Source organism: Photobacterium sp. GB-210 (assembly GCF_003026075.1).
Lineage (GTDB): Bacteria > Pseudomonadota > Gammaproteobacteria > Enterobacterales > Vibrionaceae > Photobacterium.
The window spans coordinates 1-115,343 of sequence record NZ_PYNU01000005.1 but is presented as its reverse complement, the minus strand read 5'-3'; the positions used below and the strand labels follow the sequence as shown (position 1 = coordinate 115,343).

Annotated in this window: 109 protein-coding genes, 2 pseudogenes and 1 CRISPR repeat array (1 of these 112 running past the window's edge); of the genes and pseudogenes, 44 read left to right on the top strand and 67 right to left on the bottom strand. The window is 38.9% G+C overall.

Features of this window, described 5'->3' with window-relative positions; translation table 11 throughout:
* Positions 1-355 carry the 3' portion of an SDR family NAD(P)-dependent oxidoreductase gene (locus C9J38_RS09710; RefSeq protein ID WP_107206901.1) on the top strand. It extends 278 nt beyond the left edge of the window, so only the last 355 of its 633 coding nucleotides appear in the window; the start codon falls outside the window, past its left edge; it ends in the stop codon at positions 353-355.
* Positions 356-471: 116 nt separating this feature from the next.
* On the opposite strand, the gene C9J38_RS09705 is transcribed toward C9J38_RS09710, so the two are convergent.
* The 10 genes from C9J38_RS09705 to C9J38_RS09660 form a co-directional block, all read right to left on the bottom strand.
* Positions 472-858, bottom strand: a complete 387-nt coding sequence (locus tag C9J38_RS09705) for a lysozyme inhibitor LprI family protein (RefSeq protein WP_107206900.1) — start codon at positions 856-858, stop codon at positions 472-474.
* Between the two features lie 308 nt (positions 859-1,166).
* Entirely contained in the window at positions 1,167-1,382 is a 216-nt protein-coding gene (locus C9J38_RS09700) for a DUF3955 domain-containing protein (protein WP_107206899.1), read from the bottom strand.
* Positions 1,383-1,711: 329 nt separating this feature from the next.
* Positions 1,712-3,326: a CRISPR direct-repeat array (repeat unit 29 nt; unit sequence CGGTTCATCCCCGTGGATACGGGGAACAC).
* Positions 3,327-3,400: 74 nt separating this feature from the next.
* Positions 3,401-3,700 carry a type I-E CRISPR-associated endoribonuclease Cas2e gene (gene cas2e, locus C9J38_RS09695; protein ID WP_107206898.1) on the bottom strand — a complete coding sequence of 100 codons (300 nt, stop codon included), beginning with the start codon at positions 3,698-3,700 and terminating at the stop codon, positions 3,401-3,403.
* Positions 3,701-3,703: 3 nt separating this feature from the next.
* Positions 3,704-4,624 (bottom strand): type I-E CRISPR-associated endonuclease Cas1e, encoded by a 921-nt coding sequence (gene cas1e, locus C9J38_RS09690; RefSeq protein ID WP_107206897.1) that lies wholly within the window; start codon positions 4,622-4,624, stop codon positions 3,704-3,706.
* Positions 4,624-5,286 (bottom strand): type I-E CRISPR-associated protein Cas6/Cse3/CasE, encoded by a 663-nt coding sequence (gene cas6e, locus C9J38_RS09685; protein ID WP_107206896.1) that lies wholly within the window; start codon positions 5,284-5,286, stop codon positions 4,624-4,626. Before cas6e ends, cas1e begins: the two co-directional genes overlap by 1 nt.
* 4 nt (positions 5,287-5,290) lie before the next feature.
* A complete protein-coding gene (gene cas5e / locus C9J38_RS09680) occupies positions 5,291-6,049 on the bottom strand; it encodes a type I-E CRISPR-associated protein Cas5/CasD (RefSeq protein WP_107206895.1) in 759 nt (252 codons plus the stop codon).
* A 10-nt stretch (positions 6,050-6,059) separates the two neighbouring features.
* Positions 6,060-7,094 carry a type I-E CRISPR-associated protein Cas7/Cse4/CasC gene (gene cas7e / locus C9J38_RS09675; protein ID WP_107206894.1) on the bottom strand — a complete coding sequence of 345 codons (1,035 nt, stop codon included), beginning with the start codon at positions 7,092-7,094 and terminating at the stop codon, positions 6,060-6,062.
* 33 nt (positions 7,095-7,127) lie between these two features.
* Positions 7,128-7,679, bottom strand: coding sequence for a type I-E CRISPR-associated protein Cse2/CasB (gene casB / locus C9J38_RS09670; protein ID WP_107206893.1), 552 nt, complete (start codon positions 7,677-7,679; stop codon positions 7,128-7,130).
* Complete coding sequence (casA, locus tag C9J38_RS09665) at positions 7,669-9,309, bottom strand: type I-E CRISPR-associated protein Cse1/CasA (protein WP_107206892.1); 1,641 nt, start codon at positions 9,307-9,309, stop codon at positions 7,669-7,671. Before casA ends, casB begins: the two co-directional genes overlap by 11 nt.
* A gap of 10 nt (positions 9,310-9,319) precedes the next feature.
* On the bottom strand, positions 9,320-12,022 hold the full coding sequence (locus C9J38_RS09660; protein ID WP_107206891.1) for a CRISPR-associated helicase/endonuclease Cas3: 2,703 nt from the start codon (positions 12,020-12,022) through the stop codon (positions 9,320-9,322).
* Between the two features lie 373 nt (positions 12,023-12,395).
* On the opposite strand from C9J38_RS09660, the gene C9J38_RS09655 reads away from it, so the two are divergent.
* Entirely contained in the window at positions 12,396-13,187 is a 792-nt protein-coding gene (locus C9J38_RS09655) for a nitroreductase family protein (RefSeq protein WP_107206890.1), read from the top strand.
* Positions 13,188-13,547: 360 nt separating this feature from the next.
* On the opposite strand, the gene C9J38_RS09650 is transcribed toward C9J38_RS09655, so the two are convergent.
* Positions 13,548-14,186, bottom strand: a complete 639-nt coding sequence (locus C9J38_RS09650; protein ID WP_107206889.1) for a glutathione S-transferase family protein — start codon at positions 14,184-14,186, stop codon at positions 13,548-13,550.
* A 435-nt stretch (positions 14,187-14,621) separates the two neighbouring features.
* Positions 14,622-15,077, bottom strand: a complete 456-nt coding sequence (locus C9J38_RS09645) for an Ivy family c-type lysozyme inhibitor (protein ID WP_107206888.1) — start codon at positions 15,075-15,077, stop codon at positions 14,622-14,624.
* A 265-nt stretch (positions 15,078-15,342) separates the two neighbouring features.
* Between C9J38_RS09645 and C9J38_RS09640 the strand changes: the two genes are divergently transcribed.
* The 3 genes from C9J38_RS09640 (at position 15,343) to C9J38_RS09630 (ending at position 18,293) form a co-directional block, all read left to right on the top strand.
* A complete protein-coding gene (locus C9J38_RS09640) occupies positions 15,343-15,864 on the top strand; it encodes a hypothetical protein (RefSeq protein WP_107206887.1) in 522 nt (173 codons plus the stop codon).
* Between the two features lie 162 nt (positions 15,865-16,026).
* A complete protein-coding gene (locus C9J38_RS09635) occupies positions 16,027-16,563 on the top strand; it encodes a heme NO-binding domain-containing protein (RefSeq protein WP_107206886.1) in 537 nt (178 codons plus the stop codon).
* Positions 16,563-18,293 carry an ATP-binding protein gene (locus tag C9J38_RS09630; protein WP_107206885.1) on the top strand — a complete coding sequence of 577 codons (1,731 nt, stop codon included), beginning with the start codon at positions 16,563-16,565 and terminating at the stop codon, positions 18,291-18,293. Before C9J38_RS09635 ends, C9J38_RS09630 begins: the two co-directional genes overlap by 1 nt.
* Positions 18,294-18,428: 135 nt before the next feature.
* Here the strand turns inward: C9J38_RS09630 and mrdA are convergent, their stop codons facing one another.
* On the bottom strand, positions 18,429-20,414 hold the full coding sequence (mrdA, locus tag C9J38_RS09625) for a penicillin-binding protein 2 (RefSeq protein ID WP_107206884.1): 1,986 nt from the start codon (positions 20,412-20,414) through the stop codon (positions 18,429-18,431).
* Positions 20,415-20,633: 219 nt separating this feature from the next.
* Between mrdA and C9J38_RS09620 the strand changes: the two genes are divergently transcribed.
* On the top strand, positions 20,634-21,257 hold the full coding sequence (locus tag C9J38_RS09620) for a PolC-type DNA polymerase III (RefSeq protein ID WP_107206883.1): 624 nt from the start codon (positions 20,634-20,636) through the stop codon (positions 21,255-21,257).
* Positions 21,258-21,335: 78 nt separating this feature from the next.
* The gene (locus C9J38_RS09615) at positions 21,336-22,394 is read left to right on the top strand and encodes an endonuclease/exonuclease/phosphatase family protein (RefSeq protein ID WP_107206882.1); all 1,059 of its coding nucleotides are present in this window, start codon (positions 21,336-21,338) and stop codon (positions 22,392-22,394) included.
* 136 nt (positions 22,395-22,530) lie between these two features.
* Here the strand turns inward: C9J38_RS09615 and C9J38_RS09610 are convergent, their stop codons facing one another.
* On the bottom strand, positions 22,531-24,024 hold the full coding sequence (locus C9J38_RS09610; RefSeq protein WP_107206881.1) for a DEAD/DEAH box helicase: 1,494 nt from the start codon (positions 24,022-24,024) through the stop codon (positions 22,531-22,533).
* Between the two features lie 147 nt (positions 24,025-24,171).
* Entirely contained in the window at positions 24,172-24,378 is a 207-nt protein-coding gene (locus tag C9J38_RS09605; RefSeq protein ID WP_039871979.1) for a DUF2986 domain-containing protein, read from the bottom strand.
* Between the two features lie 177 nt (positions 24,379-24,555).
* Between C9J38_RS09605 and C9J38_RS09600 the strand changes: the two genes are divergently transcribed.
* Positions 24,556-25,173, top strand: a complete 618-nt coding sequence (locus tag C9J38_RS09600) for a DJ-1/PfpI family protein (RefSeq protein ID WP_107206880.1) — start codon at positions 24,556-24,558, stop codon at positions 25,171-25,173.
* Between the two features lie 4 nt (positions 25,174-25,177).
* Here the strand turns inward: C9J38_RS09600 and C9J38_RS09595 are convergent, their stop codons facing one another.
* The 5 genes and pseudogenes from C9J38_RS09595 to C9J38_RS09575 form a co-directional block, all read right to left on the bottom strand.
* Positions 25,178-25,525, bottom strand: coding sequence for a DUF1840 domain-containing protein (locus C9J38_RS09595; RefSeq protein WP_107206879.1), 348 nt, complete (start codon positions 25,523-25,525; stop codon positions 25,178-25,180).
* Positions 25,526-25,576: 51 nt separating this feature from the next.
* Positions 25,577-26,170: a rhomboid family intramembrane serine protease gene (locus C9J38_RS09590; RefSeq protein ID WP_107206878.1), complete on the bottom strand. Its 594-nt coding sequence runs from the start codon at positions 26,168-26,170 to the stop codon at positions 25,577-25,579.
* Positions 26,171-26,389: 219 nt separating this feature from the next.
* On the bottom strand, positions 26,390-27,868 hold the full coding sequence (locus C9J38_RS09585) for an aerolysin family beta-barrel pore-forming toxin (protein WP_107206877.1): 1,479 nt from the start codon (positions 27,866-27,868) through the stop codon (positions 26,390-26,392).
* Between the two features lie 475 nt (positions 27,869-28,343).
* Positions 28,344-28,637: pseudogene (locus C9J38_RS22010) on the bottom strand (transcriptional regulator); the annotation flags it as partial.
* A 453-nt stretch (positions 28,638-29,090) separates the two neighbouring features.
* On the bottom strand, positions 29,091-29,564 hold the full coding sequence (locus tag C9J38_RS09575) for a hypothetical protein (RefSeq protein ID WP_107206875.1): 474 nt from the start codon (positions 29,562-29,564) through the stop codon (positions 29,091-29,093).
* Positions 29,565-29,842: 278 nt separating this feature from the next.
* Between C9J38_RS09575 and C9J38_RS09570 the strand changes: the two genes are divergently transcribed.
* Positions 29,843-30,031, top strand: coding sequence for a hypothetical protein (locus C9J38_RS09570; RefSeq protein WP_045082326.1), 189 nt, complete (start codon positions 29,843-29,845; stop codon positions 30,029-30,031).
* A 95-nt stretch (positions 30,032-30,126) separates the two neighbouring features.
* Here C9J38_RS09570 and aroG read toward each other — a convergent pair whose 3' ends face one another.
* On the bottom strand, positions 30,127-31,179 hold the full coding sequence (aroG, locus tag C9J38_RS09565; protein ID WP_107206874.1) for a 3-deoxy-7-phosphoheptulonate synthase AroG: 1,053 nt from the start codon (positions 31,177-31,179) through the stop codon (positions 30,127-30,129).
* A gap of 451 nt (positions 31,180-31,630) precedes the next feature.
* Here aroG and C9J38_RS09560 point away from each other — a divergent pair, with 451 nt between their 5' ends.
* From C9J38_RS09560 to C9J38_RS09540, 5 genes are all read left to right on the top strand, one after another.
* Entirely contained in the window at positions 31,631-32,371 is a 741-nt protein-coding gene (locus C9J38_RS09560; RefSeq protein ID WP_369917496.1) for an amino acid ABC transporter ATP-binding protein, read from the top strand.
* Between the two features lie 7 nt (positions 32,372-32,378).
* Entirely contained in the window at positions 32,379-33,197 is an 819-nt protein-coding gene (locus C9J38_RS09555) for an amino acid ABC transporter permease (protein ID WP_107206872.1), read from the top strand.
* Positions 33,198-33,226: 29 nt separating this feature from the next.
* Entirely contained in the window at positions 33,227-34,039 is an 813-nt protein-coding gene (locus tag C9J38_RS09550) for a transporter substrate-binding domain-containing protein (RefSeq protein WP_107206871.1), read from the top strand.
* 4 nt (positions 34,040-34,043) lie between these two features.
* The gene (locus C9J38_RS09545) at positions 34,044-34,979 is read left to right on the top strand and encodes an amino acid ABC transporter permease (protein WP_107206870.1); all 936 of its coding nucleotides are present in this window, start codon (positions 34,044-34,046) and stop codon (positions 34,977-34,979) included.
* A gap of 419 nt (positions 34,980-35,398) precedes the next feature.
* On the top strand, positions 35,399-35,731 hold the full coding sequence (locus C9J38_RS09540) for an SMR family transporter (protein ID WP_199187113.1): 333 nt from the start codon (positions 35,399-35,401) through the stop codon (positions 35,729-35,731).
* Positions 35,732-35,804: 73 nt separating this feature from the next.
* Here C9J38_RS09540 and C9J38_RS09535 read toward each other — a convergent pair whose 3' ends face one another.
* On the bottom strand, positions 35,805-36,308 hold the full coding sequence (locus C9J38_RS09535; RefSeq protein WP_107206868.1) for a GNAT family N-acetyltransferase: 504 nt from the start codon (positions 36,306-36,308) through the stop codon (positions 35,805-35,807).
* Positions 36,309-36,332: 24 nt separating this feature from the next.
* Entirely contained in the window at positions 36,333-37,022 is a 690-nt protein-coding gene (locus C9J38_RS09530; protein WP_107206867.1) for an SDR family oxidoreductase, read from the bottom strand.
* 194 nt (positions 37,023-37,216) lie between these two features.
* Here C9J38_RS09530 and C9J38_RS09525 point away from each other — a divergent pair, with 194 nt between their 5' ends.
* The 4 genes from C9J38_RS09525 to C9J38_RS09510 are packed head-to-tail and all read left to right on the top strand — an operon-like array spanning position 37,217 to position 40,743.
* A complete protein-coding gene (locus C9J38_RS09525) occupies positions 37,217-38,128 on the top strand; it encodes a metal ABC transporter substrate-binding protein (protein WP_107206866.1) in 912 nt (303 codons plus the stop codon).
* On the top strand, positions 38,128-38,988 hold the full coding sequence (locus C9J38_RS09520; protein WP_107206865.1) for a manganese/iron ABC transporter ATP-binding protein: 861 nt from the start codon (positions 38,128-38,130) through the stop codon (positions 38,986-38,988). The genes C9J38_RS09525 and C9J38_RS09520 overlap by 1 nt, the downstream gene beginning before the upstream one ends.
* A 14-nt stretch (positions 38,989-39,002) precedes the next feature.
* On the top strand, positions 39,003-39,893 hold the full coding sequence (locus tag C9J38_RS09515; RefSeq protein ID WP_107206864.1) for a metal ABC transporter permease: 891 nt from the start codon (positions 39,003-39,005) through the stop codon (positions 39,891-39,893).
* Complete coding sequence (locus C9J38_RS09510; RefSeq protein WP_107206863.1) at positions 39,886-40,743, top strand: metal ABC transporter permease; 858 nt, start codon at positions 39,886-39,888, stop codon at positions 40,741-40,743. The genes C9J38_RS09515 and C9J38_RS09510 overlap by 8 nt, the downstream gene beginning before the upstream one ends.
* Positions 40,744-40,864: 121 nt before the next feature.
* Here the strand turns inward: C9J38_RS09510 and C9J38_RS09505 are convergent, their stop codons facing one another.
* Positions 40,865-41,230, bottom strand: a complete 366-nt coding sequence (locus C9J38_RS09505; protein WP_107206862.1) for a DUF3703 domain-containing protein — start codon at positions 41,228-41,230, stop codon at positions 40,865-40,867.
* 273 nt (positions 41,231-41,503) lie between these two features.
* Here C9J38_RS09505 and C9J38_RS09500 point away from each other — a divergent pair, with 273 nt between their 5' ends.
* Positions 41,504-42,316, top strand: a complete 813-nt coding sequence (locus tag C9J38_RS09500) for a DUF2797 domain-containing protein (RefSeq protein ID WP_107206861.1) — start codon at positions 41,504-41,506, stop codon at positions 42,314-42,316.
* Positions 42,317-42,369: 53 nt separating this feature from the next.
* Here the strand turns inward: C9J38_RS09500 and C9J38_RS09495 are convergent, their stop codons facing one another.
* The 3 genes from C9J38_RS09495 to C9J38_RS09485 form a co-directional block, all read right to left on the bottom strand.
* Positions 42,370-43,005: a RimK/LysX family protein gene (locus C9J38_RS09495; protein WP_233218491.1), complete on the bottom strand. Its 636-nt coding sequence runs from the start codon at positions 43,003-43,005 to the stop codon at positions 42,370-42,372.
* Between the two features lie 87 nt (positions 43,006-43,092).
* Positions 43,093-43,989: a phosphotransferase gene (locus C9J38_RS09490; RefSeq protein ID WP_107206860.1), complete on the bottom strand. Its 897-nt coding sequence runs from the start codon at positions 43,987-43,989 to the stop codon at positions 43,093-43,095.
* Positions 43,990-44,371: 382 nt separating this feature from the next.
* Positions 44,372-44,839: a GNAT family N-acetyltransferase gene (locus C9J38_RS09485; protein ID WP_107206859.1), complete on the bottom strand. Its 468-nt coding sequence runs from the start codon at positions 44,837-44,839 to the stop codon at positions 44,372-44,374.
* 147 nt (positions 44,840-44,986) lie between these two features.
* Between C9J38_RS09485 and C9J38_RS09480 the strand changes: the two genes are divergently transcribed.
* Both C9J38_RS09480 and C9J38_RS09475 read left to right on the top strand, forming a co-directional pair.
* Complete coding sequence (locus C9J38_RS09480) at positions 44,987-46,915, top strand: S9 family peptidase (RefSeq protein WP_107206858.1); 1,929 nt, start codon at positions 44,987-44,989, stop codon at positions 46,913-46,915.
* A gap of 237 nt (positions 46,916-47,152) precedes the next feature.
* Entirely contained in the window at positions 47,153-47,530 is a 378-nt protein-coding gene (locus tag C9J38_RS09475; RefSeq protein ID WP_005364537.1) for a DUF2541 family protein, read from the top strand.
* Between the two features lie 75 nt (positions 47,531-47,605).
* On the opposite strand, the gene C9J38_RS09470 is transcribed toward C9J38_RS09475, so the two are convergent.
* Positions 47,606-47,944: a gamma-glutamylcyclotransferase family protein gene (locus tag C9J38_RS09470; RefSeq protein WP_107206857.1), complete on the bottom strand. Its 339-nt coding sequence runs from the start codon at positions 47,942-47,944 to the stop codon at positions 47,606-47,608.
* A 210-nt stretch (positions 47,945-48,154) separates the two neighbouring features.
* Here C9J38_RS09470 and C9J38_RS09465 point away from each other — a divergent pair, with 210 nt between their 5' ends.
* Together C9J38_RS09465 and C9J38_RS09460 are read left to right on the top strand one after the other, a co-directional pair.
* Positions 48,155-49,801: an ABC-ATPase domain-containing protein gene (locus C9J38_RS09465; protein WP_045127646.1), complete on the top strand. Its 1,647-nt coding sequence runs from the start codon at positions 48,155-48,157 to the stop codon at positions 49,799-49,801.
* A 339-nt stretch (positions 49,802-50,140) separates the two neighbouring features.
* On the top strand, positions 50,141-51,439 hold the full coding sequence (locus C9J38_RS09460) for a DEAD/DEAH box helicase (RefSeq protein WP_107206856.1): 1,299 nt from the start codon (positions 50,141-50,143) through the stop codon (positions 51,437-51,439).
* A 72-nt stretch (positions 51,440-51,511) separates the two neighbouring features.
* Here C9J38_RS09460 and C9J38_RS09455 read toward each other — a convergent pair whose 3' ends face one another.
* Complete coding sequence (locus C9J38_RS09455) at positions 51,512-52,534, bottom strand: HAD family phosphatase (RefSeq protein ID WP_233217792.1); 1,023 nt, start codon at positions 52,532-52,534, stop codon at positions 51,512-51,514.
* Positions 52,535-52,609: 75 nt separating this feature from the next.
* The gene (locus C9J38_RS09450; RefSeq protein WP_107206855.1) at positions 52,610-54,460 is read right to left on the bottom strand and encodes a beta-ketoacyl synthase; all 1,851 of its coding nucleotides are present in this window, start codon (positions 54,458-54,460) and stop codon (positions 52,610-52,612) included.
* Between the two features lie 156 nt (positions 54,461-54,616).
* Between C9J38_RS09450 and C9J38_RS09445 the strand changes: the two genes are divergently transcribed.
* Positions 54,617-55,594, top strand: coding sequence for a GlxA family transcriptional regulator (locus C9J38_RS09445; protein ID WP_107206854.1), 978 nt, complete (start codon positions 54,617-54,619; stop codon positions 55,592-55,594).
* 168 nt (positions 55,595-55,762) lie between these two features.
* On the opposite strand, the gene C9J38_RS09440 is transcribed toward C9J38_RS09445, so the two are convergent.
* Complete coding sequence (locus tag C9J38_RS09440) at positions 55,763-57,667, bottom strand: DEAD/DEAH box helicase (RefSeq protein ID WP_107206853.1); 1,905 nt, start codon at positions 57,665-57,667, stop codon at positions 55,763-55,765.
* Between the two features lie 739 nt (positions 57,668-58,406).
* On the opposite strand from C9J38_RS09440, the gene C9J38_RS09435 reads away from it, so the two are divergent.
* The 4 genes from C9J38_RS09435 to C9J38_RS09420 all read left to right on the top strand — a co-directional run bounded on the left by C9J38_RS09435 (position 58,407) and on the right by C9J38_RS09420 (position 63,127).
* Positions 58,407-60,431: an exoribonuclease II gene (locus C9J38_RS09435; RefSeq protein ID WP_107206852.1), complete on the top strand. Its 2,025-nt coding sequence runs from the start codon at positions 58,407-58,409 to the stop codon at positions 60,429-60,431.
* A 74-nt stretch (positions 60,432-60,505) separates the two neighbouring features.
* The gene (locus C9J38_RS09430) at positions 60,506-61,081 is read left to right on the top strand and encodes a DUF1415 domain-containing protein (RefSeq protein ID WP_107206851.1); all 576 of its coding nucleotides are present in this window, start codon (positions 60,506-60,508) and stop codon (positions 61,079-61,081) included.
* A 145-nt stretch (positions 61,082-61,226) separates the two neighbouring features.
* The gene (locus tag C9J38_RS09425; RefSeq protein ID WP_107206850.1) at positions 61,227-62,468 is read left to right on the top strand and encodes a GGDEF domain-containing protein; all 1,242 of its coding nucleotides are present in this window, start codon (positions 61,227-61,229) and stop codon (positions 62,466-62,468) included.
* Between the two features lie 473 nt (positions 62,469-62,941).
* Entirely contained in the window at positions 62,942-63,127 is a 186-nt protein-coding gene (locus C9J38_RS09420) for a hypothetical protein (protein WP_045147560.1), read from the top strand.
* A gap of 57 nt (positions 63,128-63,184) precedes the next feature.
* Here C9J38_RS09420 and C9J38_RS09415 read toward each other — a convergent pair whose 3' ends face one another.
* Complete coding sequence (locus C9J38_RS09415; protein ID WP_107206849.1) at positions 63,185-63,460, bottom strand: PepSY domain-containing protein; 276 nt, start codon at positions 63,458-63,460, stop codon at positions 63,185-63,187.
* Positions 63,461-63,929: 469 nt separating this feature from the next.
* On the opposite strand from C9J38_RS09415, the gene C9J38_RS09410 reads away from it, so the two are divergent.
* Positions 63,930-64,421 carry a hypothetical protein gene (locus C9J38_RS09410; RefSeq protein ID WP_107206848.1) on the top strand — a complete coding sequence of 164 codons (492 nt, stop codon included), beginning with the start codon at positions 63,930-63,932 and terminating at the stop codon, positions 64,419-64,421.
* A gap of 74 nt (positions 64,422-64,495) precedes the next feature.
* Here C9J38_RS09410 and C9J38_RS09405 read toward each other — a convergent pair whose 3' ends face one another.
* Positions 64,496-66,235 carry an amidohydrolase gene (locus C9J38_RS09405; RefSeq protein WP_107206847.1) on the bottom strand — a complete coding sequence of 580 codons (1,740 nt, stop codon included), beginning with the start codon at positions 66,233-66,235 and terminating at the stop codon, positions 64,496-64,498.
* A gap of 224 nt (positions 66,236-66,459) precedes the next feature.
* Between C9J38_RS09405 and C9J38_RS09400 the strand changes: the two genes are divergently transcribed.
* The 3 genes from C9J38_RS09400 (at position 66,460) to C9J38_RS09390 (ending at position 68,758) form a co-directional block, all read left to right on the top strand.
* Entirely contained in the window at positions 66,460-66,786 is a 327-nt protein-coding gene (locus C9J38_RS09400; protein WP_233218490.1) for a hypothetical protein, read from the top strand.
* A 152-nt stretch (positions 66,787-66,938) separates the two neighbouring features.
* Positions 66,939-67,640 carry an HAD family phosphatase gene (locus C9J38_RS09395; RefSeq protein ID WP_107206846.1) on the top strand — a complete coding sequence of 234 codons (702 nt, stop codon included), beginning with the start codon at positions 66,939-66,941 and terminating at the stop codon, positions 67,638-67,640.
* 344 nt (positions 67,641-67,984) lie between these two features.
* Positions 67,985-68,758 (top strand): DUF2076 family protein, encoded by a 774-nt coding sequence (locus C9J38_RS09390; protein WP_107206845.1) that lies wholly within the window; start codon positions 67,985-67,987, stop codon positions 68,756-68,758.
* Positions 68,759-68,818: 60 nt separating this feature from the next.
* Here C9J38_RS09390 and C9J38_RS09385 read toward each other — a convergent pair whose 3' ends face one another.
* Both C9J38_RS09385 and C9J38_RS09380 read right to left on the bottom strand, forming a co-directional pair.
* Positions 68,819-69,577 (bottom strand): hypothetical protein, encoded by a 759-nt coding sequence (locus C9J38_RS09385; RefSeq protein ID WP_107206844.1) that lies wholly within the window; start codon positions 69,575-69,577, stop codon positions 68,819-68,821.
* A 44-nt stretch (positions 69,578-69,621) separates the two neighbouring features.
* Positions 69,622-70,035: a septal ring lytic transglycosylase RlpA family protein gene (locus C9J38_RS09380; protein WP_107206843.1), complete on the bottom strand. Its 414-nt coding sequence runs from the start codon at positions 70,033-70,035 to the stop codon at positions 69,622-69,624.
* Positions 70,036-70,281: 246 nt separating this feature from the next.
* Between C9J38_RS09380 and C9J38_RS09375 the strand changes: the two genes are divergently transcribed.
* Entirely contained in the window at positions 70,282-70,533 is a 252-nt protein-coding gene (locus C9J38_RS09375; protein WP_005364493.1) for a DUF2999 family protein, read from the top strand.
* 99 nt (positions 70,534-70,632) lie between these two features.
* Here the strand turns inward: C9J38_RS09375 and nirD are convergent, their stop codons facing one another.
* The 9 genes from nirD to C9J38_RS09330 form a co-directional block, all read right to left on the bottom strand.
* Complete coding sequence (gene nirD, locus C9J38_RS09370) at positions 70,633-71,004, bottom strand: nitrite reductase small subunit NirD (RefSeq protein ID WP_107206842.1); 372 nt, start codon at positions 71,002-71,004, stop codon at positions 70,633-70,635.
* A complete protein-coding gene (gene nirB / locus C9J38_RS09365; protein WP_107206841.1) occupies positions 71,001-73,517 on the bottom strand; it encodes a nitrite reductase large subunit NirB in 2,517 nt (838 codons plus the stop codon). Before nirB ends, nirD begins: the two co-directional genes overlap by 4 nt.
* A 9-nt stretch (positions 73,518-73,526) precedes the next feature.
* A complete protein-coding gene (locus C9J38_RS09360; protein ID WP_005364475.1) occupies positions 73,527-74,360 on the bottom strand; it encodes an ABC transporter ATP-binding protein in 834 nt (277 codons plus the stop codon).
* 21 nt (positions 74,361-74,381) lie between these two features.
* Entirely contained in the window at positions 74,382-75,308 is a 927-nt protein-coding gene (locus C9J38_RS09355; protein ID WP_107206973.1) for an ABC transporter permease, read from the bottom strand.
* A gap of 57 nt (positions 75,309-75,365) precedes the next feature.
* Positions 75,366-76,826 (bottom strand): CmpA/NrtA family ABC transporter substrate-binding protein, encoded by a 1,461-nt coding sequence (locus tag C9J38_RS09350; protein WP_107206840.1) that lies wholly within the window; start codon positions 76,824-76,826, stop codon positions 75,366-75,368.
* 255 nt (positions 76,827-77,081) lie between these two features.
* On the bottom strand, positions 77,082-77,657 hold the full coding sequence (locus C9J38_RS09345) for an ANTAR domain-containing response regulator (protein WP_107206839.1): 576 nt from the start codon (positions 77,655-77,657) through the stop codon (positions 77,082-77,084).
* A 123-nt stretch (positions 77,658-77,780) separates the two neighbouring features.
* Complete coding sequence (gene cobA / locus C9J38_RS09340; protein WP_107206838.1) at positions 77,781-78,668, bottom strand: uroporphyrinogen-III C-methyltransferase; 888 nt, start codon at positions 78,666-78,668, stop codon at positions 77,781-77,783.
* Between the two features lie 15 nt (positions 78,669-78,683).
* The gene (locus C9J38_RS09335) at positions 78,684-81,383 is read right to left on the bottom strand and encodes a nitrate reductase (protein WP_107206837.1); all 2,700 of its coding nucleotides are present in this window, start codon (positions 81,381-81,383) and stop codon (positions 78,684-78,686) included.
* A 247-nt stretch (positions 81,384-81,630) separates the two neighbouring features.
* Positions 81,631-82,668 (bottom strand): potassium channel family protein, encoded by a 1,038-nt coding sequence (locus tag C9J38_RS09330; protein WP_107206836.1) that lies wholly within the window; start codon positions 82,666-82,668, stop codon positions 81,631-81,633.
* Positions 82,669-83,085: 417 nt separating this feature from the next.
* Here C9J38_RS09330 and C9J38_RS09325 point away from each other — a divergent pair, with 417 nt between their 5' ends.
* A complete protein-coding gene (locus C9J38_RS09325) occupies positions 83,086-83,664 on the top strand; it encodes a hypothetical protein (protein ID WP_107206835.1) in 579 nt (192 codons plus the stop codon).
* Between the two features lie 776 nt (positions 83,665-84,440).
* Here C9J38_RS09325 and C9J38_RS09320 read toward each other — a convergent pair.
* The 3 genes and pseudogenes from C9J38_RS09320 to C9J38_RS09310 all read right to left on the bottom strand — a co-directional run.
* A pseudogene (locus C9J38_RS09320) lies at positions 84,441-84,563 on the bottom strand (ISAs1 family transposase); the annotation flags it as partial.
* A 546-nt stretch (positions 84,564-85,109) separates the two neighbouring features.
* Positions 85,110-85,898: a JmjC domain-containing protein gene (locus C9J38_RS09315; RefSeq protein WP_107206834.1), complete on the bottom strand. Its 789-nt coding sequence runs from the start codon at positions 85,896-85,898 to the stop codon at positions 85,110-85,112.
* On the bottom strand, positions 85,882-87,108 hold the full coding sequence (locus C9J38_RS09310; RefSeq protein ID WP_107206833.1) for a hypothetical protein: 1,227 nt from the start codon (positions 87,106-87,108) through the stop codon (positions 85,882-85,884). The genes C9J38_RS09315 and C9J38_RS09310 overlap by 17 nt, the downstream gene beginning before the upstream one ends.
* Positions 87,109-87,624: 516 nt before the next feature.
* Here C9J38_RS09310 and C9J38_RS09305 point away from each other — a divergent pair.
* From C9J38_RS09305 to C9J38_RS09290, 5 genes are all read left to right on the top strand, one after another.
* Positions 87,625-87,828, top strand: a complete 204-nt coding sequence (locus C9J38_RS09305; RefSeq protein WP_107206832.1) for a hypothetical protein — start codon at positions 87,625-87,627, stop codon at positions 87,826-87,828.
* A 65-nt stretch (positions 87,829-87,893) separates the two neighbouring features.
* Positions 87,894-88,019: a hypothetical protein gene (locus tag C9J38_RS22120; protein WP_255418314.1), complete on the top strand. Its 126-nt coding sequence runs from the start codon at positions 87,894-87,896 to the stop codon at positions 88,017-88,019.
* A 476-nt stretch (positions 88,020-88,495) separates the two neighbouring features.
* Positions 88,496-89,095 (top strand): LemA family protein, encoded by a 600-nt coding sequence (locus C9J38_RS09300; protein ID WP_107206831.1) that lies wholly within the window; start codon positions 88,496-88,498, stop codon positions 89,093-89,095.
* Positions 89,095-89,853 carry a YgcG family protein gene (locus C9J38_RS09295; protein ID WP_107206830.1) on the top strand — a complete coding sequence of 253 codons (759 nt, stop codon included), beginning with the start codon at positions 89,095-89,097 and terminating at the stop codon, positions 89,851-89,853. Before C9J38_RS09300 ends, C9J38_RS09295 begins: the two co-directional genes overlap by 1 nt.
* A gap of 2 nt (positions 89,854-89,855) precedes the next feature.
* Complete coding sequence (locus C9J38_RS09290; RefSeq protein WP_107206829.1) at positions 89,856-90,479, top strand: TPM domain-containing protein; 624 nt, start codon at positions 89,856-89,858, stop codon at positions 90,477-90,479.
* 303 nt (positions 90,480-90,782) lie between these two features.
* Here the strand turns inward: C9J38_RS09290 and C9J38_RS09285 are convergent, their stop codons facing one another.
* From C9J38_RS09285 to C9J38_RS09270, 4 genes are all read right to left on the bottom strand, one after another.
* The gene (locus tag C9J38_RS09285) at positions 90,783-92,570 is read right to left on the bottom strand and encodes a DUF2326 domain-containing protein (protein WP_107206828.1); all 1,788 of its coding nucleotides are present in this window, start codon (positions 92,568-92,570) and stop codon (positions 90,783-90,785) included.
* Positions 92,567-92,806, bottom strand: a complete 240-nt coding sequence (locus C9J38_RS09280; protein WP_107206827.1) for an ABC-three component system middle component 8 — start codon at positions 92,804-92,806, stop codon at positions 92,567-92,569. Before C9J38_RS09280 ends, C9J38_RS09285 begins: the two co-directional genes overlap by 4 nt.
* On the bottom strand, positions 92,796-93,806 hold the full coding sequence (locus C9J38_RS09275; RefSeq protein WP_199195413.1) for an ABC-three component system protein: 1,011 nt from the start codon (positions 93,804-93,806) through the stop codon (positions 92,796-92,798). Before C9J38_RS09275 ends, C9J38_RS09280 begins: the two co-directional genes overlap by 11 nt.
* Before the next feature lie 229 nt (positions 93,807-94,035).
* A complete protein-coding gene (locus C9J38_RS09270) occupies positions 94,036-94,362 on the bottom strand; it encodes a hypothetical protein (protein WP_233218489.1) in 327 nt (108 codons plus the stop codon).
* 532 nt (positions 94,363-94,894) lie between these two features.
* Between C9J38_RS09270 and C9J38_RS09265 the strand changes: the two genes are divergently transcribed.
* The gene (locus C9J38_RS09265; RefSeq protein ID WP_107206826.1) at positions 94,895-96,994 is read left to right on the top strand and encodes a S9 family peptidase; all 2,100 of its coding nucleotides are present in this window, start codon (positions 94,895-94,897) and stop codon (positions 96,992-96,994) included.
* 165 nt (positions 96,995-97,159) lie between these two features.
* Here C9J38_RS09265 and C9J38_RS09260 read toward each other — a convergent pair whose 3' ends face one another.
* Positions 97,160-97,510: a GlpM family protein gene (locus C9J38_RS09260; protein ID WP_107206825.1), complete on the bottom strand. Its 351-nt coding sequence runs from the start codon at positions 97,508-97,510 to the stop codon at positions 97,160-97,162.
* A 108-nt stretch (positions 97,511-97,618) separates the two neighbouring features.
* A complete protein-coding gene (locus C9J38_RS09255) occupies positions 97,619-98,116 on the bottom strand; it encodes a DUF2867 domain-containing protein (protein ID WP_107206824.1) in 498 nt (165 codons plus the stop codon).
* A gap of 726 nt (positions 98,117-98,842) precedes the next feature.
* Here C9J38_RS09255 and C9J38_RS09250 point away from each other — a divergent pair.
* Positions 98,843-99,772 (top strand): VirK/YbjX family protein, encoded by a 930-nt coding sequence (locus C9J38_RS09250; RefSeq protein ID WP_107206823.1) that lies wholly within the window; start codon positions 98,843-98,845, stop codon positions 99,770-99,772.
* Between the two features lie 466 nt (positions 99,773-100,238).
* Here C9J38_RS09250 and C9J38_RS09245 read toward each other — a convergent pair whose 3' ends face one another.
* Both C9J38_RS09245 and ppsA read right to left on the bottom strand, forming a co-directional pair.
* A complete protein-coding gene (locus tag C9J38_RS09245) occupies positions 100,239-100,643 on the bottom strand; it encodes a DUF2007 domain-containing protein (RefSeq protein ID WP_107206822.1) in 405 nt (134 codons plus the stop codon).
* Positions 100,644-100,754: 111 nt separating this feature from the next.
* Positions 100,755-103,130: a phosphoenolpyruvate synthase gene (gene ppsA, locus C9J38_RS09240; protein ID WP_107206821.1), complete on the bottom strand. Its 2,376-nt coding sequence runs from the start codon at positions 103,128-103,130 to the stop codon at positions 100,755-100,757.
* A gap of 168 nt (positions 103,131-103,298) precedes the next feature.
* Here ppsA and C9J38_RS09235 point away from each other — a divergent pair, with 168 nt between their 5' ends.
* Positions 103,299-104,132, top strand: a complete 834-nt coding sequence (locus tag C9J38_RS09235) for a pyruvate, water dikinase regulatory protein (protein ID WP_107206820.1) — start codon at positions 103,299-103,301, stop codon at positions 104,130-104,132.
* Positions 104,133-104,291: 159 nt separating this feature from the next.
* On the opposite strand, the gene C9J38_RS09230 is transcribed toward C9J38_RS09235, so the two are convergent.
* The 8 genes from C9J38_RS09230 to ugpB all read right to left on the bottom strand — a co-directional run bounded on the left by C9J38_RS09230 (position 104,292) and on the right by ugpB (position 111,090).
* On the bottom strand, positions 104,292-104,717 hold the full coding sequence (locus C9J38_RS09230) for a lysozyme inhibitor LprI family protein (RefSeq protein ID WP_107206819.1): 426 nt from the start codon (positions 104,715-104,717) through the stop codon (positions 104,292-104,294).
* Between the two features lie 91 nt (positions 104,718-104,808).
* Positions 104,809-105,351, bottom strand: coding sequence for a DinB family protein (locus tag C9J38_RS09225; protein ID WP_107206818.1), 543 nt, complete (start codon positions 105,349-105,351; stop codon positions 104,809-104,811).
* 75 nt (positions 105,352-105,426) lie between these two features.
* Positions 105,427-105,852, bottom strand: coding sequence for an N-acetyltransferase (locus C9J38_RS09220; RefSeq protein WP_107206817.1), 426 nt, complete (start codon positions 105,850-105,852; stop codon positions 105,427-105,429).
* Positions 105,853-106,048: 196 nt separating this feature from the next.
* Positions 106,049-106,861 (bottom strand): HAD-IIB family hydrolase, encoded by an 813-nt coding sequence (locus C9J38_RS09215; RefSeq protein WP_107206816.1) that lies wholly within the window; start codon positions 106,859-106,861, stop codon positions 106,049-106,051.
* Positions 106,854-107,969 (bottom strand): sn-glycerol-3-phosphate import ATP-binding protein UgpC, encoded by a 1,116-nt coding sequence (locus tag C9J38_RS09210; RefSeq protein WP_107206815.1) that lies wholly within the window; start codon positions 107,967-107,969, stop codon positions 106,854-106,856. Before C9J38_RS09210 ends, C9J38_RS09215 begins: the two co-directional genes overlap by 8 nt.
* Positions 107,970-108,818, bottom strand: coding sequence for a sn-glycerol-3-phosphate ABC transporter permease UgpE (gene ugpE, locus C9J38_RS09205; RefSeq protein ID WP_107206814.1), 849 nt, complete (start codon positions 108,816-108,818; stop codon positions 107,970-107,972). It abuts the gene before it with no gap.
* Complete coding sequence (gene ugpA / locus C9J38_RS09200) at positions 108,818-109,699, bottom strand: sn-glycerol-3-phosphate ABC transporter permease UgpA (protein ID WP_107206813.1); 882 nt, start codon at positions 109,697-109,699, stop codon at positions 108,818-108,820. The genes ugpE and ugpA overlap by 1 nt, the downstream gene beginning before the upstream one ends.
* Before the next feature lie 80 nt (positions 109,700-109,779).
* Positions 109,780-111,090: a sn-glycerol-3-phosphate ABC transporter substrate-binding protein UgpB gene (ugpB, locus tag C9J38_RS09195; RefSeq protein ID WP_107206812.1), complete on the bottom strand. Its 1,311-nt coding sequence runs from the start codon at positions 111,088-111,090 to the stop codon at positions 109,780-109,782.
* Positions 111,091-111,318: 228 nt separating this feature from the next.
* Here ugpB and C9J38_RS09190 point away from each other — a divergent pair, with 228 nt between their 5' ends.
* Both C9J38_RS09190 and C9J38_RS09185 read left to right on the top strand, forming a co-directional pair.
* Positions 111,319-112,038 (top strand): glycerophosphoryl diester phosphodiesterase, encoded by a 720-nt coding sequence (locus C9J38_RS09190; protein WP_107206811.1) that lies wholly within the window; start codon positions 111,319-111,321, stop codon positions 112,036-112,038.
* A gap of 26 nt (positions 112,039-112,064) precedes the next feature.
* Positions 112,065-112,832, top strand: coding sequence for a DeoR/GlpR family DNA-binding transcription regulator (locus C9J38_RS09185; RefSeq protein ID WP_107206810.1), 768 nt, complete (start codon positions 112,065-112,067; stop codon positions 112,830-112,832).
* Positions 112,833-112,978: 146 nt separating this feature from the next.
* Here C9J38_RS09185 and C9J38_RS09180 read toward each other — a convergent pair whose 3' ends face one another.
* The 4 genes from C9J38_RS09180 to C9J38_RS09165 form a co-directional block, all read right to left on the bottom strand.
* Positions 112,979-113,197 (bottom strand): DUF6500 family protein, encoded by a 219-nt coding sequence (locus C9J38_RS09180; RefSeq protein WP_107206809.1) that lies wholly within the window; start codon positions 113,195-113,197, stop codon positions 112,979-112,981.
* A 140-nt stretch (positions 113,198-113,337) separates the two neighbouring features.
* Positions 113,338-113,730 carry a DUF3592 domain-containing protein gene (locus C9J38_RS09175; RefSeq protein WP_107206808.1) on the bottom strand — a complete coding sequence of 131 codons (393 nt, stop codon included), beginning with the start codon at positions 113,728-113,730 and terminating at the stop codon, positions 113,338-113,340.
* 17 nt (positions 113,731-113,747) lie between these two features.
* The gene (locus tag C9J38_RS09170; protein WP_107206807.1) at positions 113,748-114,761 is read right to left on the bottom strand and encodes a Gfo/Idh/MocA family protein; all 1,014 of its coding nucleotides are present in this window, start codon (positions 114,759-114,761) and stop codon (positions 113,748-113,750) included.
* A 25-nt stretch (positions 114,762-114,786) separates the two neighbouring features.
* Positions 114,787-114,987, bottom strand: a complete 201-nt coding sequence (locus C9J38_RS09165; RefSeq protein ID WP_233218488.1) for a DMT family transporter — start codon at positions 114,985-114,987, stop codon at positions 114,787-114,789.
* Positions 114,988-115,343 lie beyond the last annotated feature (356 nt).

Here is a 115,343-nt window from a genome sequence, read left to right as displayed (position 1 = left end):
AAATGCATTAGAACAAAGCACTTCACAACACTTATTGTTAATTACTTCACTGGGTTGTGGTGATAGTTGGCAATACCTTTCAGACCGTGCAAAAGCAGGTTTTGGCAGCGCAGTGCGTGAGAAAACACTCGCTGAAGCTTGGCTACAAAGCAGCAGTTTGAATTACACGATTCTACGACCTGGCGGACTGAAAGATGGTGAGCCAACCCAGCTAGGTGAGTTATCACAACATAAAGAAGTGCATGGCGCGATCACTCGGGGAGAAGTCGCCCGATTAAGCCATGAATTGCTGTTAAGAAATGATGCTAATGGTCAGATTTTCCAGTGTGTTGATCCCAGCATCGCCCCTTATTAATCACCACGTTATTAGCAAGTAAGAATTAGAAAGAATAGATAAAAAAAGCGCGATTTAAAAAATCGGGCTTTTTTATAACATTATAGAAAGACGTTGCAGCCCCTTTCATGCTTACACTACCAACCCTCATTTAGCTCTTTCGTGCGCTGGATAGTTTCTGTAATTAGGCAGTCGTGTAAATCCTCTAACCCACCAGAGCCACTTTCACTATGATAAAACATGCCACACTTAGCATCTCTGTATTGAATCCATAATCGTTGGGTTTTTCTTAGATCTTCTTTACGAAAATCTTGGATTCTCGCCATGTATTGCTTATAAGCCGTATTGAGCAATTTATCTCTTTTCGATAATTCCTCGTTCATACATTTAACAACGGCTGGGCTATAGGCTCCTAACGTATCAATGCACTGATCAAACTCTTTACTGTAATCGGCAAACGCAGAGTTAAAGAAGATTGGCAAAATGAAAGCCATAATCATTGGGTAATAAAACCGTTTTTTCATCATACATCCTTGTTCATCCCCATCACTAACCACAATCTTAACTAACTGAATATTAGATAGTAAATGGTTTTATCCAAAAACATTACAAGCTACATATCTGGTATCACAATAATGACTATCGTGACAAAACAGCCAGTGACTAGTGAATGACTCGGCATTTGTCGTGATGTAGTGCTTACTTGTAGTATGGAAAATTATCGTTATTACCCGTTCGAGTCACGTTAAGGTTGAAAACCCACTTCATTTGCACACAAAAGATAATAAAAAAGCGATGCCGTATAAATTACAGCGTCGCTTTTATTTGAGCCTTATACCTTACCTCGTTTTCTGTTTTTCAAGGCGGTATAAATCAGACTCACCAATGCCAATAATTGAAATAGCCAAAACAGAGGAATAAAACCAAACGATTCGATTAACACGCCATTGTCATCGACATAAGAGCCTTTATAGGTGTAAACAGCCAGACATCCCCACCCGATAACGCTCAAAAGGATAGTAACTCTGTATCTACTGATTAATTTCATCTGAGGCCACCTTTAATATTCACTCAAGCGAAACCCACTGTGGATTGTGCATACCTTATCTAATCTACTTTAAAAAGTATGATAACTCAGCCTCGAAAGAATCGCTTGGTGATCACACAGTTCATGGAGATTGACTAACTCATTTTTGGACAATTATTACTTTCAAATAGTCATTGAGAAGCCTGTTTTAATGTTAGAAAAAGTATTGTAAAGGCAAGCTTATTTGGTATTTAACAATCACTTTTTTTCATAAGTTATGTTAACAATTTCAAACCTAAAAGCCTTAACAGTCTGAATTTATATAACAACAAAATTTACCATGAATATTGTGGTTCATCCCCGTGGATACGGGGAACACTGTTAGAAACTTATCCCATTCACACGTTTTTGCGGTTCATCCCCGTGGATACGGGGAACACTTAGCCTGGAACTTACCATCCGACCAAATCCACGGTTCATCCCCGTGGATACGGGGAACACAGTTTTGTTGTGGATAACTACTATATCCTCAACGGTTCATCCCCGTGGATACGGGGAACACTAATACAGTTGGCATCTTCATTATTTATAAACCGGTTCATCCCCGTGGATACGGGGAACACCGCCTTCTTCTGGATTTGGGATAGCGGCATCCCGGTTCATCCCCGTGGATACGGGGAACACGTATGTATGGAAGAAACACTTCAACCCCAGTACGGTTCATCCCCGTGGATACGGGGAACACCTCTGTGACTGTAGGCGGTAGGATCACTATTTCGGTTCATCCCCGTGGATACGGGGAACACAAAAAGTGATGCGCCTAGACCTGATTTTGTCACGGTTCATCCCCGTGGATACGGGGAACACTTCGGGGTATTTAACTATCGTCATAATTTAGTCGGTTCATCCCCGTGGATACGGGGAACACAATCATTGAATCTAAGTACTCTCCGTTACTATCGGTTCATCCCCGTGGATACGGGGAACACTCATTCAAAAACGATAGTGCTTCCCTTATCTCCGGTTCATCCCCGTGGATACGGGGAACACGGATTAATTAAATAAAAACAGGGGGTCACATGCGGTTCATCCCCGTGGATACGGGGAACACCTAGTTTTGAATTAACAGTATTTGAATTTGAACGGTTCATCCCCGTGGATACGGGGAACACATCCTTCTATGCTATAACTTCACTTGCCAACTCGGTTCATCCCCGTGGATACGGGGAACACGTCTCACTGAATGATACAGCTCATCTTTAAGTCGGTTCATCCCCGTGGATACGGGGAACACTGCTTAGGATCTCACTAATAAATTTTTGCTGGCGGTTCATCCCCGTGGATACGGGGAACACTTCAGTCATAGCCCAGTTGTGATAAATACGCCCGGTTCATCCCCGTGGATACGGGGAACACAGAAACGGCACAAACTGGTGGTATTCGTGGTTCGGTTCATCCCCGTGGATACGGGGAACACAGAAACGGCACAAACTGGTGGTATTCGTGGTTCGGTTCATCCCCGTGGATACGGGGAACACAAAACGGCATTTGTTAGAAAGATGAATGTCATCGGTTCATCCCCGTGGATACGGGGAACACTGTTTTTTATATACAAGTGAGGCGATAGCAGGCGGTTCATCCCCGTGGATACGGGGAACACATCGATTACCTCATTCCCGAAACAATCCCAACCGGTTCATCCCCGTGGATACGGGGAACACATCGATTACCTCATTCCCGAAACAATCCCAACCGGTTCATCCCCGTGGATACGGGGAACACCTTACACCAACAGAAAGGTAATCTTCATAAAACGGTTCATCCCCGTGGATACGGGGAACACCAGACTGAAAAGAACCGATCTCAAACCCACTACGGTTCATCCCCGTGGATACGGGGAACACATGCCACCACTGAAACAGTTGTCGAATAACTCCGGTTCATCCCCGTGGATACGGGGAACACTCTAAATTTATTTTATTGATTTATAAGATAAATAACCATCACTAAAAATCTACCAGCTTTTTAAAGAACTTTTTTTATTCAGTTATCATATCTGTGGGTGAAAATTTCACTAAACGTAACCCATCTAAATCAACGGGCTCTCGACGATTTTTGCCATAAGTTTGGAAATCAAAACCTGATTCGGTATTGGTTCCCCACGCCATTACAACATTGCCATCTTCAGCAAGACATTCAATTTGTTCCCAGATCATTTCTCTGATTTTTCGAGAAACGTTCCCTATATATACACCAGCCCTAACTTCTAATAACCAAACAGCAAGACGTCCTCGTAATCGAGGCGGTACCACTTCAGTAACCACCACAAGCATACTCATAAACTATTTGCTCCTATGACCACTATCACCAATCGCAATTGGCTCTGGTATAGCAGGCGGTTGCGCATCTATATAAGGTTCAGGAGGTGTAATATCTCCAGCACTGAGTACTTCATCGATAAGTGGTATCAGTTTTTTCAACGTTTGGTGTTTACGGAATTCTTCTCTACAGGCCAGTCTAACTTGTCTATCAGGAGATAATGGTCGATATGAGGCAACTTTAAAAGCAGCAGGAACAACGGTATCAAATTTAATGATATCAGCAATATCATAGACAAATGAAAGCGGCTTACCTGTATGTAAAAAGCCTATCGCTGGAGCATAACCCGCAGCTAAAATAGCAGCTTCTGTTACCCCATATAAGCAAGCTGTCGCCGCACTAATACATTGATTGATTACATCGCCTTTATCCCAGTCTTTTGGATCATAACGACGGCCTTTCCATTTCACATCATATTGCAGAGCCAGTTTTTGGTATGTTTTACGAACTCGTGCCCCTTCAATTCCTCGTAATTGGTCAACACTACGCCGAGCTGGAGCGACATCACCAAAACGTAATTCAAACATTTTACGAACAACTTTTAAGCGCAAATCAGGGTCTAGCGCTAATTTAGCTTGATAAAGTAGCTTATCTGAACGGGCGCCTCCAGGTTGACCAACAGAATAGACTCGAACACCAGCCTCACCCACCCAAATTAATAATGTACCAGTGGCTGCAGCTAATTTTATCGCAGCATGGCTAATACGCGTTCCTGGCTCTAACAATAAACAAGCTATGGATCCCACTGGTATATGCATACGTTCGCCATTAACATCATCAATGACAACAAAAGCGCCATCTCTAACATCAATACGCCCCATTCCGACAAATATCATTGAATTACGATCTTTAATTGGAATCGGTTTCAGTGGGATAAATGCCATTAAATACCTCGAATTAACATCAAACCGCAACCTAGTGCTTTTGCCCGCCCAAAACCTTGTTGATATTGAGTGAGGAATTTCTCAGGACTCTGTATCGTCAAAACCCCTTGATAATCCACACTAGAAAATTGAATACGCTGCTTCGTTTTTTTGTCACTTTGATGCTGGGTATACGCTTCAATATCAGGTACAACATCAAGGCTGATCCCCCATTGCTCTAAACGTTTCGGATCACACAGCCATTGTTGAGCTGCTTGCTGCATATAATGCGGTAACATTTCTGCATCAATGTCTTGTTGTTTAGCTTGATATTTAGCATGCATCATCACATCATGACGCTTTTTAGTCGTATTGTTCCAAACGGTTGGATTTGCACGTAATTTAAACGCTAAACGTTGCCCGGCTTTTAATTGCGGAGTAAACGGTTTAGTTTGTATTTGCCATTGCGCATTCGTTTCATCAGGAGCAACTCGCGATAACACCCAAAAAACTGGCAATCCATTTGGCATTAGCTCTTGCCGATAAATAAATTGGCGTTCTGACTGTTGATGAAATAATTGCCATAATAACTGGTGTGCCGCATAGGCATCATTACGTTGTAGCATTAGCAATGTTTCTGCTAACGTTGCCGACGGTGCAAGTGTTATTTTTGATAAATACATGCTGTTATTCATCCTCTAAAATCGGCAAAGTTACTTGGTGCATAATACGTTGTGTAAACTGCCACCGCTGACGATTGAGAGGCTCATCCCACGGTTGAGTAGTGATCACCACGTTATCACCAATATCATCCATTGCTGCTTTATCACCCGACCAATAGTAAGTCGCAACACGATGCTGACCAACACAACCAAACCAATAGCGATCGCTTTTTTCACTTCCCGTAATGGCAGGAAATGACGTATCTAATGCTTGCTTTAATGAGCATGGTTCTAAAATAGTTGGCATTAACGGTAACGCTGGCGGACACGATTTTCGGCCAAGGCATAGCGGATAAGCTGGTGTTAATAACGCTTGCTGTAGTTGCTCTAATGAAAACATAGCGTCATTCGTCAGTGATACTGCAACTACCCAAATGCCATCACAGCGATAATCACGACTTGATAACACTGTCGCCAACTTGCCCATATCAAGCTCTTGTTTACGAGTGTGGTAGTGCACTTTGTTATTATTTGCAGCTACTTGTGTCGTGTGATAATCGCGTAACAACGAACTTGGCACCCATTGTTTGATCGAAAACTGTACGCTTTTTTGCAGCATCGTCAGTGTTGGTTGATCATCACGTTTAATACCAAGTCCTGCGCCTAACAATCCTAATAATGCAGAACGAGATGGAATAATGCCGGTATGACGATCACCGCCAACAGCCGGTTGCCCCCAACTTGCCATCGCACCATAAAGTCGAAAAACTAAATAAGGTTGCATATTTGCTCCCTTACTCAGTCACAAACTGACAAAGCTCTGCAAATGATCCTTCACCAATCATTGCATTAACTTCATAACGGCTGTCTGCACAAGCCCCATAAACTTTATCAAAATTAATAACTTGTTTTGAAATTGCATTAATTGCTGCCGTTGCCATATCTTGATCATTAATTGGTTTTAAAAATGCTACCGATAATGAACGTGGTTGTTGCTGACCTTTTTCAGCCATTACGTAGCTAGCATAAGCACGTGATGCAAAACTATTTTGTTTACCCGTAGGTGAAACTTTCACTGCTGCTTCAGTTAGGGCGGCAATTGCGGCGTTAGCAAGAGTTTCATCCCCACTAAGATTTTCAATTAATTGGGTTTTATTGATGCAGATATAGTTATAAAACAATGCCGATGCAAACCCTGCTTCACCAATATGCGCCGAGCCTGAATCTGTTTTTCCGTCGTTAAGATCATCGACAGCAGTAAAGTAATCATCTTCAATAGTAACCTGATGAACGCTGATTGCATGTGCCACCTGACAAGCAGCATCTACATTAAACTCCGGTGCAGAAGCCAGCATTCGACCAAATAGAGCGATATCAACCGCGGTTTGTTGTGATTTTAATGCTTTTAATTCATCTGCTGTTGGCTCACGATCTTCTTGTGCAATAACACTAACTAAAGATAACGCCAAATCTTGCTCAACAGGGCTAATATGTGACAGTTGTTCAATCTCTAAACTATCTTTTTTTAATTTTCCAAACTGACCAGCAATTAATCCTGCCCATTTTGTCGCACTTTTCTCTTTAACATTTAGAGCAATCAATGCATCAAATACAGTTTGACCAAAACGTTTAGTACGAATACCTAGCTTGCCAGCCATCGCTTGTTCAAATAAATCAGAAGTACGCCAGTGACGTTTTTGACTTTGTGAGCTAACACGTAAACGATCAAAACCGCCCATTTTTGCAGTTTTTGGACGACCTAAATCATCACGATTTAAGTTAGATGGTGCGTAAGAGGTAAGTGTATGAAGCTGAATAAATTGGCTCATTATTAATGTTCCCATATAAATAAAATGAAATTCTTATTTTGCTGCGCGATAGTAATCCATTGCCCATTTCACGCCAATGCGATGTTTAGCTCGAACAAGCCCTGAACGATGGTATTCGCTAAACCATTGCTCAATATCTTTAGCTAAAGTCAGTGGATCTACTTTCCCTTTCATTAACTTCAGCAAACGGCGCAAAGTACGCAATAATTCATCAGGCGTTTTAGCTGCTTGTAACTGAGAAAATCGCATTTCACTCACTAATGATTTATCGCTTTTTTCTGTTTTTTTACCAGCAGCTGTGGCTATCCCATCTTGATAGCCAGGGGATACATGAATTAACGATGCTGCAATAACAGCCCAACATTCCATATCATTCGCTGAACGCGACTCTTGCTCTGGAAGGTTTAGCCATAATGTGCGAAAAGCATCTTGCATTAATACCGCATCGACTGATTCAGCCCGCTTTAACTTTGCTTTATGACCACTTGGCGCAGACAGTAGATGCTTTTCTTTTAATTCGGCATCAGAAAGCACTAAACTTTGCCACCACCCCCTAAGTACTTTTTCTTCTGTGTTACTTAGCATGTTTAGTATCCTTAGCTGTTATAAGGTTATGATCATTGTTAAATGCTTTAATATTTTTACTACCATATAACCACCCCATTAATTTTCCTCTCGCATCCATACGTTTTGCCATTGAACGTATATCGCCCAAGTCATCTAAGGCGTAATTATCAAACAATTGCGTACTCACTGATTGAATGGTATTGCGCCAATGTTTAGCTTGCTCTGAGGTTAATGCAGATTGCTGTTGATTGAGATTATGAGCAATATGAGAAACCGTTAAATAGAACGTCGCTTCAGTTTGTTGCCAAAAATCAAGATCAATAAAGCTGGTGTCGCCTTTAGTTTTATCTTTCTTTTTTTTATTTTCTTTTAGTTTTCGTTCTTCTGGATATTCAAACCATGCTGCTTTTATTTGGCTACGGGTTTGATAGAGTGCGTTATTAGCCAAATCTTGTAATTCTTTCGTCGCATTAATAATGTCATCATGACTTTCAGCTTCCACATCAAACAACGGCATCATGGTGCTATACCAACCACGTGGTTTCATGTTGTCCATGTCATAGCCAAATACCCATAATTGTGGTTGTTCATGCCATTTTCGTTTAGCGACATCGTTATAATGATCAACAACACGCGCACAAATATGACCATTACCGTCACTAGATAATGTCATTACATCCCAGTTTTTATAACTAATACCACCGGGTTGCCCTTTTTGGGAAAGATGATCTTCGTTTGGTTTTTTGGGATTCCATTTATAAGGTGTAAACGGATGCGGATCCCAATTACCGACATAATTATTACCGTAATTTTTAGTGCGGTAATGACACACACATTGCTCGCTATTTTCGCCACTTATCAAACATTGTACAGGCTCATCATCAATCACTAATCGAATGCGACGCGGCATCGCCCAATAGATATGTAACGGGTGAATCCCTTCTGTTGATGGATAAATTTCACTACCTTTTTTGCTACTTTCAATTGTCGATGCCAACCAAGGAAAAACACTACCATCATGAAAATTAGGATCGTCATAACGCCATGTGTTACGATTAATGACATTGAGCCACAACTTACTCCATAACGAACTTTGTTCATCACTCGGCATAACCAACGTAGTTAATGGACCACCGCCACGTAAACCTACACGATGACCTGAACCACCTGATGGTGCATTAATTTGTAATGTAAACAACGCTAATGCAGCCATTGCTGGTGACATCACTTCACCGATACCACGTTTAACAAAAAAATCTGTATTGTTCTTAATACCATTCGCGCCCGGTGCATCAATCAGCAATCCACTAATTGGACTTAATTCTTGCTGAGATAATGGATCATGATCTTGCATAAACAAAGGACCATCACCGGTTAACTCAAAGGCATGTTCAATCGTATTAAAAGCCGATGTTAGTTCATCTGCCGTTGGCGATAGTGCATAGTACTGGTGCCATTGCTTCTTATCTTTAGGTGCAAAAGCCGTTTGTAATATCCCTATTACTAATTGATAAGCCGCTCCCTGAAAGTCAGCACGAGGTAATGCAAAATCAACAACATCAGGATCTGTAATTGCCACTAATGATCGCCATTCTTGATCACCATTACGTAGTCGGAAAGGTAACCATGACGCATGAAGTAAATTCATTTTTTTTCTCTTATTGATTGCGCGAATAGAAGCCACTCGTTTCACTATAACCAAACATAGGATCTTGTTCGGGATACCACGGTTGTATGTATTTGATATTGGGGTAACGTTTTGTTAACAATAATGTTTGTTGCTCTGTTAATGGCTGCAAATGATCTGCATATTTAATCTTCGTCACAGATAAGGTACTAAGGGCAATCGCATGGCAAGGGTCTTCTTGCCAAGGTACTAACTCCCCACTCTCATTAGATTTAAGCACTAAAATTTGTGCCGTCTCTCTATCACAAAAACGAGTACTGATATCATACTGATCTTCTGACCAGTATTTTTGACTGCTATCACAATATCCATATTGGAAATCAATAAGTTGTGACTTTGCAGAGGCTGTTTTTAAGCTTTGTTCTGCAATTAGTTCATCTTCTTTCGTAATTAATGCGGAAGGGATTTGTGCTTGCGCTTTTTCACTATAAACAGCTTCAATAAGAATACGCGCTTCGCTTGGCATACGAATGGCCCCAAGTTCAATGAGCTTACGTTGAGCAAGCCATAATCGACCGGGAGAACGATATACATATTCAGTATTGCGGAAGTCTCGGCTTAGCCAATCAATTTTCGGCTCTTCTTCCCATTTCGGCGCATGAAGATACAACACTGGCGCAGTACGTTTATCAACACCAGAATAATATTGCCCATTAATATCTCGAGTATGGCGGTGTAATCTTCCTGCGCGTTGGATCAAGTCATCTATCGGACAAATATCTGAAATCATTACATCCACATCAGCATCTAAACTTTCTTGGAAAACCTGAGTCGCAATCAGTACAGTCCCCTTTCGCTGCTCACCAGTAATAAGCTCTTTATTGTCTGTTCTTTTGCTGAGACAATTTAAGACTTGTTTTTCAATACGCTTTCGATCAGCCAACGTAAATCTGCTATGAAAAAGCATGACTTTATTAAATGATAAATCACATTCTGCCGCTGCTAACGCCTGAGTGACAAGATCATATGCAGCACGTGCATCATCTACCGAGTTTCTTATCCATGCGACGCACTGACCAGAGAGAACGGTCTGAACAATCTTCTCAACACAAGCAGAGTCTGTATGAAGTTGAGTGACCGTTACTTCACGGCACACATCAGATCTGCTTTTTAGCGGTGTTTCAATCAAAGGATTTAGAGGGTCTAAACAAACCTGTGTTGCCAGTGGAAAATCAGTTGCACTGGTGCAAGTCAGATTTTTAAGCGGTAATTGCCCTGCTTTTAACCAAATATTCGTGAGGTTTTGACGTTGCTCTATTGAGAGTGTCGCCGTTAATAAAATAGCTGAGCCACCATGGCGTAGATGTTGTTCTAATAAGGATTCTAATAGCGTAAACATATACTCATCAGCCGCATGAACCTCATCAAAAATAAGTACCTTACGGTGTAGCCCTAATAATCGAAGAGATTGATGTTTTCTCGGTAACACCGCTAACAATGCTTGATCGATAGTCCCGACACCAACAGTGGCAAGCAAGGCTTTTTTACGGGAATCAGCTAACCAAGCATTGCATAATGCTGTTGCGGTTTGATCTTGTTGATAATAATCATTATCTAGCTTACCTGATGCCAATTTGACCGTTTGAAAACGATCATTTAGAGCACTGCTACTTTGAGCTAGTACAATACTGGGCATAATTCGATCACGTTCATTCTCAAACATCTTAGAATAGTGATCGGTTATACGATTAAACATGGCATTTGACGTTGCCATTGTCGGTAAACCAAAATAAAACCCATCAGCAACATCCTGTGCCATTAATCTATGAGTTAATGCAAGAGCAGCTTCCGTTTTACCTGCTCCTGTCACATCTTCTAATATAAATAATTGCGGAGAGTCAGAAAGCTGAACAGTCTGTGCCCATTGTTGTAGTGGAGTCGGTTCAAAACCAAAGTGATGCTGGATAGAAATAAACTCAGATGGCTTAGCGCGTAAAGAAAAACCTGTTTTTATTAAAGCGATAGACGCTTGTTTCTGAGCTTGTTTCCAATAGTCAGATAGAGGCATCTTTGTTGCGTTATAAGGAAAATAATCTGTGTTTGAGCCAAGCCAATCAGCCAAAACAGTGATCCCAGCTAAATGCCAACTTACTTGTTCTAAACGTTTAGCATCAATTAGTTTTGGTAAGCAAGGCTGCAATAAGTCATATAGTACATGAACATAATTACGAACATCATCGATATTTCTTGACTCCGTAAATGGCTTTAATTCTCGAGGCGTAGTCATTTTAATAGGCTCACCATGATGCCCTAGGACCACATTCATTAATATATTGAGATTATCAAGAATGTCCTCTTCATCTTCATCGCAATCAACAGCCAAAAGTGAAATAACTTCATCACAAATTTGATCCCAAAAATACACACCTAAGCGATCATGCTTAGCCTTTGATGCATCATATTGTTTCGCCGAAAACTCTGTATTGTTTGGTGAGATAGCTTGAAAAGCAGAGGAAAATTTTCCTAAATCATGCAAAGCAATAAAAAAAACAACCAAGTTTGCAAGCTGTTTTTCATCAATATCAAGTAGTTGAGACAATTCACGAGTCAAAATCGCATCAGTTGAAAGTAGTTGTTGTCCGACAGCTGCAACATCTAAGCAGTGATAAGGTAATAAATGATAATGAGATGGATCTGATTTATCAGTTTTACCCCAATAGTCGAAATAGCTCATAACAAAACACCTATAAACGAAGGACAAGCATATAGCATGAAAAAGCTTAATAAAGTGGAGTTGATAATATACTCATAGACTCATAATGAAAGAAGGAGATGTATTTGCAAATTATATTTATATGTTGGTGCTAGTAATTTTTTGTAACTCTAATAGGCAGAAAATATTGTTTGAAATAACAAGCTTAAAGTCATAACTAAAACTAATGAATAATTTCTTAATACGACATGAGTGAGCTTTTACTCTGAATAATAATGGGGCAAATATGAGTTAGCCGAAAAGTTAACTCATTGTGATCACCGACTTGCTTCACAACCCAATAACAGGTAGAAATACGCTCAACAATTTTCATATTACATAGGTTGTTTAAAACATGAACGATACACTTGAACAAGAACGCTCTGCGTCTCATTCACCAGCATCTTCACCATTAACAACATCGTCTAAAGCCGAGCAATATGCCGAGTTGGTGCATAGCCGTCGTTCGGTACGTAAATATGATGCAGACAGTGCTTTTGATCATGAAGCGGTAACCCGTGCACTTAACCTCGCCACCTTGTCCCCTAACAGTTCAAACATGCAATTGTGGCAATTTCATCGTGTCATCAGTGACGATAAACGCGAGCAACTGGCAAAGCTGTGTATGGGGCAAAATGCGGCAAAAACGGCACGCGAGTTAATTGTTATCACTACTACGCCTTATATGTGGAAACAACGGGCGAAAATGAATGCGGCACAAATTCGTGATGCCTTTAATGGTCGTGAAGATGCAACATCTAAGCGTGCCGTTAAATACTATGAAAAGCTGATCCCATTTTTATACCGTAATGATAGCTTTGGCATTATGAGCACTATTCGTAAGGTAATTGTGGCGTATTTAGGGCGTAAAAAGCCGATGGTACGTGAAGTGAGTAAAGCGGATTTGCGTGTGTGTTTACATAAAAGCACATCTCTTGCGGCGATGACCTTTATGACCGCAATGCGCGCGGAAGGTTACGATACCTGCCCAATGGAAGGTTTTGATTCTAAGCGCGTTAAACAACTGCTTGGTTTAAACCCTAAAGCTGAAATCACAATGGTGATTGGTTGTGGCACCCGTGCTGAAGACGGCATTTATGGCGACCGCCATCGGGTAGATAACAGCGAAGTGATTATTAAGCACTGATCCCCTTACCTAGCAATATGGCGGAACGAATCAGTATTCCGCCAGTTCTCCCCACCTTCTGCTCTCTCATCACAGGGTAATTTGTTACTTACCACAATAAATACCACCTACCGGCATCGGAATACATATTGGCGATCCCTTATGTGGGGTTAAGCTACAAGCCGACAGAAATAAACAAGGTATAAGTAGTAATAGTTTCATGGTTAATGCGCGCTTTTTGTAATTGAATGGTGTTTTATCTAAAACTACTTCATTTAAAAAGCACTTGAATATAGCGCATAAACATCTTGTTACAGTTACGCGCTAATTCAATCTGCAAGTCAGCCTAGGTACAGAAAACAAAGTCACAACAGGCGTTTGTTATTTAAACGGCGTGAGATCGATACCTTCTATTTCACACACGGCTTTAATGGTTGGGTTATCACAAAGGTTCGTTAGGTACTTTGCAAGATATGGAAATGTCAGTGGTGAATGTTTTATTGGTAACGACCACTCTGCCAACATAAACAAGAAGTAGTCACAGGCGGTTAGGCTGTCACCAAGCAAATATGTATTGTGTTTAAGTTGGTTATTAATAATAGAGAGTGCATCGGCAATTCTGTCATCTTGCGCGGCCACAACATTCGGGATTGTCGCGGCATCATTGGTATGGCGGTGTGGGTAATACCGTACCATTAATTCAGCTTGTAAGGTGTTATTTAGAAACGCTAACCATTGATAAAACATCGGGCGTAAAGGGCTGCCAATTGCAGGCATTAACCCAGACTGTGGATGGAGTTCGCAAAGATGAATACATATAGCAGAGCTTTCAAAGATCGCTTGCTCCCCTATCACCAATGTTGGTATGCGCCCTGCTGGATTGAGTTTCAGGTAGTCGGCAGACTTCTGAACGTTGGACTTTTTATCCACCAGCAATAGTTGGTAATCCGCTTTTACATGATGAAGTAAAAAATGCGGCGCTAAACTCGCGTTATTGGGGTAATAGTAAAGCTTGAACAATCTTGGCTCCTTGCCTGTAAAACAGATCAATCATTCGTTTTAAAAATCACATATCTATCTTACTAAATAAAGCATGAAGTTAATGAAACGATCGTTTTATAACCCGTTGTAACTCGTGAGATAAATCGCATTTCTGCGTAGCTGTCACAAACATAGCAACTTTATTGCATCTCATTAAAGGGCATTTATCGATGAAAAGCAGATTGGATAATGTCTTGTTTACACATTCATTCACACTAAGATCATACCCATGGCCTGTTGAGTGAGTATAAGGTTCGATATTTGAGTTTAGGATGTTGCCAACAAAAGCGATGTTGCGCTTACTCTTCTCTTCATTGATGACGCATCGTGCTGAAAAATTCAGGCATAAAAAAACGTGCTGTCACTAGCACGGCACGTTTTATCATTCTTACTTCAAACATTAGCTCAATGTATTTATTTCCAGTTCGGATTTTGTAGCAACGCTTGTTGTAGTAGCCCTTTCATGTTGTCATCAGGATTACCAATAAATTGGTAACTCGCGTATTCACTTGGCTTGGTAATAGCACCATTGGTATCTTTAACGTGTACTACCATTGAATATGCTTTGTTGTCTTTACCCGTTAGGGTGATCATAAAGTTACCGGCACAATCATGCGGCTTACAATAAGAAACGGCTTTGTAAGTTTCATCGCCATCTACAATATTATCTAGCGGCGCTGTCACTTTATTTTCTGATACCCATTTAGGGATTTTTTGCGTTTCTGGCGCGACAGATTGGGTTTGCTCTACAACGGTTTCAGTTGTGGCGACAGTTTGCGTTTGATCGTTTGGCGATTGCTCTTTAGGTGCTTGGTCATTACAACCTGCAAGTAACAAAACAATGGATGTGGCTAATAATAGCTTTTTCATTTTATTCAGTCCTAAATTTGAGTACCGCTCAAATCATTTTACGCCTGCGGCACTAATACTTTTACAAGATAACGCTTATTAGGCTCACACCCTATCCAATATAAGAGCAAAAAGTATCTAAATTTTGGCAAACATTATTAAACAAGCAAAATACTGACGTTACACTTACATATGTGTGTGTTTTTCACTCAATTACTTGAATTAACATACCTTCTTTACCGTAATTAAGTTAAGGTATCAGCAATTAAATAAAAGAAGCGACGATATGCAGGTTATTACAGAACAACTAATTACTTTAAAAAACGCTTGGATGGCAAGCCATATTACTGATGCTGAGTTTCCAACACCGCTAAGTGTAAAGGGATTAGAACTGTATCAACTATCTCAAACTGATTTAACTACGCATTGCATCGATACTTCGTTACCGACACCCGAACCCTCTTTATCTTTCTACCCGGTTGATTGCCACCCTCTTACTATTCGCTATTCTTTAGTTCGTGCCTCTCAATGGGAAAATGAACAAGAAAAAGAAGCGGTTATTGAGTATTTAACTCAAATTATGTTTGAGCCTAATGCAGAAGCGACGCTTTATGTTGGCTTTTTCAAAGGTAAACCGGCCGCTTGTGGCATGATTTATACTCATGCAGAAGATGGTGAGCAATATAGCCTGGTGTCTGACGTGTATGCATTGCCATTACCGAACCAGCAGCAATTAATTACAGATATGGAAGATTACCTTATCCATTCTGCGCAGCAATTCTCGCAAGCTGTCATTATCCAAAAATAAAAATGATTACGAAGCTAATAATCAGCTTCGTAATTTAGCCCTTTCTTCAACAACTAACCTGTTGTTTTTGACGAACCTTCAATCTCTGCCATACTAAATTACAGACTTTAATTCCTTTATTACGTGTTTAAAGTCTGTATCTAGAATACATCGGAGAAGAGTATGAAAGGGATCATTTTTACTGAATTTCTCGATATTGTTGAACGTACTTTCGATCTAGAAGTGTGCCAGTCAATGCTAGATATGGCTGACGACCCGGGTGTTTATACCTCTGTCGGTAGCTATGAGCACCAACGGTTAGTCAAGCTGATTATTTGTTTACATAAGGTTACCGGCGTTTCCGCTGAAAGCCTTCAACAAACCTTCGGTCGCGCTGTTTTCCCTCGCTTACTCACTTTATTACCAAATCATGACTTTACCGATTCCAACACCTTCGATTTTATTCGCAGTGTGGAGTCATACATACATCAAGAAGTTAAAAAGCTTTACCCTGATACAACTCCCCCTCGCTTTGAATTCTCTAATGAAACAGAAACCACCCTGACAATGGATTATCATTCAGCGCGATGCATGGGTTATGTCTGTTTGGGGTTATTAGAAGGATGTGCCGATTATTTTAAGCAACATCTTGCTATCGTACTGGTACCAACAACAAGCAAAAACAGTGTCCGCTTTCATTTGTCATTGAGTGATAATTAATGATCGATCCTGAAAAACATATTGCTTTATTAAAACAAAAACTCCAACGCGAACATGCATCAAGATTAGCCGCTGAAAAGTTATTAGAAGCGAAAAGTCATGAGCTTTATAATGCAAATCAAATGCTTAATGATTCGTACGAAAAATTACAAATGCAGGCGAAGTTTGATTCTGAGCTTTTAACTTATCAGAACAAAATGGAAAACTTGTTACTTCTTTATGCCCGATTATTTTTAAAGCACAGTGCAACGAGGGAAAGTATTCAACAATTGTTAGACAGCCTCGTTGATGGTAATTACATATCAGGTTGTCATATCACCATTTACCCTGCCGATAATATTAATATATCAGGGAGCTACTCCAGCGGCCGTTTACAGCAATGGACACCTCCAGCTGAGCTAGAATCGACCCATTCATTATGGGATAAAGGCGGCCATACTCTTTGGATAAATATTGTTAATAACAGAGGGCAAATAGGTATATTAGCTGTCAGAATCATATGTACCGATGACCGATTGCCAGCGATTCAAAAACATATGGCGCTGTTTGGTGAGTTATTTCGATCCGCTATTGGTAGGCAAATAACGTTTAATCAAGCTATTGATGCTAAAAAACGGGCAGAAGATTCAGAGCGATCAACCCGTGATTTTCTCGCTATGATCAACCATGAATTACGGACACCACTTAATGGGCTTCTTGGTGCTGCGGAATTACTGCAAGATACACCGCTTAATAACGACCAACAGAAATTGTTAACTACATTGAATCACTCAGGTGAATTGCTACGGGCGATCATTAATGACTTACTCGATTACAGCAAAATAAATGCAGGTATGTTGGAGCTGATTGAAAAACCCTTTGATTGCCATTTATTAGCAGTAAAATTGGAAGATATTTTTACCCATCGTTCCCACGAAAAAAGATTAGATTTTAACATTTATTACTCCCATGACTTACCAAGATTTTTCATTGGTGATGAAGATAGGATTAAGCAAATATTTGTTAATTTGATCTCTAATGCGATTAAATTCACCCCTGCAGGTTTTGTGCACGCTAAGTTCTGGTGGCAAAACAAACAGCTACAATTTACGGTAAAAGACAGCGGTTGTGGTATTGATCACTCAAACCAACACAAGTTATTCAAACCTTTTAGCCAAGTGGATAATACCAGCAAACGAAGCCATGAAGGCACAGGGCTAGGTTTAGTGATCTGCAAACAGCTATGTGAACAAATGGGTGGCTCTATCCGCGTTGAAAGCTCGCTCGGGCGTGGTGCATGTTTTAATGTTTCCTTACCCTTACCCACAAGTGATCATACTCATTTTAATGCCAAAGTGAGACAACCGCATAAAACGCCAATTAAGCATTTAAAAGTGTTAGTGGTTGAAGATTTAAAGACCAATCAAATGATCATTAAGCTGATGCTAAACAAAATCCAAATTGAACCAACCATTGTCGATAACGGACAAAAAGCATTAGATATATTAAATGCGGAATCCTTTGATGTGGTGTTTATGGATTGCAGAATGCCGATTATGGATGGCTACACCGCAACTAGAGAATTACGAAAGCAAGACTATTCCAAACCCATTATTGCCTTAACCGCAGGTACAACGAGCGCTGAACGTGAAGCCTGTATTCAAGCGGGTATGAATGACATTTTATGTAAACCTTATTTGGCTTCCGAGCTTCATGATATTTTAACCATTTGGGGCAGTGTGATTGAATAATCCTCTCTCTATTACGGTTTAAATTACGGTTTAAATTACGGTTTAAATTACGGTTTAAAAAATCATATCGCTAAAAAGTAAAAAAGGCCACTGACGTGACCTTTTCGTATTTTAATCAATGTGCGTTTATCGTCACTAGCTGGCCTTTATCTCAGCCGTTTTCGACACATCCACAGGCGTTTCAGCCTTCGTTTTATCACTCTTCGCCTGCTTCTGCACGGCGGGATCTAGGGTCGGTTTGACTAACACGTAATCCATGATTTTACGAGCAAGTGGTGCGGCGTTACGTCCCCATCCACCGTGTTCTAAAATAACGGATACCAGTACTTTAGGATCATGTAACGGTGCATAGCCGGTAAACAATGCATGGTCACGTAAATGCTCCGCAACTTCATTCGCATCGTAATTTTGAGTATCAGACATGGTATAGACCTGACTGGTACCGGTTTTACCGGCGGCTTCATACGCTAAGTTTTTAAACTCTTTACGTGCCGTCCCTTTCGTCGTCACTAAGTGCATGCCTTCTTGTGCAATTTTCCAATCTTTTAATGGCACAGGCTCGACTTTTGGAAAGTCTTTAAATTTAACAATATCTTCTTTCTTGCCATCAAGAATCGCATATAGCAAGTGAGGGCGATGAACGACACCAGAATTTGCCACAACCGAGGTTGCTTTGGCTATTTGCATCGGTGTTGCTGTCCAGTAGCCCTGACCTATACCAATAGGGATGGTGTCACCTTGGTACCAAGGTTGTTTGGTATGTGCGAGCTTCCATTGGCGAGTCGGCATATTACCGGATGTCTCTTCTTTAATATCAATACCGGTGAGTTCGCCGTAACCAAATTTGTTCATCCATGTCGATAATCGGTCAATGCCCATGTCATAAGCCACTTGGTAGAAGAAAGTATCTACTGATTGTTCAATCGCTTTATATACATCAACGTTACCGTGTCCCCAACGAACATCATCACGGAATTTACGACTTTTGGAATTAGGAATTCGCCACCAGCCCGGGTTATTACGTACTGTGTTGGGTGTGATAACCCCTGTCGCTAATGCCGCAACCGCAATTTGTGGTTTAACCGTTGAACCCGGTGGATATACCCCTAATGTGGTTCGGTTTACCAACGGGTGCGCAGGACTATTCAATAATTTGCTGTACTCTTTGGACGTAATACCATGCACAAACAAGTTAGGATCATAACTAGGACTTGATACCATCGCTAATACGCCGTCGTCCTGCGGGTTTAATACCACAATCGCACCACGACGAGTTTTCGTCACCATTTTACCTGTTTTGGGATCTTTGACTTCTTCCGTTAATAGCTTGTTGGCGAACAACTGCAAATTAAGATCGATCGTCAACTTAATATCTTTACCCGAAATAGGCGGAACATATTCTAAGGTACGAATAATACGACCACGGTTATTCACTTCGACTTTTTCATAACCAGATTGACCATGAAGTAAATCTTCATAGTAGCGTTCAACACCGAGCTTTCCGATCGTACGCGTGGCCTTATAGTTATTATAAATACCCTGTTCTTTTAATGACTTAATATCACGATCGTTGATTTTAGCCACATAGCCTAACGTATGTGTTAATGCTGAGCCATAAGGGTAATAGCGCTCTAAATGTGCATCAACATCAACACCTGGGTAATGAAATTCATTAACGGAAAACTCTGCAACTTGCTTTTCCGTCATCTGATCAATTAATGTCACCGGCATAAACGGACGGGTGTGTTTCTTATCCTTCATAAAAGAGTCTATTTCATCATCCGTTACACCCAGTAAGGTTTTTAAACTGTCGAGTGTTTCAGTGAGGTGTGCGACTTTTTCTGGAATAATTTCTAAAGAATAGACCGGTATATTCTCTGCGAGAATAACGCCATTTCGATCGTAAATACGGCCTCGATTCGGTGCCACTGGGATAATTTTAATGCGGTTATCATTCGAACGAGCAGTATATTCGCTGTAATCTTGCACTTCTAAGTGATACAAATTACCGATTAACACAAACGATAAAATGATAATCCCAATAAACCCTGCCAGCGCTCGACGCTTAAATAGCGACACTTCAGCTTGGTGATCACGAAATTGACTTCTTTCTTTCTTCATAGATGCTTATGAGATCTCAATGGCCATATGTGCCGTCGTTAACAAAGAATTGTACTTATACCCAATCCGTATAATGCGTGATCTCTCGCTAGAATGTAATAACTGGTTGCCTGTTTGACGATAATTTAACCTCAGTTATCGCGATATAATGTGTTTGAGGAGTTTACAAGCCCTCTACGACCATTAAAATGACCACCTTCTCTCTCTATAGGTTTTACCATGACCCTTTCTCGCTCCGCTGACAGCGTGGTTGTTCTCGATTTCGAAACGACTGGTTTATCTCCCAATCAAGGCGATCGCGCTATCGAAATTGGTGCTGTTAAATTAGTTAATGGCGAAGTTGTTGATCAATTCCAACAGCTCATGAATCCTGGTTTTCGTGTCAGTAGCTTTATTGAAGGTTACACGGGGATCAGCAATAACATGTTACGCACTGCACCACCATGTAATGAGGTAATGGATGCCTTTGTTGATTTCATTGGTGATGCCAACCTTGTGGCGCATAATGCCTCTTTTGATCAGCGTTTTTTAGACGCAGAGCTGGCGGATATTGGCCGGCACTATACAGGTGCATTTGCCTGTTCAATGCTGATTGCACGACGTTTATATCAAGATGCACCGAATCATAAATTAGGCACGTTAGTGGATTACAAACACATTGAGCACAATGGTGTATTTCACCGCGCGTTAGCCGATTCTGAAATGACAGCTCGTTTATGGTTAGTCATGCTTGAAGATATTAAGCGACAATATCATCTTCACTCTGTCTCTTTTGAATTAATGATAAAACTAGCAAAAACACCAAAAGCCAAAATCGATACCTTATTTCACCGTTACGCTTAACAATAAGTCGTATATTCAACGTAACAAGTATGCTAAAACAGCTATACAGTTTTTAATAACTTCACTGAGAGTTCGATTTTGCAACAGTCAGATGCTGAACATTTCCCCCAAGTGCCTATCGCTCAGTCGGAGATCAAAATCGCAAGTTTTAATTTGTTGAATTATCTTGCCCCCCCTAATGCTTATTATGATTTTGAAAATATTTATAGCTATGAACAATGGCATAAAAAACAGCATTGGCTAACTTCGATTTTAGAAGCCCAACAACCGGATATTATTGGTTTTCAAGAAGTGTTTAGCGCAGAGGATTTACAAGCATTATTGCGCGATATTGGCTATCCCTATTTTGCAGTCGTTGATGAACCTCAGGTAGAAGGCGATTTTATTTATCGTAGCCCCGTTGTCGCCATTGCTTCTAAATTTCCCATCACTGAAGTTATCGCTGTTGAAGTCGATAAGGAAGCGGCACAATTACTGGGCTGGACTGAGTTTTCATTTAGTCGCAAGCCACTGCGGGCGACGGTTGATATGCCTCATATTGGCGCAACAGACTGCTATGTCACTCATTTAAAATCCAAACGTTCTCTATTTGATGATCCACTACCTGAGACAATTGCGAAATCAGGCAGTGCGCTTTCTTCTTTTCTTGGTCAACGTTTAGGGAATTGGGGTTCATCCATGCTACGGGGCACTGAAGCGGCGTTACTGCAACTTGCAATGGTGAAGCGACGTGAGCAAACCAGTCATCCGATGGTGCTGTGTGGCGATTATAACGATGTTATTTCGAGTAGTTGTTTAGAAGAGTTAACGGCAAGTCGTGTTTATGGGATGTCAGAAAGTGACACTGAGCGCTTAATTAACTTCTATTGCCTTTACGATGGTTGGCAGCTTTATACTCAAGTCAATCCACAAGATGAAGAAACAACTCGCCCTTCTACCCATTACTTTAATGGCAAAGGATCGGTATTAGACTACATTCTGTTATCACAGGAGTTCAATGCGAGTTATTTAGGCTCATTATTTGAAGTTAGCTATTATCACACTGAAGATAAGCATTTGGTCAATTCAAGCTTTGATATTGACGGCTACAGTACTGATCACGCTATCCCTATTGTGACCTTATCACTGCGATCCTAGTACAAAGCTAACTTTCGGTTCGCTGATAACGGCTTATAACCACGGTTTGCTAAAATAAGCAGATAAAAAAACGACTGATATACCATTTTTGTAAAAGGTATTTATCAGTCGTTTTTATTTAACGTGTTAAACGTTATTACGCTGTCGCTTTTGGTGCACGACTACGCTGTGGAGAGCGACGACGACCATCTGATTTCGGCTTTTCATCGTTGAAACGACGACGAGGCTTATCACCATTTGATTGTGGTTTCGCATCTGTGTTGCGTGGCTTACGTGCAGGTCTTGCACCTTGCTCTGAACGCTTCTCGTTGTTTGTAGCATCAGTAGACTGACCCTGTGGACGACGAGAGGCAGGTTTACGCTTTGCGCCACCGTTATTATTGTTTGCGCTACGCTTTTCACCTGTCGCTGCACCTTCACGCGCCACAAACGTTTTCTGCTTTTTAGGCTTCTTCGGTTTAATTGGGCGTGTATCTAGCTTAGCTTGTGGTAATGCGTTAGTTGGCTGAAAACCTTCAATAATTTCACGATCAAACACTTGCTGTGTTAAACGCTCAATTGCAGCAAGATCTTTTGCTTCTTCTGCCGACACTAATGAAATCGCTTCACCAACACAACCGGCACGACCAGTACGACCAATACGGTGTACATAGTCTTCTGCTACGTGTGGTAAATCAAAGTTCACAACTTGTGGTAGTTGTTCAATATCTAGGCCACGAGCTGCAATATCTGTCGCAACGAGTACGCGAATATTACCAGACTTAAAGTTAGCAAGTGCCTTAGTACGCGCGCCTTGGCTCTTATTACCATGGATAGCGGCCGCAGAAATTCCACGACTTTCTAAATGAGTAGCAAGTTTATTCGCACCGTGCTTGGTTTTAGTGAAAACAAGCACTTGTTTCCAATTACGCTCATTAAGTAGCTTAGTTAATAAGTTAGGTTTTTTCTTTTGATCAACAGGGCAAATCCACTGCTTCACAGTACGTGCTGTTTGGTTACGTGGGTTAACATCAATCTCTACTGGATTATTCACTAAGCCTTTTGCAAGCTCGCGAATTTCATCAGAAAAGGTTGCTGAAAATAGTAAATTTTGACGCTCTTTAGGTAGTAACGCTAAAATTTTACGGATATCACGGATAAAGCCCATATCTAACATACGGTCAGCTTCATCAAGAACCAAAATTTCAACATCACGGAATTTCACAGCATTCTGGCTATGAAGATCCATTAAACGCCCTGGTGTTGCCACCAATACGTCAGCACCTTTACGCATACGCAGCATTTGTGGGTTTACTTTAACACCACCAAAAACAACGGCAGAGCTTAAACGTAAGTTTTTACCATAAGTCGCTACACTCTCCCCTACTTGAGCGGCTAGCTCACGTGTTGGGGTTAATACAAGTGCGCGTACGTGATTTGAACGAGCAGGTCGACCATTCGCTAAACGTTCTAGCAAAGGTAAGGTAAAGCCTGCTGTTTTGCCTGTACCAGTTTGGGCCGCCGCCATTACATCTTTACCCGAAAGGATAGCTGGGATCGCTTGCTCTTGGATCGGTGATGGTTTTTCGTAGCCTTGCTTTGCAACAGCTTCAAGAATTGGGGCAGATAGGCCTAAAGAGGCAAAACTCATAGCATCTCTCTTTTATATAAAACGCCAATTTGGCGATAGTAGTGGCTAATTTAAGCCAGCTATTGAACAAACGTGCTGTTCAATGAGAATAAAACAGGGAAGGTAATGCTTACCTTCCCTGTTGAAAATTTACTGATAAATACGTAGTTATGAAACCGTTGTTTCTGTACTCATAGTTTCAGTTTCTGATGGTGAAATGGTTTCTTCGGCAGACACTTGTTGTGCTGCTTCAGCGTCTAACTTGGCACGTTCCGCTTTAGAGATGTAGCGAGGCTTATTACTTTTATGTAACTTAGCATTCGCCTTTTTCATTCTCTTTTTAAGCGTTTCGTTAATTTTCTTTTTTCTATTCATAATCGCGCCAGCTGATATTTTCATCATTTTTAAACAAGGCGCTGATTGTAATGGTTCAGCGCTGAATAACAAGCTTTATCCATCAACAGGCCTCGAAAACCATCTCAATATCGGACAAATGGTTTCAAAATCTTAGCTATGCTAATCGTTAAAAGGCATATAAAAGGTTTTATAACAATGAAAAAGCCACAAACAGTCACGCTATTTTTGTTTGATAATTTTCAACTGCTTGATGCTTTTGGACCGTTACAAATGTTCGGCTTGTTACCGGACCTTTATCACGCTCAAACAATCTCTGTTGATGGAAAAACAATCTTAAGCCAACAACATATATCGATTACACCGCAACTCAATTTTAATGATACGTTCGGCTCTGATATTTTGCTCATTCCCGGTGGCAGTGGGATTAAATCGGTAATTAACAATCCCACGGTGTTGTTTTGGTTGAAACGCATTGCGCCTAAACAAAAATTAATCTGCTCTGTTTGCACAGGCTCAGCATTATTAGCAAATGCGGGATTACTCAACTATTGCCAAGCAACAACAAATAAAAAGCAATTTCATTGGGTTAAAAAGCTTGGACATCATGTAGATTGGCAATCGTCAGCCCGATGGGTGCGAGACAGCAATATCTTTACTGCCTCAGGCTGTTCGTCAGGTTTAGACATGGCATTAGCGGTTATTGCCTACCAATTTGGTGACAATGTTGCACGAAAAGTCGCTGTTGAAGCAGAATATTTGTGGCAAAACGATCCTGACGATGATCCTTTTGCTCCGCTACATATTGTTAAATAGTTTCCTATTCCCACATAACATAACTTTTTTCATTTACTGCTGATTCTAATAAGGTAATCAACGGCATAGCACGTACTGATAAAGAAATTTCTGGCTCAAATTCAGCGTCATCTAAATCGGCATCAAGCGGGTTTGGCTCTATTGCGGGATCAGCAGTAATGCCACTCTGCTTATTCTCTTGTTTAGCTTTATTAATACCATCTTTTAGGTTTGTTAGCGCTTGTGCGATATCTTCTTCTCGAATAGCACCTGGGACTGTTTCGCAAAACCCCATCATATGAATCAATTGCTGTGCGATATCACCAAACATTGTAATATCGTTACTTCCTTTACTATGAAATGTAATTAACATAACTCACCTATCCTTTTTTTATTCATATAGCTATTAGACCATTATATTCTGTTAGGGTTTCTGATCGTAATGGCAATTTAATTTTCCACGGTCTTTTTTGCCAAGAAAGTAACCAATAAAGCCACCAGCGATAGCACCAAATAAATGGCTTTCAAAGCTCACCAAATAATTAAATGGGAAGACACCCCAAATCATCGAGCTAAAATAAACCAGCACTAAAAATGTAATAATTAATGACATGATACTTCTTAAGACTAAACCATAGATAAGCAAGTAGCCCCAAATGCCATAAATGATCCCACTTAATCCGACATGGTAACTGATACGTCCAAACAACCAGACACTGATACTGCCAAATAACCAGCACAACAAAATGACATTAATTAACCGAGCAACACCATTAATCCCCACCCCAAGAGCCAATAGTGTGAAAGAAGTAAGATTAAAAATTAAATGAGACCAACTGCCGTGGATAAAAGGATAAAACGCAATGTTGCTAAGATGGCTAACGTGGCGAGGTAATAAACCGTAGCTATTTAATACGCCATTAAAACTATGATTGATAATAAAAGCAACAAACGAAATCCCCCAAAAGAATAGAATGACAAAAAAGACATCTCGCCACTTCTTTTTAAAGTCAGACATAAAAATACACCACGGATTATAAAACATTCATGTAACGTAACATTATCCCTACTATTATAGCTAACTATCTTATGTCTGATTGATAGTCTAAAAACAATACATCTCCCCATACAGACACTTAAAGCATGAAATGGGTAATAAACAGATTATTTTTAACAACGATAAAGCCCGCAACACGTAGTTACGGGCAAACAGTGAATACCGCTTTATACGATGGCGTTAATTTACTGCATGTACGCTCAATTCTGCATTAGTAAAACCTAATGAATTAAGTTCATCAGCATCAAAATTCGATGCTACCTCTACATTACCAGCACGTTGAGTCGTAACATTATCTTTTAATGATAGAGAACTTTTGTCTATAGGCTGCGCTTTACCAATATCCATAGTGCCAGCATATTGAGACTCGGCAGAAAAATCACCAGAGACAAAAGAATGGAAAGGACGCAAACTCATACCAAGGGCAGATTGAATATTGCCCAGTCCGATTTCATTTATCGCCCAGCTCCAATCCCACCACTGTACTTCATTTGGAATATATCGATGTTCCCATTGATAAGGAATATTCGCGGGCTTATCACTGCCACGTCCCACGGTAAACGTATAACTTCTATATGGTCGTTTTTCTGGATGTGTATGCCACGCATTACCTCCCCAGCGTAGAAATCCATTGAAATTGACGTCGTAACTTATATCTGCATTAAACTGGTAAGGGTAAGCAATAGATGAGAGATATAAATCGACGCGGACCGGTATAATTGAGTGAGGTGGCACCGTTGGTTGTGCTTCTAACGAAACTTGCTCACTGGTTGATTCGCCTTTAGATTGTGAAAAGTTTTTATTTGCCTCAATGCTAATATTTAGCCTTGTCGTTCCGACGAGTGGCCAATTGAAAGCATCTTCAGTTGTTACTCTTGCAGAAAACCCGTAATTATCAGTCTTTGACCACGTTGTTGATTCATCCAACTTTAAGCTAACGGAAATTTTCTGATCTTGATCACTGTCGTTTCTCGCTAACGCGGTAATGGTTTTTACTAGTTTTTTGTCCGACTCAGTGACATCGCCATGCCAGAAACTGTCATCATCTAAACGATAGGCAAAATTATTTACTGTGATTTTAGTCTTTTCATCACACCGATAACCGGTACACGTTCCAATATCATTTCCTTGGATAACCCAGTCATCACCGATATGTTGAATGTTCATATCTTCGCCAGCGTATTGAGCATGATTGCCACCAACCCATGCATAACCCAGATAATCAGCAAGTTGGCTTAAAGGCCGAATAAAATTATCTTGGTCATGTAATAGTGCATATTGAACATCGATTTCATCACCTTCTGGTAGCTCAAGTGCAGTGTAGTTAGGAATTTCTGTGTGGTTTTCATCAGGATAACAAAAAGTGTTGGGAGGGCTAGTTCCTGCGGGTTGTTGTTTTATCAAACCTTTGTAACCCGGTCCCATAACGACCCATAGACCTTTTAGCGAGACGATTTGCCAGTCATCCATAAAAGGAAGAAGAGATTTTACATGCTCCCCAGCTTCATAATGGTCAAGAGGATGGTAGCCTGCTCGGCAAATATTTGAACCTAAGTGATCCAGTACAATTTGATCAGGGTACACCTTCTGTGCATATACACGACTTGTTAAGGTTGGAAGGACAGTAGCTAACAATATACTTATGTAGATACTTCGCATGAACAATCCTCATATATATTAATTTGATGATGCACTCAAAGTAGAGCTATGCCAGTTTTCCATATTAATAAATTTAGTAACAATGAAATTACTTGAAATTTTATGACTATAATTTTCAATATGTTATAAGTGAATTGTAATTTGATAAATCAGTCTTTTTTAAAAAACTTTATCGTAATAAACTGAATTTTGATTAAGATAATTTTTTAACGTTTAATTCCAAAATTTTGTAATTAGGATAATCGTTTAATAAACTTACCCTTGGTTTATTTATCAACGCATTCATTTCAAGATCTGTATTAATGCTATGACCTTTATTGATTGTTACAAGTAGTGTGGAAATTAAAATGACAAATAAAAGAAAAGAGCAAACTAAAGGCCGATATCTCTTTCCATGATTGCTTTGCCGTGTATAGTCAGTTGAGAAATCCTTATTTTTTTCGCTTTTCTCTATCAATATTTTAGCATTAAGCACTTCATCAAATAACACGCCTTCAATTAAACGGTATCCAACTTTAGGTACTGTCACTATGGGTGATTCCTTAATACCTAGCTTTATCAGTGAAAGTCTAATTTTGCTGATACTTTTCGCTAATGATGTCTCTCCAATACATTCACTGCCCCAGGCAAATTGAATAATATCTTTCTTTGGGACAACATTTGGAGAGTGTTTAAGCAAGAGATAAAGAATCTGTGAATCTCGATATCCTATTTTTAATATTTTTTTACGATTAGAAAGGGTATTTTTTATAGGGTTATATAATACCATGTTACTCCCCCGTAACTTTATCAATAAAGAGAAGATAGATGTATATTTTATAATTGATAATTAGCATATATAAATAGAGCTGAGTGTGATCCAGCTTAAACTTTATCTATCTCATTAATTTAAAGAAAGCAAAGGCATTACTAGAAATTCAGCATTTATATATTTGTAAGGGAAGATTTATAATTAGATATAATTGTTAATAAAGATGAACAGTAATGGGCAGTTAACAAGAATTAATGCCACTTCATAATATATAGCCTGTAGATAAAATAGAGCTTATAGAAGCTATCTATTATTTAATCTAAAACAACAAACATAGTGTTCTTCCATTTATTTCTCATCGAGCCATCTCTTTAATTAGCTGTAGAGTCTACAGCTAATTTTTAATGCTTTCCTAATACCTGAAAATACACCGTAGATGCATTCAACGTTATAAAGCACATCATTCAGAGATTAATAACCAAAAGCAGTCGCGACCTGTAACCAATTCTGTTGTGTTCGCTGATCGTGTTCTACTGAAGGTAAAAACTCAAGAACATGGATTATTGATGCGTTTCCGCCTGAACGACAATCCATACTATGCTGGTTTAATTCTGTATGAAACAACGGCATATTATTTTGTGTGTCCACACACCAATTGCCTACAAGTTTACCGCTGTGCTGTAAACAGTAGCTTGTTACTAGGTGTTGAAATTGTCGTTGATGATTATCGTTAGAATCACAAACGATATTTTCATAATTCGCATAGCCCAATACTGGATGATAAACCGTAATTCCCTGTTGCTGTGTTTGTGATGATTCGTAACTATCAACCGTTTCAATAAAACTTGTTGTTGACTCTAATGGTTTTGAAACGATTTCAGCTTGTATCATCAGTGGACCAAATAAAAATACACCGTACAGAACGCTTAATATCAAACTCTTCATACACACCGACCTATCGCTTATTGGTATACATAGTTTCAATCAATAACTACCCTATCACTTTATATTGTTATAGCAGATATATTTATAAACGTTTAAATTTAAAGATATTTTCCATTTTTAGATAGCGAAAACATTGTCAATAAATCTGTACATCACAAAAGCCGCTATAATTACAACATCCCTTTTAGTCATATTTATTGCCAATAAGACAACTAGGTCGTATCAATTATGATACAATGTTCATATTGATATCACATATATTTGTTTGGAGTCGATATATGGAAGATAAAACACTCATTGCAGATACTCATGGCATTCTTGAAGCCTTCATCGAAAATGGATTACATCGTACATACCCTATTTATTGTCAATTCCCTCATTGTGAAAGCTTGATAGAAAAGCACCAATACGATGAAAGCTATGATATTGAATTTAATGATGGTTATCGCCATTACAATGAGAAATGATTTTAATTCTGGCTTTTATAAATCTAGATTGGATATAAAAAAGATATAAAAAAACCGATGTGTAGAAACATCGGTTTTTATTAATATACATGTTGTTACGCTTGGCGGCGCTTTTGTACATCTGACGCTAATTGACGAAGTACTTTTTCAGTATCTTCCCAACCAATACAGGCATCTGTAATACTTTGACCGTAAGTCGGTTCAACACCATCAACAATATCCTGACGACCTTCAACAAGGTGACTTTCAATCATCACACCAAAGATAGATTTGTTACCACTCGCAATTTGCTCACCAACATCTTGTGATACTAGCGGCTGACGATCAAATTTTTTCAGGCTATTTGCATGACTAAAATCGATCATCACTTTAGAACGGTGACCAGCACCTTCAAGTTGATCTGTCACTGCTTTAACGTGCTCAGCACTATAATTTGGCTCTTTACCACCACGAAGGATAATATGGCAATCTTCATTGCCTGCCGTTGATACAATCGCAGAGTGACCGTATTTAGTCACAGATAAAAAGTGGTGAGGCGCACTTGCCGAACCTATCGCATCTGTTGCAATTTTGATATTGCCATCTGTGCCGTTTTTAAAACCTACTGGGCATGACAAACCTGACGCAAGTTCACGGTGAACCTGAGATTCTGTTGTACGCGCACCAATTGCTCCCCAACTGATCAAATCTCCCATGTACTGAGGTGTGATCATGTCAAGGAATTCGCCTGCTGTTGGGAGGCCTAATTCAGCTAAATCAAGAAGTAGTTTACGACCAATGCGTAAGCCATCATTTAATTGGAAGCTGTTATCCATGTAAGGGTCATTAATCAACCCTTTCCAACCTACAGTTGTACGCGGTTTTTCAAAATAAACGCGCATAACAATTTCTAAATCAGCGTTAAGCTCATCACGTAGTGTTTTTAGCTTTTTACCGTACTCTATTGCTGCATCAGTATCATGTATAGAACAAGGTCCAACAATCACAAGAAGACGGTCATCTTCGTCATTTAAGATATTATGAATGGCATTTCGAGCTTGATATACTGTTTCTGAAGCTGTTTCTGAAGCTGAAAATTTTTCCAGTATTGCAACTGGTGGTAATAGTTCTTTGATCTCGCTAATGCGGACATCATCTGTTTTATGCATGCTTATACTTCCCGTATCGCTACACTACGTCTATGTCGGTCAATCGATGTAGTGTACTTATCTCCAAATAGTCATTTCTTAACTTATCGCCTTAACCCCTTTTGTGCAATGGGTTATGGCTGTAAAGTCGACATTTTTTAACCATTTCACTTCATTAATCGTAATAATACGTATTATGTGCCATAACAAAATAATTACACCCACCCTAATTACCTCACAAAGCAAATACTTTTATGATATAGATCGCTATTAAGTTGATAAATAAATGGGTAATAATCACTCACATAGACATAGATTATTTATTTAAATGATGACTTCTAAAAATTAAAAGTTCATTGTTATATAGTATTGAAATGATTAATTATTTTTAATAGGTACAAGCTATTACATCAATACATTGGTATTTATCATGTATTGTGAAAAGCTACTAATTTATGAGTCGAGGTACGTCTTGTTGGCTAAAGACGAAATAATAGCATTCCAGCATGTGAACAAATGGTATGGCGATTTCCATGCATTAAAAGACATCAACCTAACCATTCATAAAGGTGAACGGTTGGTCATTTGTGGCCCTTCCGGTTCAGGAAAATCTACGCTTATCCGCTGTATTAATGGGCTTGAGCAATATGATTCAGGCGAAATTAGAGTAAGAAATCACTTATTAGATCCTAACAACCTAAAAGCCGTTCGTGGCAAAGTTGGTATGGTCTTTCAGCACTTTAATCTTTTTCCTCATATGACGGTATTAGATAATTTAACCCTTGCTCCCCGACGCACATTGGGTATGTCAAAAACAGATGCTGAAGCGTTAGCGAATCAATATCTAGAACGTGTGCATATCGGCCATCAGGCGAATAAATACCCAGGGCAATTATCAGGAGGGCAACAACAGCGTGTAGCGATTGCTCGTTCTCTTTGTATGAAGCCTGATATTCTTTTGTTTGATGAACCCACTTCCGCGCTAGATCCTGAAATGATCCATGAAGTACTTGATGTCATGAAAGAATTAGCAGATGAAGGCATTACAATGGTATGCGTAACCCATGAGATGGGGTTTGCTCGCAAAGTAGCAGATCGGGTTGTATTTATGGATGAAGGTGAAATTGTTGAAATTGCACCGCCCGCAATTTTATTCGATCAGCCACAAAGCCTACGTACTCAGGCGTTTCTTAAAAAAATTCTAAGTTACTGAGGTAAATATGATAGCGAAACCTCAGTCACCTTCAACAATAGTAAGAATACTGAAACCAGTACTCAGTGGTTTACTGCAAATTTCCGTCATTACTTTCGCCATTATATGGTTACTCAATAGTGGTGCTGATGCAATGAACTACAACTGGCAATGGTACCGTATTCCTCAATATTTGTTTTTTAAAGAAGACGGAGAATGGTTTTCTGCAGAGCTTATTGATGGCCTACTTGTCACCCTCAAAATTTCAGCCATTAGCCTGATTTTTACAATCATATTTGGCTTGGTAACCGCACTGTTACGCGTATCTCATTCTATTATCGGTCGTGGTCTTGCACGGGGGTATATTGAACTCATTCGTAACACACCGCTACTCGTACAAATTTATCTACTGTACTTTGTTTTTGGTCCGGTATTAGGGTTAGAACGTTTTACAACAGCAGTGCTGGCATTATCTTTATTTCAAGGAGCATACACTGCAGAAATCTTCCGCTCTGGCTTAATCAATATACCTAAAGGTCAATTTGAAGCAGCTGAAAGCCTTGGGTTAAGTAAAATAGATAGTTATCGCTATATTATTTTGCCGCAAATGTTACGTCGAGTTTTACCACCATTAACCAATGAGGCCGTTTCTTTGGTTAAAAACTCTTCTATAGTCAGTATCATGGCTATATTTGATCTAACAACACAAGGACGGGATATTGTTGCTGATACCGCCATGCCATTTGAAGTTTGGTTTACTATTGCGGCAATGTATTTATGTATAACGTTAGTTTTATCTGCTTTTGCAACACTGCTAGAGTACAAACTTGCAACACCTAATCATTGATGATTTTTAACGATATGGAGAAAAATATAATGAAGCGTTTTTTGGCGGTTTTATTTACCGCACTCACTCTTTTTTTCACCACAAGCCATGCTTTTGCTGCTGATAAAAGTACCCTTGAACAAATTAAAGAACGAGGCACATTACGCGTAGGTTTATCAACATTTGTACCTTGGGCAATGCGTGATAAACAAGGTGAACTCATTGGCTTTGAAGTCGATGTCGCTAAACGTGTCGCTAAAGATGCGGGTGTAAAAGTAGAGTTTATACCTACAGCATGGGACGGTATTATCCCAGCCCTGCTAGCAGGTAAATTTGATGTTATCATTGGCGGAATGTCGATAACACCGCAACGAAATCTGAGTGTTCTTTTTACAACACCCTACTCTCATTCAGGTGTTCAACTTGCCGCCAATAAAGAGTTAGCTGGCGATAAGCTCTCCATTGCTGATTACAATAAACGTAGCGTAACGCTAGCTGTGCGTCGCGGTGCTGTAACAGTACAAACGGCGAAGAAATATTTCCCGAAAGCGAAATTACGTCAATTCGATGATGAAGCACAAGCATTCCAAGAAGTTTTAAATGGCAATGCGCAAGCTGTATTAGCATCAACACCAAAACCAGAGCAAATGGCTCTGCAATACAAAGATAAGCTATTTCTACCATTTAAAGAGCGTCTAAGCCAAGGCTCTGAAGGTTTTGCTATCCGCCAAGGTGATTTCAACTTGTTGAACTTCTTTGATAACTGGATTTTACTTCGAACTCAAGATGGTTGGTTACAAGAGCGTTATAACTATTGGTTCACCACAGTTGATTGGCAGAACCAGGTAAAAGAAGGTCAATAAATTAATGTCTTCTTGCTCAACTGCAAAGAAAACACTCTCGCAGCCAGAAAAAATTCTGGCTGCTAAGTTTTCATTAAAAAAACTTAAACCACTTGATTACATTCTCTTAGTGATAATGAGCTGTTTCATCGGGTGGTTATATTATCGTTCATCTGTTGGCATTAATTACCACTGGCAATGGCATAAAGCCTTTGATTTGGTTTTTACCCCTGGCCAAAACGGAGAGCTTCCTTATTTCTTTCAAGGTATTATCAGTACTATTCGATTAAGTTTGTGGGGTATGCTGTTTGCTGCGGTATTCGGGCTGCTTTTAGCTTTAGGGCGTCGTTCTTCTTTTATCTTTTTCCGTCTGCCAGCTAATGCTTATATTCAATTAGTCAGAAATATCCCGCCACTGGTTTTTGTTTTCATTTTCTATTTCTTTATATCTAGCCAATTAGTTCCATTGCTAGGACTCGATAATCTATTTCGTAATTACCATGGTAACGAGAATCTTCTGCAAGATATCCTCTTTGGTAATAGTCAGTTATGGGAAAACCTTTTTTCTGGCATTCTATGCGTTGGCTTAATAGCTGCTGCTTATATCGCTGAAGTCATTCGCTCTGGGCTTGATGCAATAGATAAAGGACAATGGGAAGCAACCAGCTCTCTTGGGCTTTCTCGTCTTGATGGTTTCCGCTTTGTTATTTTCCCGCAAGCAATCGCAGGCATAGTACCAGCACTGGCTGGTCAATTTATCTCAATAGTGAAAGATTCATCAATTATTTCATTGATCTCTATACAGGAGATAACCTTCGTCGGCAGTGAAATGGCGAACTCATCGGGGTTAATCTTTGAAATTTGGTTACTTGTTGGCGCTGTCTACTTAATTTTATGCCTATCTTTATCTCTTTTATTCACCCAATTAGAGAAACGTAGCTTACGTCATCTTCAGCGTTAGATATGACAAATAAGCCCTGAATACATATTGAATGAATATATCATTGTATTCAGGCTTATTTGACTCACAACTTCATCTATTAAGATCAATGTAATATCAGCATTTACTTGTATATGCTCTTGTTTGTTTAATGCCAATTTTTGTCGCTATTTCGGATAACGAATAATTAAAAAATAATGATAAATACAATCTTCTAACTACAGAATTCTTACGAAATATAAGCATACCTTTAAGCTGTCGTGCTGTTTAGTATTCATTTGTCGTTTTATATCAATAGTAAAACCTCGTTAGTAATTATTATTACTAGATGGTAATAATGATTTGTATAAATATCACTTGGTGAAACGTATTCTTTGACACTAAAATGCGCATCTCTTTTTTAATGATAGATAATCGTAATGTTTAAACTATTAACTTCTATGCCACCTTTTTTAGCTTTATCTATTGCCATTGTGTTTGAAGTGATCGCAACGTCTTTCATTCCTAAAGCCGAGCAATTTACTAAACTAGTTCCAAGTGCGGTTGTGCTTGTCGGTTACGCTGTCGCTTTTTTTCTATTATCTGTCACCGTTAAAACTATGCCTGTTGGTATTGTTTATGCGATTTGGAGTGGCGCTGGTATTGTCCTCGTTGCAACGATTAGCTTTTTTATTTATGGACAGCGCTTAGATTTACCCGCAATTGTCGGTATTGGTTTTATTATTGTCGGTGTTTTAATTGTTAACCTATTGTCGAAAACTGTTGGCCATTAATAAATCACTTCAATAAAAAAGGCAGTAATCATTGCGTATGATTACTGCCTTTTTACTTATCCACTTTATCGAATCATACAGTGTATGTTCGTAGCCTCGCCATATGGTATACATTGGCATACTCGCCATTACGAAACGCAAAGTTTTTCGCCTCGCCTTCAATTTCAAAACCATGTTTTTGATAAAGCTTCATTGCAGCAATGTTGTCTGTATACACTTCTAACTCGATACGTTGAACATTGAGCCATTTATCTGCCAACATCAATGCCGACTGTAACAATTGCCCACCAACACCTCTACCTTGAAATGTCTCTTTCACCCCCATACCAAAGCTCGCAACGTGCCTGCGCCTTGGGTTATCACAAACCGACAGTCCAAGTTGCCCGACAATTTCTCCCTCATATTCCGCTACCAAGCTATAGCACCCTTGAGGTAAATCCGACAATCGAGACGTCCAACGCTCAAGTGAAGGAAATGGGAGTTGAAGTGTACCACCATAAGCAATTTCAGATTCATAAATAGCTTTAACACCCGTAATATCTTTATCTTCGCTATGTCGAATAATGATATTTTCCATTAGTACACTCCTTTTTTAATCACATTACCACGCGATACGTTTGCCGTCGTAGTTAATAAATGCGCCTGAACAGCTTGGTGAACTCTGCTCTATCACTTCAAACAATCCTTTAGCTGAAGTTTCTATATCAATAAGTGCATTAGGGCCGCCCATCTCTGTTTGTACCCAGCCAGGATGTAAAGCAATTACCGTAAAACCCTCGTCACGAAGATCATTACTTAAACTTTTTACTACAGAATTAAGTGCGGCTTTTGATGAACGATAAATATAACCACCACCTGAAGTATTTTCTGCCATGCTGCCCACTTTTGAAGACATGCAGGCTATTTTTTTTGTCGTCCCATTTTTGAGTAATGGGTACAAGCTTTCAATTAACTTCAATGGTGCAATCGTATTTATTTCAAAAACACGACGCCATTCTTCGATATCTGTCTGACCAAAGCCATAGCCTTTTGGACCATAGTAACCAGCATTATTTATCACAAGATCGAGGCTTGGTAATCGCGTGGCTAGCTGATCAAGCTGCTCGTAATTGGTTACGTCTAATGAATGAATAATGAGATCAGCATTATGGCTAGCAAGATCTTGCAGATCTACCGCTGTTTCTAATGTTCTCGAGGTTGCATGAACCAACCAGCCTTGCGATAAATACTGCTTCACTAGCCCTAGGCCAATCCCCCGATTAGCTCCTGTTATCAATACGCTTTTTTTCATCGTCTCCCCTTACTCATCAACAATAAATACTATTAGTTATCAATCCAATATACCGATTGAATATATACAAACAACCTTAAAAGCCGACAAAAGCAAGAAACACCGTATTGATAATAATTATCAATTGCATTTAAAGATTGCGTTTGTTATAACTTTGAAAAATTTAAATTACTTTCTTTATAGGGATAAAAAGGATGAACTTTCATCAAAAGCAACGATTACGATACGTGACAAATGCTGTACTGCTATCTGTTGGATTGTTTATGAGTACAGTCAGCCATGCTAATGATAAGTTTAAAGTAATTACAACATTCACAATCATTGCTGACATGGCAAAAAATGTCGCAGGTGACGCCGCTATTGTTGAATCTATTACTAAACCCAATGCGGAAATTCATAATTATCAAGTAACACCTGGCGATCTTAAACGGGCACAAGGTGCTGATTTAATACTTTATAACGGTTTAAATTTAGAACTGTGGTTTAATAAGTTTTTCCAAAACCTCCACGATGTTCCTTCTGTAACGGTAACTGAAAATATCACGCCTTTAAGTATTACTCAGGGTCCTTATAACGGTAAACCAAATCCTCATGCTTGGATGTCACCTGAAAACGGTATTATTTATGTAGAAAATATTCGCCAAGCACTGGTTAAGCATGATCCTAAAAATGCGGATATTTATAATAAAAACGCTCAACAATATACCCAAGAAATTAAGCAAACAATTGCACCTATTCGTAATCAGATTAATACCATACCGGTAGATAAGCGTTGGCTTGTTACCAGTGAAGGGGCTTTTAGCTACCTTGCTCGTGATTTTGGACTAAAAGAGCTGTATTTATGGCCTATTAATGCTGATGCCCAAGGCACGCCTCAACAAGTTCGTCAACTTATCGATGCTGTTCGTCAGCATCACATTGATGCGGTTTTCAGTGAAAGTACTGTTTCAGCAAAACCGGCTCAACAAGTCGCACGAGAAACAGGCGCTAACTATGCAGGCGTGCTTTATGTTGACTCTTTGAGTGCTAATAACGGTCCTGTTCCTACCTATCTAGCGCTAATTAAAGTGACCTCTCAAACCATCGCTAAAGGGCTGAGTTTATAATGATAGGATTAGATATAAACAATATTACGGTTACATACCGTAACGGTCATACCGCTCTGCACAATGCGACATTTAGCGTTCCTCAAGGCTCTATCGCAGCCCTAGTCGGGATGAATGGCAGCGGGAAGTCCACGCTTTTTAAAGCCATTATGGGATTTGTATCCACCAGCCAAGGTAGTGTGAAAATCCTTAATAATACAGTCAAAAACGCGCTAAAAAGTAATGTCGTCGCCTATGTTCCGCAAAGTGAAGATATAGACTGGAACTTCCCTGTTCTGGTTGAAGATGTCGTCATGATGGGTCGTTATGGTTACATGAATATGTTGCGTATCCCAAGAAAATTAGATCATGAAAAAGTGAATATTGCTCTCGAGCGGGTCAATATGACTGACTTTCGTAAACGTCAAATAGGAGAGCTTTCTGGTGGTCAACGTAAACGGGTATTTCTTGCTCGTGCACTCGCGCAAGAAAGTCAGGTGATATTACTCGATGAGCCCTTTACAGGCGTTGATGTTCAAACCGAAGATCAAATCATGGCATTGTTACGCGAGCTTCGTGATGAAGGCAAAGTCATGCTCGTCTCTACCCATAATCTTGGCAGTATTCCTGACTTTTGTGACCGTACAATTTTAATTAATAAAACTATTTTGGCATCAGGAGAAACAACTAAGATTTTCACACCAGAAAATTTAAAGCTCGCATTTGGTGGTGTATTACGCCACTTCATTTTATCAGGAAAAGATCTTCACGAAGATGACGATAGCCGTAAATTATCAGTTATTTCCGATCATGAACGGCCTGTTGTTATGTATGGTGAAAACGGCGAACAGCAATCTCGCTCCCTTTCCCGTCAACGATAAAAGGAGTGATCATTGTGAACCAATTACTTGAGCCGTTTTTATATAGCTATATGATCAACGCCATGTGGGTTAGTGCATTAATCGGTGGCGTTTGTGCTTTTCTTTCCTGTTATTTAATGCTGAAGGGCTGGTCACTGATTGGTGACGCACTATCACATTCTATCGTACCCGGTGTTGCCGGCGCTTATATGATGGGTCTCCCCTTTGCTTTTGGTGCCTTTTTTTCTGGCGGTTTAGCGGCGGCTGGCATGTTATTTTTAAGCCAACGCAGTAAATTAAAAGAAGACGCTGTTATTGGCTTAATTTTTACTGCTTTTTTCGGGCTAGGTTTATTTCTTGTCTCGCTCTATCCAAGTGCGGTTAATATTCAGACGATTGTAATGGGAAATATTCTCGCAATAACCCCAGTAGATACATTACAAATCGTCATCATTGGCTGTCTTTCTCTTTTAATTTTATCTGTAAAATGGCGTGACTTCATGGTTGTTTTCTTTGATGAAAACCAGGCTAAAACCATTGGATTATCGCCAACATTTTTAAAAATTGTATTTTTTAGCATTTTAAGTGCCTCTACCGTTGCCGCATTGCAAACTGTAGGCGCCTTTTTAGTTATTGCTATGGTTGTGATCCCTGGTGCAACTGCTTATTTGCTGTCAGATCGTTTCTCGATAGTTATTATCTACAGTGTAATTATTGGTGTGATCAGCGCTTTTCTTGGTGCTTACTTTAGTTATTTTATCAATGGTGCAACAGGCGGGATCATCGTGTTATTACAAACTGTTTTCTTTGCTTTAGCTTTTGTATTTGCGCCTAAATATGGTCGATTAGCAACTTATAGAAAAACAAGACAAGCGTTAAAACAAGCCCAAAACTTTAAGCAAACGAAAGGAATTCAACATGGCTGATCTAATCGCGACATTGTTTTCACCTTTTGAATTTATTTTTATGCAGCAAGCTTTTCTGATTGTTTTTTTTATCGCGATACCCACCGCATTACTCTCTTGTTTTTTAATTCTCAAAGGTTGGTCTTTAATGGGGGATGCCATTTCCCATGCTGTTTTACCGGGGATTGTTATTGCTTATGTGTTATCGATTCCATTTACGATTGGGGCTTTTATCGCAGGTATGTTTTGTGCGTTAACCACTGGGTATTTAAGAGAAAATAGCAGAATTAAAGAAGATACAATTATGGGTGTTGTTTTTTCAGCTATGTTTGCGCTCGGCATTGTAATGATGACGAAAATTCACACAGATATTCACTTAGACCATATTCTATTTGGTGATCCTCTTGGGGCGAGTTGGCGTGATATTACAGAAGCAGGCGTAATTGCACTCATTGTTGGATCACTGTGTATTATAAAAGGTAAAGATTTACTCTTACTTATTTTCGATCATCAACATGCACAAGCAATTGGACTTCCGACCAAAGTATTACATTACGGATTGCTTGCCCTACTCTCATTCGCGATTGTTACCGCACTCAAAGCCGTTGGCATGATACTCGTGATTTCAATGCTGATTGCGCCAGGAGCAACAGCCTTTATGCTTAGCCGTCGTTTTCAAACCATGATGGTAATATCGGTATTCATTTCTATTATAAATTGCTTCTTAGGCGTTTATCTTAGCTTCTTTATCGATAGTGCTCCTGCACCAACAATTATATTATTACTGACAATAAACTTTATTGTGGTATTTATTTATCATGCAATAAAACAGCGAGCCGTCATAAAACAAACCCCCGTAAGTTTAATATAATTCCTACTACGCTGTTATATTCAATAATGGCTATCAAATCCGATAGCCATTATTCGCAATAGATCTCAGAATCATTTCACCGTTCAGCGTCGCCCTTTTCTCATTGAACGTATTAACTGTATTACATTTGTTTCGCGCGAATAATTTTTTGTTGCTGTAAAGCTGAAATAGGTAAGCGTTTAAAAGGGCTTACATTACTTCCCCCTGTATTTCCTTCAGGCACAAGACCCACAGCTGTTTTAGTTAATGCGCCAAAGACTCTTAATAACTGTCCTCTTAGCTCTTTGCTATCGCCATTACGTCGTGCCCAATACAGCATATGACAATGAATTTTAGTATGCCAGTAAGTAGAATGTTGTCCCAAAACGTGAGCGTTTTCTAAATGGCTGAACTCTAATACCACATCATTATTACGTCTCGCTTTCCTTGCTAAAGATAATTCTTTTATTACGGCATAAGAGATATTTTGTGAAAATCGATTGAGCATAACTCTCTCCATGATGATGCTTGCTATCTATTTCTAACATTAGAACACACAAATAAATACACCAGTGTTTATCACTTCTCTCTAGGTAACGATCACTTTTTACTTTATGCCATTTACATATTTCACCCATAAACACTGATTGTTTTGCTGATTGTCTCTCCGATTTAAAACGTCGAAGAGGGAATTCATATTTTTCCGTTGCGCTTTTATAGCCGCTTCCCTCTTTCACCTGCTAAAATCACCGCACTATAAAAACAAACTACTGAGCAATGTATGCAAGGAACATTAAGTAAAATGAAGTCAACGTTAAATGACGTTGTTGACTATCATCTCCCTGTCGGCGATCAACAACTGCATTTAAACCCTTTGATTGGTAAGTCACTTAAATTGACTCATACAGGCAATATTTTTTGCCAGTCGTGTGGCAAAAAAACCAAGAAAAGTTACTCTCAAGGTCATTGCTTCCCTTGTATGAAAAAATTAGCGTCATGCGATATGTGCATTATGAAACCTGAAACTTGTCACTACGACAAAGGTACGTGCCGTGAGCCACAATGGGGTGAAGAAAATTGCATGGTGCCGCACTATGTTTACCTATCAAATACTTCGGGTTTAAAAGTGGGTATTACTCGACATAGCCAACTACCGACACGATGGATTGATCAAGGTGCCACACAGGCACTTGCTGTACTAAAAGTAAAAACACGTCAAATTTCAGGTTTAGTGGAAGTGGCTATTGCAGAGCTTGTCGCTGATAAAACCAACTGGCGTGCAATGCTCAAAGGTGATAATGCTGAGATAGATTTAACAGAAAAAGCCTCGGTTTTATTACCAGAAGTAAAAGCTCGTCTTGCAGAAATCACTGCAGAATATGGTGAAGATGCGATTGAATATCTTGATAACGATATTGTTGATATTCATTTTCCTGTTGATGCCTTCCCAACCAAGATTAGCTCACACAACTTTGATAAAGAGCCTGTGGTTGAAGGTATTTTGCAAGGAATTAAAGGTCAATATCTGATCTTTGATACAGGTGTAATTAACATTCGTAAATTCACCAGCTACGAAGTAATTGCTGAAGCATAATTAATCATAAAAGCGAAGTGTCTCGGATAAGAATAGAGAGTTTAAGCTTCGCTTTATTTCTTTACTCTCCCCTGAATATAATCATATTTTCTATTTTGTACCGCAAGATCACGTAAAAAGTTCTCACCCAATACAATACCGCTACCGCCATTGATTAGCACATATTCAATTTCTTCATTAATATCGCCAAGTTTGGTTCTTAACTTTACAACAGGTAAAGATTTATCGCTTTTGTCCGGTACTTTAACTTTTTCATGAATGGCAAATTTATACTCTTTATCAAGCAGTTTAAACGTAACCCAATCTTTTCCATTACGCTCAAATTCAACTAAATCACTTACGCCAATGCGTGAATTTTCTGATAGAGGATCAATATAAGCCGAAAAATACTGTGTTGATGACGCAAGTAAGATCCACTCATGCCGTCCTAAAATAAACAACCCATCTTGAGTTTCTTTCTTTACTGATGAATTCGCTGATTTTGTACTGTTATGTGCAAGGATTAAATCGCTTGAAGCATTAAATTGAGTATCACTGGCATGACGAAGAGAAAGATCAGAGGGCTGGCTCAAAAGATCTGGGATAAAAGAAACAGGAAACTTAGATGATGTAACATGATTACCAGCCACAGATTGATAACTAACTAACAGTAAAACAAACGCAGATACTCGACTTACTTTATTCATCATAAGTTAACCTTTTCGTTCTTCTTTTCTACCCCTACCTTACAAAACATAATACTTACAAAGGGAAATAGGCAACTATTTCCCTCAAACTCATTGCATACTCATGGCTGCTTCAAACTTATTAAACTTATTCGCTAACCAGTTTTCATCATACCAACCCATATTTCGACTGTGTTTCGCATCATCCCACAAACTAAAGAAATAACGTCGTGCTTTAAAGCCATCATCTAATTGACGTTTTTCAATATAGCGTTCGGCGATATGCGTATCACCACGCACATCAAATAAATGGATCACATCGAGTTCACGGTGTTTAAAACCGCTATCACAAGGATCAAGCAATCCCGCCACTTTAAACGTCTTAGGATCAAACAATACATTCGCTAAATGACAATCATCATGTACGAAAGAAGACGCTTCATGAGCTATCGGTGCTAATATTTCTCTACGACGTTCCCATAGCTCAGTATATTGATCTTTGATCTTTGAACTAAATGGCGATACTGAACAAGAAAGGTATCTATATACATCTTTCATCCAGTCATCGAACGCATTATTAAAATCACCGTCAAAGCCTCCGTTATTTAATTCAAAGCCTTGTGGATGATTATGCTCATGTAGTGCGAGTAAAATATCTGTGTAATCTTCACGGAATGTCTCTATCGCGAATTTATTATTGGGTAATTCATTCGCAGGTCGACCTTCGAGCCAATCTAGCACGATATAGTCATACCCTTCTTCACGACCAAATAAATAGATCTGCGGTACAGGACAGCTCACAATACAACGTAACTTCTGTAAACACGCAACTTCTTTACTTATTCGACCTACTTCTCGTGAAAATTTAACAACAATCTTTGCCTTCCCTGTGGCAAGAAATACAACCCAACCATAAAAGGTTTCCTGAATATCACATACATCAGCTTTTTGTCGGAACATTGCGAAAAACGATTTTTCAGCAATATTTTTTAGCTGGGCTCTATTCATATTTTGTACCTTGGATTTTATCTAGCAACTGTAACCAATAAATACCAAATAAGTATAATTATCTTTTTTTATTGGATATTTAATCTTTATTATGGGTTAAGAATGCAACATAACAGCCAATATGACCAGTAGATACGACAAATAAAGCTTAAAATATTTCACTTTTGGTTACATTTGATTTTATTTAGAGCTTTGCAACCGTAAACCAGCTAAAAATTAGCGAATAAAACTCTTTTTTAGCAATAAATAAAAAGCGTGCTCCAAATCACAAAATATAAGCAAAAATAAAAACAATACACATAGGAATGTGACTTACATCTTATTATTCCAAATAGGACTAATGTGAAATACTACCAATTAATAATAACGTTATTCGGCTACCTTAAATATCATGATACATGATTTCTTGTGGCCCAAATAAACCTCCTAGATAACGCTCACCTGTAAAAGTGAAGCCAGCCGTTTCATAACAACGCTTTGCCACTGTATTTTTGCAATTTACTGTTAAATAAATCCTTTGATAATTTGAGTAGTTCTTCGCTAAATAAGTAAATAAAACCATTAATGCTTGTTTACCAATACCCTTGCCTTGTAATTTTTGGTCTATAACAAAGGTTCGCAAACCAATACAATTTTCAGAGCAAAAATCCACATCATGAGAGTAAGCAATATCTATTTTAAAGAAACCTACTATTTGGCTGTTCAACTTAATCACATAAAGATGCATTGTTGCAGATTCACTTTCTAAAAAGTCATCTGCTGTCGCGGCAAATAGAATTTGATCCTCAAATAAAGACACCGCTTTCACACCCTCTTGATCCTTCTCTGTATACCTCAAAATTACAAGCATATTAAGTCCTATCACTGCATTTTAAATAAGCACTATTCCGATCGCAATTTTACTATAAACAGTATGTAAAACATTCATTATTCACAATAAAGACATAATAATGCATTTATTATCTTTTTATATTTAGTTGGCTATATTGAGAACATCATGAAACTTATCATATTCATAATACAAAGCTTTGCTCTGATTTTATTAATTTCTGGTTGCGCACAGCCCAAAGAAGCAACGCACCAGTCTTTGACAACTCAACAGCTACCTATCTTGCTAGATTTTAAAGCTCTGACTACAGCAACAAACGGTACACACTCATACAAAATCTCACCTGATGGTGAGAAATTGGCCTGGCTAAAAGAGAGTTTCGACAACAATGGTAACCCTTATACTGCGCTACACTTCAAGAACTTAAAAACCGGTGAAACTAGTAAATTTAGCAGCTCGATTCCATTCTTCGAATGGATGCCTGATAGCCGTCGCCTTATTTATGTGCCTCACTTTGACGATATGAAATCTAAAATATTCTTTTTAGATACGAAGTTTCCAACACGGCAATTAACCCCTTTTTATGATAAAGATAACCAGATATATGTCGTAGATAAATTACGCAACGATCCGGAAAATATTATTGTAAGGCATAACGGTGGGAATGCTAAAGCGTACAACTTATACCGCTTAAATATTAAAACAAAAAAAGAAAAATTATTATTTAAAGTCGATAAAGAATTAACAATAGATGGGTTCATTATTGATGACAGAGTTAAAGGCGGTTCAATTTTCGCTTATATAAAAGATAACAGAAAAATATATCAATTCGGCACTGATAAATTATTATTTGATGCAGGTGAAAATGGTAAGGTTACCAATGCTAAGATGAATCATAGCAAGAATACCCTCACTATTTTAGCCAACCATAATTCAGACAAGATTCAACTTATTGAGCTAGATCTTGCAACAAATGACGTTATTACTCTTTATTCAAATGATACTGTTGATGTAGACAAATATTACTATGACAATAATCATGCTCCAGCATTAGCAGCCAGTTATCCTAATTATCAAGAAATCATAACTTTTAACCCTAATTATAAAAAATTAGCCTCTACTTTTTATCAAAAAGGTAAAAATGGAATATTTATTTTTAGCACTGACAATAAAAATGAGAAATTCACAGTTAAGCAATATAATGAATACGGCTATAACATTTATCTATATGATACAACTAACAACAAGAAAGAACTTTTATCACAAAGTAAATCAAACAATTACACGCAGTTTCTTGCCAGCCAAAAGCCCATTCAATTCACGAGCCGAGATGGTTTAACCCTCAACGGTTATATCACCCTACCTAAGGCCATTAAAGCTAATAACCTTCCAACGGTATTACTGGTTCACGGTGGCCCACATGCGCGCGACTACTGGGGCTTTTCTCACGAGGCACAATTACTTGCCAACCGTGGCTATGCGGTTATTCAAGTTAATTTCAGGGGATCTACAGGTTACGGCTATGCGTTTACATCTTCAGGCTATGGTGAGTTTTCTAAAGCTATGCATAACGACCTAATTGATGGTGTAAATTGGGCAGTAGAACAAGGAATAACAGATCCGAACAATGTCGCAATTATGGGCGCTAGTTATGGTGGATACGCAACCTTAGTCGGCATGACACAGACTCCAGATAAGTTTGCTTGTGGTGTTGATATTTTCGGCATATCAGATCTTGAGCTGATGGTAAAAAACTTCCCTGAACCATGGAAGCGATATGAAGATATTTGGGTAAACTATATTGGTGATTTCAACGATCCAGAGATGAAACAACAGCGTGCACAGCAATCGCCAATCAATTTCGTTAATAATATGAATGCACCTCTGTTAGTCATTCAAGGTGACAGTGATGCTGTTGTGATCCCAGAGCAATCTCGTCGTTTTGTTGAAGCGGCAAAGAAAGCAGGAAAAAATGTACAGTACTGGGAAATGAATAATGTTGGTCACCATTATGGAACACCAAGGCAAGCAAGGAAACTTGCGAGAAAAGTTGATAATTTCTTAAGCCAATGTATTGGTGGTCGCTCAGCAGGCTAACTATTAATAATTAACGGTGTCATCTCCTTTCAGATGGCACCACGTTTTTTCTTTTTATGCATTATTGCTCAAACTGATTTTCAAGTGACGGCAATATAACCAAAATAAAACAAAAAACACCCAACTATTTGACATATGTTCTGCATTACTAAATTACAGTTACTTACAACTCATTATTTAACCATTTCGAATTTATCTCATTATAATCAATGCAGTTTTTACTTGTGAGATTTCTTTATGAAACTAAAAGCGACAATGGCTGCTGCAATCATGCTTTCTACGATGGCATTTTCAACAACAGCTTCAGCTGATACATTTACATTAGGTCGTACTATTCTTCTTGAAGCTAAAAATAGTCACGCTAAGATCCCTGTACCACTTTGTCGTAATACTAAATCGATTCAGATTAAAGCTGAACGTGATGTGTTTTTAACAAAAGTCGTCTTTAAATTTCAAAATGGCTCTTCGCGCGTATTCCAGTTTCAACGCAAATTAGATAAAAACGAAAAAACAGATTGGCGTCGATTCTCTTATGAGCGCTGTGTAACAGATATTCAAGTGCATGGCCGTGCTGAAGATGGCAGTGCTGGCATTAAAGTTCTCGGTCGTCGATAAGCCAATTTATTTAAAACAAGATCGCTATTAATAGCGATCTTGTTTTTTATATCTCTATAATCTTGCCAGACTGACTTACATTTCACTTGGACTTAAACGATACACAAATGCCGATTGTTCAGAGCCATCGTCAAGCATAACGGTGATCACTACACGGTCATACCCCTCGCCTTCGAAGTCATCAATACGCTGCCAATGCGTTGTCAATTCATCAGACGTAAAGAGTAAGCCTTGAACACGTTCCCCTTCTGATTGCGGTACAAAAGCAGGATAACCTAATGTCGCGCCTTTACCGTTTGGGTAAATAAATCCAATTGCGCTCGCTTTTTTCCAAGAGCCTTTCAAATCAGAAAGCACATAGGCATTAGATTGTTCTGGCGCCAAAGTGCCATAAACGAATAATGTATTAAGCACGAAGAATGAGTCCTCACTATAAGTCACATCTTATTAACTAAACTATAAACCTAAGGACAAAACATATTTAAAGCCATAATGAAAAAGCACTAATTATTGTGATCTCGTTTAAAGTTTACATGCTAACTATCAGACTTTAGTGTAATATCCAGCCCCCGAACACACTAGATTTTAGGTGCTGTGCACCATAACGAACGATATCGAGGCGATATGCAATTACTCGAAGCCAAACTCCATAAAATTGACCGTCATAATTACCGCAGCTATACGAGTATGCGCGGTGAATACCACTTCGTTGATTTCGACTTTTATATTGATACCGTTCAATCGGACCCGTTTGCGCCGGCTTCTCGTGTACGTGCCCGTCGAGCATGGTCACTCACCGATCTAGAATGGTTACGTGAAAAATCTTCAGTCTATCAATGTGCAGCACGAGATTTTATTGCTCGCTTTTTTGCAGATTTATCGCAACAAGATAATGCAGTACTTATTGATATGCCAGGACAGGTGATCCTTGACCGTACAGCGGTGGTATTTGATGACGAAGGTATCGAATTACGTTTTCGTGTAAACCTTCCGGCTGACGGTCGTACCATCATTGCTAAGCGTACAATGAATCTATTAACTTTCCACCTACCAAAAATGATCCGCCGTGCAACGATTGCACGCGAATTACCAATGGAAGAGTTAAAAGCCCACTGTGAAGCAGCAGAAGATCAAGTAGCACTTCGCGCACAGTTAAAAGAACATAAGCTATTAGCTTTTGTTGCTGATGGTAGTATTCTTCCTCGCCTTGCGGGTAACAGTGATTTACCACTTCCGAACGCTGTACCTTTTACAAGCCCTGATAACCTAGCAGTAGAGCTTGAAGCGCCACACAAAGGTAAAATCCGTGGTATGGGTATTCCTGAGGGCATTACTTTAATTGTTGGTGGTGGTTTTCATGGTAAATCAACGCTATTAAGTGCCATTGAGCGTTCTGTTTACGATCATATCCCTGGTGATGGTCGTGAGTACGTCGTAACCAATTATAATGCCGCTAAGATACGCGCTGAAGATGGTCGTTGCGTTCATAATGTTGATCTATCGCCTTACATCAGCAACTTACCTATGGGTAAAGATACCACAGCCTTTACTAGCCAAAATGCATCAGGTTCAACCTCACAAGCTTCTTGGTTACAAGAATCGATCGAAGCTGGTGCTGAAGCATTATTGATTGATGAAGATACTTCTGCATCAAACTTTATGATCCGTGATGAGCGCATGCAGGCACTGATTTGTAAAGATGATGAGCCAATTACGCCACTTGTTGACCGTATCGCTTTACTTCGCGATCAGCATGATATCTCAGTAATGCTTGTTATGGGTGGCTCTGGTGACTATTTAGATGTGGCCGATACTGTTATTCAGATGCATAACTATGAAGCAGTAGATGTAACAGATAAAGCACGTGAAGTTGTTGCTTCTCACCCTACCCGACGTAAAGCTGAAGGTACAGAAGTGATTGTTCGTCCTCGTACACGCCAAATAAACCGTAGCGCGCTGCAAGCGTTACTTGAAGAAGGAAAATTCCGTATTCAAGTGAAAGATAAAACATCGTTACGCTTTGGTCGTGAATACGTTGATTTGCAAGCGTTAGAACAAGTGGCTCATCCTAGTCAGTTACTTGCTATTGGTTACTTATGGTTCCAACTTGCACAACTTAAAGGTTGGGAAAAAGTCCCTGCGCGTGCATTTGCTAACATGCTGCATGATAACTGGGCTGATATGATGCCTAAATACGGCGAAATGTCGAAACCTCGTGTCATTGAGGTAATGGCTGTGCTGAACCGTATGCGCAAAGCTGAATTTAAGTAATAAGTTTAAATCTCAATAGCAATAAATGATAAAAGCCCACATATCGTATTAAGCTATATGTGGGCTTAATATTATCTAGGCTTATTTTAAGACCTGACATATTAATAAAGCCATCTTCTGATAATGGTTTGCTAAAATAGTAACCTTAAATCAAGTCAATTGATAAATAATACAAATGAAAAAGGCGTAACTCAAAACCACTAACATATTACGTTAAGATAGCGAATTAACCTAAAATCAACTATAGTATGCGACCATTTTAACGGCAAGATGATTACATTCATAAGCAACTGAGTTTATGAATGTAATCGGCTATAGCCGACAGTTTAGGAACAAAGCATGTCATTCTTATCACAAGGTTTTTCTCAAGATTTAGTTAAAGCATTAACTGAAATCGGTTATGAAAAACTCACACCAGTGCAACAAAAAGCTATCCCTCAAGCACGTCGCGGTGCTGATATTCTTGCACTAGCACAAACAGGTACAGGCAAAACTGCCGCTTTTTCACTGCCAATTATTCAAAAATTAATTGAAAAACCAAAATCAAAAAGCCGCTTCAATGTTCGTGCTCTAATTTTGGCACCGACTCGTGAACTGGCAGAGCAAATTGCAAATAACATCAGCGACTACACTAAATACACTAGCATCACTTGTACTGCTGTTTTTGGCGGTAAAAAAATGTCGTCACAAGAAAAACGCCTAGAACAAGGTGTTGATATTCTTGTTGCTACACCAGGCCGTCTGATCGAGCATATGGAACTAAACAATGTTTCACTAGCAAACCTTGAATTCCTTGTTTTCGATGAAGCAGACCGCATGTTAGATATGGGCTTCATCGGTGCGATCCGTGTGATCCTTGATGATATCCGAACCAAACCTCAAACCATGTTGTTCTCAGCAACGTCTTCAGCACAAATGAATGCTCTGGCTGCTGATATTCTTCAGAAACCACAACGTATTACGGTAACCCCTGAGAATAGTACAGCTGATACCGTCTCTCACGTGGTTTACCCTGTTGATGAAGATCGCAAGCGTGAAATGCTGTCTGAATTAATTGGCAAAAAGAACTGGAAACAAGTACTCGTTTTCGTCAATTACAAAGAAACAGCGAATCAACTGGTTAAAGAGCTTAAACTAGACGGTATTAAAGCAGTACTTTGTCACGGTGATAAAGCACAGAGCGCGCGTCGTCGTGCATTGGAAGAGTTTAAAGAAGGCAAAGCACGTGTAATGGTTGCAACAGAAGTTGCTGCCCGTGGTCTTGATATTCAAAACCTGCCGTATGTTGTTAACTACGACATGCCTTTCCTTGCAGAAGATTATGTTCACCGTATTGGTCGTACAGGCCGTGCAGGACAAAAAGGTAATGCCATTTCTTTTGTTAGCCGTGAAGAAGAGCTAACACTAGTGCAAATTGAGCGCTTGATCGGCCAACGTATCCACCGTGTTCAATTAATTGGCTATGAACCAAAAAGCCGCGATGCCTTACTAGAGCGTATGCACTCAAAGCCTGCTTTCAGTCAACGTGAAGGGAGAAAGAATAACCCGACACAAGATCAATCTGCTGCTGAGCGTCGTGCACGTTTACGCCGCGCTATCAATAGCAAAGCTACGAAGATCATGACACTTAAAAAATAAGTTTTTTGTTAGTGTTTGATTAAAATAGAACGATAAAAAGCCGAGCATATCATTATGCTCGGCTTTTATTATTTATGGCAAGACACGCTGTTGTGATTGCGTTGGATAGATTTGACACCAATCATTCTTCATGTCAACGACTTGCCATTTATTTTGTTTCGCCGCTTCCATCAGTGCTGGTGTAAACTTACCCTCAAACGAGTTTGCGCCATACTTCCACTCACGCTTTGCATCAGTGTGGTGGATCAGCATACCAAGACTTATACCTTTTTGAGAGGTCGTCCATTTCAACATTGCTTCGTCACCAGTTGAATTACCAATAGCTAAAATTGGACGTTTTCCGATAATCGTTTCAATGTTGATCGCTTTCTGTGGGCCATCATTAATGTAAATCAGCTTGCTGTTTTTCTCTAATTGACCATCTTTATAAGTATAACCAAAAGCGGTACCAATCACATTTTGTGCTGGAATATGGTATATCGCTTCGCTCCATGGTTTAACGAAAGAGCTACCTCCGCCCGTTACAATGAAGACATCAAATTGATTAGCTTGTAAGTAATCAATCAGTTCAATCATTGGTTGAAACACCAACGATGTATAAGGGCGTTTAAAACGTGGCGATTGATTATTTTTAAGCCAGTTAATTACATCTTTGCTATATTCCGCTGGTGTCATCTCTGATTGCGAAGTTTCTAAAATAGGCAACAATGCAGCCCAGCCTTTTTTAAAGATCGCATCAGTATTGTTATTTAAAACCCAGCTATAAGGTGTGGTAGTTTTCCACTCTGGGTGATTAGCACTCTTCTTTTTTATTTGATCAAAGGCAAATAAGAACTGAGTATAGATTGGCTTTTCTGACCATAATGTACCGTCATTATCAATCACAGCAATACGATCAATAGGTTTTACATAATCCTTACTTCCTTCTGTTGTTACTTTTTCAACAAAACTCAAAAGTGCACTTCTTGGTTGGCTATTTGCCCATAACGGTAACGAGGCCGTATTCTGCTGACATTCAACACTGAAAGCAGGTAAGGTAAAAAGTGATAACACTACACCCACAAGCCCTATTACTATTGCTTTATTCTTATTCACACTGATGTTCCATATATTAAAAAGGGTAAGTCAAATAATAACTTACCCTTTCAGAAATGCGAGAAAATATACTTATTAGATATAATCTAAGTATGGATTTCCCGTGCTCAAATCAATTGCTTGCTCAAATTCAGATAAATGTAGACTATCTTGTGTCATGGTGATTGAATTCTCATCCATCACCGCTTCCCCAAAGTGGTAACGAATGGTTTCTTGCCCATAGCAAGCGGCTTTATCATTACTACAAGATACATCGGAAATAGCTTGGTTAGACTGATAATAGCGAGCCATCACATTCTGGCCATGTTTTGCCGTTAACATGGTCAGTGTTTGCTTAGGTGATAAAACAAGACCTGAAGCATTATTACCACCAAACCCTTTAGCATTTAATATTACCGCTTTGTAATCTTGCCCCATCTCTCCAGCAAATTGATGATCCATTAATATATTCAAGTTTGAGTGATGAACATCATCTGCAATATGGTCAATGGTTTTAATTCCCGGGATCCAGCCGTGTTGCCATACACCAAGTGATGCGACTAACTGATCCCCAGCCGCCGCGCTCATTGAATGCCCAACATAAGATTTGATTGCGGTTACTGGCCAATTATCAATATTAAACGTTTTAGCCACTTCATTGAGAATATGACTTTCTGTTACACGGTTTTGAGGCGTCCCTGTACCATGCGCTTGAACAAATGTTTGCTTAACGCCTTCTTCGCCTAAAATCGCTTTGGCTAGTGCTGCAGCTTTTGCAACCGTGACATAGTTACCTACACCGGGTGCCGAAATCGACTTTTTATTAGCATCAGCATTGACGAAGACATCAGCCACTGACCCGTAAATGTTTGCACCAAGTTTTAATGCTAATTCATCATCCATTAACACAACAAATTGTGCTGATTCAGCCATCGTGAAGCCAGCATTGGCAGAAAATGGACGACATGCACGGCGGTTATCTACCTCATCACTGCTATCAAGCGCTTTTAATTGGGCATCTTCTGCCAGTGCGCCCATAACACGGAACCCTTCCATAATTTCAGGTATCACCGGTGCTTCAGCATTACCGACAATCACTACTTTTGATTTACCATGCTGAATGTCATACATACCTTGGCGTAGGTTATACAAAAACGTCGCGCAAGCCCCCATGTTTGTACCAGTTGTCCCAATACTATTAATCACGTAACCATTGATAAAATCAGCTGGCATTTCAGCCAATGACAACGCCATCATTTTAGAGCTAACACGCCCACCTGTGAGAGAAGCTGCAAGCATACCACCCAATGAATTCTCATCAATTTGCGCTAAACCACTACCCGCATAAACTGACACTTCATCGGGTTTAATATGTTTAAGAATCTCATCCCACTCAACGCCTAATGAATTTAATGCATCAGATGCTCCATAGATGGTTAAGCTAAGTCCACGAGGATGAAAACGTGAGTTGTATAATGAAGCTGGATTGAAACCCGCGGGAATATTTCCGCCACTGGTAACAGGGAAAGCAACACGATCTTCAATCAATGCATCAAGGTTACCATTAACCGTGATATGTACTTTGCTCCCATCCTCTACGACTTCCCAATTATCAGGGATTTTGGTCGGCAACTTCGACTTACGTAAAGTAAAACAGATCTTATCGTTGTCTGTATTTAAATTAGCTTTGTATTGATACAGTAAATTATCAGGATCAAAAGAATCGATACGACGAACAAATGTACCTGCCTTAATCGCATCAATAACTTCAGCAGTCACTTTATTATCAGTTTCCAATCCCATTCGAGAAGCAAGATCTTGCCATGTTGATTCCATCACATCAGCTGAAAGAACATCAGCAACCATCAATTTATAGCTATGAAAGCCTGAACTACGACCAGCAGCATTGATGCCACCTAAACCTACAATTAACGGTAACTTTGCCATTTAAAATCCCTGACTTTTATTTAAACACTGTTTTAAAACAGGATAACAGTATTAGATTGTTTATCACCTAATATATGTGCCAAAATTACTGCCATATGTGCCGCGCATTAAAATAATAAGCAACATAACTAATATACTGATCACACAAGGGAAAGTATGAAAATTGGATTTGTGCTCTATCACCGTGCTTTGATCACAGGAATATCACTAAGCGCTGAAATGCTCACCAGTGCTGCTAGCCTTCGTGACCGAAAAAGCCAAAAAGAGAGCCCATTTGAAATAAAAGTGATAGCGCCTAGCCTAATACCACCCAAATTAACTGCAGGTATTCGTATTCAACCCGATTGTACCTTTGCAAATGACGAGTCATTTGATGTCATTATATTGCCGCCTATGTGGGGGAACCCATTAGCTTCACTCTCCAAACATCCTGAAATTCCATACTGGCTTATTAAGCAATACCAGAATGGAGCCAAAATTATTGCGACAGGAACTGGCGCTATCTGGCTTGCTGAAACGGGTTTATTAGACCACCAAGCAGCCACAACTCACTGGTATTTTCACGATAAATTCTCTCAATTATATCCAAAGGTAAAACTCAATAGGCAGGCATCAATCACCTCGGCCAATGGACTTTATTGCACCGAAAGTATTAACTCACAAACAGAAATGGTGCTGTACTTTATAACAAATAATTTTGGTCAGAAAATTGCTAAAACGATAGAGACACATTACGGGCATGAGATCAGTAAATCTGATCATCAACCGTTTTATGAAATTGGAGGGCAGGTACAATTTGATGAATCAATTGCTTTAGCGCAAGACTGGATCAGACTCAATATGAGCAAGTCGATCACCGCAAAAAATATGGCAGAACATTGCCAATTACCTTTACGCACTTTTAATCGTAAATTCAAAGATCAGGTAGGACTTGCTCCTCACCAATATCTTCAAAAGATCCGAATGGTTACCGCGAAAGAACTTCTGCGCGATTTTGGAATGACAATCAATGATGTTTCAGAACAAGTGGGTTATAAAGATTCCTATCATTTCTCAACCATCTTTAAAAAAGAATTCGATGTTACTCCGAATCAATACCGAAAAATGGTAAGAGCTAAAGCTTATAACGCTTAGGTAATTTTAAAACTAAAGACTGAAAGTTCTTAATATATATAAATGTATACCACATCAAGATAACATTAACTGCAGGCAATATATCTCATCCAAACATACATTGATAAACACAAAAAAGCCGAGTTAAATAACTCGGCTTTTATTTAGCAATCTAATTTAATGAATAAATTATGCTTCTGTGCGAGGCTTGCGATCTGTGCGAGGTGCACCATCACGGTTACCACGGTAACCACCACGTGTGTCATTACCACGATTACGGTCAAAGCGACGCTCACCACCACGTTCACCACCACGATTACCGTCACGGTTACCACGGTAGCCACCACGGTTGCCGTCACGATTACCATCACGGTTGCCGCTACGAGGACGGTGTTCACGAAGAACTTCGCCTTCAACAACTACAGCTTTAACATCATTTTGACGAATGCGTAGTTTCTTAAGCTGAGAAGCTACTTCTGCTGTCATCTTCTTAGGAAGCTGAACAAAAGTATGCGTTGGAGCAAGTTTGATTGCACCAATGAACTCTTTGCTTAGGCCTAGTTCGTTTGCGATTGCGCCAACGATGTCTTTAACTTGAACACCTTGCTCACGACCAACTTGTAACTGGTAAGTATCCCAATCAGCATTGTTGTATGAACGACGTTCACCGCGCTCACGACGGTCGCCACGCTCGCCACGCTCACCGCGGTCACGATCGTTACCACGACGCTCACGGCGTTGTGATTCACGCTCGATAGCAGCGATCATTGGGTCTGGACCTTTATAGAATAAAGGACGGTTACCTTGCTGACGCTGAAGAAGCATTGCTGCTAGTGTTGCTGCATCAACATCGATTGATTCTTGTAGTTTTTCTACAAGTTCAACAAACGCTTCTACACTTGTTTGTTCTTTTTGTGCTGCTAGTTCTTCGCCTAAACGGTTTAAACGAGATGCAGCAACTAAATCACGTAGAGGAAGTTGAATCTCTTCCATGCGAGACTTAGTAACACGCTCGATAGTACGAAGCATACGAATTTGGTTTGTGCGAACGAGTAGAATCGCTTTACCAGTACGTCCTGCACGACCTGTACGACCGATACGGTGAATATAAGATTCAACATCGAACGGGATATCGTAGTTAAATACGTGAGTAATACGTGGAACATCAAGACCACGTGCTACAACGTCAGTTGCAACTAGAATATCGATAACACCACGTTTGATGTGATCAACAGTACGCTCACGTAGCGACTGTGGAATATCACCGTGAAGTGCCGCAGCTTTAAAGCCACGAGAAGATAACCAATCAGCTAGACGTTCAGTATCTTGACGAGTACGAACGAATACGATTGATGCATCAGTATCTTCAGTTTCAAGTAGACGACTCATTGCTTCGTCTTTCTCTACGCCTTTAACAACCCAAAACTGCTGCTCTACTTTCGCAACAGTACGGTTTTCACCAGCAACGTCAATGCGTGCAGGGTTACGTAGGAAACGATCAACGATTTCTTTAACGATTGGAGGCATAGTTGCAGAGAAAAGCACACGCTGTGCTGTTTCTGGTGCTTGTTCCATGATCCAAGTTACATCGTCAACGAAGCCCATCTTCAACATTTCATCAGCTTCATCAAGAACAAAAGTATGTACTTCGTCTAGTTGAAGTTGCTTACGTGAGATAAGGTCTTTAACACGACCAGGTGTACCAACAATAATGTGAGCACCATTTTTAAGTGCACGCATTTGATCAACGATTGAAGCACCGCCGTAAATTTCAAGAACCTTTAGGCCTTTGATATTTTGACCAAGTACTTTAATTTCTGCAGCAACCTGAATTGCAAGCTCACGCGTTGGAGCCATAACAATTGCTTGTGGTTTGTGCTGAGATAAGTCAACTTTGTTTAGTACAGGCAGTGAGAATGCTGCTGTTTTACCAGTACCTGTCTGCGCTTTACCAAGGGCATCAGTACCAGTTAGTAGTAGAGGTATAGACGCTGCCTGAATCGGCGTTGGCGCTACAAAGCCCATGTTGTCTAGTGCAGATAGAAGTGTGTCGGCCAAGTCTAGTTGGCGAAATTCTGTTACAGTTTCTTGCATTGGGATCCCAATATATGAACGACTTAAAAACGGGGCCCCTTTGCTACATACGGGTTCTGCAACAGCAACCTCAAGCACGGGCCTCGACTAATAGGGGGCGTATTGTGAGGCAATACTTGATAAAAAGCCAGAAAAAATTGAGGAATGTCACAGAATAAGTCTCAAGTTACTATTTCTTGAACAATTAGCACATCAGATAAACATAAATATTCATAAGCCAGTTATTATTTAATCTATCTTACTGTTAATACATTAAATATACTGAGCAAAGTAACCTTAGTGGTTAATCACCTCTCACTTTATAGCCAACACATTCTTATCTTATAAATAGAGTTTCAAATTGCTTTCTTTTATCTTTCTTATTTGAAAGATGATGAATTAACACTCATCAATACGCACTAACTTCATTCTAAAAACAAAAGACATAATACATTGATAAATAATGTTATATCCGCATTGCTTCTTCAATTAATTCAAGACTTATGTATCAATCATTAGTTCAAACATTATAAAGGTCGTATTAGCCCCCCTTTATAATCTCAGTGCTTTATTTTTAATACCTTTACATTTCCAATATTAACCTTTCCCTGAAATTTTTTCGTTGTTATGCAAAATATGCATCGCTTTTATTAAACCCAACTAATGAAAAGCACATTTAATGAAAATATCCTGCTCAAATATTGGTTTTATCAACCCAAAAAAGTATAGTGTCAACGTCAATAATCTGAGACCAGGTATAATGTTTCAAGATAATCCGCTGTTAGCACAGCTTAAAAAGCAAATTCAAGAAACACTTCCTAAAAAGGAAGGTTATATCAAAGCAACTGACCGTGGCTTTGGCTTTCTAGAAACCGATAACAAAGAAAGCTTTTTTATTCCGCCTCTGTATATGAAAAACGTTATGCACGGTGATCGTGTTATGGCTGTTATTCGAACAGAAAAGGAACGTGAAGTAGCTGAACCACAAGAGTTAATTGAACAATCAATGACACGCTTTATTGGTCGAGTGAAGCTAATTCGTGATCGCTTGCACGTTGTGCCTGATCATCCTCAGCTTAAAGATGCCATTAAAGCCAAAGCAGTTAAAGGTTTGAACCCTGAAACGCTTAAAGAAGGCGATTGGGTTGTAGCGACGCTAACCCGCCACCCTCTTACAGACAAAAACAAAACATTCTTCTGTGATATTAAAGAGAAAATCACAGACAGTAATGACAAAATTGCACCATGGTGGGTTACATTAGCACGCCATGAACTACCCAATGCAGAACCAGCACCACAAGAAAGCTGGACTATGCTAGATGAAGCACTTGAACGCCAAGATCTCACTGATTTACCTTTCATTACTATTGATGGTGAATCAACTAAAGATATGGATGATGCCATCTACACAGTTGCAAATGCTGATGGTAGCTTTGATATTACTATTGCGATCGCAGATCCAACCTCTTACATCGCTGTTGGCGATAAGATGGATGATGAAGCACGTGAGCGTGGTTTTACCATCTATTTACCGGGTCGCAATATTCCAATGCTTCCTCGTGAATTAAGTGATGAGCTTTGTTCATTAATTGAAAACGAGCAGCGACCTACTCTCTGTTGTCGAGTAACTGTCGATAAAGATGGTGTTATCCAAGATAATATTACTTTCTTCGCAGCATGGATAAAATCGCAAGGCCGTCTATCTTACGATAACGTTTCTGATTACCTAGAAAATGGTAATTGTGAAAATTGGACACCAAACGCTGAGATCGAACAACAAGTTCGTGCATTACAAGCATTTGCTGACGCACGTACTAAATGGCGTAAAGAGAACGCTGTTGTATTCCCAGACCGTCCAGATTACCGCTTTGAATTAAGTGAAGATAACGATGTTATTGCTATTCATACCGATGCGCGTCGTACAGCAAATCGTATGATTGAAGAGGCAATGATCACAGCTAATATTTGTGCTGGTCGTGCGCTACAAGAAAAATTCGGCACTGGTGTATTTAACGTTCATAGCGGTTTTAACCCTGAAAAGTTAGATGCAGCAATGGAGTTTTTAACCAATGCTGAAGCACCTTTTGAAAAAGAGCAATTACTTGAATTAAATGGGTTTAGCGCTTTACGTCGTTGGTTAAATACACTTGATAGCACTTATTTAGATAATCGCTTACGTAAATTCCAAGCATACAGTGAAGTGGCAAATACGCCAGCTCCTCACTACGCAATGGGCTTAGATGTCTACGCAACTTGGACATCACCTATCCGTAAGTATGGCGATATGATTAACCACCGCCTATTAAAAGCGCTAATCACAGGTAATGAGCCAAGCCAAACCCCTGATGATAATGTTGGTGATGAAATTGCCTTACATCGTCGTCGCCACCGCATGGCAGAGCGTGATGTTTCAGATTGGCTATATGTTCGTCTGCTAAAAGACGCCGTTAAAAATGCTACCGTCTTTAATGCTGAAGTATTCGATATTAATCGTGCTGGAATGCGTGTACGCCTATTAGAAAATGGCGCTGCCGCATTTATTCCTAGTTCATTAATTCTAGATAATAAAGAACGTATTAGCTGTAGCGGTGAACTTGGTATTATTACCATTGATGGCGTGAAAGAATATCAATTGGGCGATAGCTTTGAAGTTACACTTGCTGAGATACGTAGCGCAACTCGTCAACTTATTGCTAAACCAGTAAAACAATTCCCTGCGCCCGAAAAGCCAGAGAATACTGAGTCAGCAATCGCTGAAGAGAATAAAGAAGAAGTTAAAGCGTAAATCTTCTTTTATCACTTTAAAAGGTCAGCCTTTGCTGGCCTTTTTTATAACTAAAATTATTGGAAAGTCAGTCTATGAAGTCAACAATCGCCGAAAATGTTCAAGCGCTTAATGATATTGAGCAAAGTGTTCAGCAATGGCTCAATGATGTTGTGATTGGTTTAAACCTTTGCCCTTTTGCTGCTAAACCTCAACGTAACAAACAAATTAAAGTTCATGTAAGCAATGATAAGACTGAAAACGATCTGCTTGAGTCCATTTATTTACAACTTAAAGAACTCGATGAAACACCACCACAAGAGTTAGAAACGACACTTGTTGTCGCACCTTATTTACTTGAAGATTTTGAGGACTACAATCAATTCCTTGATTTAGTCGAAGGGCTTATCGTTCAACTAGGTAAAAGTGGCATATATCAAATCGCTAGTTTTCATCCAGATTACTGCTTTTATGGTACAGAACCTGAAGATGCTGAAAACCTAACAAACCGTTCGCCCTATCCTATTTTTCATTTGATCCGTGAAGAAAGTATGGAGAAGGTACTCAAGCACTACCCTGATCCTGAGGCGATCCCTGAACGAAATATTGACTGTGTTGAAAATTTAACGCCAGAGCAAATTAAACAACTTTTTCCCTACCTAAAAAAGTAAATAGATAATTTAAGTTATTGATGTGTTAGCCGATATAGCTAAAATAGTCGCTATGGCTAACATATTCATGGAAGATGATAAATACGAATAATTATTAGGCTCGTATTCGCTCATAAACAAACGTATTTATTTAAGGTTGAGATTAATGCTCCTTTTTTCACACTTTCGTTCAGCAGGCATGCGGTTAATAATCCCGTTAACGATAGCAATCTTAATGTTAATAGCATTACCTTTTTCCGCAGTATCTTTGGCTAACTATCAAGATCTTCTTGTCAATATTCCCTACATTCTATTTACGATAGTTATTTTTCTGAGCCAACCATTTAATCAAGGCAGAACCGGTTATGTTGCACTAATTATGTTAGTTGCATATCTAATCATCATTCATTACCTGCAAACGCCTTTAACAAACGATAACGTTAAACTCATTTTTAGCTTACTTGCAGGTTTACTCCCCTTTAATCTTCTGCAAGTACATATCATGCCTGATAAGCGCTTATTTTCTCGATTTGGCGCACTATTTTCTGTATTTTTACTCTTACAAGTAGGATGGGCTGCTTTAGTATATAAACACTTTAACGCTACAGATCTTACATCTTGGTGGGATACATACCTTTTTACTTATCGAAACTTGTCGCTATTACCATTGGTTATATTGTTATTAAATCTCGCCTTGGTATGTAGTAGCGCATCAACACTTTTGAAACGAAACCATAGTTCAGATCAAGCCGTCTTCATCTGTTTGCTGTTTAGTTTTGTTACGTTTACCTTTTTCCAATACTCTTTCATCTCTAGTGTTGCCTTCAGTATTGTCGCGATATTACTACTTATTAACATCATCAGTTGTAGCCATGAATTAGCCTTCATTGACCAGCTGACTGAAATCCCGGGGCGTCGTGCGTTAGATAATGAACTTAAGCATTTAGGAAGAACCTATACCTTAGCGATGATCGATGTTGACCATTTTAAGAAATTTAATGACAAATATGGCCATGATACTGGTGACGACGTACTCAAGTTAGTTGCTACTCTTATGAAAGACATTGATGGTGGTGGCAATGCCTACCGTTATGGTGGGGAAGAGTTCACGATTTTATTCAAAGGAAAAAGTATCGATGAATGTTTGCCATTTCTTGAAGAATTAAGAGAAAAAATTGAAAAATATAAAATGATTATTCGTGATCATGACAAGCGTCCTACTAGCAATCGGTCAGGATCTAAAGCTCGTGGACAAGAGAAAACATCAAAATCAGTCAAAGTAACAGTCAGTATTGGCGTTGCAGAAAACTATTTAGAACAAGAACCAGAAGATGTTTTAAAACAAGCTGATAACGCATTATATAAAGCGAAAGAGGCTGGAAGGAATCGTGTGCAATGTACACAGTAGCCAAAATAATATCATCATGCTAGTAATATAAAAACAAGCCCGATATGCATCGGGCTTAATATATTATAAACTTGCACTCATATAGCTAAAGAACAACCAACCAGTATTGATAATCAGCGGCCAAACTTTATTCAATACTATTTTTGGAGAACATCCACAGACTCTTTTTTATTCATAGCCTCAGATTATTCACAATCTGCTTGTTTTTATCTTTATAAAACTATCAACAAATCAAACATATCACACAAATTTTACAATCGACCACTTTATTTAACTAAACAGAATAATAGCTCGTTTATTGATATAAAATGACTGTTTTTATGAACATTATACCTCTTTGATTCATTTTATTACTGCAAAAAACCGGGTTGTTAAGCCATTGTTATATATTTTTAGTATAAAATTATAAGGTCAATCACAATTGGCAATTATTCAGCGCGGCATATGATAATGATATAGATGGAGGACTGAACATGAATAACCAAGATAGAATTGAAGATATCGAACAAAAAATATCTATTGCCTATCAAGAAGGTCATTTTGATCAGGCCAGAGCCCTAGAGAAGCAATTAAAGAAAATGCGGGGACACCATAATTTATATGATCAAAATGACCCTTACTCGCTAGAGGGACGTTTTTATTATGATGATCACGACTAAAGAAGTCGTCATTTAATATCAGGCGATGATCAATCATCGCCGTTTTTATTATAATGCCTAATCCAGCTGCGCTTGCATGATATTACCGGTATAGAGATCCATTTCTATCTCAACACGATGGCCGTCTTTATTTAATGCATCGACTTCTATCTCATTATATTCTCGAACTACCTTAATTTTTCGAAAATCATAATAGCCATCTTTTTCAAGAATTTGCATTGCCTTAGGGATACTAATTACGTCTAAAGCCTTTTCTATCGGATCGGCATGAGCTGCTGATATAAAAAACAACCCCATAGTACTGACTGATAGTACAAATAGCTTAAATTTCATCTTTTTCATCCATCTGAGCTGCAGTATTTATCAATAGCTTTAAACAACACAAGCTATGATTAACCAAAATAAAATTAGGTATCACTACCACCACGGTTCCCATGCTATTTTCCTACATCTATAATTTTTATCTCTTCCTTGGCCTGTTTTAATTTCAGTGTAACGAATTAATCAACAATAAGACTCTCGATTTAGAGAATTATGTAATGGAGTAAGGCAATGTCAATGTCCTTTATCTTAATCAACAAAAGCTAGACTTACTTCTATTTGTACATATGTTGCATTCTTACATCACTTCTATCTTATTCTTTATTAAAAATATTTTTATGTATATTGCAATGTAAAAAAACACCCATCAATTTCGCATACAATTGTTAGCATTAGGAAAGATTTGCTAGTACAGACTTGCTCCTTACTCATTCAAAGGGTATAAAATAAAGTATATTTTATCGTTTAAAGAGCGTTATCAATGAAAAAGTTTGTTTTAGCGGCAGCGATTGCATCATCAATATTACTAACCGGATGCAGTGAAAAAGTTGACGAATCAACAATCAGTAATGTTGTACAATCAAGCCAATACGAGCAACCAAATCTTGGTATAACAGCTGACACGACTCCGTTTGAAGTTAAAAACCTAAAGATTGATAAAGTATTACTTGATACAAAAACTGATTACAAAGCAAAAGTAACTTACGACCTTGTTGCAACAAAGAGTCTTGAGCAATTTAAAGAATCAATGCGTAAAGTTGCAGAGCAACCAGCAAAAGAAAATAATGCCACAGATCAAACCAAAAACGATTTAGGTTCGGCATTAACTAGCCTTAAGAAAAATCTATCTTCAGAAGTGATGGTTGTTGCTTACGGCGCGAAATACGGCGATTTCAAAGCTGGCCAAGTTGTTGATACGATCTCCGAACAAGTTTCGTTGAAAAAAGTCAATGACCAGTGGGTTAAAGACTAGTTTAATCAATAAACAAAAACGCCTATTACCAGTGAACCACTTTTAATAGGCGTTTTTTGCATGTTTATAATCGACTATTTATCAATTGGAAACAGTTTTCCTTCAAATACCGTACCGTAAATTGGGATATCTTTAAGAGTCTTAATTTCTACTTTATACGGGTCTTGCTCTAAAATAGTAAAGTTAGCTATTTTTCCTGTTCTAATACTGCCTAGTGTCTCTTCTTGACCCCAAGAATAAGCTGCTTCAATTGTTATACCACGCAAAGCAGCATCTCTAGATAGTGCTAAGTCTGGACGAATAACATTACCTTCATTACTTATACGTGTTGCAGCACTCCAAGCTAATAACAGTGGATCAGAAGGAGCCATTGGTGCATCAGAGTGAAGCGATACCGGAATCTCTTGTTTTTCTATCGTTGCCAAGCGAACCATTGAGTGAGCACGCTCTTCGCCTAAACCAACCTCTCCGAACTTTTCGCTAAAACCAGTAACATAATAAGGGTTTACACTAATAATAGCCCCGAGTGATTTTAGCTTCTCGACTTGCTCATCTGTAGAGTTTGCAAAGTGGATAATGGTAAAACGATGATCTTCACGTGGGTATTCAGCCTGGCGCTTTTCTAAAATCTTAATTAGCTTCTCAACGCCAAGATCGCCATTTACATGCACCAAGATTTGATAATCATTTTCCCAGAAGATTTTAGTGATCGCTTCAACATCTTCAGGTGTTTGAATCCATTCCCCATGATGTCCATCGGTATAGCCATCTTTCATCTTCATCAACTGAGAGATAATCGCACCATCAAACAACAACTTAACTTGTTTATCAAAGAAACGAACTTTGCCATCTTCAGGTAATATTGTCGTTATGCGTTCAACCTCTTTCAATACACCTTCTTTACCCTTTGCAAAATATGGCGTTTTACTTTCTGGCGTAAAGAATGAATACATAGGTGTAGATTCACCACCTAGGATCTCAAGATATGTATCGATCATATAATCAGGGATAAATGCACCAGGCTCGTTGTAAGCGGTAACCCCTTTTTGATGCAGCATCGTCACCATTTGCTTTAAACCGGCAGAAAAGCGCTCTTTATTACCTAGTTCAGATGCAATTCGTGGCAATAAATAAATGAGTGCCCCACCTTCTAAGAAGTGACCTTCATCTAGATTCGCCTGATCAGCCACTTCTTTACCTAGCTTATCAATATCCGTTTGATTAAGACCAAATTTCTCGATAAATGCAGAATTAACATAAAACTCATGTGCTGAACGATGCCACACACCAATTGGACGTGTTTTAGAAATTTTATCTAACTCTTGACGAGATATTTCACCATGGAAGAAATTGTTAAATCCCCATGTCCATAGCACTTCATTCGGATCTTTTAACGCTTTTTCTTGTAATGTTAAAGCTGCAATATAATCATCATGGTTTGTTACTGCTGGCCATGTTTTTGAAGGCAGCTGCCATTCTTCTGGCGCAATAACTGGCATATTTAATGTTAACGCCGCTAAGAAAGGATGTAAGTGTTGTTCAATAAATCCGGGCATTAACACTTTATCGTCCAAATCTACTTTTTTAGAGTTTGGATACTGTTTCAATGCTTCTTGTTCAGATCCAACATAAACAATCTTGCCATACTTACTCGTCACAACTGCTTCTGCTCTTGGTTGCGACTTTTCCATAGTGATAACCGGACCACCATAGAAAATGGTGGTTTGAGATTCTTTATTTTCATTTGCATGAGCGCTAAATGATGTAGATGCGAGTAGCAGCATTAGTGAAGAAGAAAGTGTTGAATATTTCATAAATCCCTTTATTTAGTGTAATTATCTAGATCTAACTTAAACAATTTAACCGTAATTACTGTTCCTTTATTAAAAATAGATAGATTAGTCACAAAAAAAGTACTGTCCCATCATCACTTTATATATCAATACGTTATGGGAATAATTGAGTAATGTAATTTTTATAGTGAAATACAATCTTTTTCTGTAGAGTATAATTATCATCAAGACGCAATGGAGATGACATGATGAGCATGACTAGCGTAACAATCACAGTTCCAGCGCACTTAGTACCCGGTGGTTTACCCACCCCTAATGTTAAAGCATTTGGGTATAATGGCTTTGAGCGAAGTTTTGTTAATTCAGGCCAAGACGACATAACAACCTTTACTTTTTTTTCACCTGTCACCGGTTGTACTGAGAGCCAGTTTAATAAAGAGCTCGAAAAGTACTTTTGGCACTTTGCAAAAGGAACGCCTTTTAACATCACGAAAGAGTTTGATGATCAAACAACCAAACATCACAGTTGTAAATACCTAAATGAACAGCTCATTCAAGAAAGCATCGCTTAATCTTATCTGCTCTCTCAATACTTTCCGTTTACATTTAGCTGTCGTGATCATGAATTAGTAAAAATTACATGATTACGACACAAAAATGTCACGCTAGCTCCCTACCCTCAGTCAGCAATTTATCGTGATAACTAACTAGTAAGGAATGAGATTTGTCACTTAATCTTGAGCGCAACATTCGCCCTTGTTTGGCCATTTTTGATCTTGATGAAACACTTATCGCAGCAGATTCAGCTAGCCTTTGGACAACATTTCTCGTTAACAACCAACTTGCTTCATCATCGTTAGAGCAACAAGAAGCTGAAATGATGCAAGCTTACCAAAAAGGTAAGCTTGATATGGAGAGCTATATGGATAAAACATTGGCTCCTTTAGTAGGAAAAACAGAACAAGAAATATCGGCTCTCGTTACACGTTTTATTGAAGAATACATTTCACCTGCCGTTTATTCTGATGCCATTAAGCGAATTGAATGGCATAAAAAGCGCGGAGATGAAATCATAATTGTCTCTGCTTCATCTGAACATCTCGTAAAACCAATTGCGGAGAAACTCGGCGTCTCTCATTGCATCGCTATTAATTTAGAAACGATTAACGGTGTATATACAGGGAAAACATGTGGTGTTCTCAGCTATCGCGAAGGTAAAATTACACGTCTTGAATCATGGCTAGCAGAACAATCACAATATTATCGTCACTATTACGGCTATAGTGACTCCATCAACGACTTACCTTTACTTAAATTCGTTCAAAAGCCTTTTGCTGTTAACCCGGATCCTTCTCTTGCGCTTCACGCACAAATGAATGAATGGACAATTATGGACTGGCGACACGATAATAATATCTTACGCTAACAACAGACATACACATCATACCAACAGCATAGTTTTGATTTTATGCTGTTCTAAACTATAACTGTATTGATATTTCACATTGCAGCCCTCATTTACAGATAGTAACAATAATCGTCCCTATTTTTGTGGCGAAGAGTAGATGTGTTACAACTTTCGTAATACATTATCTGGGCATTTTATTTAGATTTAAGACTTGTACTAGTATGTTCAGCTACTGTTCAAGTTAATAATGTGAATAATGCAGTAACGAACTAACCTATAAAGCAAGGTTGATTCTTTTTATTTCAGAGTCAGCTATGCAACTAAGCTATCCCTGCACATAGGGTATTGAGAAGGTAAAAACCATGACTCCACAAGAAAAAGATCTTATTCAAAGTGTTGCTACTAAGCTCAAACAAAGCCCAGAAAGCAAAAAAGATGCAGATGCTGAAAAATTCATTGCCGATGAAATAGCATCTCAGCCTGATGCTATTTACAAACTTACTCAAGCTGTTCTAGTACAAGAAATGGCATTAAAGCAGCTAAAAGAAAAGAACGACTATTTAGAAAAGAATGCTGAGTACTATAAAGAAGAATCAAACCGTGGCTCGTTAAGTCGTATGTTTGGTGGCTCTCGTCCTGCTCCTCAGCCACCACAACCACCTGCTCGCCAACCAAGTGCATTTGGTGGGTTTATGCAAACAGCGGCAGGTGTTGCTGCAGGTATGGTTGCAGGTAGCGTAATTAGTAACATGCTATTTGATCACGATCAGCCAGCAGATACAGCAGCAGCCGATCCAGCGCCAGCAGCCGATGCAACTGATACAACCCAAGATGCGGCACCTGATACAGCATCTGCAGATCAGGCTGTACCAGAGGCGGATGTTGCAAACCCAGCGTTTGACGACCAAGGCGGTAGCAGCTTCTTAGACGACACAGCTAATAACTTTAGCTCTGATTACACTGGTGGATTTGGTAATTCAGGCTTTGATGATAACCAAGGTTTTGGCGATTCAGGTTTTGGCGGTGATGACAGCGGCTTTGGTGACGATGATACATTCGCTAACAATGGTTTTGGTGGTGGCGACAGTGGCTTTGGCGACGACAGTGGCTTTGGCGATTTCGACGACGACCTCTAATCGATTACAAAAACAAAAAAGAGCGCATCAGCGCTCTTTTTATATCTCTAAGATTTGCATTTATTCTACGCTAGAAATTTCGGTTGCTTCTGAATTATCCATTAAAGCACGATAAGCCGTAGCTTCAACTGCCGCAATAATAAATGGAATTGCAATAACAATAACTCCCCAGATAAACACATTAATAAATTTTAGGCTCATCGCAAAGTTAGGGTTAGCAAATAATAAGAAAATGGGTAGACCGATAAACAACATATAAAATGCTACAGGTAGCAGTCCGGCAATCACAAAGGCATATAACCTTTTATGCTTAGTCAGCTCTAGTGCATCTTTAAAAGACGCTTTTTTCCCCGCAGCAATAGCAGGTAAAACAAAAGATAGACGAGAAAAAATCACCCAACCTGCACAGCCTAATAGTAACAATATACAATACAGTACGCCGTTATTTACCCAATCATAATCTACTTTAAAAACAGCCCAGATAGCATATAACAATCCAAATAGTAGGAATAAATAAGCCGTATAGTGACGCTGCTGGACATCAAAACTGATACCTCTCCAATTAGAAAAGCGGGTATCGTCTGTACCATGGCTGTCTAGTATTTGCTGAGTTCGTAGACAGATAATGGAAGAAACTAGGAAAATTGCTATATTTAGGACAAATATAATCGCTTCCTCATATATCTCAATACCTGCCATTGATACTTTTAATGAACGTAATAAATACGTCACTATAAATGGAATGAGTAATGCCTTTACTAACCGTATTTTATTAGCAAAGACGGTTTGTACCGACTGGTGAAGTGTTTCTAAAATCATCTAATATCCTTTCAATCATCGTCATGGCGATAAACTAATACAGGTTAATTTAATGTCTCAACTTTTACCTTAAGTACACCTGACGCTGTATTTCCGATCGCACTAAAAGCTGAACGGGATAAATCTATTACTCGCCCTTTTGTGAATGGGCCGCGATCATTTACTGTCACAACAACACTTTTACTATTTGCTAAATTAGTTACTTTAACTTTGGTACCAAAAGGTAATGTTCTATGTGCTGCTGTTGGTTTATTTTGATCAAAGTGCTGCCCGCTTGCTGTCTTGCGCCCTTGATATTTATTTGCGTAATACGATGCTTTACCGTATTCACTATGGTGCTTATAGCTCAAAACAGGTTTTGTTGATGTCGTATTACCTGAGTTTGCACACCCTCCTACTGTTAATAAACAAACAAATAATAAAATACAGTGTCGAATAGCGATTTTCGGTACAAACATCATTAATCCTATTTATAAGCATCAGAGCAATTTTACGCTATCATATAACTATTTGATAATTCGTATGTAAAGGTTATGTAAAAGTTATAACCCATAGATATATAAGTAACAAATTTAATCACTTATTCTTTATGGGTAATTAACAATACTTCTTCCCCTCCAAGTAAGCATCATTTCTCAGTACTCACAACGAAAAGCTAGTGTTAAACTAATTGTCTATTGTATTTAGTCCTAAAAGGTCATGTGATGAACCCAATTATTGCCCTGTTGAAAGAGAACAATATCAGCGATTCCCAAATTAATGAGATTTTTCAGACATTGACGCAAAACCCTCTTGCAGCAATGACAACAATTAGTCAGTTAGGCTTACCACAAGATAAGCTGCAACAATTGATGGCGCAGGTAATGCAGAATCCAGCATTAATCAAAGAAGCAGTAGAAGAGCTTGGTTTAGACTTTTCAAAAGTTGAAGAAGCAAAAGCACAATTGAATAAATAACTGTGCGTTAACTTCTAGATCAAAAATGCCGTTAATAGTTTACCTACTAACGGCATTTTTATATTTAGACAAAAGCGTACTGCAATAACGATAGGCTCACTAGCCTGTATAAAGCCATAACTCGTTATTGTTCCAACGGGTTTTCCATGTACCAAGGATATGCTCAGGCACTTCTAAGCACTTTCCTGTCGCCAGATCATAATGTTGTTTCAATAATGGTGAGGCGACACATAACACACCATCTTGATCACCAACAATACCGCGACTCATGACATAAGCTTTTGCAATAGGATCCCAATTATCAACGGCATAGACTGCATTATTTTGTTTAGGTAAGTAATACAGCGCAATTTGTTGTTGATTAACTAAGGCAGCAATACCTGAGTCAGGAACTAAATCATCTTTATGGCAGATCTTAACCCAACGAAGATCTGATTTTATTGATTGAGGTATTTCCGTCACATCACTCATAATTCCTCCTTAATAGGGATACGCTGACCTCGAATACGTTGATATGGTAAGGAGATCTCTTCATCTTTGAGATTAATAAACTGACGAAAACGATGCAGTTTTTGCTCCGATGATAAAGTTGTTTTCCATTCACATTGATAACTATTAATCACATGTTCCATTTGCTTTTCTAATGAGGTGTTGATGGCAAGTTTATCTTCAATAACCACTTGTTTGAGATAATCGAGCCCACCTTCTAAATTTTCTAGCCACACTGATGTTCGTTGTAGACGATCAGCTGTTTTTACATAAAACATTAAAATTCTATCGATATAAGCAATCAAGGTGGGTTTATCTAAGTCAACAGCAAATAGATCACCATGACGTGGACGCATACCACCATTACCGCCAACATAAAGGTTCCAGCCCTGCTCTGTTGCAATAATACCAATGTCTTTACTTTGTGCTTCTGCACATTCTCGGGTACAACCTGAGACAGCAAATTTCAATTTATGCGGTGAGCGTAACCCTTTATAACGATTTTCTAATTCAATCGAGAGTGCCATTGAATCATCAACCCCATAGCGGCACCACGTTGACCCCACGCAAGATTTAACGGTTCGTAATGATTTACCATAGGCATGACCCGTTTCAAAACCCGCCTCAATTAATTCAGCCCAAATATCAGGTAATTGTGATAATTGTGCGCCAAACAAATCAACCCGTTGTCCACCGGTGATTTTGGTATATAAATCGTATTTTTTGGCTACTTCACCAAGGATGATTAATTTATCGGGGGTAATTTCCCCACCGGGGACACGAGGCACAACTGAATAGCTGCCGTCCTTTTGAATATTTGCGAGAAAAGCATCGTTAGAATCTTGCAATGGTTGATAAGGTGATTCAAGAATATGATCATTCCATAATGAAGCAAAAATTGATGCTGCTGTTGGCTTACAAATATCACAACCTAACCCTTTTCCATGAGTAGAGAGTAAGGTTTCAAAATCTTGAATTTTTTCCACTTGGCATAAATGGAAAAGCTCTTGGCGAGTATAAGAAAAATGCTGGCAAACATGGTTGTTTACTTCCATTCCCATGCTTGCTAATTGTTCATCAACAATCTGTTTAACCATGGAGCTACAGCCGCCACAACCTGTACCCGCTTTCGTCACTTGTTTAATTTCACCGAGTTCATGACACCCCTGCTGTACTTGGCTGATTAATGCGCCTCGAGTAACGTTATGACATGAGCAAACCACACTATTTTCATCAGTGGATGGCGCTAACATTGAGGTATCAAATAATAGTTGTGCAGGGTGCTCTGTTAATATTGTCTGATTTAAATAACATTGTAATAAGGCGTCATAATCGCTGCTATCACCCACTAAAATAGCGCCTAGGATTTTCGTGCTGTCAGCATTCACAACGAGCTTCTTATAACGTCCACCAGCACTGTCTTGCAATACAACTTCCTTGGCCCCTTCAGTGCGCATCTGTGCATCACCGATAGAAGCCACTTCAACGCCTAGTAGTTTCAATTTGGTGCTCATATCCGCACCAACAAACTTGGCCTCTGTATCGCTAACTAATTGCGAAGCAACAGTACGCGCCATGCTATAACCTGGTGCAACAAGACCAAAAATTCGGGCTTGCCATAACGCACATTCACCAATCGCGTAAATATTCGCATCACTGGTTAAGCAGGTATCGTCAATCACAATACCGCCACGTTCGCCGATCTCTAATTCACATTGGCGAGCAAGGTTGTCTTGCGGTCTTATCCCTGCTGAAAAAACAATCACATCGACATCTAATGGCGTATCATTTTCAAACCATAAACGATGAGTCGCGGTTTCCCCATCAGTGATTTTTTCTGTACGCATATCGGTGTGGATATGAACACCTAATTCAGTGATTTTCTTTGCCAGTAAATCACCGGCTAAATCATCTAACTGAACAGGCATTAGCCGAGGAGCAAACTCAACGACATGGGTTTCTAACCCTAATAAACGTAAGGCATTTGCCGCTTCAAGCCCAAGTAACCCACCGCCAATAACAGCGCCAGTTTTGGCTTGTGAACAGGCATTCTTTATCGCCGCAAGATCATCAATTGTGCGATAAACAAAGCAATTCTGACGATCGTTGCCTTTAATCGGCGGAACAAATGGTGTTGAGCCTGTCGCTAACACTAATTTGTCATAATCTAAGCAAATCAGCTCAGAGGTAACCACATCACGAATATTCACCGTTTGCTGCGCGCGATTGATCTCAACAACTTGTTGCCCTAACCGTAAATCTATACCTTGGTTTTGATACCACGACACATCACCCAACATGAGATCTTGTTGAGATTTATCAGCAAACATCGCTGATAATTGCACCCGATCGTAAGCCGCTACCGACTCTTCGCCAATAACCGTAATGCAATAGTGTGCTAAACCGCCTTTATCGACTAATTGATCGATAAAGTGATGCCCCACCATGCCGTTACCAATCACAATAAGATGTTGTTTATCCATTCCGTTGTTCATATTGCCTCCTTACGCGACTTCTTGCGTTCTTGGCTGAGTCATTGGCTTAACTTTGCAGTGCTTCTCATATAAAAATTGTAAAACTTGCTGACGTAGATATTGATACCGTTCGTTATTTGCGAGAGAAACACGATTTCTAGGACGAGGTAGATCAACTGCTAATACTTGACCGATTGTGGCTGCAGGACCATTTGACATCATCACAATACGATCAGATAACAGCACGGCTTCATCGACATCGTGGGTGATCATAATAATGGTATTATTAAGCTCAGCTTGAATTGCCATTAAGGCATCTTGCAGATGTGCTCTTGTCAGTGCATCTAAAGCTCCAAATGGCTCATCCATCAGTAAAACATTGGGCTGCATTGCTAAAGCACGAGCAATCCCTACCCGCTGTTTCATACCACCAGAAATTTCATCAGGCTTTTTGTCACTGGCATGGGTCATTTGCACCAACTCTAAATAGTGCATCACTTGCTGATTAAGCAAAGTCTTACTCACTTTCTGTTTTTGATGTATCGCGACCTGTTTAAGCGCTAACTCAACATTTTGATAAACCGTTAACCACGGTAATAAAGCGTGATGCTGAAAGACTACCGCCCTATCTGGCCCCGGCCCTGCAACTTCTTTATTACTGACAATAACCCCACCATCAGTTGGCATCTGAAGACCTGCGATTAAATCAAGCACGGTTGATTTACCACAACCAGAATGTCCAATTAAGGAAATAAACTCCCCTTTATTGACGGTTAGATTAACGTCTTTCAAAGCAACAAATTCGCCCGTTGCGACAGGGTAACGCATCCCTAATTGAGTTAACTCAAGTAATGGTTTTTGCATCTTACTTCTCCTTTTTTCGCCTTATCGCAACACTTGCTGCTTATCCCATGAAACACGCTTTTGGATCATGAGCATTAATCTATCGAGCATTAAGCCAATAAAACCAATCATCACCACCGCAACCATAATTCGGCTTAACGATGCTGCACTGCCATTTTGAAACTCGTCCCATACAAACTTGCCTAATCCCGGATTTTGCGCGAGCATTTCTGCGGCAATAAGTACCATCCATGCGATACCAATTGATAATCTTAAGCCGGTAAAAATCATAGGAATGGCAGAGGGCAAAACAATCGTTCTAATATGCTGCCAATAAGATAAACGCAATACTCGACTCACATTGACTAAATCTTTATCAACATTCGTTACGCCAACGGCCGTATTAATTAAGGTTGGCCATAAACTGCATAAGGTGACGGTAAGCATTGAATTAAGAAAGGATTTTGCGACTAACGGATCTTTCGTTACGTAACTTGCACTTACTACCATGGTCACTAACGGCAACCATGCCAATGGTGAAACAGGTTTTAATAATTGAATAATAGGGTTAAACGCCATGTATAACTTGTGATTGAGTCCCAGCACTAACCCCAATGGGATCGCAATAACGGATGCTAAAATAAAGCCACAAGCAACAGTCACTAAACTGGTGACTATTTGATCAAAGAATGTCGCTTTACCCGTGTAAGCACGCACTTTGATATTGGCATCAGGATCAGCGGCTAATTTTTTAGCATTACGTACTTCCTGACGCTCATAGAAAGCCTGTTCTTTTTCTCCCTCTTGCAGATGATCTTCAACCAGTAACACAAATTGTTCAGCGGTTTGAACAGGTCCCGGTAATGAACCAAGTGATGTTTTCACTTGTAGTGCCGAAAAGTGCCAAATCACAACAAAAAACAAGACGCCTAATACTGGTAGTAACCATTCGGATGAGCGTTTTAACATGACTTTTTGCTCGGGTAATTGTTTAAGAAAACTAATCGTTGCTGACATGATCTCTCCTTAGATCTGCTGATCGCCTTTTAAGCCAATCGAAAATTGCTCGAGATACGCATTCGGGCTACGACCGTCATAGGTAATATTGTCAATGAAATGACTATGTGGAGGGCGGAAACCCGTTTCATTATCGACGTCTGAAAAATCAGATTGCTTCATAAGGCCGTCTGAAATCAGGGCATTAACTGCTAATCGATAAATATCAGGACGATAAACTTGTTTGGCGATATCGATATACCAGCTATCAGGTTTTGCTTGTGGTATTTGTCCCCAGCGACGCATTTGGGTTAATGACCAAATAGCATCACTGTAATAAGGGTAAGTCGCGTTATAACGAAAGAACACGTTGAAATCGGGTGCAGGTCTAATATCACCAGCTTCATATTCAAAGCTCCCAGTCATGCTATTCGCTATCACTTTTTCATCAGCCCCTACATACTCACTACGAGCAAGTATCTTTGAAGCCTCGGCACGATTCTCATTGCCATTATGATCAAGCCACGCCGCCGCACGAATTAAGGCTTTAACTAATCGAATATGCGTATTAGGGTTTTCTTTCGCCCATGATTCCGTCACACCAAAGACTTTCTCTGGGTTATTCTTCCAAATATCATTATCTGCAATGATCGGTACTCCAATTTTTTTCGCTACCGCTTGTTGGTTCCAAGGTTCACCAACGCTATATCCTTGAATTGTTCCTGCTTCCATCGTGGCTGGCATTTGCGGTGGTGGCGTGACATTCAGTAAGATTTCAGCTTCACGTTGCCCACTGTTATCGCCTTTTTCTGGGGCATAAAACCCAGGATTGATCCCAGCGGCTGCTAACCAATAACGTAATTCGTAGTTATGGGTTGATACCGGGAAAACCATACCCATTTGAAATGGCTTTCCGGTATCTTTGTAATGTTCCAATACAGGCTTTAACGCTTCAGCTTTAATCGGATGGATAACTTTTCCATTCTCATCAACCGGTAATTGTGGCTTAATTTGTTGCCATACTTCATTGGAAACAGTGATCGCGTTACCATTTAGATCCATGCTAAATGCCGTAATAATGGGCGCTTTGGTACCAATACCGATTGTTGCACCGAGAGGTTGACCAGCCAGCATATGCGCGCCATCTAACTCACCATCAATCACGCGATCCAGTAGCACCTTCCAATTTGCTTGCGCTTCCAGTGAGACATACAAGCCTTCGTCTTCGAAATAGCCCTTCTCATAAGCAATAGCTAGCGGTGCCATATCCGTAAGTTTAATAAAGCCTAGTTTTAGTTCTTCTTTCTCAGGCTCGCCTAACACCAATGGCGATGCATTGACCGTTAGCGCTCCAAACAGCAAAGCAGATAAACTGACGCCGTACGATTTTTTGATGAGCTGCATGAGTCCTTTTATAGCCATAATATTTCCTACCCAACTTAAAAAATAAAAGCCACTGCTTCGGTTAAGAAACAGTGGCTTCGGTGCCATCCCAAGTACCTTCATGGTAGCTATGGATTTTTATCGCTCTCGTCGGTTATTCAAGTGCGACCAAAAATTTTGTGTAAGTGATGCGCTTGCACAACTTACACATTAATTAATCCATCATTTATGCCAATTTTTTTAAAATCGTAAAAAACATTAAAAACAGCTAGTTACGATATTTCGATTATTTGTTTTATTTATATTTGCCTTAATATGGTGCAGGTCGCACCAGATAAGTAACAGATAACAAAGTAAATAAAGCTAATATTGTTCGGTTTTCTGTAATGTTGAGATTAAGTTTCTCGCTATTTTCACCATCGGCAAACCATTATCCATCGCCGCTTTTCGTAGTGCGTCATGAGCTTGATTTTCATTAAGACCATGGTGCTTTTGGAGTAAGCCTTTCGCTTTATCGATCCATTTTTTATCCATGATTTTTTGCTCTAAATCTGCAATTTCCTGCGTCAGTTTTATTTGCTTATCACGCACTTGTTTTGCTCGCCCAATCCACGTTTCAAACTCGCAGTCAACCGTTGATGGCAGTAATAAATACCCTTCAGGATCTGGTAATGTATTGAAAGTATTAATATTAAATTTACGAATAAAAACAATAAGCGGCGTACTATTTAAAGAAGTGAGTTTAATGATCTCTTTTAATTCAGCACAAGGCTGTAGCCATGAAGTCACAATAGTAGCGTCAGGATATTGCGATAACATCCCAGCTAATTGATTAAACTTAACCTCGATAACAACGCGGAGATCAATGGCAACACGCTGCGCTATTTTGCTTTGTTCTTCTTGGCTGTCGCTGCAAATAATAATAGGGATAACTGGCATAATCTTTCCTTGATAACAACATCTTTCTATACAAGTGGTTATTTTCCTATTACGTACACTGCAATTAGACTGCCAACTCTAAAAACAAAACTATAAATAAACCTATTTATTAAAATCAGCCCCTTAAAGCAAACACACTTGCTCAGTTAATTGCCTTGCTGTGCGCTGTAATTGCTCACGTAGTGCTACCACATCACCGATGATGATCAAGGCGGGGGATTCGCCTTTAAGATCCTCTGCTAAAGCCGCGAGTCCTTTCAGTTGTTCAATATAGACAGCTTGATTAACAGAGCAGCCATGACAGATCACGGCAACAGGTGTCTCTTCATTTAATTTGGCCTCAATCAATTGGTTTTGTATCTGTTGTGCCTTCTCTAGCCCCATATAAAACACTAAGGTTTGCCCATTCGCGACAAGTTGCGACCACGCATTAAAAGCCCCTGTTGCTACATGTCCTGTGACTAAGGTAACGGAACGCGAAACTTCACGGTGAGTAAGAGGAATACCCGCAGAAGCCGCGCAACCAATCGCTGCAGTAATACCTGGAATGAACTCATAATTAATATTTGCATCCACCAAGGCTAAGGCTTCCTCTCCTCCTCGTCCGAAAATCAAAGGATCACCTCCTTTAATTCTCACCACGTACTGTCCTTTAAGTGCTTCTGATATCAAGATCTGATTAATTTCCTCTTGCGATAAACTCGGTTTACCACAACGCTTACCCACATAAATGTGGATAGCTTCAGGGTTGGCTAACGCAATAATATCTTGGCTGACTAAACGGTCATAAACGACAACATCGGCATGCTCAAGTGCGCGCAATGCTTTTATCGTTAATAAATCAGGGTCGCTCGGGCCAGCTCCCACTAAACTTACAAACCCGCTATCATGCTTACGACTTGCAGATGAAAGTGGCCTCAGTACCTTTTTGTACCCCTGATCGTCATGAGGCTGGAATCGGCTTTTTAATACTTGTTTAGCGGTACGTTTGATTGTTGAAAAATCATCCATGATTTCATCCTTCATTTATAATTGAACAGTTGGAATAAGTTGCTGACTTTCTGAAAAATGTCGTTCAACTTGAGGTAGGCAAGTACCACAATTAGTACCGCATTTTAATTGCTTAGTAAGATCGGATAATGATGTGATGTTATTGGTAACAATGGCTTGTTCAATCATCAGATCCGTAATTTGGAAACAACTACAGACAAGCGTTTGCTTACTATGCTGACAACCTAAGGCTTCTAGCACATCCGTCATCACAAAGGGTTGATTAACACAGTTAATCAGTGTCGTCATATCAACATTAATTGGCTGATCACTAAAAAGATGGATCGCCGTCGTATTCAATTTAACATCAAGGTTAATTACCTTGGCTAACTGCACTAAGGCAAATCCCCACTTTTGTTCTACTAATAAATACTGTTGTTTCGAGCCAGCTAAAGATCGCAATAGCGCCGTTTTGTCTAAGCAAGTCTTACCTGCATATCGCCAGATCCCTTTCTGCTGATAATGTTCATTCTGATACGTTTGGAAACTGGCATATTCATAGTCCAATTGTGCCGGAATATCCCCTAATGACACGCCATGAAATTCCATTGAGATCGGTGTTAGTTTTACTTGTGCGGACTTAAAACTAGGCTGACCGGATATAGGATCACAAGCCACAATCACACTTTGATTGATAGCCGATTTTGCACCGTATTTCCCAGCCCAGTGCATAGACATAAACACTTGCTGCTGGCTAAGTGTCGAATCAAAAACAACCCGAGCAAGGTGTTTATTAAAATCTTGATAGCTCTCAAGCGATTCAATACAAACGAAGTCACCATCCACTAACCCAACATGTTTAGCACTGGTTGGATGAATATAAAGACTCGGCTCGACTTCAGACTGTGCCAATACTGGAACATGCCCAGTTCGTGTCATGGTATGCCATTGATCACGTTGTCGACCAGTGTTAAGCCAGAAGATCGATTGAGAGGCATCTTGCGCTAACATCACATTTGACGACGGGTTTTCACTTGCTGAAGGCGTGACGACTAATTGGGCTTTTCTGGTTGGAGTCGAAAATAAAGGAAGGTCATTGTGTTGTTCAAATACGCCATTACTGGTCGCATTGAGAGGCCATTGCTGCGGCTGCCACGTTTGATAATCATCATCGCTAAGCAATGCTAAACATGAAATATCAAATAACAAGTCAGTGCTATTGTTAATACCACTCAAAGCGGCATGTTCACGAAAAATATCGGCTTCTGATTGATAATCAAACGCTTTACTAAAACCTAACTGCTTCGCCACATCACAAATCATTTGCCAATCGGCTTTAACCTCACCTGGCATTGCGGTAAATGCCCGCTGTCGACTCATCATACGCTCTGAGTTTGTTACCATGCCTGATTTTTCACCCCATGCCGCTGCTGGTAATAAGCAATCTGCATACGCTGCTGTATCTGATTCAGGTGTAATATCAGAGACAATCACATATTCACACTTTTCTAATGCTCGGCGTACTTGCTCGTTATCTGGCATTGATATCACGGGGTTAGTTGCCATGATCCACAACACGCGGATATCACCGTTTTCTACGCTTTTAAATAAATCGACCGCTTTATGCCCTGCCGTTGTTGCGATATTAGGCGCTTGCCAAAACGCTTTAACTTGCGAAATTGAAGTCTCATCAAAGCCACGATGAACGGCGAGTTGATTAGCAAGCCCGCCAACTTCTCTTCCTCCCATCGCATTAGGCTGGCCTGTTATAGAAAAAGGACCACAACCTTGTTTGGCCATTTTTCCACTAACTAAATGACTATTAATAATACTATTGGCTTTATCTGTGCCACAACTTGCTTGATTCACCCCTTGGCAAAATACCGTCACAGCACGCGGCGCTTCCTTCATCCATTGGTAAAATGTTGCTAGTTGCTCAATCGCAATGCCACTACTTTTACTTACTTCAAGCAATGAATATTTATCTTTCATTACCTCTTGCTGTAATGCATCAAAACCTTCAGTTACCTGAGCAATAAAATCACGATCAATAGCGTTGTTTTCTATAAGGTAACGAATTAATCCATTGTAAATATCAATATCAGTATCATTGGCCAACGCTAAATGTAAATCCGCCTGCTCTGCTGTTACCGTTTTACGTGGATCTATCACCACTATTTTTAATAATGGATTTTGTTTTTTTGCTTGTTGGATACGTTTAAAAACAATGGGGTGAGTCCACGCTAAATTAGAACCCACCAGCACAATTAAGTCGGTGTTGTCTAAATCGCTATAATTGGTAGCAACAATATCTTCACCGAATGCTCGGTTATGTGCAGCAACAGCAGAAGCCATACATAACCGAGAGTTTGTATCGACATGGCTACTACCAATAAAGCCTTTCATTAATTTGTTGGCAACATAATAATCTTCCGTCAATAACTGACCAGATAAGTACATACCAATGGCTTCAGGACCGGATTCTGCTATCACACGGCTAATGGTTTCAGCTATTTGACTGGTTGCCTGATCCCACTCGACAACCTTTCCTTTAATTTGAGGATATAACAAGCGATTAGGTTGGCTCATACTGGCTACGAGTGACGAACCTTTTACACAAAGTGCACCACGATTTGTTGGGTGAGATACATCACCAATAATCTCAGACTGCTTTGTTACAACGCCACAGCCAACACCGCAATATGGACATGCTGATTTAATTCCTTGGCTAATCATCCCTTCCCCTTAACAATATCGCACTGCCACTGAAATAAAAAAAACGCTTATCCCGAGAAGAGATAAGCGCCAATGCTTAACGAAATAGTGAATGTGCAATAAGATTAATGCAGTGAGTATGCCAACCTAAAAAAACAAGAAATTACTATTAGATAACAGTGAGTTAATTGCCACCCCTTTACTTTTTAATTTCTACCGTAATCACCCACAGCACCAACATAATGCGTCGTTGCACAACAATGAGTCATCAAGATGCTGGCTCTGGCCACGTCATATCATCAACACGTTCATCCGCAATATAAAATAGACGAGTAGCAGGAGTAATAGATTGGTTTAATGGTGGATTGACTTGAATCCCCTTACCATCGTCATAGGCAATAAGGATAGCATCGTGCTGATATTTAAAATGCTCAAACAATAACGCAAAGGTCGCTGGTTGTTGTGTTGAAGGGTAATCAATCGCATATTGAGTCATCCCTTTATCCGTACTTAATAGCTCTTGATGAAGCACACTCGACCCCGGATCAACCGCTGATTTAGCAATCATTTCAATCGCAACCGAAGGAATACATTCCGCATTAGGACAATGAAGCTTTAATAAATCGCTCAGCCCCTCGTCATCAAAATAAGCCAGTAAATGTGCACTTGGATTACGACCTGCCGCAAATAATGCTGCAGTTAAGGTTACGTCATCATGTAGCGCATCAACAATAATACAACTGGCTTTATCTATACTGGCACGCGCCATTTCCTCGGCATTGGTATAGCTAGTGACACGGACAAATTCTATCTTATCAGGCATAGGGTTTTCGATTTCAGAACGCGTACATAACACAATCGTCCGACGCCCTGCTTCTTCATGTAGTAACATTCGTAACATGCTAAGCGTTCGATTTTCATTCCACCCCAACAGTAAAATATGCTGCTCCATTTCAAGACTCCTTTTTCCTAACATGCCACGTCGCCAAACACTCACGAACAAGGTTGCTACCCGACCAACAACAATCGCAAATAGCCCTAAACCACCCGGAATAATAAATAGCGCAGCCACCCATTTACCGAGTGCGGTTTCAGGAGAATGATCGCCGTAGCCCACAGTAGAAGCCGTTACGACTAAGTAATAAAAGAAAGTGGAGAAAGAACGACTTAATTGTTTTTCACCCACAAGAAACAGTAGTAACCAACTTATTGCGATGTATAAACCCGTGATAACTGCAATATTTCGCCCAGTTAGTTGAGAGAAATATTTTACCGTGATCCGTTGTAGGTATAACCACAGCCCCATATTCACCCCACACTCAAATAAATATAACCCTCAGATTTAAGCGTAGCTTGTTAAAGGTAATTATTTAAAAGCCGTACTTAATTTGTAAAACACTCACATACCATAAGAAATAAATAACCAAAAAACCACTATTATTAAAACATTGAATACCACAAGTTATTCACAGAACGCTAATTCTATTATCAGTTACTGTATATTGTTTTTTTATCAGTATAAGGATATTAATCTCCGTGTTAATTACGCCGCCTTAGTTTCTCTTCCCCTCGCCAAAAACTTAACAATGACTATCTTCGTCTTCATATTCGATTCACGTTTGTCATTTCTTTGTGATACTCGCTTTGCCCTTGTTCAAGTCTATTTACAGCCCTCGACACCTCGTTTATCGTCTGCAATAAAACAACAGTCAATTACATAATTATGAAGAAATATGGACTTATAGGCGCAGTAGCACTAATTACGATTTGTTGCTTTTATTACAATAAATCCGAACAACCGACGGCTAATATTGCGCATTTTTCTAAGCAAGAAAAAACACTGCAATCAAAGTTAGAACTTGATATAAACCAAACCATTCTAGAGCAGGCAAAAAAGTGTATTAATAAAACACCAACAAGAAAAAACTTTCATTGCCCGATTGATATCAATACTGCTGAAATCGCAATAAATGGAAAACTCAACATTATGCGAACAGGTAACCATTACGAGATTCATACCACAGATTTTGTTTATAACGATAAAGCAAGAAAAATACAGACCTCAGTCACCACCGAAGATCAGGGCTTTTATCAAATTAACGATGCATTACAAATTGTGAACTTTCGCCTGACTTTTCAACAAGGTGATAAACATTGGTATAGTGAATCAACCAAGCCATTTACGTTTTCAGAGTCATCAGATAATACGATCAAAATTGTAAAAGGCTCAGCAAGAAACTATGGTTGTAACAACTCCTATTTTGATTGGCATTCAAGCAATCAGAAGGTGTTAAACGCCTAATATCAAGCAACCCAATTGTTCCCCCGATTGGGTTGCTTGATGCCTTAACTATTAATCATAACAATGGGTTTTATCGCTACGTTTCTGTTGGGTAGTTAAGATGCGACAGAGTCGTTCGGTGATCACAATGAGCTAGCTATGAAAGCTAGCTCGTTTGTGGACAGAAATGAGTTTCGCGAAAACTTACATTAGCAATGTCATGAATAACTATAGGTATGGCAAATAGCAAAAATGGCATGCATGACACACCAGATGATGTAGCGCCCCCTCTGCCTTACGAACACCGAACTCGCCTTGAGAAAAGCATCAAGGCTGCCACCCCTCTAGAGCATATCGCACAATTTACTTATACAGAGGCTCGGGCTTGTTCAACACTTGGGATTTAACGTTGGCTACGCAACACTTAATCCTTACTTGTTATGTGTGTGCTAAAAGCCCAACAGATCTTTTAATGAAAAACCATCAAGCGTGTTTGGGGTTAACATGCCTGTAGCAATTAACACTAAAAACACTGCGATAGTCAGAAACACAGGAGTTTTTAACCATACAATAAAGACATATATATACGTCCTTTATAGCGTTCCAGTCTTTCAATATGTCGACTCTTAGCCAAACTAAAAGCTAGTATTAGGTAAGAAAGAAGTGAGATCGTAGCGATTTCATCAGTAGCTTTGGAAACTGAAGTGCCCCAATACCCGCGGTAAAAAACAGCGTGCTAAACGCTTTGTCCATGTAGTTATACCTACCACAGGGCGGGATTCAACTTTGGCTAAATATCAACCAAAGATCATTTTTGAGCGATATTCGCCAGACCAACCTGATTTTCTACGTTTGGCAGCTAAGCTATCTTTGTCACTCTCATCTAGCTTTATCGTGTTCAAAGCAGCACGATTAAATGACACCAAGCGAGAAAGCAACAGCCCAACAAGTATCATACCCAAACCGATATTTACGGAGTAAAGTAGCGTTTTAATTTGAAGTGTAAACTCTTCAATTGTTAAAGTCCAAAATCCATTAATTATAAGCAAGATAGTAATAAACTGTCGGAGCTATATTCCTTCTTGCCTTTATTTTCACAAGTTTTGTTAGGTTCTGGTTCTCTGCGCGTATCTATAGTATTCAATATTATTATCCTCACTTTTTAGTTATTGTTTTATTCGACTCTTAAGCAAGTGAACTGATTTGGTTGTATGGCGATTACTTCAATGTTCTCGGTTCGCCACACATAGACGAGAAATAGTAGCGAAGAAGAAACCAAGCCGCTACTCTAGCAAAAACAATGCCGCTCACCTTAAGTGAACAGCATTAGAGTTACCACTCCTGTCTTGATTGGCTTTTTAAAAATGTCTATAGGTGACGCTAGAAGGAATATTATTCCGTGATATTAAAGCCAAGTTTATGAACAAGGCGCAACATAATTTAAATGTATCTTGTTAGCTTGTGAATCATTCAGGCAAAAAATATGGCGCGAGCATATAGTCTTTGCACGAATAGCTAACATTATTGCCATTTGGTATACCTTTTCCTGTATAAGCCAAAGAACTCTCGGAGTTGGTCTGAATACCTAGAGTTAAGTGCAATGAGTGTGTATCAGAAGTAAATGGGGTATGGACATAACCTTTAGGAATATAAAGAATATCACCTTCATGAACAAATTCATCAATAATAGGTTGACCTTTAGCTATCTCATTAACTCTCTTGTCTAAATCTAAAGATTCTAATAGAGACTCTTGAGTGTCGTCAAAAGCCCTCCCCCAAACAAGCCATCTCTTCTTTCCCGAACACTGTATTAAAAGGGTTGCATGTGGGTCTGCATGTATTTGAACACCTTGGGTGTCACTCGGTGCTAAATACGCATTGGCTTGGACGGTGTAAGGAAACAATTCCTCGATAACTTTGTTTTTAAGTGCCGCAACAGCTGGAAACCTACGGTCAATGTACTTCATGATTATAGAGCTACCATTTAAAAACTCCTGTAAAATAATAGAGGAGTCAAAATATCCAAGTTCTCTTTGTTGAAAAGGCACATCAGTCAGCTGACTATATTTTTTCTTTGTGTTAGATATTGCTATATACGGTAGCCTTGCTCCATCAACTGAAATAAAGTCATCTATATCATTTACAGATATTATATTTTTAAACTCACTACCACCACCTTTTATTATACAAGGGTTAGATGGTAGGCCGTGACTATCAGTATTTCTGTTTAAAAGGATATCAATTATTTTTTTCATTCTCTTGGCCTTTAACTTGATTTATAACATCAGTGGAAAATGTAAAAGCATTGTAAAAAAAATAAGCAAGAATCGAAAATGAAATACAGAAATAAACGTTTTGAACGTTATTAGTTAAATCGTACTTATACATATAAGATATAATTAGAATTGAAATTGGATTTAAAAATAGGCTCCAAAAAGTCAATGATGATAGATACATGGACTTTTTGTCTTTCGGTATGTTATTTACACGAATAGTAGTTATGTTTATAACAATTAATGGTAGCCCAAGCCCCCCTAAAAACAACATTGCAGGTGCCATATAAACGTTATCTCCAGAACCAAACGACAGCATAAGAGCTAATAAAAATAACCCAATAAGAATTGCTTGCTTATCAGGAATTTTGTTTGAAATAAATTTGATAGCAATGAATATCCCTAATCCGAAAAGCATATCTAACAAAACAACAAACTCAGGAATTGGATAAATTCCATTTGCAGCATTGTGTGGTAATGAAACCATGAAAAATGGAGTCATAAGTAAATTAATCACAGCTAAGGTGGGAATAAAGACCTTTTCGTATTTTATTGATAATGAGTTGAACAAACTCGTAAAAGTATCGCTAAACTTTACCCTGTCAAGTGATTTTACATTAGGTATATTTATTAATGCATACTCTTTTATAAAAAAAGCAATACTTAGAAGAACAGTACTTATTATGACCGTATTTAAGCTACCAAAAGATATAGTAGTTAGCATTCCTATTATCGGAGATAGAAATATTTTATAAGACGCAAAAATAGATCCAACCCTGAATGCAACTTTAGACCTACTACCATACCTGTCATGCAGTAAAGATGTTGTGTTTGTTGGGAGTATACTCACTACACCACCTAACAATAAACATGTAACTACTGATACAATCATTTGCAAAGTTGATTCAAGAACAATCAAGGCAGTTAACGCAAGTAAGCAACAAATAAAAGCGGAAATGTAACAATAGTTATATACCGTTTTTCTTCCAAATTTATCGGGTAAATATGAACTAAATGGCATTAAATATATCTCAAAAGTCCTAAATGCCATGTATGTAATACCACTTAATATAGTATCATCAGATAAGTAAAACCACAGAAATGAGAATATTATCGCATCGACTGATATCCTAAGCATCATATTACTCAAAAAAAAGGCATACACATTTTTCTTCATTTTATAAAAGAACATTCGTGAGTTCCTGTTTTCAAGTTTATGTGCTCAGCGCAAGCCTTAGCTCTAATGCCTGATTTACAAATAAAGGCAGCACCTATGAATTCCTTCGGGTCATCATTATTCATAATTTTTGTTCATTTGGTTTGATTTGTTTTGCATATTCAATCTTCAGTATTGTTAAAAAATGTAATTGAAATTTAATTTACTGTAAATAAATTAAATCTTAGAGAAACTATAGGCAACAAATGTAACTTCAAGACTATAACAACAATTGCAGCGACTTTAATAACGCGGTGTGATTCACGTCATGAAATTAGCTTACTTTGTGTTCAGAAAGCACTAAATATCATTACGTTATATTATTCGTGAGTGTTCTGCTCTTGCAAAGTTCATTATGGGGTGGTTAATTATTGAACAGCATGGTTAAGGTTATAATTATTTCGAATGAAAAACATACAATAGTACTTAACATACGAAGAACAATGTTAATTGATTACCGACGAGAAAAGTTACTTCAAGTTATGAAGAGCATTGACCGCATTTGAAGTTAAAAGAACAATCCGTAAAGAGCATATTGTCTATCTCAACGATAGTCAGCATTCAATCGATGATGATCGATGTTTAGTGATTCAAGAGGCAGTGGCACTGAGCAGTGATAATGACACCCTCTATCAAAGCTTACGAGGTACCATTTATTTCGGGCTGCTGGGCTTAGATATCACTAAAGATGATTAGTAGATAATTCGCCAGTGTAAAAGCCACGTTCAAAGACGTACTCAATAAACCGGCACCAAGGATAAATGGATACTGTTTGTCAGATTCTTCCCGATATAGATCTTGCCGTTTGGGTATGTGATTTTGTAGATAACCTTGCTATTACTATCAATATTGATCTTCAACTAAGCTGGCTACTCATGAGCTTCTAACATTAGAAAATGTTGGTCAATATGAACATCGTCGTTTGGTGAGGAGCATCTACTCTACGTTTTGGGGCAATTCCGAGTTAGATGAATTAGTAATTCATTGTGAATTACTAATTCATAATGTCGAAAGACATCTTCAGCATGACGAATGTTGCTGTATCTCTCCTCTTTAACTTCAATTCGCAAGAAACCGAGACTACCAAAGAAACACACCTTCTTTACTTACAGCCACCAAAAAGCCAGCGAGTAACAAGCAAAATAGTTATTACACATTTAGATGTGCTAACCACCTAATACACTCTTTATTTTTGCCATAATAATTGCGTCTTATTGATTTTTTATACTAAAAATAACAATGACATATTGATGATAATTATTTAATTTTATTTATACTTAACATGTATAAACTCCATTATTTTGCATTGTTCAATTATCAATAAACAACGTAAATATAATCATACATAACAGAAGGGATACGAATGTTTAATTTTCCAAAAATACTGAAATGGGTATTTAGCTTGGCTTTACTGCTCCAACTGACCGGCTGCGGTATTAATACAATTCCCATGCTCGATGAACAAGTAAATGCAGACTGGGCACAAGTTGAAAATAATTACCAACGTCGCGCTGATTTGATCCCGAACCTTGTCGCAACGGTGAAAGGCTATGCTAGCCATGAAAAAGACACATTAACTGCTGTTACAGAAGCGCGAGCAAAAGTCTCTTCAATGCAGGTTACTCCTGAAACAATAGATAACCCTGAAGCATTTAAAAAGTTTGAAGCAGCCCAAGGACAATTAAGTAGTGCGCTATCTCGTTTAATGGTTGTGTCTGAGCGTTATCCTGATTTAAAAGCTAATGAGCAATTTATTACACTGCAAGCGCAACTTGAAGGCACAGAAAACCGTATTGCCGTTGCTCGTCGTGATTACATTAATAGCGTTAAAGCCTTTAATACAGAAATTCGTACTTTCCCAGGTCGTTTCTGGCATTGGATCATGTATAGCGATTTAACGGTTAAACCAAACTTCTCAGCAACGACACCCAATGCTGATGTTGCACCTAAGGTAGCATTCTAATGATAAAAAAAGTCCTGTATTTTACCGGACTCTTGTTGCTAGTTAGCCAAGTTTGCTTTGCACAACCCACCTTCCCAAAACTGACGGGACGTGTGGTGGATGATGCGCATATCCTTAATGCTTCGCAAATCAAACAACTAGAGCAACTGCTTGCGAATGAAGAGAAACAATCTTCAAACCAAGTCGTTGTTGTTACCATTCCATCAACAGATGGGATCCCTATTGCCGATTACGGGTACCAACTCGGTCGTCAATGGGGTATTGGCAATAAAGAGCACGACAACGGTGTGCTATTAATTGTTGCCTATAACGACAAGAAAATCCGGATTGAAGTCGGTTATGGTTTAGAAGGCGCACTGCCAGATGCGACAGCCATTAGTATCATCAACCACGAAATAAAACCTGAGTTTAAATCAGGCCAATTTGCCAAAGGGATTGAAAATGGCGTATTAGCGATCCTTGGGGCAATTAAAGGTGAATATAAGCCTGTGGTTCAAGAAGAAAAACCGTCTTATGATCTTTACCTATTCATACTCTTTGTCATCGTGATTCAAATTATCGCCTTTAGCCGACGTAGAAGTCATCGTTCACAATATTATCGTCGTAATGGTGATGTATTCACCAGTGGTGGTTTTGGTTCAGGGAATTCCCCTCGCTCTGGCGGTAATGGTGGCGGCTTTGGCGGAGGAAGTAGTGGCGGCGGTTTTAGTGGCGGCGGTGGTGGCTTTGGTGGCGGCGGCGCATCAGGAGGATGGTAAATATGAAGTTATTTACTAATGAACAACTAGAAACAATCAGCCAAGCAATTGGTGAAATTGAAAAAACAACCGATGCTGAATTAATGACTGTTGTGGCGACTAAAGCCGACGACTATTATTTTGTACCGACATTATGGGCTGCAATTATTGCGTTATTTATTCCCGCCCTACTCAATTTCTTACCTTTTTGGTTAGAGTTAAACGACGTTCTATTATGTCAGTTAGTCGGCTTTATCGCGTTTACCTTGTTATTTAGGATCCCTGCGATTAAATATCGTCTGGTGCCAAAAGCAGTGAAACATCGTCGTGCTAGCCTAGTGGCCAGAGAGCAATTTCTCGCCAATGGCATTCATCGAACCAAACAGCATTTAGGCGTGATGATTTTTGTGTGTGAAGCCGAACATTACGTTGAAATCTTAACGGACTTCGGTATTAGTGAACAAATCAGTGATGAAGCATGGCGCTCTATTGTTGCTGATTTCACAACCAATGTTCGCGCAGGAAAAACCTATGAAGGCTTTCTGCAGTGCTTAGAGCAATCAAGCAAGTTACTGGCTAATGCTTATCCATTAACAGAGGCTAAAAACGAATTACCTAACTGTTTAGTGGTCATTGACGAAGCCTGATTTACACTCGATATATAACAATAAAGGCGCTCATTGAGCGCCTTTTTCTTTAGCTAGTTTTAATGTAAAAAAGTAAGTCAAAACCTAGTTGGCAAAAGGCAGGACTTGCCCTATAAATTCTTAGTCATTTTTCTGAAAATTGGACTAACAGTTTGAGAGGTTAATAGCAGCCCGGAAATTCCTGCTTTCAAGCGTTGTTACCAAATAACCTATGCCCTAATTGCGTTAGCAAATCTGCACAAAGTTTGTTGTATGCTCAATCAATTGTAAGTACAAATTTACCTTATAATCCTCGTATGTATATCACCATGACGACATCTTGAACAAACGCCCACTTGGACCATCATCATGTAGAGTTAGTACAACTTCTTCATCTGTAAACTTAACACCTTGAGGCATATCTGAATTAATAACAGTCAATATATATTGTGTTCCAAATTGCTCTAAATTGGTTCTGACAAAATTTAAGAAGGCTCTCTTCTTACGCTCATCAAGGGTCTCTAATCCACCATCGTGATATATAAATCGTACAAAATCTAAATGGCTATATGAAAAGTTAACAGCCAAGTCATAACCCATACAGAGAATCTTCCTATATGTGTGGCCGTCACTTTCGCCAGTTTGCTCTCCAATATCACCTATAATACCAGCATAGAATTCTAAGTTACCTTCCTTGTTTTGCTTGGTGCTAATAAAGCCATTTTTGTCCAAAACAATACTAACAAAAGAGGAAAATGTAGTCTTAATTGATTTATAAATTCCGGTTTCGGCCTTAGTCACTTCTTCGCGATTATCCCGAATCAGCCCTTTAACTATTAGCTGTTCACTCTCGTCTGTCGCTATTTTTTCCTTAGTAGAGCTGATTTTCTCACTCAAGGAAAGTTTTCGGTTGATATCGTTAATCTCAGTTTTTAGCGAAAGGAGCATAGCTGTAACTTCTTTGTATTTGTCAAAAGCACCTATTTTATTCAGGTAAACTAACCTCTTTGACCGAGATTCATTCATTTCTTCTAGTGCGGTAGAAACTTTGTATAGTTCCTCTTCCAGCTCTTTAACCTTGGCTTTTACGTATTTCTTACGTTCAGTTGTAATTTTTCGATTAAATTCTAATAGCTCTTCATAGGATTTCTTTATTTGCCCATCAAAAAGAATACCTGCCTCTTCAAATAGCTTTTGGGTCGGAGATATCTTAAAATTTACTTTTACATCTTCTAACGTATTGTTAAGTTTTTTTATATTTGCTGATAAATAGTATTTTACTTTGTTAAGTTCAGCTACATCTTCATCAATCTCAGCAACTAATCTATGTATATTATCAGCGTCTGCTTTGTCAAAATTAAAAGTATCTAACTGCTCTTGTAAAGACTCAGCTTCTTTATTTTTTATATCTAGTAAACCAGTAAGAACTTCCTCTTCATCTCCTAGAATTTCACCAATATCTGCACGCAATTCAAAAAGCAATTCTTTGGACTTCTCAATATCATAGGCTAATTCATAATTCCGTTTCAGGTTATCAGAATTAAAACCAAGAATTTTACCAATATAAGGCTTCCAGTATAAATGACGACCAAGGAAATTACTCAATTTAAAAATATCCGAAAAGTCGTCCTGATTTCTCAGAGCATAATTAAGTGCTGTTCGATAGTCCCAAGGAGATATACTTTTAAGGTTAAAATCAGCATCCAATATCAACTTGGCTGTATCAATAGGAATATCAAAGTAATCCCAGTCACTTTCTCCAGAAAAAGTGAAATCTTGATATTTCACCGAATGCCTTTTTATCGAAATCTTTGAATTAGCAGACACAGAGCGCCTTACTGTCAAGTACTTACCAGAGTTCAACTTTAATTCTAAAAAGAATACAAAATCTTTAAACTTATCGAAGTACTTAAATAGGAAAAATGATTGTTTCCTCTCTTTTAGCAAACAATAATCAATAAGCTCCATTAGCTTACTTTTACCAAGATTGTGAGTATCTTTATCTTGATTTTCAGGAAGCCTAATCTCAGCAAATATTACATTAAGTCCTTCATTAAACTCTACTGAATTAAATAATTCATTTTTATTTGAGTAAATCTTTGATAATTTCATTGGCCTATATACTCAATTAAATCATTCTTTTCATGATATTCAACCAAACCTAGAATGAACAAAAACTCCAAAGACAAATCTAAAAGTGATATAGCCTTTTTATTGTTCTTTTTAAGTGCTTCATACAAATCGCTATAAGGTTCAACTTTTTTTAATTTAATCCGCTTCAATAGGAACGAAGACACCGCTAAAACAGTCAAATCAGGATGCGAATTTTTATTAGGCTTAAGCAGCATATTCACTAGCCTCTTCTTTTTTAGTGTCACCGATATCACATATATAATACATATAATGGAGCATCAGCTTCGTTAGCCTTTTATTTGTTTTACAGTCTTGATCGCGAGCTATAATCAGGTCATAAACCTTTTCAATGATGTAATTAAACTCGTGCATGGGCTTTTTAATCGCTCGAATTTTCTCATCCAGTTCAGCTTTACATTCCAAGTATTTTTCTTGATATTCTGAATTTTCAGGTCTAGCCAAGAAATCAGTTATCTCATTAAAAGCAATCATTTTTCCTTCAATGATGTCTGAATAGCTTGAATTTAGATTGTTAATTTTATTCTTCTTTTTTAGTGAAACTCTTTTTATCTCACCATTTAACTTGCTTGGCTTTTCTCTGGCTAACTCATTAATATTGCTAATCTCATTTTTAATTTGAAGAATAACATCAGCAAGTTCATCAGGCTCTATATTAAGAGGCATATCAAAGGCATTTAAGTCCACTTTTTCAGGGATATCAGGAAATGCCTTCAAGTAATTTTCTATATCCTCAATACCAATTAGGACAATATTTCTTTTTTCCATCCCAGTTTGCTCTGCCATGTAAGCCAAGATTTCTTCATGAGCATTTGCAGGTAACTTCCTGTTAGCAAATAGCATATAGTTTTTCATGCCATCCTCTGCAATCAATCTTTTCATCTTCTCGACCTCTTCGTTAACTATAGAGCTTTTAGCCCCAAAGAAGTCATTATCTGAGAATTTTTTATTGTATTCCGCAGTATGCTTTGCTTGAATAATAGTCAAACCTTTCCATGGATCACGATAACTTGGGATATCAGTAGCTTCACCATCAAAGCGAGCATCCCTACCACCATCAGCACCTTCCGCAAAAGTTTTTGTACCATAGCCTAGTAACTTGTAGCATAACTGAACCACAAGCGACTCAAACTGCTTAGAGGAGATTTCAGAGTAATTATATTTCATAGCACCAACACACAATTCAACCAGATGCATTTTCCTCTATTAGTACCTCCTTATCAATCAATTAGTTGCGATAGCGTGAACTAGCAGAGTATGTAGTGTTAGTCTTGTTTTTTACCTATCCATGAACTCTAGTATTATAAAACAGCACACCAAGGATTGCTCTCCCTATACCTAGCTCACTTTGGGGCAGAAATGAGTTTGCTAAAGCTATCCTATTCGCTCTCTACCTTTACGCTCTCTCCTTAGTCGCCTTACAGTCCTAGATTTTATGAATAAAAGAATCGTTCTGATGGTAAATCGTATCCATTTTGCTTGCGTAAGTATTTAACATATCGACGGCTTCAGCAAAGTGATACTGCTCGCTGGCATGGTGTGGTAACTCGGTTTCATCAATCGTTAACTGCATATCTTTCTGATACTGAGAGTGATACTCCACTTCTGTAGAAAGCTCAATGTTCACATTCGTATCAAAATAGGCGGTTTCTAATCGCATTTTTTCATGTGCAGGTAGCGTTTCATTGGCTTCTTTTACCATTTGACTCAGCTCTTGCTTCACATCCGTTGTTATCTGATCTGTGTCCGTCATGATCATCAAGATGGGCATCTTATTATCTGCATCTGTAATCGTAACTGTCGTCGTTAACTGTTCATCGTAAACGTCACCTAACCTAACTTCACCACTTGGTTTGTTAAGAATATTTTGTGAGTGAAATCACGTTATTTCGTTTTTATGAACCACAACTGACTATATGATCAAAAAATACATGGTTTATCTTGTAAATTTACTATAAAAACAATGCGTTAGCTTTTTTCTATATAATTAAAACCTTCAATTACAATTCTCTCTGTTTCATATAAGAAAAAATAGCAGCTACGATATTACTTTTTATCTTAATTCTTCGATTTTAATTCTAAGGATTGAAAAATAGAGAAATACCCCAAGATATAGGATGTAAGCAGAGCATAATAAAACTATAAATGCATTCTTATCGCGTTTATTCATGCCTAAATCTGTCTTAAAAAATAACAAAAATACAACACCTTATGGTAATCGTTGTATCCTATTTTAAATTTTCTTTTATGCTCAATGAAAAGAAGATACTTGGAAGGACATTATTGTGAATACAAAAACAACAAACGTGGTTCATGCGTCTTCATTTAAAGCGCCAGTCGCAAAGAAAGTACCACATGAAATGACCATCCATAATGATACACGTACTGATAATTACTATTGGATGCGTGATGATAAACGCTGTGATCCTGAGATCATTGCGCATCTTAACGCTGAAAATGCTTACACCGATGCTGTAATGGCGCATACAGAAGCATTACAACAGCAGCTATTTGAAGAAATTAAAGGCCGTATTGTAAAAGATGATAATTCAGTCCCCGTAAAACAAGGTAATTACTTCTATTCCAGCGAAGTAACGGGTGATAATGAATATCCTGTTTCAGTTCGAGCAGACGATTTTGCAGGAACGAATAAAACCGTATTGCTTGATATTAACGAACTGGCTAAAAATCACGAGTATTACAATGTATCAAGCCTAAGTGTAAGCCAAGATGAAAATTTACTGGCTTATGGTGAAGATACTGTTAGCCGTCGTATTTACACCATCAAAGTAAAAAACCTGACTACGGGTGAATACCTTGCTGATGAAATCACAGGCGCCAGTGGATCTATTGCGTGGCAGAACGATAACAAAGCGTTTTATTACATCAAGAAAGATCCGCAAACCTTATTGGGGTATCAAGTATTCCGTCACCAATTAGGTACAAACCAGACTGAAGACGTGTTGATTTTTGAAGAAAAAGATCAAACGTTTTATACCTCGATAGGTAAAAGTAAAGATAACGAATTGGTGTATATTTGGCATTCAAGCACTGAAACCAGTGCTGTTTCTATTATCGATGCTAACGATCCAAACGCTACGGCAAAACCATTCTTAGCGCGTGAAGAAGGCTTAGAGTACAGTATTTCGAAACTTGGGCAGCAATTTTACGTGTTGACCAATTATAAGGCTGTTAACTTCCGCTTAATGAAGGTTTCAACCGATCAACTTGGTGATAAGTCAAAGTGGCAAGATGTAATAGCGCCAGCTGAAGGTGTAATGCTGGAAGATTATGAGCTATTTGATAACTACCTTGTATATCAGCAACGTTCAAATGGTTTAACCCATGTGACAGTTCGTCAATTAGATACCAATGAAGAGCGTGAATTACACTTTAATGATGAAGCATTCACCGCTTTCTTCTATGGCAATAAAGAACTTAATACCAATAAGCTCCGCCTTTACTATTCAAGTATGACAACGCCAGCATCTCACTTTGATATCAACCTTGATAACAGTGAGTTCGACCTTTTAAAACAGGCTGAAGTACTAGGCGATTTTGAAGCAAGCAACTATCAATCAGAGCGATTAATGATCAACGCTCGTGACGGTAAACAGGTACCTGTTTCTTTGGTTTACCGTAAAGATTTATTTAAAAAAGATGGCACCAATCCGCTTTACCAATATGGTTACGGTTCTTATGGTTCAACCATTGATCCTAGTTTTTCATCATCACGTTTAAGCTTGCTTGATCGTGGTTTTGTCTATGCTATCGCGCATATTCGCGGCTCTGAAATGCTAGGTCGCCCTTGGTATGAAGATGGAAAGAAACTCACCAAGCAAAACACCTTCAATGATTTTATTGATGTAACAAAAGCACTTATCAAACAAGGTTACGGTGCGAAAGATAAAATCTTTGCTGTGGGTGGCTCTGCAGGCGGTTTGTTAATGGGCGCTATTGCTAACCAAGCGCCTGAATTATATTGCGGTATTGCAGCGCAAGTGCCATTTGTTGATGTGGTAACGACCATGCTGGATGAGTCTATTCCATTAACGACAAACGAATATGACGAATGGGGTAACCCTAATCAGAAAGAGTATTACGAGTACATGTTAAGTTACTCGCCATACGATAATGTGGGTCAGCACGACTACCCAAACATGCTTGTGACAACAGGGCTACATGATTCACAAGTGCAATATTTTGAGCCAATGAAATGGGTAGCAAAACTGCGTGAGATGAAGACAGACAACAATCGTTTACTGTTTAAAACCGATATGGAAGCTGGTCACGGCGGTGCATCAGGTCGTTTTAAAGCACTCCACGAAGATGCATTGGAATATGCTTTCTTCATCGACCTTTTAAACGAAAAAATGACTAAATGAAAAGTCACTAATCTAAGCAAATAGGTATCATCGCATGAATATTATGGCGTGTTCGCGAGTGAAATAATCACCGAACACGCCATATTCTTTGCATTAATGTAAATAAGCTTTAGATTGAGTGTTCATGTCACGATTCCCTATCTCACCCTACTCACGACCTCTCACCTAACTCAATGCAGGGCTAAACTTCGTCCACCCCATCAGTAACAAACAAGCAAAGAAAGCCCAAACTAATGCAGCCAATGATAGTGTCCAAACTAATTCATATTTATAACTAAAGTAATAAACAGCAATGAGATATGCCGCATAAGGGATTAGTGAATACAGTCCAAATAATGCAGTAACACGCAAATCTGCCATGGTGCGCTCTGTGCCAATAATATAGTGGGCAATTAAAGCAAAGGTGGGAAATAAAGGCACTAAACCAGAGATATAAAAGCTCTTACTTTTAGAAAGTAACGCAATGAGCAAAACGGCAAAAGCCCCTAACAAACACTTGAAAAATAGCGCTACCATCGATGATCTTCCTTTATCAGATCGCAGTGATCACTTATTAGATAGCAGCAATTTACCTTAAAATTCTAAACAAGAGTTAATAGAAAAATGTTACACCTTATTAACTGTTTAAATACGCTTTGCACGCAATGCTTGAGCAATACAGAACTTAGCCACAAACTTATGAAAAGGTTTAATGAACGCCATGTATAAACATCCAGATCGTGTTTTTAAATTCACCAATGTTGAAACCGCATATTCTTTTTCAGAGAGCTTCAACACGGATAACCACATATCCATATTTTTATCATAAGCTGCTGCAACTACCTCCGCTTCCGATACCGACTCAAATACAAGAAAACCAGCTTGCTTACCTGTGGCTATTTGTTCTTTCGGTAACGACATTTCCGTTGCGCCCGCTGAAAACCCCAGCCAACCCATGATCTTATTTCTTATTTTCATTGCAATAATCACAGGCTTTGGTAAATGGGCAAAAATAGCATAATACACATCAATGGCATTTAAGTGCTGTTGGCTAATATTGACCGAAAAGGAATCACGATAATATCGTCCTTTTTCATTGCCTAAGATCCCTGTTGAACTCGGAAAAGTGATTTCTTTGATCATTGTAAGCTCTCCCTAATGAATGTATCTCTACATTAGCAATGTATTCCATTTCCGGATACTTTAGATTAGTAGTGCGAGCGCACATTCCTAAATGATATTCACAATTAGCCTACATCATCGTAATTACACTTGTTCACCTTGGTCCTTTTATCCCGTCCTAACACTTAAATAAACTGTTTTTTCTTGGCAGCATGGGAATACTCTTAAGTCATATTGGATTGCTGCACCTTTTAATGAAGTATTAACTGCACCACACTTTCGTGCTGTCATGATTTACCTACACATATATTACAAGCAGGATGAATGTATAGCTCTCTCTTCATCACTCATTTCGAATTCAAACAATTAAGTTTCAGGTGGCTGAACTTTGCAAACATATTAATATACGCGTTAAATAACAGACAAACTTTAACTAAAAAACAGCCATTAATTAACTTTTCATTGGTAGTGAATAAACATTAATCTACTTTATAACACCCGCCACCTGTTACAGGTAGAAACACTTTTTTCATAAAAAGCTATAAAAACAACGCTATTGTTTTTATAAATGAATAAAACCTCAATAATGTTGAATATGATTAACAATGAAAATACTAGATTTCAAATATTAACATTCCGTTCAGCCTTTATTAAACAAACACTGTTTAATTTGTAATTTATATTTAAGTCTTATTAATAGAAAAATATCCATAATTAAAAATATAAATATCTACAAGGTTTATCAAAATGTCTCATTTAGCCATCACATCAAACACGGTATTTAAGCGTGGATCATTTTTATCCAACATGCTTTATCCAAACATCAAAGGAATGGATAAAATAAGAAAAAAATTTCGTCTCTATTGCTGGTGCGTTTTCTCACCCAAAGTTACTGATGAAGTCATGGGCTACTTCGATAACCCATTACTTCAACAATTAATCACGGTATATCCGTCATTTATTGAAAAACCACTTAAGCCATATGGCTGTGTGGCATGGGATAAAAAACAAAGAATGCAGATGTTGAAAAAACATCTTCAATTTATGCTGAACAACTTTTCTTCAAAACTTTTAAATATATACCAGCATGAAGGCCTTAAGTTATCTCAAATAACAGATAAAAATGACAACGTTTACAATATCTATCTTGATGCTGGTTACTCAAGAGAAGGATCACTGGGTCTCACGCTCACAGATAGTAACAACAAGCAATTATATTGTATTAGCTTTACCGTTAATCAAGAGCAAAGCCATTTACATATTGGTGCTTTACAAGGCCCAGACAGTGATATTGAGAACCGTCAAGAACTCATCAAAGAGTTAACAAAAGGACTATATGGCTTACGTCCTAAGGCATTAATGGTGGAATTAGCTCTCATTTTTGCTGATGCTTATCAATTAAAAAACATTACCGCTGTCAGTAATAAAGGTCACATTTATCAAGCACTCCGTTATATCGGTTCAAAACGTCATGCGGTTAGCTGTGACTATGACCAGATCTGGCAAGAATATCAGGGTGTTAAAGAAAGTAACGTAACCTATAAATTACCTTTATTACCAGAGCGAAAAGACTTGAGCACACTCAATCGTAATAAACGCAAGCTGTATAAAAACCGTTATCAGTGGCTGGATGAATTAAAACAAACATTACCGTTAGCACTTAAATCGGTAAATTAATAAAGTAAATATGAATGATAGTCGTCTTTATTACTCATGTTTCTAATCTTATTTAATTAAAAAAATTAGCGTTAAATGACCATAAACAGAAAAACCGCTCACAAGGAGCGGTCTTTATGTCGATGGGTGTGCGAACCATCAATTATTAATTATCAATTCAGGAAATTTAGCTAGATAAATAATGAGGAAATCATATATCAAACTACAATCCTCTTCAAACAGATATAACGCGCTATTTAATTGAATAATCAACTACTTTAAAAAAACGTGATCATTTTTATAAGTTCAAGGTTACGTACTAGAAAAAAGGGTGATAAATGACAGACATAGAAAAGTCGTTATGTAATCAAATAAACATTTAGTAAACTGAAGTATCTAGATTAACGTTCCGTTATCGTATCCCGTTAAACATTCTTTTGTAACAGCGTGCGGATAAGTAATAGCATTAAGCTAATACTTTAAAATTTTACAACTCCTCACTAAATTTACCACACTGGTTACATTTATAACCATGTTGATATGTAAACAAAGGGAAACCTAGCACAATAAACATTAAAAATGCTGGGCGCTTACCTTTCGTATAAGTCACTACATCATGACTACCGCAATAAGCACAATGTTCATGCTCGTTATCATAAGGTGGTATTTGTTCTTCTAACGCATCAGAAAAATCACTTTCAAGTAGCACTCTCGCTGACTCTATATCTTTTTCTTCTACCAACAAACGCACTCCCCCCATTGCATTAGAATAAAGCCATTGCGTATTGACCGTAAATTCGTCAGCAAGGCAACAGTGAATACCGGCACTTTCTAGATTGGCTTTCGCTATATGCGCTTCATGTGCAAAAGAAAATCGCTCTACAACAACCATATGTCCTCCTAACCTAGGTGTACGACACTTAATTTTCAATCTGCTATAAAAAAGCTCTGATCATTAATCAGAGCTTAATTTTACCTTTAGCAACTAAACCTAACCTGTCTGCTAATGATTTTTATTTACATCACCTAGCTTTAACCAAGTATTGATCACAGTATCCGGGTTTAGTGAAACAGAACTAATACCTTGCTCCATTAACCATTTTGCTAAATCATCATGATCTGATGGTCCTTGACCACAAATACCGACGTACTTGCCCGCTTTCGTTGCTGCATCAATCGCCATTTTCAGCATAGCTTTAACCGCAGGGTTACGCTCATCAAAGAGATGCGCAACATCACCAGAATCACGATCCAAACCTAGCGTTAACTGAGTCATGTCATTTGAACCAATGGAGAAACCGTCAAAGTACTTTAAGAAATCATCCGCTAATACGGCATTTGATGGCAGTTCACACATCATGATCACTTTCAAACCTTGATCGCCTCGGCGTAAATCATTTTTTGCCAGTAACTCAATCACAGATGCAGCTTCACTCGGCGTACGTACAAACGGGATCATAATTTCAACGTTCTTTAACCCCATTTCATTACGAACACGTTTCATCGCTTGTGTTTCAAGTTCAAAGCAATCTTCAAATACTGGTGATATATAACGAGAAGCACCACGGAAACCCAACATAGGGTTTTCTTCATGGGGTTCAAATTCTTTACCACCAATTAAGTTACTGTACTCATTCGATTTGAAATCAGACATACGAACAATCACACGCTTAGGCCAGAACGCTGCAGCAATGGTAGAAATGCCTTCGGTTAACTTGCTAACATAAAAATCAATAGGATCGTTATAGCCCTTAATTTTCTCTCGAATTTGCGCTTTTAACTCGTCACTTTGTGCATCAAAGTTCAATAATGCTTTCGGGTGAATACCAATCATTTTATTGATGATAAATTCTAAACGCGCTAAACCTACGCCTTCATTCGGTAATTGTGCAAAATCAAACGCACGCTCTGGATTACCGACGTTCATCATCACTTTAGTTGGTAATATTGGTAATTCATCTACCTCAGAGCGTCGAACTTCATAGTTCAATTCGCCTTGGTAAACATAACCTGTTTCACCTTCGGCACATGAAGCGGTAATAACAGCACCATCTGTTAATACTTCTGTAGCGTTACCACAACCCACAATCGCAGGGATGCCTAATTCACGAGCGATAATGGCAGCATGGCAAGTACGACCGCCACGGTTAGTAATAATCGCAGAAGCACGTTTCATCACAGGTTCCCAGTCAGGATCTGTCATATCTGTTACGAGTACATCACCTTCTTGTACCAGTGACATTTGATCAAGCGAATCAACCAGGCGTACTTTACCGCTACCAATACGTTGACCAATCGCGCGACCTTCTAATAACACATCTGCTTTATTGTTCAGCTCATAGCGTTCAATTACGTTTTGAGATCCTTGCGAACACACTGTTTCTGGACGTGCTTGAACAATGTACAGCTTGCCATCAATACCATCTTTCGCCCATTCAATGTCCATTGGACGTTGATAGTGCTTTTCAATGATCATTGCTTGTTTAGCAAGCTCTTTAATCTCTTCATCATTAATCGAGAACTGATATTGTTCTTCATCTGTGGTATCAACAATGTCTACTTGTTTACCAATTTCTTGATTATCAGAGTAGATCATCTTGATGAGTTTTGAACCAAAGTTCTTTCTTACTATTGGTGCATGCCCAGCTTCTAACATTGGTTTATGAACATAAAATTCATCAGGGTTAACTGCCCCCTGAACCACCATTTCACCTAAACCCCAAGAAGAGGTAATAAACACCACTTGATCAAAGCCTGATTCAGTATCAAGCGTAAACATCACCCCTGACGCTGCTTTATCAGAGCGCACCATGCGCTGAATACCTGCAGACAGTGCAATACCCTTATGATCAAAACCTTGGTGAACGCGATAAGAAATGGCGCGATCATTAAATAGCGAGGCATAAACGTGTTTCGTTGCCTCTAAAACGGCATCAACACCTTTTACATTAAGAAATGTTTCTTGTTGACCCGCAAAGGAAGCATCAGGTAAATCTTCAGCAGTTGCAGACGATCGAACCGCAACGGAAAGTGCTTGGTTACCATCAATCAATTCAAGGTAATCACGACGGATACTCTGTTCTAATTCAACAGGAAATGGCGCAGCTAAAATCCAGTTACGGATTGTCGCCCCAGTGCGCTGAAGTGCTTCAACATCATTAACATCAAGAGCGCCAAGCAAATCGTAAATACGATTATTTAGCCCTTCATACTCTAAAAACTCATGGAATGCGTAAGAGGTAGTCGCGAATCCGTTAGGAACAGACACTCCCGCATTTGAAAGGTTTGATACCATTTCACCAAGCGAGGCATTTTTTCCGCCAACTTGGTTCACATCATTCATTGATAAAGTGTTGAACCAAAGGGTGTACTTTTGCATGTGTATCTCCGAAATAATTCAGCTACCAATTAAAAGCAATCGTTTGCGTTGCTGCGTAAAAAAAACCACTTTTTCGTCAGGTTGTGGCATTAGTTACAGAACGTACGACGACTTTTCTATACTTTATTCACATCTTATCTCAAAAATAAATCCTTATTTGAACTTATTATGCATCACAAAATTGAAACTCGTGACGTGTTCTACATTTCTGATGGAACTGCCATAACATGTCAAACCGTTGGTCATGCTGTCCTGGCGCAGTTTCCATTAAAAGTCAATGAGCAGACTTTTCCTTTTACTGAAAATGGGCACAAGGTCGCTGAAGTGGTAAAAGAGATAGAGCGATCTTTTTTAGCGACGGGAGAAAAGCCTTTAGTTTTCTTCTCTATGGTCGTACCTGAAATTAAACAACAGCTATTGTCAGCCAATGCACTGTTCTACGATGTATTACAAACCATGGTTAATTTTGTTGCCGACGATCTACAGCTAGAGCCCAAGCCACAATTGCAACGCTCACACAGTGTTGGTAAGGATCAAGACGGTTATTTTGATCGAATAGCGGCTATCGAATACACCCTTTCCCACGATGACGGTATTTCTCTTCGTGGTTTAGAGGAAGCTGATTTGATATTACTTGGCGTATCACGCAGTGGGAAAACGCCCACCAGCCTTTATATGGCAATGCAATTTGGTTTAAGAGTGGTGAACTACCCATTTATTGCCGAAGATCTTGCCAAACTTCGTTTACTGCCTGAATTTGAAATACATAGACATAAGCTTTTTGGCCTAACTATAGATCCAGAAAGATTGACAGAAATCCGCAACAACCGTCTCGCCAATAGTGATTATGCCAGTGAAAGCCAATGTGAGTCTGAACTGTTCAGTGTAGAGAGTTTATTTCGCAGAGAAGCGATCCCCTATATCAATACATCCAGCATGTCCGTCGAAGAGATCTCAACCAGAATATTAGAAAGAACAGGATTAAAACGCCGTCTGTTTTAGCCCTTCATTGAAGGCAAAGAAAATAAAGCTCTGAATACATACACGTGAACAGAGCTCTTATTTATTCAATTACAACGCGTTAGGTGAGATTTTCATTGAGAGTAATATGCATTAATAACAGTTACTTGCAAATATCCCACTCTCTAATACATCAAAAAATCACTTTTTAAAATAGGTTGAAGGCTCAGGTAAAACAGGTGGTGTGCTATCCATATATGTTAAAAAATGCATCCAAATATCATGCGTTCTTTCTTTGGTTAATTGAGTTTTACAATCCAATGCCATGACATTACGAATAGTTCCCTCACGCCATTGGGTGTAAACCGCATTACATTGCGCTTTCATATACACTTCCCAATCTTTTTGCGCTTGCTCTATCGCCTTCACTAACTCGGGATCTTTTTTATTGTGCTCAACGCTGGCAGCTAAATATTTGGACAATTCATCTTGTGCAGAGGCTAGCGTTAACGAGGCACAATCATTAATTTCCAACGTGTTACGTGGGTTATCGCAATCTAATACTTTTTTGGCTGCAAAAGATGGGAACGACAAACAAACAAATATAATTAGCCAGTACTTTTTCATCGATAAGCCTCATTTAAATATAAGCAACAAGTGTTAACAAAGAGATTAGCTCAATTATAGCGTTATGAATCTACTCTTCCCGAAAATACATCTAGCAACGGGCCCCTTCTGGCACAATTATGGGTAAATCTGTACAACCGAAATCAACCCCAAACTGACTCAATAGACAGGTCATTTGACCGCGATGATGCGTTTGGTGATTAAAAATATGCTGACAAAACTCACCAACATAACGTTCAATGATCTGACCATCTGTTGTTGTATATCTCACGATTTCATTACAGGTTGCTGCGGTAAATCCCTTTGTTATATCAATATACACAGCATCAACTAACGAACGTAATTGTGATAGTTCGTCCATTGTTGTTACGAATGTATCATTAATCCTTTTCGCTACAGGTAACTGCTCTAGGATTTCCGAATTAACCTCAACAATATTATTAGCAATTAAACGTCGCAGCATAATTAAGTCGCCAAACAGAATATGATTCCAATGCGCCATTACAGTTGGAAAAAATGCATTGGTATTTTGAAACAGTTGTTCATCTGTAAGCTGTTTACATGCATTTAAAAGCTGATTATTCATCCGCTGATTGTATATTGCCAACATTCTAAAATTTGAGGATAAATCCATTTTTGCCTCTTATTATCATGACTTATTTATTAAAAAGTACCACTCAGAAAATTAAGCTACTGATATGTGATTTTGTTATAACACTTTTACCAAAAAGTACGTTTTATGCCCTTTGGGCGAATCATCAATTTCGCCATAGACTTTAAATCCCAGCTTTTCATAAAACGGTTTTGCTTGAAAATCTAACGTCTCAGTACGTATTTGTGTTAATTGTTTTTCTTTCGCTAACGCCACTAATTGTTCGATAAGTTGAGAGCCTACACCATGCCCACGCGTTTCTTCCGACAACCAAAGCAACTCCAATACGCAATAACTCCACACCACACTTGCTTGCAGCCCACCGACATATTCACCTTGATCATTCTGCGCCATAATCGCAAAACGTAAACCTGATTCAAACTCTCCATCACTCGGTAAATACGTTGCGTTAAAAGCGCTGATACCATCACTTATCACTTGTAATTGATGCTCAGAGGGTTGAACAGATACTTCAATTTTCAATGTTTGCTCCAATGACGATAAAGAAAATATTAACGCGAAGAAATTAGCATGAAAATTATCTTAATGCTTTGGGTTATCGGCTATTCTGCGACGTCAGTTAGCATCATTAATAACAAGTAAAAACACGATTTCAGTGTAATCAGTTATTAAAAAAGAAATCGCTAATAAAAAAGCACTCAATTGAGTGCTTTTTTAATTAATGGGTTTGTTTTGCCTTAACTATCTTTTCCGCTAATTCGGCAAACCCATATCCCCCATTTTCTGTCGTAATAAATTGGGGATGATGAATTAACTTAGGTAATAATGCGCGGATATTATTAACCCCAAACGTTAATGGCAGCCATGCAAACATACCTTCATCATTTAAAGAATCGCCGACATAACTGACTTCAGTTAGATCACGGTTTTCATCTGGTGCAAATTGCGTTAAGTAAGCTTCACTCGTTTGCTGTTTACTATGATTACCGACCCAAGCATTAATATGAATTGAGCTTTGTGTTGCATGAACTCTCTGCCCTTCAATATCAAGATGCTTTATCTTTTCAAGAATGTTTTTCGTCACATTCGAAGGTAACGACAGTCTATCTTGTGCAATATTGACGGCAACATCACAAAATCGAAAAGGTTGATCAAGGCTCAAACTTACATCTGGATAATCCAGTAACAGACTCTCAATCGCATGGTTCAGTGCTTGTTGTTCTCTTTTCATCATCTCAGCGTTACGAATATAGTGTGTCGTAAAACCTTGCTGATCTTTACGCATCCAAAACGCGCCATTTTCACCAATGACACCATGTAAAGGCCATAACTTTGCCATTTGATCGCACCAACCGGCACAGGCACCCGTTACAGCAATAACGTTAACACCAACGGCTTCAAGCTTACTTAATGCTTGTAACGTCTCGGGCGGTAACTTACCTTCCCACGTTAACGTATCATCGACATCTGTCAGTAACCATTTCAGCTTTTTCAACTGAAGAACATCAACTTTGTCCAATGACTCAACCATTCACCACTCCAAGAATCACTTCTTCATTTTGTTTGAAGTGATCATAAGGTATGCGCTTTGAAGTGTCACAATCAAATAAGTGGATATTTTCAGGTTTAATATTTACACCTAAGCTATCGCCCATTTTAATTGGGCTATGCCCTTCTACTCGTAAAACGAGCTGTTGCGATTGGGGCTCTTGTGTCTGGCAGTAAAGCAATAAGTCAGCCCCTAATGCTTCAATAAACTCGACTTCAACGTTAAACCAAGGCTGCTCATTATCGATTTGTAGATGTTCTGGACGCAGCCCAAGCTTCACTTTCTTTTGCTCTAAAGAATTTGCTGATAGTGATTTTACACGGCCATTTAGCTCAATACCTTGAGACGTCATATTCGCATCAAGAATGTTCATTGAAGGAGATCCAATAAATGTCGCAACGAACAAGGAGGCTGGGTTGTCATAAATTTCTATCGGTGTCCCCACTTGCTCGACGTTACCTTTGTTCAACACCACTAACTTATCAGCTAGTGTCATAGCTTCTACCTGATCATGCGTAACGTACACAGATGTCGTACCAAGGCGACGTTGTAGCTTTTTTATTTCAAGGCGCATTTGAACACGTAACTTAGCGTCGAGATTTGATAATGGCTCATCAAAAAGGAACACTTTAGGGTGCCTTACAATAGCCCGACCCATAGCAACACGCTGACGTTGACCACCCGATAATTGATTGGGTTTGCGATCCAATAAATGATCAAGCTCTAACATGGTCGCCGCTTCATTGACTAATCGTTCAATCTCGTGTTTTGGCGTTTTACGGTTACGTAAACCATAAGCCATGTTATTAAATACCGTCATATGGGGATATAAGGCATAGTTTTGAAAAACCATCGCAATATCACGCTCACCCGGTTCGAGATCGTTGACCCGTGTCGTATCTATGCTTAAATCACCTGATGATATTTCTTCAAGCCCTGCAATCATTCGAAGCAATGTTGATTTACCACAACCACTTGGACCAACTAATACCACCATTTCACCATCTGAAATATCAAGGTTCAGTTCATGAATTGCTTTAAAACCATTAGGGTAAGATTTCGCAATTTTATTAAGCGTTAAAGTAGACATTTATTTCTCCGAATCAACTAGGCCTTTAACAAAGGCTTTTTGCATTGCTATAACAACAATGACTGGTGGTAGCATTGCGATAATCGTGGTTGCCATAATTTTGTTCCATTCAATGACGCCATCAACCACGCCCGTCATTTGCTTGATCGCCATGACGATAGTGAAATAATGGGTATCAGTCGTGATCAATAACGGCCATAAATATTGGTTCCAACCGTAGATAAAAGTGATCACAAATAAGGCTGCGATATTGGTGCGTGATAATGGTAATAAAATATCGAAAAAGAATTTTATGGGACCTGCACCATCAATACGTGCGGCTTCAACGAGTTCATTGGGAATCGTTAAAAAGAACTGCCTAAATAAGAACGTAGCCGTTGCACTGGCAATTAATGGAATGGTTAACCCTGAAAATGAATTTAACATCCCCAAATTACTGATCACCTCAAAAGTCGGCATAATACGCACTTCAACAGGCAACATCAGGGTGAAAAAGATCAACCAAAAAGCAATCATCCTGCCGCGAAAACGGAAGAAAACCACCGCATAAGCAGACATAATAGAGATTGTTAATTTACCCACAGTGATACACAGCGCCATAATAAACGAGTTAAGTAATAGCCCATTTATGGATAAAGACTTATCACTAAAAGCCGTATGCCCACTGAGTAAATCTCTAAAAACACTAAGTCCAAGATCACCAAACCATAATGGAGTACTTGTCGCGAAATCATGATTCTCGTGTGTCGTTGCCACGATTGCTAACCATACTGGTAACGCGATAGAGATCACGCCAAGTATCAACAATAGATGACAACAAAAATTAAAAAGAGGTCTTCTTTCTACCATTAGTACGCTACCTTCTTTTCAACATACTTAAATTGAATAACAGTTAATAAAGCAACCAATATCATTAGGATCACTGACTGAGCCGCAGAGCCACCTAAATCTAATCCGATGAAGCCATCATTAAATACCTTGTAAACCAAGATCGAGGTGCTATTACTTGGCCCGCCTTGTGTCATCGCATGAATAATCGCGAAGGTATCAAAAAAGGCGTACACAAAATTGACGACTAATAGGAAAAAGCTCGTTGGGGAGATCAGTGGGAAACTGATCGTTAAGAAACGCTTAATCGGGCCACTGCCATCGATAGCTGCGGCTTCGTGTAATGATTTAGGAACTGATTGCAGTGCCGCTAAGAAGAACAGAAAGTTATAACTGATTTGCTTCCAAGTCGAAGTAATGATCACCATCCACATCGCATGGCTGCCATTGAGTTTAGGGTTCCAATCTACGCCCAAGAAATGCAGCATATCGGTAAACACACCAATCGTTGGATCAAATAAAAATAGCCACAATGAACCAGCAACAGCCGGTGCTACAGCGTAAGGCCAAATTAAGAATGTTCGATAAGCTAATGAACCACGGATAATTTGCTCAGCTAATGCCGATAATATTAACGCACAAACTAATGCTAATACGGCAACACTAATACTGAACTGGAGCGTCGTAAAAAAAGCATCTAAATAATTAGGATCATGAAACAGGTTCATGAAGTTTTCGAAACCAACAAATTCTTGGCTCATACCAAAAGCATCTTCAAGTAGAGATGATTGATAAATCGCTTGTCCTGCCGGCCAAATAAAGAACACAAACGTGATCAGAAGTTGGGGCGCAATAAGGAAAAACGGAAGCCATTTGTTTTTAAATACAACAGGGGATGACATACAAATACCAAAATAATACAGGCAAGGTGTATATCCCCCGCCAAAATTAGCGGGGGATAAAACTTAATCAAAGAGTTAAATTATGATTTTTGTGTTCTTTCAAAGCGACGAAGCTGCGCGTCACCTCGGCTTTTCGCATTATCTAACGCTTCTTTTGCCGAAATTTTACCCGCCCATACGGCTTCAAGTTCTTCATTAATGATGTCGCGTGTTTGTAAGAAGTTACCGAAGCGTAAGCCTTTTGAATTAACCGTAGGTGTTGTCGATGTCATTTGCTTAACAGCAACATCTGTCCCAGGGTGAGTTTTGTAAAAGCCTTGCTGTTTGGTGAGTTCGTACGCTTTTTCTGTGATTGGCAAGTAGCCCGAGAATTGGTGCCAATCAGCTTGAACCGCTGGGCTTGAAAGGTAGGTAAAGAACTTAGCAACGCCTTTGTATTCTTCTTTTGAGTGTCCACGAAGTACCCATAACGATGCACCACCAATAATGGTATTTTGTGGTTTTGTCACTAATTCATCATCATAAGGTAATTGTGCAACACCGACATCTATCCCTTTCATATTCTCTTGAATACCAGCCAGACCCGCAGATGAGCCCATTGTCATTGCACACTCACCCGTATAGAAAAGCGGCATACCATCAGACTGACGTCCACCATATTTGAACAAACCTTCTTTCGCCCACTTACCCATTTGCTCAACGTGTTTAACGAAAGGCGCATTGTTAAAGGTAAATGTGGTATCTACACCATCAAAGCCATTGTTGTTGGTTGCCATAGCAACATTATTTCTGGCACCGAAGTTTTCGATTTGCGTCCAAGACTGCCATGTTGTACTAAAGCCACATTTGGCACCTGAAGCAATCAGCTTGCGAGAATCTTCTTCTACTTCTTTCCATGTTTTCGGTGGGTTAGTAATCCCTGCTTTAGCAAACATCTCTTTGTTGTAATAAAGCACTGGGGTTGAACTATTAAATGGCATCGATAGCATTTTGCCATCGTTAGTTGTGTAATAACCTGTTACGGCTGATAAATAATCGTTTTTGTTAAAAGGTTCTTTGGTATCCGCCATCAATTCATATACAGGATAAATCGCTTTCTTAGCTCCCATCATAGTGGCAGTACCCACTTCGAAAACTTGTACAATAGCAGGCTGCTCTTTCGCTCTAAATGCAGCAATTGCACCTGTCATCGTTTCGGCATAAGTACCTTTATAAACAGGTTTGATCTCGTATTCAGATTGGCTGGCATTAAAGTTGTCGGCAATTTCATTCACCTTTGTACCTAACGCCCCACCCATAGCATGCCACCATTCAATTTCGGTCTTTGCTTGCACTTGTGTACTCATTAGCGCCGCTGCAACGGCAAGTCCTGCAATATGTTTAAAAGCCATTTTTATTCCTTGGAAACCATTTTTAACAAAAGCTGACGATTTAGCGGATGTTCACTTCTTGTGTTCCAACCACTCGTTTATTTTCAAGTGAACATTAGAAGCAAAAAGTGACATCTCGGTTACAATTGCATGAAGTAAATAAGATTAAGACTTTCAAAGCAGATGTAATAAAATTTTCATCAAACACATGGATAGTTCATTTGAAAATAACTGAAGATGGAAAAGAAAATGAAAATTACAGCTCACCGTGGTTTTTCTAGCTTAGCCCCTGAAAATACCCTTGCAGCGATGAAAGAAGCGATTAACTATGGCTGTGAGTGGATTGAAATTGACGTCCAACTAAGTGCTGATCACATTCCTATGGTGATACACGACAAGACAGTAAACCGTTGCAGTAACGGCAAAGGGGAAGTGAGAAACTTGTCAAAAATAGAACTAAAACAGCTAGATGCTGGCTCTTGGTTTTGCGATGATTTTAGTGATGAAACCATACCAACATTAGAAGAAGTATTACAGCTAACAAGTGAAGCTAAGGTCGCGTTAAATATAGAATTAAAAATTCACGCAGGAGACGATATTCATTTGCTATGTGAAAAAGTTGCTGAAGTGATTAATAAGCTAAATATTGAACCTGAGTTAATGCTTTTCTCTAGTTTTGACCAATCAGCACTATTAACCATAAAGCAACACCTTCCTCACGTAAGAAGAGGTCAATTGTGGGAAACGATCCCAAGCAATCACGCCGATGTTTTAAGCGAGCTAGACGCTTTTAGTGTTCATTGTGATTATCGTTATTTAACAGAAGAAAAGGCAAAAGCAGTCAAACGTTTAAGTTATCAGCTTTACTGTTACACCCCGAACCAACCGGAACTTGTTGAAGAGCACTGGCTATGGGGAGTTGATATGATGATCACCGATACGCCACACCGTTACCTAGCAGCAAAATAATCAAATAAAGGATGGCAACATATTTCATGGATGATTTAAGTACCCGTCAACAACAAATAATGACGTTAATACATAAGCAAGAATATTGCTCAATTGAAGAATTAGCGCAACAGTTTGAAATAACGCCCCAGACAATCAGACGCGACATTAACTTACTTTGCCAACAAGGGATCGCTATGCGTCACCATGGTGGCGTTGGCCTTCCTGTTACATTGAGCAATCGAAGTTATGATGCCAGACAAATCACTAATAAAGACGAAAAACAAGAAATAGCAAGAAATGTCGCTAAAGCCATTCCCAATGGGTGTACATTATTTTTAGGCATCGGAACCACCATTGCCTGTATCGCTGAGCAATTAGTCAACCACCGAGAATTACGAGTAGTGACGAATAATTTTCAAGCCGCGCATACGCTCTCGAAGTTCGAAAATATAGAAACGTGGATACCCAGTGGTAAAATAAGAGCGAACGGTGGTGATATTGTCGACGACACAGTACTCAATTACTTTAGTCAATTTGCAGCAGACATCGGTATTATTGGCTGTGCGGGTATCTGTGAATTACCTTACGCTTCACCTCAAACCAGCTATTCGACAGAGAAAAAGCAAGCTGTTGCGATGGAACATGAGCTAAGAGAAAGCAGAGTGAGTCAGGCCATTTTAGACAATTCGCAACAAACCTGGTTAGTCGCCAATCATACAAAATGGCAACGTAAAGCCAGTACAAAAGTTGCGCCTCTTTGCCAGTTTGATCGTGTATTCACTAACAGTAGAAAAGATAACCAGCTATCATAATGACGTTTCTAAACATCATTTAACAACGGGTTGGTTTAATTTCCATATTTGCCAACTACCGTTATCATGAGGAAGCACTTTGCTTTCTTACCACTTAACATCAACATTGCCTCTTTTAGTAATAAAAGAAACGGCGGTGATAATAATTATTTTCCCCTCTCGACCAAATCTTTAATTTTGGATGCTTTTTCAAAATGATCGAGTTGATGCGTTTTAATCCACCACTTAGTCGCTTCCATTAACAAGTCAGGATCGTCATTTTTGTTTTTGAAAAAAGCGTAAAAAGACACACCTACATTTTCACCTTTACTGGCTATTTTCTTATTGCACACATCGATAATTTTATTTCTTAGTGTTGTTCTCATTACTTCTCTTCATATTTTATATATGTGACAGTTCGATCATAATATATGAACCATACACAGTTTGATTTATCATCGAGGGTAAGTTTTTTCAACTGAACGAAAAAATAGTTACTTTATTTTCCTTTAAACATAAATAAAAATTACAATTCATGGAATAAGCCGAAATAATAAGCAGGAATAGATAGCCCTATAAATAAAAAGCCCAAACCAACGCCATTACTATTTGCTATACGAGCATTTTTTTCATCACCTTTTTGGTATAACACATCAGTATATTGGCCAATAGGTATGACTTTAGAATGAAATGATGTTTTTGATTTTACACTGTAGGTCTGTTTATTAACTGTAACTTCAAAATAAGGGCGATACATCTTTCTTTTAAGATTATCATTATCTTTTGAAAAATATTCATCATAGCTAATTATTTTACCTTGAGTCTTAATCGCATTTTTATTAAAGCGCCGATAGTCATAGCATATATAAACGCCTAAAACACTAAATAGAATTGCAGCAAAGAGAGGAACAATATTCATAATTATGCCTTAAATTATCAATTACTTGAGGGTTTCGAACAAACTAGATAGTCAAAGCCATTCTCAACGAGAGACGCTTCCATAATAGAAATAACTTGCCGACTCGTTTTTTTACACATCACATCCGAATAATTGATCTTGTTTAGAATTAGCGAAGATATATGCTCAATCTCGTATTCAAACCCACCACCGCTAACAACCGCTGTAATTTGTGTTTGCTCACCTTTAAACGATATGTCGATTGTCTTTGGGTTCCACCATTTATTATGAATAACGATTTCTAGTTCAGGCCCTCGAATGATGGCTTCTCGTTTGAGATCACGCGTGATCGATGCGCAAATTTCACCTTTTATCTGGCCATCAAATTTAAACACAACATTTTCATCGACTTCGCTTTGGCTATTATCATTAACGTACTCGACAGTGGGTTTCTCTATAGGAGTATTTGTTAATCGACACAAATCAGCGTAAAACCAGAGACCGTATACACCGACATCTAAAGTCGCCCCGCCACATAACGTTGGATTAAATAAGTGCCAATCACTATCGAACTCATGCCAATTACCAAATGAAGCTTCTATCGCGTTAATTTCTACCTTGTTTTCTTTTATAAACTGCTTCATTGCTTGATAAGCGGGAAATGCGACTGTTTTCATTGCTTCAGCTAACAGTAACCCTTTTTCTTCAGCAAGCGTCGACATCGCATCCCAATCTTGTAAGTTAGTGAATGCTGGTTTCTCTACAAGAACATGCTTTCCTTTATTTAGAAATAATTCAACCAAGCCTTTATGAAATGGGTGAATAGTCGCGATATAGACAATATCTACATTAGCGTCGTTTGCGAGTTCTGTGTAGGAACCATAACTTCTTTGGCAACCATATTGATTTGAAAAGCTATCAGCTCGCTGTTTATCTCGTGCCGCAACAGCATAGAGTTCAGCATTGTCGACTTGCATAGTCAGATCTGAAACAAAGCGATGTGCAATTTTACCCAGTCCTGCAATTCCCCAGCGTGCTTTCTGATTATTCAACTTATTATCCTTTAATGTTTGCTTTCTAGTCTTGTCCGCGCTTGGTGACCAAGATACCCGTAAGGATACACAAAATACCCAATAAAAGGGCAAGTTCTACACCGTTACTGATAGCATCCCAAACAACTCCCGTCAGCAACTGACCAACTATAACAAGTATTACTGTCAGCGTTGCGCCAACTTTTGATAACACATAACTATTAAGAGCGACAAACAAAGCCCCCATCACACCGCCAAGTTAATCTAATATTGGAACAATATCGACTACCCTAATGCACATTTATGCCAGCAAAATTGAAAGTATCTCTTGATTATTTAGAACAAAAATTGAGTGATAAGAGCCAGATTTGGTAATGGTATTCACTCTAACTACAGAAGAGATAATGATGAGTGAGCCGAATAGCTAACTCATTTATGTCGAGTAGACGACACTTGTTACCAAGTGCCGTCCCTCTAAGAACCGTACGTGCAACTTTCACTGCATACGGCTCAAGCCTCCACTAAGGCACCGATTGGCACCCAGCAACTTACAAAGCAGCGAGAGCAGGTTCATGCCAAGAGTTGCGGCATTGCTTCTTTGAT

Bases quoted from the DNA above. Each gene is read 5' to 3' on its own strand.
- C9J38_RS09280 (WP_107206827.1), bottom strand. From the start codon at position 92,806: ATGCTGCTTAAGCCTAATAAAAATTCGCATCCTGATTTGACTGTTTTA.
- C9J38_RS09530 (WP_107206867.1), bottom strand. From the start codon at position 37,022: ATGAAAAAAAGCGTATTGATAACAGGAGCTAATCGGGGGATTGGCCTA.
- C9J38_RS09275 (WP_199195413.1), bottom strand. From the start codon at position 93,806: ATGCATCTGGTTGAATTGTGTGTTGGTGCTATGAAATATAATTACTCT.
- cas5e (WP_107206895.1), bottom strand. From the start codon at position 6,049: ATGCAACCTTATTTAGTTTTTCGACTTTATGGTGCGATGGCAAGTTGG.
- cas1e (WP_107206897.1), bottom strand. From the start codon at position 4,624: ATGGCATTTATCCCACTGAAACCGATTCCAATTAAAGATCGTAATTCA.
- C9J38_RS09655 (WP_107206890.1), top strand. From the start codon at position 12,396: ATGAACGATACACTTGAACAAGAACGCTCTGCGTCTCATTCACCAGCA.
- cas6e (WP_107206896.1), bottom strand. From the start codon at position 5,286: ATGTATTTATCAAAAATAACACTTGCACCGTCGGCAACGTTAGCAGAA.
- C9J38_RS09465 (WP_045127646.1), top strand. From the start codon at position 48,155: ATGCAATTACTCGAAGCCAAACTCCATAAAATTGACCGTCATAATTAC.
- C9J38_RS09360 (WP_005364475.1), bottom strand. From the start codon at position 74,360: ATGCAAAAACCATTACTTGAGTTAACTCAATTAGGGATGCGTTACCCT.
- ppsA (WP_107206821.1), bottom strand. From the start codon at position 103,130: ATGCAAAAGTACACCCTTTGGTTCAACACTTTATCAATGAATGATGTG.
- C9J38_RS09460 (WP_107206856.1), top strand. From the start codon at position 50,141: ATGTCATTCTTATCACAAGGTTTTTCTCAAGATTTAGTTAAAGCATTA.
- C9J38_RS09245 (WP_107206822.1), bottom strand. From the start codon at position 100,643: ATGGTTGTTGTAGAGCGATTTTCTTTTGCACATGAAGCGCATATAGCG.
- C9J38_RS09475 (WP_005364537.1), top strand. From the start codon at position 47,153: ATGAAACTAAAAGCGACAATGGCTGCTGCAATCATGCTTTCTACGATG.
- nirB (WP_107206841.1), bottom strand. From the start codon at position 73,517: ATGAACAACGGAATGGATAAACAACATCTTATTGTGATTGGTAACGGC.
- C9J38_RS09290 (WP_107206829.1), top strand. From the start codon at position 89,856: ATGAAGTTATTTACTAATGAACAACTAGAAACAATCAGCCAAGCAATT.
- C9J38_RS09705 (WP_107206900.1), bottom strand. From the start codon at position 858: ATGAAAAAACGGTTTTATTACCCAATGATTATGGCTTTCATTTTGCCA.
- C9J38_RS09330 (WP_107206836.1), bottom strand. From the start codon at position 82,668: ATGGGGCTGTGGTTATACCTACAACGGATCACGGTAAAATATTTCTCT.
- C9J38_RS09185 (WP_107206810.1), top strand. From the start codon at position 112,065: ATGGATGATTTAAGTACCCGTCAACAACAAATAATGACGTTAATACAT.
- C9J38_RS09450 (WP_107206855.1), bottom strand. From the start codon at position 54,460: ATGGCAAAGTTACCGTTAATTGTAGGTTTAGGTGGCATCAATGCTGCT.
- C9J38_RS09620 (WP_107206883.1), top strand. From the start codon at position 20,634: ATGACCCTTTCTCGCTCCGCTGACAGCGTGGTTGTTCTCGATTTCGAA.
- C9J38_RS09700 (WP_107206899.1), bottom strand. From the start codon at position 1,382: ATGAAATTAATCAGTAGATACAGAGTTACTATCCTTTTGAGCGTTATC.
- C9J38_RS09520 (WP_107206865.1), top strand. From the start codon at position 38,128: ATGATAGGATTAGATATAAACAATATTACGGTTACATACCGTAACGGT.
- C9J38_RS09415 (WP_107206849.1), bottom strand. From the start codon at position 63,460: ATGAAATTTAAGCTATTTGTACTATCAGTCAGTACTATGGGGTTGTTT.
- C9J38_RS09570 (WP_045082326.1), top strand. From the start codon at position 29,843: ATGGAAGATAAAACACTCATTGCAGATACTCATGGCATTCTTGAAGCC.
- ugpE (WP_107206814.1), bottom strand. From the start codon at position 108,818: ATGGTAGAAAGAAGACCTCTTTTTAATTTTTGTTGTCATCTATTGTTG.
- casA (WP_107206892.1), bottom strand. From the start codon at position 9,309: ATGAATTTACTTCATGCGTCATGGTTACCTTTCCGACTACGTAATGGT.
- C9J38_RS09380 (WP_107206843.1), bottom strand. From the start codon at position 70,035: ATGTTTGTACCGAAAATCGCTATTCGACACTGTATTTTATTATTTGTT.
- C9J38_RS09605 (WP_039871979.1), bottom strand. From the start codon at position 24,378: ATGAATAGAAAAAAGAAAATTAACGAAACGCTTAAAAAGAGAATGAAA.
- C9J38_RS09640 (WP_107206887.1), top strand. From the start codon at position 15,343: ATGCAGGTTATTACAGAACAACTAATTACTTTAAAAAACGCTTGGATG.
- C9J38_RS09545 (WP_107206870.1), top strand. From the start codon at position 34,044: ATGTCTTCTTGCTCAACTGCAAAGAAAACACTCTCGCAGCCAGAAAAA.
- C9J38_RS09190 (WP_107206811.1), top strand. From the start codon at position 111,319: ATGAAAATTACAGCTCACCGTGGTTTTTCTAGCTTAGCCCCTGAAAAT.
- cas2e (WP_107206898.1), bottom strand. From the start codon at position 3,700: ATGAGTATGCTTGTGGTGGTTACTGAAGTGGTACCGCCTCGATTACGA.
- C9J38_RS09400 (WP_233218490.1), top strand. From the start codon at position 66,460: ATGATGAGCATGACTAGCGTAACAATCACAGTTCCAGCGCACTTAGTA.
- C9J38_RS09430 (WP_107206851.1), top strand. From the start codon at position 60,506: ATGAAGTCAACAATCGCCGAAAATGTTCAAGCGCTTAATGATATTGAG.
- C9J38_RS09600 (WP_107206880.1), top strand. From the start codon at position 24,556: ATGAAAAAGCCACAAACAGTCACGCTATTTTTGTTTGATAATTTTCAA.
- cas7e (WP_107206894.1), bottom strand. From the start codon at position 7,094: ATGAGCCAATTTATTCAGCTTCATACACTTACCTCTTACGCACCATCT.
- ugpB (WP_107206812.1), bottom strand. From the start codon at position 111,090: ATGGCTTTTAAACATATTGCAGGACTTGCCGTTGCAGCGGCGCTAATG.
- C9J38_RS09500 (WP_107206861.1), top strand. From the start codon at position 41,504: ATGCAAGGAACATTAAGTAAAATGAAGTCAACGTTAAATGACGTTGTT.
- C9J38_RS09210 (WP_107206815.1), bottom strand. From the start codon at position 107,969: ATGTCTACTTTAACGCTTAATAAAATTGCGAAATCTTACCCTAATGGT.
- C9J38_RS09645 (WP_107206888.1), bottom strand. From the start codon at position 15,077: ATGAAAAAGCTATTATTAGCCACATCCATTGTTTTGTTACTTGCAGGT.
- cobA (WP_107206838.1), bottom strand. From the start codon at position 78,668: ATGGATGATTTTTCAACAATCAAACGTACCGCTAAACAAGTATTAAAA.
- C9J38_RS09445 (WP_107206854.1), top strand. From the start codon at position 54,617: ATGAAAATTGGATTTGTGCTCTATCACCGTGCTTTGATCACAGGAATA.
- C9J38_RS09540 (WP_199187113.1), top strand. From the start codon at position 35,399: ATGCCACCTTTTTTAGCTTTATCTATTGCCATTGTGTTTGAAGTGATC.
- C9J38_RS09585 (WP_107206877.1), bottom strand. From the start codon at position 27,868: ATGCGAAGTATCTACATAAGTATATTGTTAGCTACTGTCCTTCCAACC.
- C9J38_RS09345 (WP_107206839.1), bottom strand. From the start codon at position 77,657: ATGCCAGTTATCCCTATTATTATTTGCAGCGACAGCCAAGAAGAACAA.
- C9J38_RS09285 (WP_107206828.1), bottom strand. From the start codon at position 92,570: ATGAAATTATCAAAGATTTACTCAAATAAAAATGAATTATTTAATTCA.
- C9J38_RS09250 (WP_107206823.1), top strand. From the start codon at position 98,843: ATGTCTCATTTAGCCATCACATCAAACACGGTATTTAAGCGTGGATCA.
- C9J38_RS09630 (WP_107206885.1), top strand. From the start codon at position 16,563: ATGATCGATCCTGAAAAACATATTGCTTTATTAAAACAAAAACTCCAA.
- C9J38_RS09595 (WP_107206879.1), bottom strand. From the start codon at position 25,525: ATGTTAATTACATTTCATAGTAAAGGAAGTAACGATATTACAATGTTT.
- C9J38_RS09525 (WP_107206866.1), top strand. From the start codon at position 37,217: ATGAACTTTCATCAAAAGCAACGATTACGATACGTGACAAATGCTGTA.
- C9J38_RS09295 (WP_107206830.1), top strand. From the start codon at position 89,095: ATGATAAAAAAAGTCCTGTATTTTACCGGACTCTTGTTGCTAGTTAGC.
- C9J38_RS09425 (WP_107206850.1), top strand. From the start codon at position 61,227: ATGCTCCTTTTTTCACACTTTCGTTCAGCAGGCATGCGGTTAATAATC.
- C9J38_RS09435 (WP_107206852.1), top strand. From the start codon at position 58,407: ATGTTTCAAGATAATCCGCTGTTAGCACAGCTTAAAAAGCAAATTCAA.
- C9J38_RS09490 (WP_107206860.1), bottom strand. From the start codon at position 43,989: ATGAATAGAGCCCAGCTAAAAAATATTGCTGAAAAATCGTTTTTCGCA.
- C9J38_RS09355 (WP_107206973.1), bottom strand. From the start codon at position 75,308: ATGTTAAAACGCTCATCCGAATGGTTACTACCAGTATTAGGCGTCTTG.
- C9J38_RS09495 (WP_233218491.1), bottom strand. From the start codon at position 43,005: ATGATGAATAAAGTAAGTCGAGTATCTGCGTTTGTTTTACTGTTAGTT.
- C9J38_RS09385 (WP_107206844.1), bottom strand. From the start codon at position 69,577: ATGATTTTAGAAACACTTCACCAGTCGGTACAAACCGTCTTTGCTAAT.
- nirD (WP_107206842.1), bottom strand. From the start codon at position 71,004: ATGAGTGATGTGACGGAAATACCTCAATCAATAAAATCAGATCTTCGT.
- C9J38_RS09480 (WP_107206858.1), top strand. From the start codon at position 44,987: ATGAAACTTATCATATTCATAATACAAAGCTTTGCTCTGATTTTATTA.
- C9J38_RS09660 (WP_107206891.1), bottom strand. From the start codon at position 12,022: ATGAGCTATTTCGACTATTGGGGTAAAACTGATAAATCAGATCCATCT.
- mrdA (WP_107206884.1), bottom strand. From the start codon at position 20,414: ATGAAGAAAGAAAGAAGTCAATTTCGTGATCACCAAGCTGAAGTGTCG.
- C9J38_RS09180 (WP_107206809.1), bottom strand. From the start codon at position 113,197: ATGAGAACAACACTAAGAAATAAAATTATCGATGTGTGCAATAAGAAA.
- C9J38_RS09175 (WP_107206808.1), bottom strand. From the start codon at position 113,730: ATGAATATTGTTCCTCTCTTTGCTGCAATTCTATTTAGTGTTTTAGGC.
- C9J38_RS09440 (WP_107206853.1), bottom strand. From the start codon at position 57,667: ATGCAAGAAACTGTAACAGAATTTCGCCAACTAGACTTGGCCGACACA.
- C9J38_RS09255 (WP_107206824.1), bottom strand. From the start codon at position 98,116: ATGATCAAAGAAATCACTTTTCCGAGTTCAACAGGGATCTTAGGCAAT.
- C9J38_RS09555 (WP_107206872.1), top strand. From the start codon at position 32,379: ATGATAGCGAAACCTCAGTCACCTTCAACAATAGTAAGAATACTGAAA.
- C9J38_RS09375 (WP_005364493.1), top strand. From the start codon at position 70,282: ATGAACCCAATTATTGCCCTGTTGAAAGAGAACAATATCAGCGATTCC.
- casB (WP_107206893.1), bottom strand. From the start codon at position 7,679: ATGCTAAGTAACACAGAAGAAAAAGTACTTAGGGGGTGGTGGCAAAGT.
- aroG (WP_107206874.1), bottom strand. From the start codon at position 31,179: ATGCATAAAACAGATGATGTCCGCATTAGCGAGATCAAAGAACTATTA.
- C9J38_RS09270 (WP_233218489.1), bottom strand. From the start codon at position 94,362: ATGACGGACACAGATCAGATAACAACGGATGTGAAGCAAGAGCTGAGT.
- C9J38_RS09235 (WP_107206820.1), top strand. From the start codon at position 103,299: ATGCATCACAAAATTGAAACTCGTGACGTGTTCTACATTTCTGATGGA.
- ugpA (WP_107206813.1), bottom strand. From the start codon at position 109,699: ATGTCATCCCCTGTTGTATTTAAAAACAAATGGCTTCCGTTTTTCCTT.
- C9J38_RS09230 (WP_107206819.1), bottom strand. From the start codon at position 104,717: ATGAAAAAGTACTGGCTAATTATATTTGTTTGTTTGTCGTTCCCATCT.
- C9J38_RS09635 (WP_107206886.1), top strand. From the start codon at position 16,027: ATGAAAGGGATCATTTTTACTGAATTTCTCGATATTGTTGAACGTACT.
- C9J38_RS09410 (WP_107206848.1), top strand. From the start codon at position 63,930: ATGAAAAAGTTTGTTTTAGCGGCAGCGATTGCATCATCAATATTACTA.
- C9J38_RS09485 (WP_107206859.1), bottom strand. From the start codon at position 44,839: ATGCTTGTAATTTTGAGGTATACAGAGAAGGATCAAGAGGGTGTGAAA.
- C9J38_RS09550 (WP_107206871.1), top strand. From the start codon at position 33,227: ATGAAGCGTTTTTTGGCGGTTTTATTTACCGCACTCACTCTTTTTTTC.
- C9J38_RS09575 (WP_107206875.1), bottom strand. From the start codon at position 29,564: ATGAAGAGTTTGATATTAAGCGTTCTGTACGGTGTATTTTTATTTGGT.
- C9J38_RS09420 (WP_045147560.1), top strand. From the start codon at position 62,942: ATGAATAACCAAGATAGAATTGAAGATATCGAACAAAAAATATCTATT.
- C9J38_RS09225 (WP_107206818.1), bottom strand. From the start codon at position 105,351: ATGGATTTATCCTCAAATTTTAGAATGTTGGCAATATACAATCAGCGG.
- C9J38_RS09510 (WP_107206863.1), top strand. From the start codon at position 39,886: ATGGCTGATCTAATCGCGACATTGTTTTCACCTTTTGAATTTATTTTT.
- C9J38_RS09535 (WP_107206868.1), bottom strand. From the start codon at position 36,308: ATGGAAAATATCATTATTCGACATAGCGAAGATAAAGATATTACGGGT.
- C9J38_RS09315 (WP_107206834.1), bottom strand. From the start codon at position 85,898: ATGAAAAAAATAATTGATATCCTTTTAAACAGAAATACTGATAGTCAC.
- C9J38_RS09390 (WP_107206845.1), top strand. From the start codon at position 67,985: ATGACTCCACAAGAAAAAGATCTTATTCAAAGTGTTGCTACTAAGCTC.
- C9J38_RS09405 (WP_107206847.1), bottom strand. From the start codon at position 66,235: ATGAAATATTCAACACTTTCTTCTTCACTAATGCTGCTACTCGCATCT.
- C9J38_RS09310 (WP_107206833.1), bottom strand. From the start codon at position 87,108: ATGTTCTTTTATAAAATGAAGAAAAATGTGTATGCCTTTTTTTTGAGT.
- C9J38_RS09260 (WP_107206825.1), bottom strand. From the start codon at position 97,510: ATGGTAGCGCTATTTTTCAAGTGTTTGTTAGGGGCTTTTGCCGTTTTG.
- C9J38_RS09165 (WP_233218488.1), bottom strand. From the start codon at position 114,987: ATGGGGGCTTTGTTTGTCGCTCTTAATAGTTATGTGTTATCAAAAGTT.
- C9J38_RS09335 (WP_107206837.1), bottom strand. From the start codon at position 81,383: ATGATTAGCCAAGGAATTAAATCAGCATGTCCATATTGCGGTGTTGGC.
- C9J38_RS09215 (WP_107206816.1), bottom strand. From the start codon at position 106,861: ATGGTTGAGTCATTGGACAAAGTTGATGTTCTTCAGTTGAAAAAGCTG.
- C9J38_RS09505 (WP_107206862.1), bottom strand. From the start codon at position 41,230: ATGCTCAATCGATTTTCACAAAATATCTCTTATGCCGTAATAAAAGAA.
- C9J38_RS09590 (WP_107206878.1), bottom strand. From the start codon at position 26,170: ATGTCTGACTTTAAAAAGAAGTGGCGAGATGTCTTTTTTGTCATTCTA.
- C9J38_RS09350 (WP_107206840.1), bottom strand. From the start codon at position 76,826: ATGGCACCGAAGCCACTGTTTCTTAACCGAAGCAGTGGCTTTTATTTT.
- C9J38_RS09610 (WP_107206881.1), bottom strand. From the start codon at position 24,024: ATGAGTTTTGCCTCTTTAGGCCTATCTGCCCCAATTCTTGAAGCTGTT.
- C9J38_RS09300 (WP_107206831.1), top strand. From the start codon at position 88,496: ATGTTTAATTTTCCAAAAATACTGAAATGGGTATTTAGCTTGGCTTTA.
- C9J38_RS22120 (WP_255418314.1), top strand. From the start codon at position 87,894: ATGGATACTGTTTGTCAGATTCTTCCCGATATAGATCTTGCCGTTTGG.
- C9J38_RS09325 (WP_107206835.1), top strand. From the start codon at position 83,086: ATGAAGAAATATGGACTTATAGGCGCAGTAGCACTAATTACGATTTGT.